68 protein-coding genes (2 of these 68 running past the window's edge) are annotated in these 115,343 nt (G+C 74.6%); 52 read left to right on the top strand and 16 right to left on the bottom strand.

The genetic code is table 11. From position 1 onward, the window contains the following. The 4 genes from AC0OO9_RS02755 to AC0OO9_RS02740 all read left to right on the top strand — a co-directional run. Positions 1 to 1,240 carry the 3' end of a discoidin domain-containing protein gene (locus AC0OO9_RS02755; protein WP_484515289.1) on the top strand. Its footprint begins 2,042 nt before the window's first position, so only the last 1,240 of its 3,282 coding nucleotides appear in the window; the start codon falls outside the window, past its left edge; it ends in the stop codon at positions 1,238 to 1,240. Positions 1,241 to 1,424: 184 nt separating this feature from the next. Beyond that, positions 1,425 to 2,849: a hypothetical protein gene (locus AC0OO9_RS02750; protein WP_484515288.1), complete on the top strand. Its 1,425-nt coding sequence runs from the start codon at positions 1,425 to 1,427 to the stop codon at positions 2,847 to 2,849. Positions 2,850 to 2,908: 59 nt separating this feature from the next. Next, positions 2,909 to 4,150, top strand: coding sequence for an AAA family ATPase (locus AC0OO9_RS02745; RefSeq protein WP_484515286.1), 1,242 nt, complete (start codon positions 2,909 to 2,911; stop codon positions 4,148 to 4,150). Beyond that, entirely contained in the window at positions 4,147 to 5,421 is a 1,275-nt protein-coding gene (locus AC0OO9_RS02740; RefSeq protein ID WP_484515284.1) for a vWA domain-containing protein, read from the top strand. The genes AC0OO9_RS02745 and AC0OO9_RS02740 overlap by 4 nt, the downstream gene beginning before the upstream one ends. Positions 5,422 to 5,458: 37 nt before the next feature. On the opposite strand, the gene AC0OO9_RS02735 is transcribed toward AC0OO9_RS02740, so the two are convergent. The 4 genes from AC0OO9_RS02735 to lanM form a co-directional block, all read right to left on the bottom strand. Next, complete coding sequence (locus AC0OO9_RS02735; RefSeq protein ID WP_484515282.1) at positions 5,459 to 6,898, bottom strand: hypothetical protein; 1,440 nt, start codon at positions 6,896 to 6,898, stop codon at positions 5,459 to 5,461. 92 nt (positions 6,899 to 6,990) lie between these two features. After that, positions 6,991 to 9,891 carry an ATP-binding protein gene (locus AC0OO9_RS02730; protein WP_484515280.1) on the bottom strand — a complete coding sequence of 967 codons (2,901 nt, stop codon included), beginning with the start codon at positions 9,889 to 9,891 and terminating at the stop codon, positions 6,991 to 6,993. 83 nt (positions 9,892 to 9,974) lie between these two features. Beyond that, entirely contained in the window at positions 9,975 to 10,211 is a 237-nt protein-coding gene (locus AC0OO9_RS02725) for a hypothetical protein (protein WP_132240737.1), read from the bottom strand. An 86-nt stretch (positions 10,212 to 10,297) separates the two neighbouring features. Then, the gene (gene lanM / locus AC0OO9_RS02720; RefSeq protein ID WP_484515278.1) at positions 10,298 to 13,606 is read right to left on the bottom strand and encodes a type 2 lanthipeptide synthetase LanM; all 3,309 of its coding nucleotides are present in this window, start codon (positions 13,604 to 13,606) and stop codon (positions 10,298 to 10,300) included. A 307-nt stretch (positions 13,607 to 13,913) separates the two neighbouring features. Here lanM and AC0OO9_RS02715 point away from each other — a divergent pair, with 307 nt between their 5' ends. The 4 genes from AC0OO9_RS02715 (at position 13,914) to AC0OO9_RS02700 (ending at position 17,502) form a co-directional block, all read left to right on the top strand. Next, the gene (locus AC0OO9_RS02715; protein WP_484515276.1) at positions 13,914 to 15,731 is read left to right on the top strand and encodes an AfsR/SARP family transcriptional regulator; all 1,818 of its coding nucleotides are present in this window, start codon (positions 13,914 to 13,916) and stop codon (positions 15,729 to 15,731) included. 144 nt (positions 15,732 to 15,875) lie between these two features. Beyond that, the gene (locus tag AC0OO9_RS02710) at positions 15,876 to 16,250 is read left to right on the top strand and encodes an ApeI family dehydratase (RefSeq protein WP_484515275.1); all 375 of its coding nucleotides are present in this window, start codon (positions 15,876 to 15,878) and stop codon (positions 16,248 to 16,250) included. Continuing rightward, on the top strand, positions 16,247 to 16,759 hold the full coding sequence (locus AC0OO9_RS02705) for a 3-hydroxyacyl-ACP dehydratase FabZ family protein (RefSeq protein WP_484515273.1): 513 nt from the start codon (positions 16,247 to 16,249) through the stop codon (positions 16,757 to 16,759). The genes AC0OO9_RS02710 and AC0OO9_RS02705 overlap by 4 nt, the downstream gene beginning before the upstream one ends. Beyond that, positions 16,756 to 17,502, top strand: a complete 747-nt coding sequence (locus AC0OO9_RS02700; RefSeq protein WP_484515271.1) for an SDR family oxidoreductase — start codon at positions 16,756 to 16,758, stop codon at positions 17,500 to 17,502. Before AC0OO9_RS02705 ends, AC0OO9_RS02700 begins: the two co-directional genes overlap by 4 nt. On the opposite strand, the gene AC0OO9_RS02695 is transcribed toward AC0OO9_RS02700, so the two are convergent. Further along, positions 17,474 to 18,310, bottom strand: coding sequence for an SDR family NAD(P)-dependent oxidoreductase (locus AC0OO9_RS02695; protein ID WP_484515269.1), 837 nt, complete (start codon positions 18,308 to 18,310; stop codon positions 17,474 to 17,476). The two genes, AC0OO9_RS02700 and AC0OO9_RS02695, sit on opposite strands and share 29 nt — an antisense overlap. Before the next feature lie 179 nt (positions 18,311 to 18,489). Between AC0OO9_RS02695 and AC0OO9_RS02690 the strand changes: the two genes are divergently transcribed. The 14 genes from AC0OO9_RS02690 (at position 18,490) to AC0OO9_RS02625 (ending at position 58,229) form a co-directional block, all read left to right on the top strand. Continuing rightward, the gene (locus AC0OO9_RS02690; protein WP_151456122.1) at positions 18,490 to 19,446 is read left to right on the top strand and encodes a beta-ketoacyl-ACP synthase III; all 957 of its coding nucleotides are present in this window, start codon (positions 18,490 to 18,492) and stop codon (positions 19,444 to 19,446) included. Between the two features lie 24 nt (positions 19,447 to 19,470). Then, positions 19,471 to 19,710, top strand: coding sequence for an acyl carrier protein (locus tag AC0OO9_RS02685; protein WP_132240744.1), 240 nt, complete (start codon positions 19,471 to 19,473; stop codon positions 19,708 to 19,710). Next, positions 19,707 to 21,068: a condensation domain-containing protein gene (locus AC0OO9_RS02680; protein WP_484515267.1), complete on the top strand. Its 1,362-nt coding sequence runs from the start codon at positions 19,707 to 19,709 to the stop codon at positions 21,066 to 21,068. Before AC0OO9_RS02685 ends, AC0OO9_RS02680 begins: the two co-directional genes overlap by 4 nt. A gap of 97 nt (positions 21,069 to 21,165) precedes the next feature. Beyond that, on the top strand, positions 21,166 to 22,146 hold the full coding sequence (gene sbnA, locus AC0OO9_RS02675) for a 2,3-diaminopropionate biosynthesis protein SbnA (protein WP_132240746.1): 981 nt from the start codon (positions 21,166 to 21,168) through the stop codon (positions 22,144 to 22,146). After that, entirely contained in the window at positions 22,140 to 23,171 is a 1,032-nt protein-coding gene (gene sbnB, locus AC0OO9_RS02670) for a 2,3-diaminopropionate biosynthesis protein SbnB (protein WP_484515265.1), read from the top strand. The genes sbnA and sbnB overlap by 7 nt, the downstream gene beginning before the upstream one ends. Further along, positions 23,168 to 23,374, top strand: coding sequence for an MbtH family protein (locus AC0OO9_RS02665; RefSeq protein WP_121401347.1), 207 nt, complete (start codon positions 23,168 to 23,170; stop codon positions 23,372 to 23,374). The genes sbnB and AC0OO9_RS02665 overlap by 4 nt, the downstream gene beginning before the upstream one ends. A 66-nt stretch (positions 23,375 to 23,440) precedes the next feature. Further along, positions 23,441 to 28,453 (top strand): amino acid adenylation domain-containing protein, encoded by a 5,013-nt coding sequence (locus tag AC0OO9_RS02660; RefSeq protein WP_484515262.1) that lies wholly within the window; start codon positions 23,441 to 23,443, stop codon positions 28,451 to 28,453. Beyond that, positions 28,450 to 51,855, top strand: a complete 23,406-nt coding sequence (locus tag AC0OO9_RS02655) for a non-ribosomal peptide synthase/polyketide synthase (RefSeq protein ID WP_484515261.1) — start codon at positions 28,450 to 28,452, stop codon at positions 51,853 to 51,855. The genes AC0OO9_RS02660 and AC0OO9_RS02655 overlap by 4 nt, the downstream gene beginning before the upstream one ends. Then, positions 51,855 to 52,838 carry an ornithine carbamoyltransferase gene (locus AC0OO9_RS02650; protein ID WP_484515260.1) on the top strand — a complete coding sequence of 328 codons (984 nt, stop codon included), beginning with the start codon at positions 51,855 to 51,857 and terminating at the stop codon, positions 52,836 to 52,838. Before AC0OO9_RS02655 ends, AC0OO9_RS02650 begins: the two co-directional genes overlap by 1 nt. Beyond that, positions 52,835 to 54,163: an MFS transporter gene (locus tag AC0OO9_RS02645; RefSeq protein WP_484515258.1), complete on the top strand. Its 1,329-nt coding sequence runs from the start codon at positions 52,835 to 52,837 to the stop codon at positions 54,161 to 54,163. Before AC0OO9_RS02650 ends, AC0OO9_RS02645 begins: the two co-directional genes overlap by 4 nt. A gap of 56 nt (positions 54,164 to 54,219) precedes the next feature. Next, positions 54,220 to 55,155 (top strand): TauD/TfdA family dioxygenase, encoded by a 936-nt coding sequence (locus tag AC0OO9_RS02640; protein ID WP_484515256.1) that lies wholly within the window; start codon positions 54,220 to 54,222, stop codon positions 55,153 to 55,155. A gap of 25 nt (positions 55,156 to 55,180) precedes the next feature. Continuing rightward, positions 55,181 to 55,987 carry a thioesterase II family protein gene (locus AC0OO9_RS02635; protein ID WP_484515255.1) on the top strand — a complete coding sequence of 269 codons (807 nt, stop codon included), beginning with the start codon at positions 55,181 to 55,183 and terminating at the stop codon, positions 55,985 to 55,987. 35 nt (positions 55,988 to 56,022) lie between these two features. Then, complete coding sequence (locus tag AC0OO9_RS02630) at positions 56,023 to 57,201, top strand: class I SAM-dependent methyltransferase (protein ID WP_484515253.1); 1,179 nt, start codon at positions 56,023 to 56,025, stop codon at positions 57,199 to 57,201. Between the two features lie 224 nt (positions 57,202 to 57,425). Next, positions 57,426 to 58,229, top strand: a complete 804-nt coding sequence (locus AC0OO9_RS02625; RefSeq protein WP_484515251.1) for an SGNH/GDSL hydrolase family protein — start codon at positions 57,426 to 57,428, stop codon at positions 58,227 to 58,229. Positions 58,230 to 58,416: 187 nt separating this feature from the next. Here the strand turns inward: AC0OO9_RS02625 and AC0OO9_RS02620 are convergent, their stop codons facing one another. Beyond that, on the bottom strand, positions 58,417 to 60,027 hold the full coding sequence (locus AC0OO9_RS02620) for an RICIN domain-containing protein (protein ID WP_484515249.1): 1,611 nt from the start codon (positions 60,025 to 60,027) through the stop codon (positions 58,417 to 58,419). 313 nt (positions 60,028 to 60,340) lie between these two features. On the opposite strand from AC0OO9_RS02620, the gene AC0OO9_RS02615 reads away from it, so the two are divergent. The 24 genes from AC0OO9_RS02615 (at position 60,341) to AC0OO9_RS02500 (ending at position 97,999) form a co-directional block, all read left to right on the top strand. Further along, positions 60,341 to 61,555, top strand: coding sequence for a dipeptidase (locus AC0OO9_RS02615; RefSeq protein ID WP_484515247.1), 1,215 nt, complete (start codon positions 60,341 to 60,343; stop codon positions 61,553 to 61,555). Beyond that, positions 61,552 to 63,189, top strand: a complete 1,638-nt coding sequence (locus tag AC0OO9_RS02610) for an ABC transporter substrate-binding protein (RefSeq protein ID WP_484515245.1) — start codon at positions 61,552 to 61,554, stop codon at positions 63,187 to 63,189. The genes AC0OO9_RS02615 and AC0OO9_RS02610 overlap by 4 nt, the downstream gene beginning before the upstream one ends. A 32-nt stretch (positions 63,190 to 63,221) precedes the next feature. Next, entirely contained in the window at positions 63,222 to 64,175 is a 954-nt protein-coding gene (locus AC0OO9_RS02605) for an ABC transporter permease (protein ID WP_484515243.1), read from the top strand. 106 nt (positions 64,176 to 64,281) lie between these two features. After that, positions 64,282 to 65,160, top strand: a complete 879-nt coding sequence (locus AC0OO9_RS02600) for an ABC transporter permease (RefSeq protein ID WP_484515242.1) — start codon at positions 64,282 to 64,284, stop codon at positions 65,158 to 65,160. Between the two features lie 4 nt (positions 65,161 to 65,164). After that, positions 65,165 to 66,340, top strand: coding sequence for a M24 family metallopeptidase (locus tag AC0OO9_RS02595; protein WP_484515240.1), 1,176 nt, complete (start codon positions 65,165 to 65,167; stop codon positions 66,338 to 66,340). Next, complete coding sequence (locus tag AC0OO9_RS02590; protein ID WP_484515238.1) at positions 66,337 to 67,170, top strand: alpha/beta fold hydrolase; 834 nt, start codon at positions 66,337 to 66,339, stop codon at positions 67,168 to 67,170. Before AC0OO9_RS02595 ends, AC0OO9_RS02590 begins: the two co-directional genes overlap by 4 nt. Further along, positions 67,170 to 68,156, top strand: coding sequence for an ABC transporter ATP-binding protein (locus AC0OO9_RS02585; RefSeq protein WP_484515236.1), 987 nt, complete (start codon positions 67,170 to 67,172; stop codon positions 68,154 to 68,156). The genes AC0OO9_RS02590 and AC0OO9_RS02585 overlap by 1 nt, the downstream gene beginning before the upstream one ends. Further along, complete coding sequence (locus AC0OO9_RS02580) at positions 68,104 to 69,129, top strand: ABC transporter ATP-binding protein (protein ID WP_484515235.1); 1,026 nt, start codon at positions 68,104 to 68,106, stop codon at positions 69,127 to 69,129. The genes AC0OO9_RS02585 and AC0OO9_RS02580 overlap by 53 nt, the downstream gene beginning before the upstream one ends. A 37-nt stretch (positions 69,130 to 69,166) precedes the next feature. Continuing rightward, positions 69,167 to 70,369 (top strand): dipeptidase, encoded by a 1,203-nt coding sequence (locus tag AC0OO9_RS02575; protein WP_366643909.1) that lies wholly within the window; start codon positions 69,167 to 69,169, stop codon positions 70,367 to 70,369. A 100-nt stretch (positions 70,370 to 70,469) separates the two neighbouring features. Then, positions 70,470 to 71,198 carry a GntR family transcriptional regulator gene (locus AC0OO9_RS02570; protein ID WP_366643907.1) on the top strand — a complete coding sequence of 243 codons (729 nt, stop codon included), beginning with the start codon at positions 70,470 to 70,472 and terminating at the stop codon, positions 71,196 to 71,198. A 946-nt stretch (positions 71,199 to 72,144) separates the two neighbouring features. Continuing rightward, entirely contained in the window at positions 72,145 to 75,375 is a 3,231-nt protein-coding gene (locus AC0OO9_RS02565) for an amino acid adenylation domain-containing protein (RefSeq protein WP_484515233.1), read from the top strand. Next, a complete protein-coding gene (locus AC0OO9_RS02560; protein WP_484515231.1) occupies positions 75,368 to 76,426 on the top strand; it encodes a TauD/TfdA family dioxygenase in 1,059 nt (352 codons plus the stop codon). Before AC0OO9_RS02565 ends, AC0OO9_RS02560 begins: the two co-directional genes overlap by 8 nt. Beyond that, positions 76,423 to 77,439, top strand: a complete 1,017-nt coding sequence (locus tag AC0OO9_RS02555) for a TauD/TfdA family dioxygenase (RefSeq protein WP_421450600.1) — start codon at positions 76,423 to 76,425, stop codon at positions 77,437 to 77,439. The genes AC0OO9_RS02560 and AC0OO9_RS02555 overlap by 4 nt, the downstream gene beginning before the upstream one ends. Continuing rightward, the gene (locus AC0OO9_RS02550) at positions 77,436 to 82,781 is read left to right on the top strand and encodes an amino acid adenylation domain-containing protein (protein WP_484515229.1); all 5,346 of its coding nucleotides are present in this window, start codon (positions 77,436 to 77,438) and stop codon (positions 82,779 to 82,781) included. Before AC0OO9_RS02555 ends, AC0OO9_RS02550 begins: the two co-directional genes overlap by 4 nt. Then, positions 82,774 to 83,526: a thioesterase II family protein gene (locus tag AC0OO9_RS02545; protein ID WP_484515227.1), complete on the top strand. Its 753-nt coding sequence runs from the start codon at positions 82,774 to 82,776 to the stop codon at positions 83,524 to 83,526. Before AC0OO9_RS02550 ends, AC0OO9_RS02545 begins: the two co-directional genes overlap by 8 nt. Beyond that, the gene (locus tag AC0OO9_RS02540; protein WP_484515225.1) at positions 83,523 to 84,227 is read left to right on the top strand and encodes a thioesterase II family protein; all 705 of its coding nucleotides are present in this window, start codon (positions 83,523 to 83,525) and stop codon (positions 84,225 to 84,227) included. Before AC0OO9_RS02545 ends, AC0OO9_RS02540 begins: the two co-directional genes overlap by 4 nt. Then, positions 84,220 to 85,062, top strand: a complete 843-nt coding sequence (locus AC0OO9_RS02535) for an SDR family oxidoreductase (RefSeq protein WP_132238351.1) — start codon at positions 84,220 to 84,222, stop codon at positions 85,060 to 85,062. Before AC0OO9_RS02540 ends, AC0OO9_RS02535 begins: the two co-directional genes overlap by 8 nt. Beyond that, complete coding sequence (locus AC0OO9_RS02530; RefSeq protein WP_484515223.1) at positions 85,059 to 87,890, top strand: amino acid adenylation domain-containing protein; 2,832 nt, start codon at positions 85,059 to 85,061, stop codon at positions 87,888 to 87,890. Before AC0OO9_RS02535 ends, AC0OO9_RS02530 begins: the two co-directional genes overlap by 4 nt. After that, positions 87,890 to 89,665 carry a condensation domain-containing protein gene (locus AC0OO9_RS02525; RefSeq protein WP_484515221.1) on the top strand — a complete coding sequence of 592 codons (1,776 nt, stop codon included), beginning with the start codon at positions 87,890 to 87,892 and terminating at the stop codon, positions 89,663 to 89,665. The genes AC0OO9_RS02530 and AC0OO9_RS02525 overlap by 1 nt, the downstream gene beginning before the upstream one ends. Positions 89,666 to 89,677: 12 nt before the next feature. Then, positions 89,678 to 94,654 carry an amino acid adenylation domain-containing protein gene (locus tag AC0OO9_RS02520; protein ID WP_484515219.1) on the top strand — a complete coding sequence of 1,659 codons (4,977 nt, stop codon included), beginning with the start codon at positions 89,678 to 89,680 and terminating at the stop codon, positions 94,652 to 94,654. Beyond that, the gene (locus AC0OO9_RS02515) at positions 94,647 to 95,525 is read left to right on the top strand and encodes an AzlC family ABC transporter permease (RefSeq protein WP_484515217.1); all 879 of its coding nucleotides are present in this window, start codon (positions 94,647 to 94,649) and stop codon (positions 95,523 to 95,525) included. Before AC0OO9_RS02520 ends, AC0OO9_RS02515 begins: the two co-directional genes overlap by 8 nt. Positions 95,526 to 95,530: 5 nt before the next feature. After that, the gene (locus AC0OO9_RS02510; RefSeq protein ID WP_484515215.1) at positions 95,531 to 95,860 is read left to right on the top strand and encodes an AzlD domain-containing protein; all 330 of its coding nucleotides are present in this window, start codon (positions 95,531 to 95,533) and stop codon (positions 95,858 to 95,860) included. Beyond that, positions 95,857 to 96,702 carry a carbon-nitrogen hydrolase family protein gene (locus AC0OO9_RS02505; protein WP_165947867.1) on the top strand — a complete coding sequence of 282 codons (846 nt, stop codon included), beginning with the start codon at positions 95,857 to 95,859 and terminating at the stop codon, positions 96,700 to 96,702. The genes AC0OO9_RS02510 and AC0OO9_RS02505 overlap by 4 nt, the downstream gene beginning before the upstream one ends. Positions 96,703 to 96,823: 121 nt before the next feature. Continuing rightward, positions 96,824 to 97,999: a trans-sulfuration enzyme family protein gene (locus AC0OO9_RS02500; RefSeq protein ID WP_484515212.1), complete on the top strand. Its 1,176-nt coding sequence runs from the start codon at positions 96,824 to 96,826 to the stop codon at positions 97,997 to 97,999. A gap of 20 nt (positions 98,000 to 98,019) precedes the next feature. Here AC0OO9_RS02500 and AC0OO9_RS02495 read toward each other — a convergent pair whose 3' ends face one another. Next, positions 98,020 to 98,949 (bottom strand): diacylglycerol/lipid kinase family protein, encoded by a 930-nt coding sequence (locus AC0OO9_RS02495; protein ID WP_484515211.1) that lies wholly within the window; start codon positions 98,947 to 98,949, stop codon positions 98,020 to 98,022. Between the two features lie 122 nt (positions 98,950 to 99,071). Between AC0OO9_RS02495 and AC0OO9_RS02490 the strand changes: the two genes are divergently transcribed. After that, positions 99,072 to 99,392: a hypothetical protein gene (locus AC0OO9_RS02490; RefSeq protein WP_132238337.1), complete on the top strand. Its 321-nt coding sequence runs from the start codon at positions 99,072 to 99,074 to the stop codon at positions 99,390 to 99,392. Beyond that, positions 99,386 to 99,679: a hypothetical protein gene (locus AC0OO9_RS02485; protein WP_484515210.1), complete on the top strand. Its 294-nt coding sequence runs from the start codon at positions 99,386 to 99,388 to the stop codon at positions 99,677 to 99,679. Before AC0OO9_RS02490 ends, AC0OO9_RS02485 begins: the two co-directional genes overlap by 7 nt. Positions 99,680 to 99,754: 75 nt before the next feature. Here the strand turns inward: AC0OO9_RS02485 and AC0OO9_RS02480 are convergent, their stop codons facing one another. The 4 genes from AC0OO9_RS02480 to AC0OO9_RS02465 all read right to left on the bottom strand — a co-directional run bounded on the left by AC0OO9_RS02480 (position 99,755) and on the right by AC0OO9_RS02465 (position 104,487). After that, positions 99,755 to 101,155, bottom strand: a complete 1,401-nt coding sequence (locus AC0OO9_RS02480) for a GH1 family beta-glucosidase (RefSeq protein ID WP_484517834.1) — start codon at positions 101,153 to 101,155, stop codon at positions 99,755 to 99,757. A gap of 25 nt (positions 101,156 to 101,180) precedes the next feature. Then, positions 101,181 to 102,020: a carbohydrate ABC transporter permease gene (locus AC0OO9_RS02475; RefSeq protein WP_484515208.1), complete on the bottom strand. Its 840-nt coding sequence runs from the start codon at positions 102,018 to 102,020 to the stop codon at positions 101,181 to 101,183. After that, entirely contained in the window at positions 102,013 to 102,999 is a 987-nt protein-coding gene (locus tag AC0OO9_RS02470; protein WP_484515206.1) for a carbohydrate ABC transporter permease, read from the bottom strand. The genes AC0OO9_RS02475 and AC0OO9_RS02470 overlap by 8 nt, the downstream gene beginning before the upstream one ends. 66 nt (positions 103,000 to 103,065) lie before the next feature. Next, positions 103,066 to 104,487, bottom strand: coding sequence for an ABC transporter substrate-binding protein (locus AC0OO9_RS02465; RefSeq protein WP_484515204.1), 1,422 nt, complete (start codon positions 104,485 to 104,487; stop codon positions 103,066 to 103,068). Between the two features lie 100 nt (positions 104,488 to 104,587). Here AC0OO9_RS02465 and AC0OO9_RS02460 point away from each other — a divergent pair, with 100 nt between their 5' ends. From AC0OO9_RS02460 to AC0OO9_RS02445, 4 genes are all read left to right on the top strand, one after another. Then, positions 104,588 to 105,826, top strand: coding sequence for an ROK family transcriptional regulator (locus AC0OO9_RS02460; protein ID WP_484515202.1), 1,239 nt, complete (start codon positions 104,588 to 104,590; stop codon positions 105,824 to 105,826). A gap of 174 nt (positions 105,827 to 106,000) precedes the next feature. After that, on the top strand, positions 106,001 to 108,628 hold the full coding sequence (locus AC0OO9_RS02455) for a discoidin domain-containing protein (RefSeq protein WP_484515200.1): 2,628 nt from the start codon (positions 106,001 to 106,003) through the stop codon (positions 108,626 to 108,628). 158 nt (positions 108,629 to 108,786) lie between these two features. Continuing rightward, positions 108,787 to 109,407 (top strand): acyl-CoA-like ligand-binding transcription factor, encoded by a 621-nt coding sequence (locus tag AC0OO9_RS02450; protein WP_484515198.1) that lies wholly within the window; start codon positions 108,787 to 108,789, stop codon positions 109,405 to 109,407. Between the two features lie 66 nt (positions 109,408 to 109,473). Further along, entirely contained in the window at positions 109,474 to 111,069 is a 1,596-nt protein-coding gene (locus AC0OO9_RS02445; protein ID WP_484515196.1) for an MDR family MFS transporter, read from the top strand. A gap of 85 nt (positions 111,070 to 111,154) precedes the next feature. On the opposite strand, the gene AC0OO9_RS02440 is transcribed toward AC0OO9_RS02445, so the two are convergent. The 5 genes in view from AC0OO9_RS02440 to AC0OO9_RS02420 are tightly spaced (at most 1 nt apart) and all read right to left on the bottom strand, a layout consistent with a single transcriptional unit that may run on beyond the window. Next, complete coding sequence (locus AC0OO9_RS02440; protein ID WP_484515194.1) at positions 111,155 to 112,066, bottom strand: STM4011 family radical SAM protein; 912 nt, start codon at positions 112,064 to 112,066, stop codon at positions 111,155 to 111,157. Then, entirely contained in the window at positions 112,063 to 113,385 is a 1,323-nt protein-coding gene (locus AC0OO9_RS02435) for an STM4012 family radical SAM protein (protein WP_484515192.1), read from the bottom strand. The genes AC0OO9_RS02440 and AC0OO9_RS02435 overlap by 4 nt, the downstream gene beginning before the upstream one ends. After that, on the bottom strand, positions 113,382 to 114,185 hold the full coding sequence (locus tag AC0OO9_RS02430; protein WP_484515190.1) for an STM4013/SEN3800 family hydrolase: 804 nt from the start codon (positions 114,183 to 114,185) through the stop codon (positions 113,382 to 113,384). The genes AC0OO9_RS02435 and AC0OO9_RS02430 overlap by 4 nt, the downstream gene beginning before the upstream one ends. Next, on the bottom strand, positions 114,173 to 115,324 hold the full coding sequence (locus tag AC0OO9_RS02425) for an STM4014 family protein (protein ID WP_484515188.1): 1,152 nt from the start codon (positions 115,322 to 115,324) through the stop codon (positions 114,173 to 114,175). Before AC0OO9_RS02425 ends, AC0OO9_RS02430 begins: the two co-directional genes overlap by 13 nt. Before the next feature lies 1 nt (position 115,325). Further along, a protein-coding gene (locus AC0OO9_RS02420; protein ID WP_484515187.1) for an STM4015 family protein crosses the window boundary here: on the bottom strand, positions 115,326 to 115,343 show its 3' end. Its footprint extends 930 nt past the window's final position; 18 of the gene's 948 nt are visible here — the last part of the coding sequence; its start codon lies off the right edge, out of view; it ends in the stop codon at positions 115,326 to 115,328.

Below are 115,343 nucleotides of genomic sequence, written 5' to 3'. Positions count from 1 at the left end.
GCGGCCGCGTACCGACACCACCGTCGAGCTGTCACCCATCGACATCGGCTGGTCGCACTTCGCGGTCAACAACCTGCGCTACCGCAACGCGAACCTCAGCATCGTCTGGGACGACCCCGCCGACGGCGTCACCCGCTATCCGGGCGTGCCGCAGGGCTACTCGCTCTATCTCGACGGCAACCGGGTCGCCACCGTGGACCGCCTGACCCGGCTGCTCTACGACCCGGCCACCGGCACGGTCACCCTGCCGGCGGGCGGCACCACCACCTTCAGCGCCGCGTTCCCCGGCCTGCGGCTGCCGCAGCAGGTCGCGCAGAGCAGCGCCCGGATGGTCGACATGTTCGCCAAGGCCGGCGTCGACCTCACGTCGACCACCCCGAACCTGGCCCAGGGCGCCGGCACCTCGGCGTCCTACACCGCCGCCGGCACGTCGACCGCGGCGGCGGTGGACGGCTTCCCCACCAACGCGCCGCTGTGGGGCAGTTCCGGCTCGCCGAACGCCACCGACACGTTCGACATCGACCTGGGTCAGGCACGGACGGTCGACGACGTCTGGCTGCACTTCCGCGACGACCGCGCCGGCAACCGCTACCGGGCGCCGGCCTCGTACACCGTCCAGTATTGGAACGGCAGCTCGTGGGTCGACGCGGCGGCGCAGGCCAAAACCCCCGCGACGCCGCGCGCGAACCACAACCGGGTCCGGTTCACCCCGGTCAGCACCGCGCGGCTGCGGGTGCGGCTCACCCACGCGGCCGGCTTCCGGACCGGGCTGACCGAGGTGAAGGCGTACGGCCGGGGCGGCGGCCCGCCACCGGCACAGAACCTGGCCGGTACGGCCACGGCGTCGGCGTCGTACACCTCGCCCTGGGAGACGGTCGCGGCGGTCAACGACGGCATCGACCCGCCGCTGTCGAACGACACGGTCAACCCGCGCTGGGGCACCTGGCCCGAGACCGGTGAGCAGTGGGCGGAGCTCACCTGGTCGGCACCGCAGTCGGTGCGGTCGGTGGACGTCTACTTCTTCGACGACGGCGGCGGCGTGCGGCTGCCGGCGTCCTGGCGGTTGCAGTACTGGACCGGCAGCGCGTACGCGGACGTGCCCGGCGCCGGCGGCTACCCGACGGCGGCCGACGCCTACAACCGGGTGACGTTCCCGGCCGTCAGCACGACCCGGCTGCGGGTGGTGCTGACCAGCGGCACCGCCTCGGTGGGCCTGCTGGAGGTCAGGGCGTTCGGCTGACCGGCCCCGATCCGGGTGTCCGGGCGGGTGCCACGTGCGGCACCCGCCCGGACACCGGCTTCGTGGCCCGCCGGGACGGCCGGGTAAGGGTGGGCAGATCGCTGCCCACCCCGGTATGCTCCCCGGCGATGATGACTCCGTCTCTCAGCAGATTGGGGGCCCGGTTCTCGCAAGGTGAGTGCTGATGCGCTCCCCGGCCGCGAATCCGGATCTCCGTTCGTCCTACTGGCTGCGCGTGCGCGAGTTCGCCGTGCCGCCGTCCATGATCGAGGTTGCCGCCGCCCGTCGGGCCGTCGGGGACTGGGCCGGGGCGTGCGCCGCCGCCCGCGTCGACGTCGACGTCGAGCCGCGCTCCGTGGCCCGTACCCATGGTCGGGAACTCGCCGACCGGCTCCGGGCCGATCTTCGCCACCTGGCGCCCGACCTGCTGCGCTGGCACCTGCCGAGGATCGCGCCCGACGGGCTGCTGCGTCCCGGCCTGACCATCGCCCTGGCCCGGTACGAACCGGCCGGAGGCGGCGGCGACGCGGTGCACCTCGTGGCCCGGACGCCGCCGGCCTGGGCGGACGCCGGCCAGCGGTTCAGCCTGGCGCTCTGGGACGGCTCCCGCTCCGGGGCCGGTTCCCGTCATCCGCACCCGCACCCCGACGACCGGTTCCGCCTCGACCTGCACCGCCACCTGTGGGACGCGCGGCGGACCGGTGAGCTGCGGACCCGCTCGGGGGCGGGCCATCCACCCGCCGGCGGCCGACCAGTCGACGAGCCGGGTCCACCGACGACGGCAGGGCGGCGGGGTTGGGTGGTGGACCGGTGGGCGGCCGAGGCAGCCATCCTGCTCCAGGCCGAGGGACGTCCCGGGGACACGGTCGCCGTGCGGATCGGGGCCCGGCGTCGACTCCTGCTGGAGTTGGCCCCGGGCGGGGACGGCCCAGGGCCACCCGAGGCGCGGCTCGTCTGGTCGCCCCCGCGAGGCCGCGTCGGCGCGCGCCGGCCCACGCCGGGTCCCGACCGGCCATTGCCGGTGCTGCCGGACGCGGCGACCTGGGTGTCACCCGACCTGGAACTGCTCCGCGCCGGGTTGATCGAGCCCGACCGCCTGCACCCGCTGGTCGCGTCGGCACTGGTTCCCGACCGGCCGGCGGCTACGGCACCTTCGACGCCGTGTCCGGTGAGGCAACCCTGGCGCGTGCGGTGCCGGGGGGTCTGGCACCGGATCGGCCTGGTCGACGGGGTGCTCGTCGCCCTGGACCACGACCCGGCCGAGATCCGCCGGGAGGAACTCCTCGCCGCGCTGACCGGCACTCCGCTGCCCTGCCTGCGGGCGATCGACGAGGCGCACCGCCACCCGGAATGCCTCCCCGAGGTCCGGGCCCGCCTGGACCACGGCGACACCACCGGCGCGCTCGCCGTCGTCGAGGCCCTGCTCGGGCCCGACGCGGTGCTGCGCGCCGGGGCGCTACGGGACGAACTGGAGACGGCCGCCCTGCGGCGCGTCGAGTACGGATTATTCCGGGCCGGACTTGCCGGCTCCGGCCGGGGTCCCACCGCCCCGGGACACCGCCGTACCCGTGACCGCCGCTCGTACCCGCGTCACACGATCGCCCGCTGACCGGGGAATCCCCGCTCCGCTCCCACCCCGAACCGCCACGAGAGACACAGGTGATCACCATGACCGTTGCTACTGTCCTGCCCGCCGACCAGGCCCACGCCCCGCAGCTCGACGTCGCCGCCGAACTGCTCGCGCTGCTGCGCGACACCAGTACCGAACCTCGCCCCGACACGCAGTTGGAGGCGCTGACCCTGGCCGTGGCCGCCGACCTTCCCGTGCTGCTGTGGGGCGAACCGGGGATCGGCAAGACCGCCGCCCTCACGCAGCTCGCGACGGAGCTGGGCCTGCCGCTGACGACCGTCGTCGCCAGCGTCCACGAGCCGTCCGACTTCTCGGGACTGCCGATCGTCGGTGACGACCCGGCGGCACAGGGCGTCCCGATGGCGCCGCCGGACTGGGCCGTACGCCTGGTCCGGGCCGGTCGTGGGTTGCTGTTCCTCGACGAGCTGTCCACCGCCCCGCCGGCCGTCCAGGCCGCCCTGCTCCGCCTCGTGCTCGAACGGCGGGTGGGCGCGCTGCGGCTGCCGCCCGGCATTCGGATCGTGGCCGCCGCGAACCCGCGATCCTCGGCGGCCGACGGCTGGGAACTGAGTCCGCCCCTGGCCAACCGCTTCGTCCACCTCCAGTGGGTGCACGACCACGAGGTCGTGGTGCGCGGCCTCGGCGGCACCTGGCCCCGCGCGGATCTGCCCCGGCTGCACCCGGAGCGGTTGCCGGAGGCCGTCACCTTCGCCCGCCGCGCGGTGTGCGGGCTGCTGTCCGCCCGCCCCGCGCTCGTACACCGGCTGCCCGGCAACGAGACCCGCCGGGGTGGCCCGTGGCCCTCGCCCCGCAGCTGGGAGATGACCCTGCGCCTGATCGCCTTCGCGACCGCGGCGGGCACCTCCCGGGAGGTGCTCTCGATGCTGGTGCGGGGCACGGTGGGCGACGGCCCGGGGCTGGAACTGCTTGCCAGCATGGACCGGATGGACCTTCCCGACCCCGAGACGCTGCTGGCCGATCCGGCGACCGCCGTCCTGCCCGAGCGCGGAGACCTGCGGCAGGCCGTGCTGGACGGGGTGGTGGAAGCGGTCCGCGGTCGCCCGGAGAGGTCCCGCTGGGACGCGGCCTGGGCGCTGCTGGTCCGGGCGCTGGAGACCGGCCCCCCGGACCTCGTGGTCGTCCCCGCGAGCACGCTCGCCGCACTGCGGCAGGAGGACTGGGACGTGCCGGCGGCGATCGAGCGGCTCGCGGGGGCGGTGTCGGTCTCCCGGCGCGCCGACCAGGCACGCGTGGCGGCCGCCGCGGGGGCCGGCCGGTGAGTCCGGGTACAAGCCCTCGACCGGGTGCAGGACATCCTGCTCGCCCCGCGCTGGACCGGGAGAAGCTCTTCGCCGCCCGGCTGCACGCCGCCCGGGTCCGGCCCTACCTGGCGTCGGCGCTGTTCGCCCTGCACGCGGTGGAGTCGCGCCTGGTGCCGACGATGGCGGTGGACCGGCACTGGCGGTGCTACGTCTCGCCGGTCTTCGTGGACCGCACGCCCGTGGAGGAGCTCGCCGGGGTATGGGTGCACGAGGTTTCGCACCTGCTCCGCGACCACCACGGGCGCAGTGACCGGGTCGCGCGGGAACGGGGACTGACCGGGCCGGGGGAGCGGCTACGGATGAACATCGCCGCCGACTGCGAGATCAACGACGACGTGTTCGGCGACGGGTTGGCCCGGCCCGACGGGGTCGTGGACCCGGCGACGCTGGGGCTGCCCGAGGGGGAGCTGATGGAGGACTACCTGCGACAGTTCCGGCTCGGACCGCGTACGCAGGGGCTGGTCTGGCTGGACTGCGGCAGCGGCGCCGACGGGGCGGAGCGGGAGTGGGACCTGGGGCCGGACGGCGCGCACGGCCTCAGCGCGCAGGAGCGCGACGCGGTGCGGTTCCGGGTGGCGGAGGGCATCACCGGGCGTCCCGGGGACGTCCCGCAGGGCTGGCGGAGGTGGGCGGAGGAGGCGTTCCACCCGCCCCAGCCGTGGCGGGACCTGCTGGGAGCGGCGATCCGCTCGGCGGCCTCCGGCGCGGGCGCGGGCGAGGACTACACGTACGGCCGGCCGGCGCGGCGCTCCGCCGGGGTCCCCGGCGTCGTCCTGCCCAGCCTGCGGCGCATGCCACCCCGGGTCTGCGTGGTCGTCGACACCTCCGGGTCGGTCAGCGACGCCGAACTGGGCAGCGCGCTGCTCGAGGTCGCGGCGATCTCCCGCGCCGTGGGCGGCCGGCGTGACCTGGTCACCGTGCTGTCCTGCGACGCGGCGGCCCGGACCGTGCACCCGCTGTGCCGCGCCGAGGAGATCCCGTTGGTGGGCGGGGGCGGGACGGACCTGCGTACCGGCTTCGCGCGGGCGTTGCGGACCCGGCCCCGCCCGGACGTCGTCGTGGTCCTGACCGACGGGCAGACGCCCTGGCCGGCCGCGCCGCCGCCCTGCCGCACGGTCGTCGGGCTGTTTCCCCGCCGGCACACGTACTCCGGATCGTGGAACGAGGACGATCCCGAGTACGTGCCGGACGCACCACCGGAGTGGGCGCGGGTGGTGGTCATCGGGTAGTCCGGCGGCGGCCGCGCGGCCCAGCTCCCCGGGGGTGTCACGCACCGCCGAGGCGGGGCGTGACCGGGCGGACCTCGACCGGGGCGCCCGGCCGCCCGCCCGCGCGCGAGCGGTACTCGGGGACGCCCACACAGGTGAAGAGCAGCGCCGCGAGGTCGTCCGGCTCGCCCAGCAGCCCCGGGACGGCCGAGTCGAGGAAGGTCATGCCGGAGGCGCCCGCGCCCAGGGCGTACGCCGCGAGGTGCAGCCGGCCCTCGACGAGCCCGGCGGCGAGCTGGGCGTCGCGGTAGCCGCGGTCGTCGAGGCCCGACAGCGGCGCGGCGGCGACGACGACGTAGGCGGCGTCGCCGGCGAGCGCCTGGTCCAGGCAGACCCGGAGCAACTCGTCGCGCAGGTCGCCGGCGCGCAGCGGCGTCGACAGGTCGGGCCACCGGTAGAGGCCGGGCGGCACCCCGTCGACCCCGTGCACGGCGACCCAGTGCGGCACCGGCACGCCGCGCAGGGCCGCGGCCAGGGGCCATTCCAGCAGGGCGCGCGGCAGTGTCCGGGACCTGTCCATCCGCCGCTGCGAGCCGCGCCGGCGGACGACCTCGTCGAGCGGGTCGGACGGCGGGTACGCGGGCAGCGGCTCCGCCGCCGGCCAGGGCGCGCCGAGCACGTCCCGCTCGCCCGCGCGCTGGGCGGCGGTGCACAGCGGCAGCTCGACCGGGGGCAGCTCACCGGGGAGCGCCGGCCCGGTGGGCCCGATCGCCGGATCGCCGTCGCCGAGCGACAGCAGGGCCAGCGGGTACTCGTGCACCCCGTCCGCGCCGACGAGCGCGCGCACGGTGGCGTCCGGGAAGAGCGACCGCAGCCGCGGCGACAGGCCGGCGCTGTCGGCCGCCGCCGACAGTTGGGACAGCAGCGTGCCGGCGTCCCAGTAGAGGTGCCGCCAGCCGCGCTCGGCGTAGCGCCAGCCCGTGCGCCACGGCACGCCCGTGACCACCAGCGTCGTGACCGCCCCGGTCGCGGCGGGGGCCACCTGGACGAGCGCGTGCCGCCGCGCGTCGTACCAGTGCACGCCGTCCGGCACCCCCGCGACGCCCCGGGTGCTCGCGTAGACCTCCAGCGGGAAGCGCGCCCCGGCCGAGCCGGCGGCGCGGTAGAGGAAGGGGCGGCCGTTGCGCTCGGCGGTGCGCACGACGCCAGCGCCCAGGAAGAGCACGCGGCCCAGCTGCGCCGCGTCGAGGGGCTGCGCGGGGGACGCGACGCCGGCCAGCACGGCGGTCGCGGGGACGCCGGGGTCGGGCAGGTCGCGCGGCAGGGCGAGGACGGCCGGGCCGTCCGGATAGCCCTTCATGGGCGGCGGCAGGGTCCCCGGGTCGTTCGGGACGAGGTCGTGGCGGACGCGCGGATCGTCCACGGGCACGTCCCACTCGCGGCTCGGCTCGTAGGACGTCAGCCGGTGCAGCAGCCCGGCGCCGGTGTCGAGGTCCATCCGGCCATCCTGCCAGCGCGGAGCGCCGGGCGGTGGCCCCACAGGCGGTCGCGCGTCGGCGCGGGGACCGCCGAGTGGCCGGGGCGGCCGGCTCAGCCGCTCTCCACCTCGGCGGCGTACTCGCTCAGCGCGATCCGGTTCGGCAGGCCCGTCTTGCCGAGCAGGCTGGACACGTGCCGTTCCACGGTGCGCGGGGACAGGTGCAGCCGACCGGCTATCTCCCGGTTGCTCAGCCGCCCGACCAGCAGCCGCAGCACCTCGAACTCCCGCACCGTCACGCCCACCGACCGCAGGCCGGAGGGGATGTCGCCCGCGCCGGAGCGGCGCTGCGTCATGCGTACGCCCGCCTGGCGCAGCAGGGCCCGGCAGGCGCTGGCCACGGCCGGCACGTCGCTGCGGTGGAAGTGCTCCTCGGCGGCGCGCAGCCACTGCACCGGCGTGCCCCACCCGTCGGCGAGGGCCGACTCGCACACCAGCCGCAACGCGAGGTGCCGGCCCATCGCGTACGGCGCCCCGGCCCGCATCGCCTCCGCCGCCGCCTCCGCCGCCTCCTCCGGCCGACCGGAGCGGCCGAGCAGCACCGCCTTCGCGAAGAGGGCGAACTGCAGGTCCCAGCGCAGCCTGCTCGCCGAGTCGCCCTGCACCGCCTCGTACGCCGGCCAGCCGGCCTCGCCGGACGTGACCTGGAGCAGCAGGTGCAGGCCGTGCCGGCCGGAGAGGTGGAAGACCGTCGGGCTCTGCGCCTCGGCGTGGAACGCGCGGGCCAGTTCGTCGAGGGCGCGGGGCCGGTCCTCCTCCAGCAGCGCGCAGAAGGCCCTGGCCAGCCCGTGTACGCGGGAGGCGTGCAGGGCCTGGTCGCCGCTCCAGCGGCGGAACTCGGCCAGCGCGTGCTCCATCTCCCGGCGCCGCCCCTGGTGCGCCGCGAGCACGGCGCTGACCAGCAGCACGTACTGGGTGGTCTCCAGCAGCTTCAGCCGGGTGGTCGCGGCCAGCACCTGCTGGACGAGGGCACCCGCGGTGTCGAAGTCGCCCCGCAGCACCGCGTGCAGGGCGAGGCTGGCCTCCGCCTGGTGGCGCGCGGTCACCGCGCCGGCCTGGGAGGCCCGCTCCCGGGCCTGTTCGAGCCGGTCCAGCCGCGCGTCGCGCAGCGCGTCGTCGTTGCCGAGCCGGATCAGTGCGTGGATCTCCCAGATCGGCAGCCGGTGCTGCGCGGCGATCGCCAGGGCCCGCTCCAGGCACCGCGTCGCCTCCGCCGGGTCGCGGTGCCGGATCAACGCGCCGAGCAGCTGCCAGGCCTGGCAGGCCACCACCGGCAGGGGAACGGTCTCGGCGACTGTGGCGGCCCGGCGGGCCAGCGCCTCGGCGGTGGCGAGCTGGTCCTGCCCGGCGGTGTCCAGCACCAGGTGGGCGGCGACCACGTCGACCGGCGCGGTGTCCTCCGCGGCGGCGTCCGGGCCGAGCAGGGCGCGCGCCTGCTCCACCTGGGCCAACCCCTCGGCCGAGCGGCCGGCGACCGTCGCGGCCCAGGCCAGCCGGGTGTGCAGCTGCGCCCGCCGGCGCGGATCGACGCCACCGATCTGGTCGAGGGTGCTGACCGAGGCGAGTGCCCGCTCGACCAGTCCCGCCTCCGCCAGGGCGTGCAGCAGGGCTTCGAGGGCGGCGGCCCGGGCCACCGGGTTCTCACCGAGCAGGCCGATCGCGCGGTCCAGCAGGGCGACCGCGGTGGTGGCGCCGCCCTGCGCGATCGCCCGCCGGCCCGCCTCGGTGAACAGCCGGCCGGCCGCCTCCGGGTTGTCGGCCTCCAGGTGCAGGGTGGCCGACACCTGGCACCATTCGCCCGGCAGGCCGGGGAAGACCGCCGCCACCGCGTCGGCCATCCGCTGGGCGAGCCGGGCGCGGTCGGCGGGGCCGAGGAGACTGAGCAGCGCCTCCCGGGTCAGCCGGTGCCGGAAGGCGTACCAGTCGGTGAGCTGGTCGTCCACCGTGACCAGCCGCCCGGCGACGTCGCCGCACAGGTGGTCGAGCACGTCGTGGTCGCTCAGCCCGGTGGCCGCCTGCACCACGGCCAGCGGGAACCGCTGGCCCAGCAGCGCGCCCATCGAGAGCAGCTCCCGGGCCTGGGGGCCGAGCTGCTCGACCCCCTGCGCCATGCCCCGCGCCAGGGTGCCCGGCAGGGCGGCGGGCAGCTCCTCGGACAGCCGCCAGCCCTCCGGGCCGCCGATCAGCAGCGCGCCGTCGACCATGCCGGCGACGAGCTCCTCGATCAGGAAGGGGTTGCCGGCGCTGCCCGTCGAGACGAGGGCGTGCGCCGCCGCCGGCACCCGCTCCGGGTCGGCGTCGAGGCAGGCGCCGACCATCTGCCGCAGCGCGTCGTCGTCGAGGCGGCCCAGCTCGATGAGGGTGCACTGACCGCGTTGGGCGGCCGACCGGGCGATCGTCGACGCCGCGCAGGGCTCCGCCCTGATCGCCCCCAGCAGCAGGGTCGGTTGCAGGGCGAGGTTGTCGATCAGGTACTCCAGCACGGTCAACGTCTCCGTGTCGGCGTCCTGGAGGTCGTCCAGCAGCATCAGGCAACCCCGCCCCGCGCCGGCCACGCCGGTCAGCCGGAGGACGGCCTCGGCGAGGATCACCAGGGACGCGTTCTCCTGGTCGGCCGGCGGCCGGCCCCAGTCGGGGACGAGCCGGCCGAGGATCGGGCCGTACGGCCCGAGCACGGTGGGGTCGACCGGCCCGGACCGCAGCAGCGACAGCAGCGCCTCGGTGAGGGGGCGCAGCGGCACCGCGGTGCCGATCGTGCTGCCCCGACCCCGCATCACCCGCATGCCCGCCGCGGTGGCCAGCTCCGCGACCCTCGACGCGAGGCGGGACTTGCCGACGCCACTTTCGCCCACCACGAAGACCGCGCCGCCCCGCCCCGCCCGCGCCGATTCGAGGCTGTCCAGCACCGCGCGCAGTTCGGCGTCCCTGCCGATGAACTTCGAGGAGCGGTACACACTGCGCACGCTATCCGAGGAGGCAGGCCTCGCCCAACGCGGTGCTGTCGACGCCGGTCCCCCGAACGGCTACCTTGCCGTCGTCACATCGGCTTCTCGGGGCAGCAGGTCGTCAGCGGCGCGGCGTCCGCCGCCGCGCCGGCGTCACCGACGAGACCGCCGATCACCATGCCCACGGGCACGACCAGGCTGGCGAGGGCCGCCGCGCGGATCCCGAAGGTCACGACGGGCTGCAGCCACATCGCCCCGGCCGGGTCGTCGACGGGCGCCGCGGAGTCGGTCTCGTCGACACGGCACGGGGGGAGCTGGTTCTCGGACAACTGTCATTCCTCCTGTTGGTGACTTCGTGGGTCGTTTCCGGAGCTGGCGGCTCCTCTGGAGATCGTCGTCGGTCGCCCGGCGGTCCTCAACCCGAGGTTCGCGGTTCAGGGGTCGGTTCCAGCAGCAGCACCGACGGCACCGGCCCGGCCCCGGAGAGCCGGAGCAGCCCGTACCCGATGCCGGCGAGGCCGGTGAGCAGACCGGGGGTGGGCACGTTGCCCGGGGTCCCGCAGGACGCCCCGTACCGGTCGACGGCGTCCAGGATCCGGCCGGCACGTCGCCGGGCCGCGCCACCGTCGAGGACAGCCGTCGCCTCCACGACGCCCAGCTCGCCGTGGCAGAGGCTGAGGTCGTCGAGCAGCGGACGGTCGTCGAGCAGGCGTACCGCCTCGTCGGGGGCGAGGGCGTGGTGGGCGAGCGTCAGGCCGGCGGCGCCGCGACACCAGCCGTACCCCGCCGCCCCGTCGCCGCCGGGGGCGCCGGCCCGGCGCAGCGCGCGCCGGCCCGCGCGCGCGTACCGGGCGCCACCGGTGCGGGCGTGGCGGCCCAGCGCCCAGCCGATGCCGGCAACCCCGTCGGCGAATCCCGCCCCCGTCGGCAGCTCGTCCCGCTCGATCGCGGCCACGAGCCGGTCGGCCCAGCCCCGGGCGAGTGACGCCGCCGGCGCGTGGCCCAGCTCGGCGTGCACCGCGTCCATGGCGGCGAGACAGCCGGCGCCGCCGTCGGCCCAGGCCACGGCCGCCGAGCCCGTGCTGGCGGCGGCGGCCAGGTCGACCGCCGCGCGGGCCTGCCCGGCGAGCCCGGGGTCGGCGAGCAGGGTGGACAGCCGGGCGAGCCCGTACGCGATGCCGCCGAGGCCGTACAGCCCGCCGGGGCCGATCGCGGCGACCAGGTCCGGGCGCGCGTCGAGCAGCTGGAACAACCCCGGCACCCCGGCGACGGCCCGGTGGGCCAGCTCGGCGTAGCGGGCGGTGCCGGTCACCGCGGCGAGCTGGCCGAGGAAGAGGGCGACCCCGAGGTGCCCGTTCGCCAGCCCGGCCCCCATCGGCAGGACGAGCCACTGCCGGTCGTCGACCAGCTCCAGGCCGAGCCAGTTCACCCGGTCCGCGCCGGTCACGCTCCGGGTCTGGATCTCGTCGGCCAGCGCGCACGCCGTGGCGAGCAGGCGCTCCGGCGACGCGGCGGCGTCCGCGACCGGCCGGGACGTCGGTGCGCCAACGTGCCGGCCGTCGACCGGGCGCCGGGTCGCCAGCGTCGCCGCGACGATCCACTCCTGGTGCCGCCGGTCGGCCTCGCCCAGCGCGGCGATCTTGCCCAGCGCCGCGTCGAGCCCGCAGCGGGCCAGCGGCACGGGCAGCGGCTCGCCGCCTCCGGCGACCCGGGCGGTCCGGCTGCCCGGAGTGCCCTCGAACAGCGGGACGTCGCCCGCCCACAACGCGGCGGTCTCGTGCCGGGGGAACTGGGCGAGGAAGGGGTGTCCGGCCACGCTGGACCAGAGGACGCCGAACGCGCGGTCCCGCTCCAGCGCGTCGCCGAGCACGTCCGGGTGGGTGGTCTCGGTGAGCAGGGTGTGGTACGCCGACGTGGGCCGGGCGACCAGCCGTACCGGGACGTCGGCGCACGACGCGACGAGTTCGGTGAACTCCCGGCGGTGCGCCCGGATCGTCTCGTACGCCTGCCGGAACCCCTCGCGCAGCGCCGGCTCGTGGGCACCGGGATCGACCAGGGCGTCGCCGACGCGGGGACGGTTGCGGCCGCCGGCGAAGTCGACGGCCCGCCGGGTCAGCCGCATCCGGTCGGTGCCCGGGTCGGCCCAGTCGAGCGCGCTGACGGGTGCGGTCCCGCCCCGGTCGCCACCGACGCCGGACAGGTCCATCGCGCCCTGGTCGCCCACGACGATCACCGGTATCAGGCCGGTCCGGTGCACCGAGGCGGTCAGCAGGTCCGCGGCCGGGTCGCCGGTGCCCACCGGCTCGCCCAGCGCGGGGTGGAAGAGCGTCTCGGTGTCCACCACGACCGGTGTGTCGCCGGCGGCGATCAGGTTCTCGTAGTGCATGTCCGTGGCGTGCAGGGCGTGCAGCAGCGCGACCAGGGCGCCCTGCCGGCGGTAGAAACCGTCCGCCTGCCCCGGGTGGCGCAGCGCCGTCGCGTCGACGTACTCCGACCAGCCGTAGCCCGGCCGCGTCAGGGCGGCGACCCCGCGCAGCCCCAGCCCCGGCGCCCGCTGCTCCAGCCAGTCGACGAACCCGGTGAAGCGGACCTGGGAGGCCAGGTCGCGCGGCTTGTAGACGACGCGTCGGCCGTCCGCGAAGCGCAGCACGCTTGTCGTGCGGCCACCGGTGTGGGCGTCGCCCAGGTTGCTGCCGACCGCGACCAGCGGGCCGGGGTCGTCGCCGCCGAGCAGGGTGCCCACCAGGTCGTCGCGGTCGGCGACGAACCGGGTCAGGAGTTCGAGCCCGGACCGGGCGGCCGCCGTGCCGGCCTGCGCCAGCAGGCGGGCCAGCACGGGATAGCGGTCGACCAGCTCGGCCAGCCCGGCGGGGTCGCAGAGCTGGGCCACGAAGTCGGCGAAGCGGGCCCGGCTGTCGGCGCCGGCGAGCCGGCCGGCCGCCCGGCGTCGATGCAGCTCCGAGACCAGCGTGCGGGCCGCGACGGCGAGCAGACGGCGACCCAGTGCGGCGGCGAACTGGTCGGTGAGGGCGGCCAGGTCGACCGTCTTCTCCGTCGCGATCCGACGGGTCCCGCCGAGGAACCGGTCGGTGGCGACCTCCACGAACGGTCGCAGGGGTGCCGTGAGGGCGGCGCGCCAGTCCGCCTCCTCGGCCGGCCACCGCGGCGCGGCTGCGGCGGCGAGGGCCGCCTCGACGGTCTCCGCCCACGCCGGGCGGGTCGTCCTGGCGGCGAGCGCGGCCCGGTCCTCGGCCAGCAGGTCGCGCAGCGCCGCCTCGTCGAGGCCGACCTCGGCGAGCCGCGCCCCGAGGCCCGGCCCGTGCCCGTCGCGCCACCGGGCCAGCCGCCGGCCGGCGGCGTCCGCGCCGTCGGCGGTGCCGGTGCCGTCAGTGTTTCCGACGCCGTCAGTGTTGCCTGTGCCGTCTGCGCCGCCCATGCTGTCCGTGCCGTCGGGGCCGCGGGTGGCGGTGCCGGCTGCGCCGCGCGTGGGGCCGGCGGCGCCCGTGCCGTCCGCGGTGTCCGTGCGGTCCGTGCCGGCCGCGGTGTCCGTGCGGTCCGTGCCGGCCGCGTCGTGCGGGGCGTCGGCGGGGCGTCGGCCGGGCGCGCCGACGGCCAGGCCCGGCGCGCGTTCGTGCAGCGCGAGCCCCGAGGCCCACCAGTGCGGGGCCAGCCGTACGCCGGAGCAGGCGTGATCGGTGGCGCCGGCCAGGGGAGTCGAGGTCACCGTTGCACGGTGCCAGAGCGGGGCGCGGAGTTCATGAGTGGAAACTACTCACATTCCTGCCCCGTTGCTGGCCACGCCGGTGCACGCGGACCCGGGCGGGTCCGCGGCCGGCGGGACCGGCCGGGCCGGCGGCGGCTCCTCGCTCCACGTGCGACCCGCCCCATCCTAGTCACGATCGGTGATCAATTGAACGTCCAGCGTGACGCCGGCGGGAAATTGAGTGCCGCCCACGCATGTGGACGCTGCCGGCGCCGATGAGTCTTCGGGCGACTGTTCTACCCGGGGCGGCGCGATGAACGGAGCCAGGATGGAGTTTCGGGTACTCGGGCCGGTGGGGGCCTGGAAGGGTGACTCGGAGGTGGCGCTGGACGGTGCGAAGCAGCGCACCGTGCTCGCGGCGTTGCTGCTCGCCGGAGGGCGTACCGTGCCGGACACCCGGCTGTGCGAGCTGCTCTGGGGGGAGCGCCCGCCGGCCACCTTCGCCGCCCAGCTCTACAACTACGTCTCGCGGCTGCGCAAGTACCTCGGCGCCGAGGTGGACATCGTCCGGCAGTGGTCGGGCTACCAGATCCGGACCGGCGCCGCCCGGCTCGACCTCGACGAGTTCGAGCGCCTGGCCGAGGCCGGTCGGGAGGCACTGCGCGACGGGCGGTACGCCGAGGCCGCTGAGCGGCTGCACGCCGCCATGTCGCTGTGGCGCGGCCCCGCGCTGTCCAACGTGACCGAGCACCTCGTGACGGCCGAGTCGCACCGGATGGCGGAGCTGCGGATGGCGGTCCTGGAGAGCCGGATCGAAGCCGACCTGCGGCTGGGACGCCACGTCCGGCTGGTCCCCGAGATCACCCAGCTCGTCGCCGAGCACCCGCTGCACGAGGGGCTGCGGGGCCACCTGATGACCGCCCTGCTGCACTGCGACCGGCAGGCCGACGCGCTGGCCGCCTACCACGAGGGCCGCCGGGTGCTCGCCGACGAACTGGGCGTCGACCCGGGGCCGCTGCTCACCGAGGCGTACCGGTCGATCCTCGCCGGCCCGCCGGCCCCGGCGGTCGTCGCGGAGCCGAGCTGGCACGGCGTGCGGCCCGCGATGCTCCCGCCCGGCGTCGGTGACTTCGCCGGCCGGGAGGAGGAACTCACCGGGCTGCTCCGGGTGCTGACCGCCGAGCCGAGGGTCTGCCCGCCGGTCGCCGTGGTCACCGGGATGGCCGGCGTCGGCAAGAGCACGCTCGCCCTGCACGCGGCCCACCTCACCCGGACCGCCTTCCCCGACGGCCAGCTCTACGCCGACCTCGGCCGCGCGAGCGGCAACTGCGTCGAGCCGTACGACGTGCTCGGCTGGTTCCTGCGCAGCCTCGGCCACGCCGAGTCGGCGATCCCGAAGGGGCTCGACGAGCGGGTCCGGCTCTACCGCAGCCAGCTCGCCGGCCGGCGGCTGCTGGTCATGCTCGACGGCACCGCGGGCTACGCGCAGGTGAGCCCGCTGCTGCCCGGCGACCCCGGCTGTCAGGTCATCGTCACCAGCCGGCTGCGCATGCCCGAGCTGGCCGGCGCCACGTCGATCGAGGTCGGCACCCTCGACCGGCAGCAGGCACTCGCGCTGCTCGGCCGGATCATCGGGGCGCAGCGGGTCGCCGAGGAGGCCGACGCGGCCGGCCGGATCGTCGAGCTGTGCGGTCGGCTCTCGCTCGGCGTCCGGGTCGCCGGATCCCGACTGCTGGCGCGCCCGCACTGGTCGCTCGGGTACCTGGCGGACCGGCTCGCCGACGAGCGGTACCGGCTGGACGAGCTCCGGCTGGGCTCGATGGACGTCCGGGAACGGCTGGACAGCAGCTACCACCAGTTGGCCGACCTGGGCCAGCTCGCCCTGCGCCGGCTGGCGCTGCTGCGCACGCCGGCCTTCCCCAGCTGGTGCACCGCCGAGGTGCTGGGCGTGTCCCGGCACGCCGGCGAGGAGGTGGGGGAGAACCTGGTCGACGCCCGGCTGCTGGAGATCGTCGAGTCCGACGGCGGCCGGCGGCAGCGGTTCCGCTTCCACGACCTCGTGCGCGTCTTCGCCCGGGAGAAGGCCGACCAGGCCGACCGGGTGCTGGTGGCGGGCGCCGGGGCGCTGAGCGCGGTGGGGAACTGACCCGACGCCGGTCCCGACCTTCTCCGCCGCGCCCGGAACCGGGCGCGGCGGGCGCGCGCCCCTGCCCGCCGTGACCAGCGCCGCCGGGCGCGCGGCGGGCCGGGACAGTAGAGAAGATATAGCCGCCGAGGCCATGGTGGCCTGGTGAACGCCCTGACATCGGCCGACTGCGCGACGGCCGTTCCCATCGACGTGGAGCACGTCGCACCCGACACGATCGTGGCCAGGATCCGCCCCGACCTCGGCGATCCGGTCTTCGCCGGCCACTACCCGGGATTTCCGTTGCTGCCCGGGGTCCACATCTTCGAGTTCGTGCACCGGGCGGTCCGCGCCGCGGCCCCCGAGCTGACGCTGGCCGAGATCGTCAGCTGCCGGTTCCTGCTGCCCTTCCGGGGCGACGACGAACTCGTCGTGACCATCCGCCGCAGCGGCGACCTGTGGCGGGGCGAGGTCGCCGCCGCCGCAGTGCCGGTCGCCGAGGTGCTGCTGCGCTACGCGAGCGAGGAGTACGCACCATGATGGGGATCGAGGAGATCAGGCGGATCATTCCGCACCGGCCGCCGATGCTGCTGGTCGACCGGGTCACCGAGCTGGTGCCCAGGCGGCGGCTGGTGGGCTCGCTGACCGTCACCGGTGACCGGCCGCTGCCGATGTCGCTGCTGCTGGAGTCCTGGGGGCAGGCGGCGCTCGTGCTCATCCGGCACGACCGGCCGATGCCGGACGTGCTGACCGACGGCGTGCCGGTGGCCGGGGTCTTCGAGCGCATCCGGTTCGGCCGGCCGGTGCTGCCGGGGGAGACGGTGGAGCACCACGTCACCATGACCCGGCTGGTCGCCGACACCGCCTTCGTCACCGGCGAGAGCGTCGTCGGGTCCACCGTCGTGCTGCGGGTGGGCCGCCTGGTCGGTGCGATGCGGTCGGTGGAGTCCCTGCGCGCGTCCCTCGACGCGGCGACCCGGGAGCCCCACCCGGCGGCCCCCGCGCAGCCGGCCGGGCCGGCCCCGGTGGCGTCCGGGGCGGCGCGGTGAGCGCCGGCGGGCGGCCCGTCGCCCTGGTCACCGGCGGCTCCCGGGGAATCGGCCGGGCGGTGGTGCTGCGGCTGGTCCGCGACGGCTACGACGTGGCCATGTGCTACCAGTCCAGCAAGGACGCCGCCGACGAGGTCGTCGCGGAGGCGGCCCGCGACGGCGGGCGCGTGCTGGCGCTGGCGGTCGACGTCGCCGACCCCGCCGCGGTGCGGACCTTCGTGTCGACCACGGAGCGGGAGCTGGGCGACCCCGAGGCGGTGGTCACCGTCGCGGGGATCATCCGGGACCGGCCGCTGGCCCTGATGGCCGACGCCGACTGGCGCTCCGTGATGGAGGTGAACCTCGACGGCACCTACCACGTCTGCCGCGCGGTGGTCCGGCGGATGATGCGCCGGCGCAGGGGGTCGATCGTCACGGTCTCCTCGGTGTCCGGGGTGGCCGGCAACGCGATGCAGACGAACTACTCCGCCTCCAAGGCCGGGATCATCGGCTTCACCAAGGCGCTGGCCAAGGAGGTCGGCCGGTACGACATCCGGGCGAACGTGGTGGCGCCCGGCTACGTCGACACGGACATGATCGCCGCCCTCTCCGACGAGCTGGGCGCGATCGCCCGGGACCGGGTGGCCCTGGGCCGGCTCGGGCGCAGCGAGGAGATCGCCGACGTGGTGGCGTTCCTGCTCTCCTCCCGGGCGTCCTACCTGACCGGTCAGGTCATCACCGTGGACGGCGGCCTGTCGATGTGACCGGCCGCCGGCCACGGCCGGCGGCCGGCCTCGGGTACCACGGTCCGAGCAGCCGGGTCAGGATCTCGGTGCGGTAGGCGTCCGCCCCGACCAGGATCCGGGCCCGGTTGCGGGCCACCCCGCGCAGGATCGCGCGGGCGGCGTGCTCCGCCGTGACGTCCACCGAACGCTCGAAGTGCTCCCGGACCGCCTGGTAGTCGCGCAACCCGTCGTTGCGGGCGTTGCGCATGATGTTCGTCCTGATCCGGCCGGGATGCACGCAGCTCACCCCGACCGGCACCCCGTCGGCCCGCAGCTCCTGCGCCACCGCCTCCGTGAAGCCCCGGACGGCGAACTTGGCGGCGTTGTACCCGCTCTGCATCGGCGCTCCGGCCAGCCCCAGCACGCTGGAGACGTTGACCAGGTGACCCCGCGACGCCGTCAGCAGCGGCAGGAACGCCCGGGTGCCGTGCACGACTCCCCAGAAGTCGACGTTCATGACCCATTCGAGGTCTTCCCAGGTGCCGTCGGAGACCGAGGCGAGCAGGGTCACCCCGGCGTTGTTGACGACCAGGTCGGCGCGGCCGAAGTCGCCCTCGACCCGCTCGGCGTGCGCCAGCACCGCGGCCCGGTCCGACACGTCCAACCGGTATCCGCGCACCTGGCCGTCGCGGCCCGCGCAGCGCCGTACGGTCTCCCGGAGCCCCTCGTCGTCCACGTCGGAGACGGCGAGCCGGGCGCCCCGGGCGGCCAGCTCGACGGCGAGCGCGCGGCCGATGCCCGAGCCGGCGCCGGTGACCACCGCCACCCTGTCAGTGAAGTCTCTCATCCTGGACCTTCTCGCTCGGCCTTCGGGCCTCGGCGGTCCGTGCCCGGCGCAGACTTCCGCCGCCGGCTATGGCATTCCTATGCCGCGTCGATATGTAGACAAGCTATGAGGCGGCTGCCCGAGCCTTTCTCCCGGCAGTCCTCGACACGGCTGCCGGCCGGGTTGACGAAGGGAGAACGATGTCGAGCATCTTCGGTTCGGCGATCACCGGGCTCGGCGCCTATCGGCCCACCCGCGTGGTCACCAACCCGGACATCGCACTGCGTACGGACGTGACGACGGAGTGGATCGAGGAGCGCACGGGCATCAAGACCCGGCACGCCGCCGGTCCCGGGGAGACCGTGCCGGTGATGTCGGCCGAGGCCGGCGCGAAGGCGCTGGCGATGGCGAACGTCGACCCCTCCGAGGTCGACCTGCTCATCCTGGCCACCGCCACCAAGCGGGACCGGATCCCGGGCGGCGCGCCGGAGGTCGCACACCGGATCGGCATCCCCGCCACCGGCGCCTTCGACCTGAACGCCGCCTGCGCGGGCTTCGCCTACTCGGTGTCGGTCGCGTCGAACGCGGTCCGGCTCGGCGAGGCGCGCAACGTGCTGGTCGTCGGCGCCGAGCACCTCACCGAGTTCATCGACCCCGAGGACCCGGCGACGTACGTCATCTTCGGCGACGGCGCGGGCGCGGCGGTGATCTCCCGCTCCGGGACCGAGGGCATCGGTCCCGTGGTGTGGGGCAGCGACGGCCGGCGGGCGCCGATCCTCGGCACGAAGTGGGCCAAGGACGGCAAGGAGTACGCCTCGATGAACGGGCCGCTGGTCTACCGGTGGTCCACCAAGAACATCCCCCCGGTCGCCCGGGAGGCCTGCGCCCGCGCCGGGATCGACCTGTCGGAGATCGACTGGTTCGTGCCGCACCAGGCGAACCTGCGGATCATCGAGCAGCTCGCCGAGATCCTGGAGATCCCCGAGGAGAAGGTCGCCCGCGACGTGATCGACACGGGGAACACCTCGGCGGCCTCGGTGCCGCTCGCGCTGAGCCGGCTGCACGAGAGCGGCCGTACCAAGCCCGGCGACAAGGCGCTGCTGCTCGGCTTCGGCGCCGGCCTCGCCTACGCCGGCCAGATCGTCCGGATGCCCTGAACACCCTCCCGAAAGGACACTGACATGACCGTTGACCAGGTGGCCGCCGACGTCGAGCAGCTGACCCGCAAGCTGATGACCGAGGAGCCGGACCGGCCGATCTCCGCCGACGACACCTTCGTGGACCTCGGCCTCGACTCGCTCAAGCTGGTCGACCTGCTCGGCGCCGCCGAGATGCACTTCGACATCGAGGTGCCGGACGAGGAGGTCGGCAACTTCGTCCGGGTCCGGGACCTCACCGACTTCGTGCTCGGCGCCAAGTGAACGCCGGCGACGGGGACGCCCGGGAGCTGTCCGTCGGTCAGGCCGCGCAGTGGGCGCTGTACCGACTCGCGCCCGAGAGCTCGACCAGCAACGTGGTGACGGCCGTGCTCGCCGAGCCGGTCCTCGACACCGACGTGCTGCGGGCCGCCCTCGTCGCCGTCCAGGCTCGGCACGACCTGCTCCGGTCCCGGTTCGCCGAGACCGGGGCAGGACCGGTGCGGTTCGTCGACCCGGTCGGCTCGGGCGCGATCGAGGTCCGCGAAGTCGGCGACGTGGACGACGAGACCCTGCGTACGCTCATCCACGCCGTCGGCGAGCAGCCGCTCCGGCTCGAACAGGACGGCCCCCTGCGGGCGGTGCTGCTGCGGCGGGGCACGGACTGCGCGCTGGTGCTGGTCATCCACCACATCGCCACCGACGGGCTCTCCCAGTACCTGATCTGGCGGGACCTCGGCGACGCGTACCGGGCGGGTCGGGGCGGGGACACGATGGACTGGCCGACGCGGCCCAGCTACGACGAGTTCGTGGCCCGCGAGCAGGCCATGCTGGCCGGGCCCCGGCGCGCCGAGCTGGCCGAGCACTGGGCCCGCACCTGCGCCGGCGCCACCGCCGCCACCCTGCCCACCGACCGGCCGCGCTCCGCCACCCGCTCGTACCGGGGCGCGTCCGTGGCCCGGATGCTGCCGGACGACATCTCCCGGCAGGTACGCGCCACGGCCGCCACCCTGGCGGTGACCCCGTTCGCGGTCCTGCTCGGCGTCTTCGAGGCGCTGCTGCACCGGTGCACGGGGCAGGGCGAGTTCACCATCGGCTGCCCGGTCTCGCTGCGGCGGGGGCGGGCGCTGCGGGAGGTCGTCGGGATGCTGGTGAACCCGGTCGTGCTGCGGTCGTCGTTCACCCCGGGCACCACCTTCGCGACGGCGATCGCCGCCGCGGGACGCCAGCTCTCGGAGGGCGTGGCGCGCGCCGCCTACCCGTTCCCCCTGGTCCAGGCCGCCCGCCGGGACCGGGACCCGCTGGTGCGGGTCACCATCACGCTGCTCACCCGGCAGCACGGCGACACCCTGTCCGACACCAGCAACGGATTCGTCGGGCACCGGGTCCGCCAGCTGGTGGTGCCGTACGACGAGGGGCAGTTCGACCTCGCCGTGACGGTGCACCAGCTGCCCGACCTGGCCCTGCGTACCGAGTTCAACTACGACCGGGACCTGCTCGACCGCGCCACCGTCGAGCGGCTCTTCGACCAGTACCTGGCCCTGCTCGGCGCGGCCTGCGCCGACCCGGCCGCGACGGTGGCCGACGCCCGCCTGGCCGGCGACGTCGACGAGCGGATGCTGCTCGAACTCGGCATGAGCTGAGCACCCCGGTCATCCGGCGCCCGTCGTCGACGGGTGCCGCACAGCGCCCGCACGGCGGTTGCGGGCGACCTTCCGTCAGCCCGGAGAGGGGGTTGAAATGGATCAGGGAATTCTCTCCACGGTCGGCAACACGCCCCTGGTGCGCCTGGACCGGTTGTTTCCCGAATTTCCCGCCCGGGCGTACGCGAAACTCGAACAGTTCAATCCGGGCGGGAGCATCAAGGACCGGGCCGCGCTGAACATGCTGCGCGGAAAGATCGAATCCGGCGAACTGGTGCCGGGACGGTCCGTGGTGGTGGAGTCCAGCTCCGGCAACCTCGCCATCGGCCTGGCCCAGATCTGCGCGTACTTCGGGATCCGGTTCATCTGCGTGGTGGACCCGAAGACCACCCGGCAGAACCTGGCGGTGCTGGCCGCGTACCAGGCCGAGATCGACATGATCGAGCACCCCGACCCGGTGACCGGCGAGTATCTCGCGGTCCGGCGCCGCCGGGTGCGCGAGCTGGTGGAGACCGTGCCCGGCGCCTACCGCCCGGACCAGTACACCAACCCGCTCAACGCCCGCGCCCAGCGGCAGACCATGGCCGAGATCATGACCGAGCTGGACGGCCGGGTCGACTACCTGTTCTGCTCCACCGGCACCTGCGGCACCCTGGTCGGCTGCGCCGACTACCTGCGCGAGAACGGCCACCGCACCCGGATCGTCGCGGTCGACGCCGTCGGCAGCGCGATCTTCGGCCACCCGCCCGCGCCCCGGCTGATCCCCGGGCACGGCGCCTCGGTGGTGCCGCCGCTGGCCGCCAACGCCCGGCCGGACGAGGTGCTGCACGTCTCCGACCTCGACTGCGTGGTCGGCTGCCGGTTGCTCGCGGTCCGGGAGGCCATCCTCGCCGGCGGTTCCTCCGGGGCGACGGTGGCCGCGCTGCGGCGCCGCATGGCGGACCTGCCCGCCGGGAGCACCAGCGTCCTGATCTTCCCGGACAACGGCGACCGCTACCTCGACACCATCTACTCCGATCGCTGGGTGACCGAACAGTTCGGCGAGGTCAGCCACCTGTGGAAGGGCGAAAAATGCTGATCATCGGCCATGCCGTGGTCCGGGACGTGCTCGACGGCGACGAGGCCAGGGTCATCGACCTCGTCCGGCAGGCGTACGTCCTGCACGAGCAGGGCCGCACCAGCGTGCCGCACTCGGTCTTCCTGCGCTTCCCCGACAACGCCCGCAACCGGATCATCGGCCTGCCCGCCTACCTGGGCGCCGATCCGCCGGCCGCCGGCATGAAGTGGATCTCCTCGTTCCCGGCGAACATCGAGCGCGGCCTGGACCGCGCCAGCGCCGCCATCGTGCTGAACTCGCTGGAGACCGGCCGGCCCGAGGCGGTGATCGAGGGATCGGTCGTCTCCGCCCGGCGCACCGCGGCCGGCGCGGCCCTCGCCGCGCAGCTGCTGACCGCCGAGCGCCGCCCGGACGGCCTGGCGCTGATCGGCTGCGGGCTGATCAACGAGCAGGTGCTGCGCTTCCTGACGGTGGCCCTGACCCCGCCGGCCTCGCTGGTGCTGCACGACACCGACCCGCGCCGGGCCGAGGCGTTCGCCGCCCGCGCGGCGGCCCTGCTGCCGGCCACGACGATCAGCGTGGCGGCGAGCGCCGAGCAGGCCCTGGCCGCCCACCGGCTGGTCTCGATCGCCACCACCGCCAGCGAACCGCACCTGGGGCTGACCGCCTGCCAGCCGGGGACCGTGCTGCTGCACCTGTCGCTGCGCGACCTGCACCCCGAGGCGATCCTGTCGGCCCGCAACGTCGTCGACGACCCCGACCACGTGTGCCGCGAGCGCACCTCGCTGCACCTCACCGAGCAGCTCACCGGCGGCCGGGACTTCATCCACACCACCATCGGCCGGCTGGCCGGCGGTGCGGCGCTGCCCCCGGGCGACGGACCGGTGGTGGTCTCGCCGTTCGGGCTGGGCGTGCTGGACATCGCGCTGGCCGAACACGTCCGCCGCACGGCGGCCGAGCGGGGCCTCGGCGTGCGGATCGACGACTTCACACCCGTACCGGCCGCCGCCGTGGCGACCGCGCGACCCACGAGGGAGAGAACATGAGCGACGACGACCGCAGCTACCTGGTGGTGCTCAACGACGAGGAGCAGTACTCGATCTGGTGGAGCGACCGGGCGCTGCCGGCCGGCTGGCGGGCCGAGGGCACCGAGGGCACCCGGGACGAGTGCCTCAGCCGGATCAACGAGCTCTGGACCGACATGCGGCCGAAGAGCCTGCGCCTGCGCATGGACGGCGCGTCCGTCTGACGGACCCCCGGCAGGCGTGACCCCCGGCCGTCCGCGATCGACCCCCCACCCCGGAGGAGCACCCCGATGAGCACCCCTCTGTCCACCCTGCCGGCCGCCGGAGCGGGCACGGTCGGTCCCGTCGTCCTGCCGGACCTGATCGCCCGCCAGGCCGCGGCGACGCCCGACGCGACCGCGGTGCTCGCCGGCGACGTACGGGTCGGCTACGCCGAACTCGACCGGCGCGCCAACCAGCTCGCCCGGCACCTGGTGGGGCTGGGCGTCGGTCCGGAGTCGACGGTCGGCGTGTACCTGCGCCGGGGGGTCGACCTGGTGGTCGCCCTGCTCGGGGTGTGGCGGGCCGGCGGCGCGTACCTGCCGCTGGACCCGGCGCACCCGGTGGACCGGCGCCGGTGGATCGTCGCCGACACCGGGGTGGACGTCGTGCTCACCCAGAGCGACCTGTGCGACGACGCCCTGGCCGGGCCGTCGCACGTGGTCTGCCTGGATGCCGACCGGGCGCGGATCGCGGCCGGACCGGACACCGCGCCGCCGGTCCGCATCGACCCCGACAACGCGGCGTACGTCATCTACACCTCCGGGTCGACCGGCCGGCCCAAGGGCGTGGTCGTCACCCACGGGGCCATCGGCAACCGGGTGGCCTGGACGGTCCGGCAGCACGGCCTGTCGCCGGCGGACCGGGTGTTGCAGAAGACCGCGGTGAGCTTCGACGCGGCCGGCTGGGAGTTCTTCGCCCCGCTGATCTGCGGGGCGACGGTGGCGCTCGCGCCGGACGGCGCCGAACGCGACCCGGCGGCCCTGGTGGCGGCGGTCGTCCGGTCCCAGGCGACCGTGCTCCAGGGTGTGCCGTCGGTGCTGCAACTGGTGACGGAGGAGCCGGACTGGCCGAGGTGCACCTCGCTGCGGCTGGTCTTCTCCGCCGGCGAGCCGCTGCACGCCGAGCTGTGCCAGCGGCTGGCGGTGGCACCCGGGACACGGGTCTGGAACACGTACGGCCCCACCGAGTGCGCCATCGACGTGACCGCCCAGCAGGTCGACCTCGCCCAGCGCACCGGGCCGGTGCCGATCGGCCGGCCGCTGGACAACCTCCGCCTCCAGGTGCTGGACGCCAACCGGCGGCCGGTGCCGATCGGCGTGGTCGGCGACCTCTACGTGGGCGGCGCCGGGCTCGGCCGCGGCTACCTCCACCGGCCCGACCTGACCGCGGAGCGGTTCGTGCCGGACGAGTACGGGCCGCCCGGCGCGCGGCTCTACCGCACCGGCGACCAGGTCCGGTGGCGCTCGGACCGGAGCCTGGAGTTCGTCGGCCGCGCCGACGACCAGCTCAAGATCAATGGGGTACGCATCGAGCCGGGCGAGGTGGAGGCCGCGCTGGCCGCCCACCCGGACGTCCGGCGGGCGGTCGTCGTCGGCTTCGCCGAGCCCGGCGGCAGTCCCCGGCTGGCCGCTTACGTCGCCAGCCGGCGCCCCCTGGGCAGCACGGAGCTGCGGGCCTTCCTGACCGACCGGCTGCCCGACGCCCTGGTGCCGGCCGTGTTCGTCCCCGTGGCGGAGTTCCCGCTGACCACCGGCGGGAAGGTCGACCGGGCCGCGCTGCCGCCCGTCGAGACCACCGACCGCACGGCCTACCTGGCCCCGCGAACCGACGCCGAGCGCCTGGTCGCCCGGCTCTGGCAGGAGCTGCTCGACGTCGACCGGGTGGGGGTGCACGACGACCTCTTCCAGCTCGGCGGGTCGTCGCTGGTGACCGTCCGCCTCGCCAGCCGCCTCGCCGCCGAGTCCGGCGTGCGCGTCGAGCTGAGGGAGCTGCTCGCCGCGAGCACCGTCGAGGCGCAGGCCGCCCTGCTGACCGACGGCGACCCCGCGACGCCGGCGGTGGTCCCGGTGCCCCGCACCGGCGCGCTGCCGCTCTCCCCGGCCCAGCGGCGGCTGTGGCTGCTGGACCAGCTGCACCCGGGCAGCCCCGAGTGGGTGGTGCCGCTCTACCTGCGCCTGCCCGGCTCGCTGACCCCCGACACCGTACGGGCGGCGCTGACCGCGCTCGAGGCCCGGCACGAGGCGCTGCGCACCCGCTACCTGACCCACGACGGCGAGCCGCACCAGCGCGTCGACCCGCCCGGCCCCGTCGACCTCACGATCCGCGACGCGACCGAGGCTCCGCTCGTCGACCTCGTCGACGCGCAGCTCGGCCGGGGCTTCGACCTGCGCACCGGGCCGCTGTGGCGGGCCACCCTGGTCACCTCGGCCGGGGCGGACCACCTGCTGCTGGTGGCGCTGCACCACATCGCTTCCGACGCGACCACCGCCGGGGTCCTGGAGCGGGACCTGCGGGAACTCTGCGCGGCCGGCGCCGCCGGCCGGGAGCCCGACCTGCCAGAGCTGACGGTGCACTACGCCGACTACGCGGCCTGGCAGCGCCGGTACCTGACCGACGACCGGGTCGAGCGGGAACTCGGCTTCTGGCGCGAGCACCTGGCGGGGGTGCCCGAGCTGACCCTCCCGCTGGACCGGCCCCGGCCGGCCGCGCGCGACCCGCGCGGGGCGCACGTCGAGTTCGAGGTGCCGGCGCAGCTCGCGGAGAAGCTGACCGCGCTGGGCCGGCGCTGCTCGGCGACCCCGTTCATGACCATGCTGGCGGGCTTCGCCACGCTGCTGGCCCGCTACAGCGGGCAGTGGGACGTCGCCGTCGGCGCGCCCACCTCCGGTCGACGCCCCGCCGAGGCGGAACAGATCGCCGGGGTCTTCCTCAACCCCGTGGTGGTGCGCTGCACCCTGGACCCGGCCGCCCCGTTCGAGGCGGCCCTGCGGGCCGTGCGCTCCCGGACCCTGGCCGCCCTCGCCCACCAGGACCTGCCCTTCGAGCGGGTGGTCGACGACCTCGTCGACACCCGCGACCTCTCCCGCACCCCGCTCTACCAGGTGATGCTCAACGCCCAGGAGGGCGGGATCACCGGCCAGTCGACCGACGACGAGGCACTGCTGGACGCCCTGCGCCGGGCGGCCCGGATCGCCAAGACCGACCTCACGATGCACGTCTGGCCCCGCCCCGACGGCACCCTGGCCGGCAGCCTGGAGTACGCCACCGCCCTGTTCGACGAGCCCACCGTGCGGCGGATGGCCGAGCACTTCGTCCGGCTGCTCGCCGCGGCGGTGGCCGAGCCGGGCACCCCGCTCGACGACCTCGACCTGCTCTCGCCGGGCGAGCGCCACCTGCTCCTGCACGAGGTGCACGGGCCCACCGTGCCCCGCTCCGCCGCGACCGTCTGCGACCTCTTCGAGGCCCAGCGGCACCGCACGCCGGACGCGGTGGCGCTGCGGCACGGCGACCTCACCACCACCTACGCGGCGTTGGACGACCGGGCCAACCAGTTCGCCCACCACCTGCGGCGCTCCGGGGTCGCCCGGGGCGCGGTGGTGGCCGTGCTGCTGGACCGGGGCGTCGACCTGGTCGCGGCGATCCTCGGCGCCTGGAAGGCGGGCGCGGCCGTGCTGCCGCTCGACCCGTCGTACCCCGCCGGGCGGATCGGGCACATGCTCGTCACCGCCGGCGTGAAGCTGGGCGTGACCCAGGCGGCGTACGCGCCCAGGTTCACCGTGCCGACCCTGCACGTGGACACCCACCGGCTGATGGTCTGCGCCGGCCCCACCCACCGGCCGGACCGGGACACCGACCCGGAGGAGACGGCCTACGTGCTGTTCACCTCCGGCTCGACCGGCCGCCCCAAGGGCGTGGCGCTGCCGCACCGGGCCGTGTCCAACTTCCTCGCCTGCGCCGTCGAGACCGAGGCCCGGGGCGACCGGGGGTCGCGCGGGGGACGGGGCGACGGCGCGCCGCTGTTCACCACCATCGCCTTCGACCTGTCCATCCCCAACCTGTTCAGCCCGCTGGTCTCGGGTCAGGCGGTGACCCTGCTCCCCGCCGCCCTCGACATCGCCGAGCTGGGCGGCCTGCTCGTCAAGGCCGGCCCGTTCGACCGGTTCATCATGACCCCGCCGCACCTGGAACTGCTCACCGAGCAGCTCGACGACGAGCAGGCGGGTCAGCTCTCCGGCCTGATCTGGACGGCCGGCGCGGCGCTGCGCAAGGAGACCGCCAACCGGTGGCTGGACCGGCTCGGGCCGGGTGGCCTCACCAACAGCTACGGGCCGACCGAGACCACCGTCATCATGACGGCCCACCCGGTGCGCACGCCGCAGACGACCGACATCGTGCCGATCGGCCGGGCGATGGCGAACACCACCGTCCGGGTGCTCGACGACGCGCTGCGGCTGCTGCCGCTCGGGGTCGTCGGCGAGCTGTACATCGGCGGGGAGTGCCTGGCCACCGGGTACGCCGGCCGGCCGGACCTGACCGCGGAGAAGTTCGTGCCCGACCCGTACGGGCCGCCGGGCAGCCGGCTGTACCGCAGCGGGGACCTGGTCCGGATGCGCCCGGACGGGGTGATGGACTTCGTCGGCCGGGCCGACGACCAGGTGAAGGTGCGCGGCTACCGCATCGAACTCGGCGAGATCCGCGCCGTCGTCGAGGAGCACCCCGGGGTGACCCGGTGCGCGGTCATCGTCCACGAGGAGCGGCTGGTCGCCTTCCACCGGGGCGAGGCGCCCGACCTGGCCGCGCACTGCGCCCGGCTGCTGCCCGACTACATGACGCCGAGCCTGCTCGTGCCGGTGGCCGAGATCCCGCTCAACGCCAACGGCAAGGTGGACCGCGCCGCCCTGCTCGGCCTGCTCTCCGACGCCGTGACGACCGGCGCCGCCGGCACCGAGGATGGCCTCGTCGCACCGCGCACGGTCGTCGAGGAACGCCTCTGCGCGATCTGGAGCGACCTGCTGGGCGTGCCCGTCGGCGTGCGGCACAACTTCTTCGCCATGGGCGGGCACTCCGTGCTGGCGGGCCGGCTGGTCGCCGGCCTCCAGGAGGAGTTCGACCTCGACGTGTCGCTCCGGCTCGTCTTCGAGCACCCGACCGTCGAGGCGATGGCGGGCGCGGTGGAGGACCTCATCCGGGCCGAGGTGGACGCGCTTTCCGACGCCGACCTGACCGAAGACCTGCGGCAGACCAAGGAGCACCAGGCATGACCTCGACCGCGAACCAGCCCAACCTGCGCGAGTCGCTCGTCCAACGCCGGCTGGCGGGCCGGGCCGCCGGTCGACGGGCCGGGATCCCGACCGTCGACCGCTCGGGCGACCTGCCGCTCTCCTTCGGTCAGCAGCAGATGTGGTTCCTCAACCGGCTGGACCCCACCAGCCCGGAGTACCTGGTCTCCTCGGCGCTGCGGCTGCGCGGCCCGCTGGACCGGGCCGCGCTGGCCCGGGCGTGGGACGCCCTGATCGCCCGCCACGAGATCCTGCGCACCCGGTACGCGATGGCCGACCTGACGCCGGTGCAGGTCGTCGACGAGCCCCGCCCGCAGGAGCTGCCGCTGGTCGACCTGACCACCGTGCCGACGGCGGAGCGGGAGGACCGGGCCACCACGCTGATGACCGAGCTGGCCGCCACCGGCTTCGACCTGGCCACCGAGTGGCCGGTACGGGCGACGCTGCTGCGCCTGGCCGAGGCCGAGCACCTGCTGGTGCTGGTGATCCACCACATCGCCTGCGACGCGCCCTCCACGGCGGTGCTCCTCGGCGACCTGGCCGAGCTGTACGGTGCGTACGTCCGGGGCGAGTCCTCGCCGCTGGCGCCGCCGGCCGTGCAGTTCGCCGACTTCGCGGCGTGGCAGCGCGACCGGCTGCGCGGCGAGCCGCTGGAGCGGCACCTGGAGCACTGGCGCGACCGCCTCGCCGGCATCGCCCCCCTGGAGCTGCCGGCCGACCGGCCCCGGCCCCGCGTGCGCGACTGGCGGGGCGCCTCGGTGCCGTTCGCGCTCTCCGCCGACCTCTCCGCCGCGCTGCGCGAGATCGCCCGCGGCGCGGAGACCACCCTCTTCGTCACCCTGCTCACCGCCTTCCAGGCGCTGCTGTCGCGCTACACCGGCCGCACCGACATCCCCGTGGGCAGCGTGACGTCCGTGCGCGACCGCGCCGAGCTGCGCAACCTGGTCGGGTACGGGATCGACAACCTCGTCCTGCGGGGCAGCTGGACGGGGGACCCCACCTTCGCCGACCTGCTGCGCGGCAGCCGCGCCACGGTGCGCGACGCCTTCGCCCACGCCGACGTGCCGTTCGCGCTGCTGGTCGACGAGTTCGAACCGGAGCGGGACCTGTCCCGCACGCCGCTCTACCAGGTCGCCTTCACCCTGGGCGACGACGCTCCCGGCGGCACCTGGCCGGCGGGCCTCGCCGCCGAGACGCTCTGGCTGCCCACCCGGGTCGCCAAGGTCGACCTGCAACTGCACGTCGTCGAGGGGGCCGACGGCCGGCTGCGCGGGCACCTGGAGTACGCGACCGCGCTGTTCGACGACGCCACCGTGCGGCGGATGGCCGACCACCTCGGCCGGCTGCTGGAGCACGTCGGGGCCGACCCGCACGCCCGGATCTCCGAGCTGCGGCTGCTCGACGACGCGGAGCTGGCGGCGGCCACGCCCGCCCCGGCCCGTCCCACCGCACCCGTGACCGGCACCGTGCACGGCGTCTTCGCCGCCACCGCCGCCGCCCACCCCGCCGCGACCGCCGTCGTGGACGGCGCGCGACGCTGGACGTACGCCGAACTGGACGCCGCCGCGAACCGGCTGGCGCACCACCTGCGGGCCCTCGGCGCCGGCCCGGAGCGGCTGGTGGCGGTCTGCCTGGACCGCCGCGCGGAGCTGGTCTCCACCCTGCTGGGCGTGCTGAAGTCCGGGTCGGCGTACCTGCCGGTGGAGCCCGGCGTCCCCGCCGACCGGCTCGACTTCATGCTCGCCGACGCGGGCGCGCGGATCGTGGTGACCACCGAGGCCCACCGGGCGCGGTTCGCCGACTTCGACGGCGCCGTGGTGGTGCTGGACGACCCCGGGCACGCCGGGGAGATCGCCGGGCGTCCCGGCACCGAACCGGGCGTCGCCGTCGACCCCGAGAACCTGATCTACGTCATCTACACCTCCGGGTCGACCGGCCGCCCCAAGGGCGTCTTCCTGACCCACGCCAACGTGCTGCGCCTGACGACCGTGGCGCAGGACGACCTGAACTTCGGCCCCGCCGACGTGTGGCCGCTGTTCCACTCGTACGCCTTCGACGTGTCGGTGTGGGAGCTGTGGGGCGCGCTGCTGCACGGCGGCCGGCTGGTGATCGTGCCCCGCGAGGTCACCCGTTCCCCCGGCGACCTGCTCGACCTGCTGGTCGAGGAGCAGGTCACCGTGCTCAACCAGACCCCGACGGCCTTCCGCGGCCTGGTGGGGCTGGCCCGCGACGGCGACCCCCGCATCGACCGGCTCGCGCTGCGCGCGGTCATCTTCGCAGGCGAGAAGCTGGAGTACGGCGACCTCGGCCCCTGGGTCGCCCGGCGCGGGCTGGCCGCGCCCCGGCTGCTCAACCTCTACGGGATCACCGAGATCACCGTGCACGCCACCTACTACGAGGTGCGCCCCGACGACCTGGCCGGCACCGCCAACCCGGTCGGCGTCCCGCTGGCCGACCTGAGCATCCACCTGCTCGACCCGTACGGCAACCCGGTCCCGGTCGGCGTCACCGGCGAGATCCACGTCGGCGGGCCCGGCGTGGCCCGGGGCTACCTGAACCGGCCCGAGCTGACCGCCCAGCGGTTCGTGCCCGACCCGTTCGGCCCGCCCGGCGCCCGGCTGTACCGCAGCGGCGATCTGGCCCGCCGGCGCGCCGACGGCAGCCTGGAGTTCGTCGGCCGCATCGACGACCAGGTGAAGATCCGGGGCTACCGGGTCGAGCTGGGCGAGATCGAGGCCGCCATCGCGGCCCTGCCGAGGGTGCGCGAGGCAGTGGTCGTCGTCCGCGAGGACACCCCCGGCGACCGGCGCCTGGTGGCGTACTCGGTCGTCGACGAGCAGGCGGAGCTGCCCCGGCCGGGGCAGGTGCGCGCGGCGCTGGCCCGCACCCTGCCCGAGTACATGATCCCGTCGGCGTTCGTCCCGCTGGCCCGGCTGCCGCTGACCGTCAACGGCAAGCTCGACAAGCGGGCGCTGCCCGCACCAGACCGGGCCGTCACCGCCACCGACCGGCCCTACCTGGCGCCGCGTACGGAGGTGGAGGAGCGGCTCGCCGCGATCTGGGCCGAGCTGCTCGGCCTGGAGCGGGTCGGCGTCGAGGACGGCTTCTTCGACGTCGGCGGCGACTCGATCCGCGCCGTGGCGCTCGCCGCCGCCATCCGGGCCGCCGGCTTCGACGTGCAGGTGCGCGACCTCTTCGAGCGCCGCAGCATCGCCGAGCTGGCGGAGTTCCTCACCGGCCGCCCCGCGCCGGCCGCGCCGGAGCCGGCCGTCGAGGCGTTCGCGCTGATCTCCGAGGCCGACCGGGCCGCGCTGCCCGACGGCGTCGTCGACGCGTACCCGTGCACGCAGGTGCAGCTCGGCATGCTCGCGGAGATGCTCGCCGACGAGCACAACCACTACCTCAACGCCACCACCTACCGCATCCCAGACGCCGGCGAGTTCTCGCTCGACGCGTTCCGGGAGGCCGCCGCGCTGCTGGTGCGGCGGCACGAGGTGCTGCGCACGTCGTTCGACCTGACCGGCTACTCGGTGCCGATGCAGCTCGTGCACGCCACCGCCGAGATGCGGGTCGGCATGGACCGGGCGCGCGCCACCGACCGGGCCGGCCTGGAGCGGGAGCTGCGCGACTTCATCGCCGCCGAGCGGGCCGACATGTTCGACCTCGGCGAGCCGGCGCTGTTCCGGCTGCACGCGCGCGTCTGCGCGGACGGGAGCTGGTGGCTCACCCTCACCGAGTGCCACCCGATCATGGACGGCTGGAGCTACCACTCGCTGATGATGGAGCTGGTCGGCGCGTACCACCGGATCCGCGACGGGCAGCCGGTCGAGCCGCGCCCGGCGCCGCCTGTGCGCTTCGCCGACGCGGTCGCCGCCGAGCTGCGCTCCACCGGCGAGGGGACGGACCGCGCCTTCTGGCACGACCGGGTCGCCGGCCGGGACCGGTTCGTGCTGCCCGAGGGCTGGGGCGACCCGACCGCCGCCGACGGCGCCCAGTACGACCACTGGGTGCCGCTGCACGATCTGGAGCCGGGCCTGCGGGCGCTGGCCCGCGAGACCGGCGTGCCGTTCAAGTCGGTGATGCTGGCCGCGCACCTGAAGGTGATGAGCCAGCTCACCGGGTCGGGGTCGTTCTTCACCGGGCTGGTGTCCAACATCCGCCCCGAGGTCGCCGGCGCCGACCGCGTCTACGGCATGCACCTGAACACGGTGCCGTTCGTGCACGACGCGGGCGCGCGTACCTGGCGGGAGCTGATCGGGCGGACGTTCGCCGGGGAGCTGGAGCTGTGGCCGCACCGCCGGTACCCGCTGCCGGTGCTCCAGCGGGAGGTCGGCGACGGCGGCCGGATGCTGGACGTCCGGTTCAGCTTCCACGACTTCCACCAGATCGACACCGACGAGATCGACTACGCCGACTCGATCGACGACAGCCCCAACGAGTTCCCGCTCGGCGTGATCAGCCGGCTCGGCTTCCTCACGCTGGAGGCCAACCTGCGCCACCTCGGCGTGCCGCAGGTCGCCCGCCTCGGTGGCATGTACCGGGCGGTGCTGGAGGCGATGGTGGCCGACGTGGACGGTGACGCGTCGGTGACGTGCCTGCCTCCGGGTGAGGCGTCGGTGGTGCTGGCCGACGGGGCGTCGGCGGTGGCGCCCGTGTCGCGTTCGGTGCTGGCCGAGTTCGAGGCGCGGGCCGCGGAGGCGCCGTCGGCGGAGGCGGTGTCGGTGCCGGGCGGCGCGGGGATCGACTTCGCGGAGCTGGACGTCCGGGCCGGGCAGGTCGCCCGCTGGCTGGCCGGCCGGGGTGTGGGTGCCGGTGCGGTGGTGGGTGTGCTGCTGGACCGTGGTGTGGAGCTGGTGGCGTCGATGCTGGGGGTGTGGAAGGCGGGTGCGGCGTTCGTGCCGGTGGATCCGTCGTACCCGCCGGGTCGCATCGCGGCGATGCTCGCCGACGCCGGTGCCCGGGTCGTGGTCACCTCGCAGCGGTACGCCGACCGGTTCGCCCCGGTCGACGTGGAGGTCGTGCGCGTCGAGGAGATCGGGGAGACGGACGCGCCCCTGCCGGTGCGCGCCACGGATCTCGACGAGTTGGCGTATGTGATTTTCACGTCGGGGTCGACGGGTCGGCCGAAGGGTGTGCAGGTGTCGCACCGGGGGTTGGCGAATCATGTGCGGTGGGCGGCGGGTGAGTTGGCGTCGCGTGGTGCGGGTGGTTGTGCGGTGTTCTCGTCGGTGGCGTTCGACTTGCAGGTGCCGAATTTGTGGGCGCCGTTGGTGGCGGGTCAGCGTGTGGTGATGGTGGGTCAGGATGTGGATCTGGCCGAGTTGGGTGCGGTGTTGGCGTCGTCGGGGCCGTTCAGTTTCTTGAAGTTGACGCCGGGTCACCTGGAGATTCTTGGTCGGCAGTTGTCGGATGAGGCGTTGGCGTCGTTGGCGCCGGTGGTGGTGGTCGCTGGTGAGGCGCTGCCGGCGGCCCTCGCCAACCGGTGGTTGGGTCTGCTTGGTGCCGGTGGGTTGGTTAACGAGTACGGGCCGACCGAGGCGAGTGTCGGCACGTGCATCTTCCCGATCGAGACCGAGCAGGCGGGTCCGGTGGTGCCGATCGGCCGTGCCCTGCCGGGCATGACGATGTACGTGCTCAACCGGGACCTGCACCTGGCCCCGGTGGGTGTGGTCGGTGAGCTGTACGTCGGTGGCGTGGGCGTGGCCCGTGGTTATGCCGGTCAGCCGGCGCTCACGGCCGAGCGGTTCCTGCCCGACCCGTTCGCCGCAGCCGGCAACGGGCCCGGAAACGCGGCCGGGGCGCGGATGTACCGCACCGGGGACCTGGTGCGGCGGTTGCCCGACGGGGCGGTGGAGTTCGTCGGGCGGGTCGACCACCAGGTGAAGATCCGCGGCTACCGGATCGAACTCGGCGAGATCGAAGCGGTCGTCGAGGGCACCGACGGCGTCGGCGACGCGGTCGCCCTGGTCGGCGAGTCGGACCGGCTCGTGGTGTTCTACCGGCCGGCCGCGCCGGCCACGGAGCTGGCGGACCGGATCCGGCAGCGGTGCGCGGAGCACCTGCCGGAGTACATGGTCCCGGCCGAGTTCGTCGCCGTGGAGGCGATCCCGCTCAACGCCAACGGCAAGGTCGACCGCGCCGCCCTGTGGGACACCGCGGTGCCCGCGCAGCGACAGCACGTCGCCCCGGCGACCGAGCTGGAGGAGCGGCTGGCGGAGATCTGGGGCCAGGTGCTCCAGCTCGAACAGGTCAGCACCCGGGACAGCTTCTTCGACCTCGGCGGGCACTCCATCAGCGCCATCGCGCTCGTGGGCGCGCTGCGCGGCGCCGGCCACCCGGTCTCGGTACGCGACGTCTTCGTGCACCGCACCGTCGCCGCCCTGGCCGCGCACCTCTCCGGCGGGGACGACACGGAGGTCGCGCCCGCCTTCCGGGCCGTCGCCCCGTTCAGCCTGCTCGACGACGCCGACCGGGCCAAGCTGCCCGCCGGGCTCGCCGACGCGTACCCGTGCGCGCAGGTGCAGCTCGCCATGCTGGTGGTGACGCTCTCCGACTCGGAGCGGCGCACCTACCACAACGTGTCGGCGTTCCCGATCCGCGACGAGCACGCCTTCGACGGCGACGCGCTGCGCCGGGCCGTACGGACCGTCGTGGAGCGGCACGAGATCCTGCGTACGTCGTTCGACCTGACCGGCTACTCGGTGCCGATGCAGCTCGTGCACGCCGAGGTGCCCGTCGACGTCACCCTGCTCGACCTGCGCGACGGCACCGACGAGGAGGCCGAGAGCCGGCTGCGGGCGTACCTGGCCGCCGAGCGGTCCCGGCCGTTCACCCCCGACCAGGTCCCGCAGATGCGCATCGCCGGGGCGGCCGGCCGCGACGACACGTGGTGGTTCGTGCTGACCATGTCGCACGGCATCCTCGAGGGCTGGAGCCACCACTCGCTGCTCATGGAGATCCTCGACAACTACCGCAGCCTGCGCGACACCGGCGCACCGGCGGCGTTCGAGGCGCCCCCGGTCCGCTACGCCGACTTCGTCGCCGGCGAGATCGAGGCGCTGGCGTCGGACGAGGACCGCGACTACTGGCAGGGCGTCGTCGCCCGCCCGGTCTTCGAACTGCCCGCCGGCTGGGGCGAGGACGAGTCGGTCCCGGAGTACGAGTGCGGCACCCGCGTCCCACTGCACGACCTGATGGACGACCTGCGCGAGCTGGCCAGCCGCACCGACACGTCGCTGAAGAGCGTGCTGCTGGCCGCGCACCTGAAGGTGATGAGCCAGCTCACCGCCGAGCCCGTGTTCACCAGCGGGCTGGTCAGCCACGGCCGGCCCGAGGTGACCGGCGCCGACCGGGTCTACGGGATGCACCTGAACACGCTGCCGTTCGTGCACGACGCGGGCGCGCGTACCTGGCGGGAGCTGATCCGCAACACCTTCGCCGGGGAACTGGAGCTGTGGCCGCACCGCCGCTACCCGCTGCCGGCCGTGCAGCGCCTGGGCGACGGACGCCGACCGATCGAGATCCTCTTCAACTACCTCGACTTCGAGCAGGTCGACACCGAGCGGGTCGACTTCGAGGACGCCATCTACGAGGCCAGCGGCGAGTTCGGCCTGCACGTCTCCACCCTCGGCGGCGTGCTCAACATCCTGGCCCGGCCGCACCAGGTCAGCTACCCCAACGTCCTGCGCCTCGGCGGCATGTACCGGGCGGCGCTGGAGGCCATGGTGGCCGACGTGGACGGTGACGCGTCGGTGACGTGCCTGCCTCCGGGTGAGGCGTCGGTCGTGCTGGCCGACGGGGCGTCGGCGGTGGTGCCGGTGTCGCGCTCGGTCCTCGCCGAGTGCGAGGCGCGGGCTACGGAGGCGCCGTCGGCGGAGGCGGTGTCCGAGCCGGGCGGCCGGTCGGTCGACTTTGCGGGCCTGGACGTCCGCGCCGCCGTGATCGGGCGGCGGCTGGCCGGCCGGGGTGTGGGTGCCGGTGCGGTGGTGGGTGTGCTGCTGGACCGTGGTGTGGAGCTGGTGGCGTCGATGCTGGGGGTGTGGAAGGCGGGTGCGGCGTTCGTGCCGGTGGATCCGTCGTACCCGCCGGGTCGCATCGCGGCGATGCTCGCCGACGCCGGTGCCCGGGTCGCGGTCACCTCGCAGCGGTACGCGGACCGGTTCGCCGGCGCCGGGGTCGACGTGCTCCGGGTGGACGAGATCGTGGACGACGGCGCCGAGGAGGCCACGGCCGACGGTGACCTGCGCGCGGCCCTGCCCGGGCCGATCGACCTCGACGAGTTGGCGTATGTGATTTTCACGTCGGGGTCGACGGGTCGGCCGAAGGGTGTGCAGGTGTCGCACCGGGGGTTGGCGAATCATGTGCGGTGGGCGGCGGGTGAGTTGGCGTCGCGTGGTGCGGGTGGTTGTGCGGTGTTCTCGTCGGTGGCGTTCGACTTGCAGGTGCCGAATTTGTGGGCGCCGTTGGTGGCGGGTCAGCGTGTGGTGATGGTGGGTCAGGATGTGGATCTGGCCGAGTTGGGTGCGGTGTTGGCGTCGTCGGGGCCGTTCAGTTTCTTGAAGTTGACGCCGGGTCACCTGGAGATTCTTGGTCGGCAGTTGTCGGATGAGGCGTTGGCGTCGTTGGCGCCGGTGGTGGTGGTCGCTGGTGAGGCGCTGCCGGCGGCCCTCGCCAACCGGTGGTTGGGTCTGCTTGGTGCCGGTGGGTTGGTTAACGAGTACGGGCCGACCGAGGCGAGTGTCGGCACGTGCATCTTCCCGATCGAGACCGAGCAGGCGGGTCCGGTGGTGCCGATCGGCCGTGCCCTGCCGGGCATGACGATGTACGTGCTCAACCGGGACCTGCACCTGGCCCCGGTGGGTGTGGTCGGTGAGCTGTACGTCGGTGGCGTGGGCGTGGCCCGTGGTTACGCGGGTCAGCCGGCGCTCACGGCCGAGCGGTTCCTGCCCGACCCGTTCGCCGCCGCATCCGGGACCGTAACCGCCGGAACCGCAGCCGCAGCCGGAACCGCGGCAGCCGCCGCCGGAACCACGGCCGGGGCGCGGATGTACCGCACCGGGGACCTGGTGCGGCGGCTGCCCGACGGGGCGGTGGAGTTCGTCGGGCGGGTCGACCACCAGGTGAAGATCCGCGGCTACCGCATCGAACTCGGCGAGATCGAGGCCGTCCTGGAGGGCACCGACGGCGTGGCCGACGCGGTCGCCCTGGTCTCCGGATCGGCCGCCGAGGGCGACGCCCGGCTGGTGGCGTTCTACCGCCCGGCCGCGTCGGCGACGCCGGGCCTGCTGGACCGGATCCGGCAGCGGTGCGCTGAGCACCTGCCGGAGTACATGATCCCGGCCGAGTTCGTCGCCGTGGAGGCGATCCCGCTCAACGCCAACGGCAAGGTCGACCGCGCCGCCCTCTGGGAGGCGGCGGTGCCCGTCGAGCGGGCACACGTCGCCCCGGAGACCGAGCTGGAGAGCCGGCTCGCCGGGATCTGGGGCCAGGTGCTCAACCTGGAACAGGTCAGCACCCGGGAGAGCTTCTTCGACCTCGGCGGCGACTCGCTGCGCGCGGTCGCCCTGGTCGGCGCGCTGCGGGCGGCCGGCTTCGGGGTGGCCGTCCGGGACGTCTTCGTGCACCGCACGGTCGCCGCCCTGGCCGGGCACCTCTCCGCCAAGGACGCCGCCCCGGCGGCCCCGGCCTTCCAGGCCGTCGCGCCCTTCTCCCTGTTGACCGCCGCCGACCGGGCCGCCCTGCCCGCCGGCCTGGTGGACGCCTACCCGGCCGTGCAGGCGCAGGTAGGCATGGCCGTGGAGATCCAGAAGGACCCCGGCAAGTCGCTCTACCACATCGTGCGCTGCTTCCGGGTGCACAGTGGACGGCCCTTCTCGGCCGACGCGCTGCGGGCCGCCGTGCGGGACGTGGTCGGCCGGCACGAGACGCTGCGTACCTCGTTCGACCTGACCGGCTACTCGGTGCCGATGCAGCTCGTGCACGCCGAGGCGCCCGTCGACGTACGGGTGACGGAGCTGACCGGCGACGACGTCGAGGCGCGGCTGCGGGCGTACGTCGACGCGGAGCGGGCCCGCCCCTTCGCGCTGGACCAGCCGGCGCCGCTGCTGCGGGTCGCCGCCCACCGCACCGACGAGCGGGGCTGGTGGCTCACCGTCGCCGTCAGCCACCTGGTCACCGGCGGCTGGGACCTGAACACCCTCCTGGTCGAGCTGATCGGCTGCTACGAGCGGCGCAGCGCCGGCATGGTGCCCGAGTCGCCCGAGCCGACCGCCGTCCGGTACGCCGACTTCGTCGCCGCCGAACTGGCCGCGCTGAAGGGCGGCGAGGACGAGGCGTACTGGCGGGGCGTCGTCGACACGTACGCCGGCTTCACCACGCCGGACGGCTGGGGCCGCACCGACGGCCCGCGCGAGAGCCTGCGGACCCGGGTCAGCTACCAGGACCTGGAGCCGAAGCTGCGGGCGCTCGCGTCGACCCTCGACGTGTCGCCCAAGTCGGTGCTGCACGCCGCGCACCTGAAGGTGATGAGCCAGCTCACCGACCAGGGGCGGTTCTACACGGGCCTGGTGTGCGACGCGCGGCCCGAGGTGCGGGGCGCCGAGCGGGTGCACGGCATGTACATCAACGTGCTGCCGTTCGCGCACGCCCGGGGTGCCGGCACGTGGCGGGAGCTGGTGCGGTCGGTCTTCGACCGCGAGGTGGAGCTGTGGCCGCACCGGCGGTACCCGCTGCCGGCGGTGCAGCGGATGGCCGGCGCCGGGTCCCGCCCGATCGACGTCGTCTTCGACTACACCGAGTTCCGCCGGGCCGGGGCGGTCGCCGACGAGTCCGTCGACTTCGAGGCCATCGCCGGGGAGGGCGGCACCGAGTTCGCCCTCCAGGTGACCGCCGCCGGCGGCTTCCTCGACCTGGTCGGCGACAGCCACGTCTTCGGTCCCGCCGCGCTGGCGCGGGTGGGGGCGATGTTCCGCGAGGTGCTGACGGCCATGGTGGCCGACCCCGAGGGCGACGCGGTCGCCGTCCGCCTCCCGGCGGCGGAACGCGACGAGGTCGAGGGCTGGTCGTCCGGCGGGACCGCCGAGGTCGGCGGGTACGCCCCGGCGGCGTTCGAGGCGCAGGCCGCGCGCCGGCCGGACGCGGTGGCGGTCACCTGCGACGGCACCCGCGTCAGCTACCGGGACCTGAACGCCCGGGCGAACCGGTTGGCGCACCACCTGCGGGGGCTGGGTGTGGGGCCGGAGGTCCTGGTCGGGGTGTGCGCGCACCGCTCGGTGGAGCAGGTCGTGGGGATGCTGGCGGTGCACAAGGCGGGTGGGGTGTACCTGCCGTTGGATCCGTCGTACCCGGCGGAGCGGTTGGCGTTCATGCTTGCCGACGCGGCGGCCCCGGTGCTGCTCACCACCGCCGAGCTGCGCGGCCAGCTCCCGGTGGCCGAGGCGACCACCGTGCTGCTGGACGCCCCGGACGCCTGGGCGGGCCGGCCGGCCACCGACCCCGAGCCGGTCACCCACGCCGACAGCGGCTGCTACGTCATCTACACCTCCGGCTCGACCGGCCAGCCCAAGGGCGTCCTCGTGCCGCACCGGGCGCTGGTCAACCGCTCCGCGTACGCCGGCCGGCGGATCAACCGCCTCGACGAAGAAGCCGTGCTGCTCCAGAAGACCGAGATCGGCTTCGACGTCTCCCCGGCCGAGGTCTACGCGGCCCTGTCGGCGGGCGCCCGGATCGTGGTGGCCCGCCCCGGCGGGCACCGCGACCCCGCGTACCTGCGGGAGCTGATCGTCCGCGAGGGCGTCACCGCCGTCGAGCTGGTGCCGAGCATGCTCTCCGCGCTGCTGGCCGAGGGGATCGGCGGCTGCCGGTCGCTGCGGTCGGTGGCCGTCGGCGGCGAGGAGATCGCCGTCGACGTGGCGCGGGCGTTCCTGGCCGCGCTGCCCGGCTGCGAGCTGCACAACACGTACGGCCCGGCCGAGACCACCGTCGACGTCACGAGCTGGCTCTGCACCGCCGACGCCCTGGCCGGGCTGACCCGGGTGCCGCTCGGCACCCCGTTCACCAACCTCACCGTCCGGGTGCTCGACGAGCACCTGCAACCGGTGCCGGTCGGGGTGCGCGGCGAGCTGTGCATCGGCGGGACCGGGCTGGCCCGGGGCTACCTCGGGGCGCCCGGAACGACCGCGCAGCGGTTCGTGCCGGACCCGTACGGCGCGCCCGGATCGCGGCTGTACCGCACCGGGGACGCGGCGGCGTGGCGGCCCGATGGCACCGTCGACTTCCTGGGGCGCATCGACTCGCAGGTCAAGCTGCACGGCGTACGCATCGAGCTGGGGGAGATCGAGACGGCCCTGCGGGCCTGCCCCGGGGTGACCGACGCGGTCGCCGCCATCCGCGAGCAGGACGGCCGGCGCACCCTGGTCGGCTACCTCGTCGCCGACGGCGGGCCCGCGCCCACCCCCGGTGAGCTGCGGGAGCGGCTGCTGGCCGAGCTGCCCGAGGCGACGGTGCCGGCCGCGTACGTCACGATCGACGCCGTTCCCGTGGACCCGCACGGCAAGGTCGACAGGCGGCAACTGCCGGCGCCGGACGCGCGGTCCTACGCCCGGGGCCGCTACGAGCGGCCCAACGGCCCGGTGGAGTCGGCGATGGCCGGCGTCTGGTCGTGGGTGCTCGACCTCGACCGGGTCAGCGTCACCGAGAGCTTCTTCGACCTGGGCGGCGACTCGATGACGGCGGTGACCCTGGTCGGGTCGCTGCGCGCCGCCGGCCACGACGTCACCGTGCGGGACATCTTCGCGCACCGCACGATCCGCCGCCTGGTCACCGCGCTCGCCGAGGCCGACACACCCAAGGAGGGGGCCTTTCGCCCCGTCGAGCCGTACGCGCTGATCGACGCCGCCGACCGGGCCAGGCTGCCCGGCGGGCTGGTCGACGCGTACCCGGCGACGCAGGCGCAGGTCGGCATGGCCGTGGAGATCCAGAAGGACCCGGAGAGGTCGCTGTACCACATCGTGCAGTCGATCCGGGTGGACGACGGGCGGCCGTTCGACGCCCGCGCGCTCCAGGCGACGGTCGACGCGCTGGTCGCCCGGCACGAGACGCTGCGCACCTCGGTCGACCTGACCGGCTACTCGGTGCCGATGCAGCTGGTGCGCGCGAGCGTCGCCGTGCCGGTCGCCGTGCACGCCGCCGCTGATCACTCCGAGCACCTGGCCGCCGAGCGGCGTACCCCCTTCGACCTGGACTCGGACGCCGCGCTGCTGCGGGTCGCCGCGCACGCCGACGGCGCCGGGGCCTGGTGGCTGACCCTCGCCGTGAGTCACCTGGTGACGGGCGGCTGGGACCTCAACGCCCTGCTCGCCGAGCTGCTCGGCGAGTACGCCCGGCGCAGCCGCGGCGAGGCGCCGAGGCAGGACGAGCCTCCCGCCGTCCGGTACGCCGACCACGTCGCCGGGGAACTGGCGGCGCTGCGCTCGCCGGAGACCGCCGAGCACTGGCGGGCGGTGGTGACCGGGCGGCCCAAGTTCACCCTCCCGGACGCCTTCGGCGACCGCTCCGGCGCGGCGACGGTCTGCCGGTACACGGTGGACGTCAACGACCTGGACGCGGCGCTCCGGCGGTTCGCCAGCGACACCAGCACCTCGGTCAAGGCGGTGCTGCACGCCGCGCACCTGAAGGTGATGAGCCAGCTCACCAGCGGGTCCGCCTTCTACACGGGCCTGGTGTGCGACGCGCGGCCGGAGGTGCGGGGCGCGGAGCGGGTGCACGGGATGTACATCAACGTGCTGCCGTTCCCGCACGCCCGCGCGGCGGGGACGTGGCGGGAGCTGGTGCGGTCGGTCTTCGACCGCGAGGTGGAGCTGTGGCCGCACCGGCGCTACCCGCTGCCGGCCGTGGCGCGGCTGGCCGACGCCGGGTCGCGGCCGATCGACATCGTCTTCGGCTACGTGGAGACCCGGCAGGACGGCGGCCCGGCGGCCGAGGCACCCGGCACGGACCTGGTCGAGGTCGGCGGGCCCGGGGCCACCGAGTTCGGCCTGTCGGTCGGGGCGGGCGGCGGCACCGTCCGCCTGGTCAGCGACAGCCGGACCGCCGACCCGGCCGCCCTGGTGCGGATCGGGGCGATGTTCCGCGAGGTGCTGACGGCGATGGTGACCGACCCGGACGGGGACGCGGCGGCGCCGCGCCTGCCGGCCGGGGAGCGCGAGGAGATCGCCCGGTTCGCCCCGGGCCGGACCGTCGAGGTCGGCGGGTACGTGCCGGCGGCGTTCGAGGCGCAGGCCGCGCGGCGGCCGGACGCCGTGGCCATCACGGCCGAGGGCGTGTCGTTCTCGTACGGGCAGCTCAACGGCCGGGCGAACCGGCTGGCGCACCACCTGCGGGGGCTGGGGGTGGGGCCGGAGGTCTTGGTCGGGGTGTGTGCCCACCGCTCGGTGGAGCAGGTCGTGGGGATGCTGGCGGTGCACAAGGCGGGTGGGGTGTACCTGCCGTTGGATCCGTCGTACCCGGCGGAGCGGTTGGCGTTCATGCTTGCCGACGCGGCGGCCCCGGTGCTGCTGACCACCGCCGAGCTGCGGGCGCAGCTGCCGCCGGTCGACGCCACGGTGGTGCTGCTCGACGAGCCGGACGCCTGGGCCGGCCGGCCGCCGACCGACCCGGAGCCGCTGACGGGCCCCGACAACGGCAGCGTCGTCATCTACACCTCGGGCTCCACCGGCCGCCCCAAGGGCTCGCTGCTGTCGCACCGCGCCCTGGTCAACCGCACCGGGCACGTCGGCGCGCGGGTCTACCGGCTGGACTCCGACGCCGTCGTGCTCCAGAAGACCGAGATCGGCTTCGACGTCTCGCCGGGAGAGGTCTACGCGGCACTGTCGGCGGGCGCCCGGATCGTGGTGGCCCGCCCCGGCGGGCACCGCGACCCCGCGTACCTGTGCGAGCTGATGGCCCGCGAGGGCGTCACCACCGTCCACTTCGTGCCGTCGATGCTGCCGGCGCTGCTCGCCGAAGGGCTGGCCGGGTGCCGGTCGCTGCGGTCGGTGGCCGTCGGCGGCGAGGAGATCGGCGTCGACGTGGCGCGGGCGTTCCTGGCCGCGCTGCCCGGCTGCGAGCTGCACAACACGTACGGCCCGGCCGAGGCCACCGTCGACGTGAGCAGCTGGCAGTGCACCGCCGACGCCCTGACCGGGCTGTCCCGGGTGCCGCTCGGTACGCCCCACCCGAACCTGCGGCTGTACGTCCTCGACGAGCGGCTCGACCTCGTGCCGGTCGGCGTGCCCGGCGAGCTGTGCATCGGCGGGACGGGGCTGGCCCGGGGCTACCTGGGCCAGCCGGGGCTGACCGGCTCGCGGTTCGTGCCGGACCCGTACGGCCCGCCCGGGTCCCGGCTGTACCGCACCGGGGACGCGGCGGCGTGGCGGCCGGACGGCACCGTGGACTTCCTGGGCCGGCTCGACTCCCAGGTGAAGCTGCACGGCGTACGGATCGAACTGGGCGAGATCGAGACGGCCCTGCGCGGCTGCCCCGGCGTGGCCGACGCCGTCGCCGCCGTCCGTGAGCACGACGGCCGCCGCATCCTCGTCGGGTACGTGCTGCCGACCCCCGGCGACGCACCGGCCCCGTCCGGGCTGCGGGAGCGGCTGCTCGCCGCGCTGCCCGAGGCGATGGTGCCGGCCGCCTACGTCACCCTCGACGCCATCCCCAAGGACCCGAACGGCAAGGTCGACCGGCGCCAGCTCCCGGCCCCAGACACCGGCGCGTACGCCACCGGGGACTACCAGGCCCCGACCGGCGACGTGGAGGAGGAGATCGCCGCGATCTGGGCCCGGGTGCTCGGCGTGGCCCGGGTCGGCGTCACCGACAGCTTCTTCGACCTCGGCGGCGACTCGATGCTCGCGGTCACCCTCGTCGGCACGCTGCGCGCCGCCGGGCACCCCACCAGCGTGCGGGACGTCTTCGCCCACCGCACCGTACGCCGGCTGGCCGCCGCGCTGACCGACGCCGACACCGACGAGTTCCGCCCGGTCGCCCCGTACGCGCTGATCGGTGCCGCCGACCGCGCCCGGCTGCCCGGCGGCCTGGTCGACGCCTACCCGGCGTCGCGCACCCAGCTCGGCATGCTTGTGGAGTCGGCCGTCAGCGGCGACCGCGCCGTCTACCACAGCGTCCTCGCCCACCAGGTCCGCGACGGGCGGCCGTTCGACGCCGGGGCGCTACGCGGCGCGGTCCGCGCCGTGGTGGCCCGGCACGAGATCCTGCGCACGTCGTTCGACCTGGTCGGCTACTCGGTGCCGATGCAGCTCGTGCACGCCCACGCCGAACCCGACGTGCGCGTCGAGGACGGCCGGGGTGTCCCGGCCGAGCGGCACGCCGCGCTCTTCGCCGAGTTCATCGCCGCCGAGCGGGCCCGCCCGTTCGACGTCGCCACCGCGCCGCTGCTGCGGGTCACCGCGCACGTGGACAGCGACGAGAGCTGGTGGTTCACCTTCACCATCTCCCACACCGTCACCGAGGGTTGGAGCAGCGCGCGGCTGGTCACCGAGGTGCTCGACCGCTACGCCGAGCTGGCCGACGGCCGCACCCCGGCGCCGGCCGCCGTGCCGCCCGTGCGCTACGCCGACTTCATCGCCGCCGAGATCGCCGCGCTGGAGTCGACCGCCGACCGGGAGCACTGGCGGTCGGTGTGGGACGGGCGTGCCCCGTTCACCCCGCCCGCCGGCTGGGGCGAGCCGGACGCGCCGGACGCCACGGTGGACGCCACTGTCGACTTCGCCGACCTGGACGAGGCGCTGCGCGCCCTGGCCCGCGACACCGACGTGTCGGTGAAGGCGGTGCTGCACGCCGCGCACCTGAAGGTGCTCAGCCAGCTCACCGGCGAGCCGGGCTTCCACGCCGGCCTCGTCTGCGACGCCCGGCCCGAGGTGCTCGGCGCCGACGAGGTGCACGGCATGTACCTCAACACGGTGCCGTTCCCGTACGACCGGTCGGCCCGCACCTGGCGGGACCTCGTCGCCGCGGTGTTCGACCGGGAGGTCGCGCTGTGGCCGCACCGGCGGTTCCCGCTGGCGGAGATGCAGCGCGAGGCCGGCCACCGGCTGCTGCACGTCCTGTTCAACTACCAGGACTTCACCCGCGCGACGCAGGGCGGCGACGGATCGGGCCCGGTGGTCACCGGCGCCGCCGGCGAGGGCGCCACCGAGTTCGACCTCTCCTGCTTCGCCCAGCGGGGCCGCTACGCGCTCTCCGCCCGGGCGGGGCAGGTCAGCCAGGCCAACCTGGACCGGATCGCCGGCATGTACCGCGCGGTGCTGGAGGCGATGGTCGCGGACCCCGACGGCGACTGCCAGGCGGTCTGCGTGCCCGGGGGAGAGCGGGACCGGCTGCTCGGCGTCACCGACCAGGGCGCGGACGAGCCGGTCACGGGCACCATGGTCGAGCTGTTCCGGGCCCAGCTGGCCCGCGATCCGCAGGCCGTGGCCGTGGTGGCCGGCGCGGTGGAGCTGACGTACGCCCAGGTCGACGCCGCCGCCAACCGGCTCGCGCACCACCTGCGCGCGGCCGGCGCCGGCCGGGAGACCGTCGTCGGGGTCTGCCTCGACCGGGACGCGGACCTGGTGCCCGCGCTGCTCGGCGTGCTCAAGGCGGGGGCGGCGTACCTGCCGCTGGACCCGGCCCAGCCCGCCGAGCGGCTCGGCTACATGCTGGCCGACGCCGGGGCGCGGACCGTGGTGACGACCTCCGCGCAGGCGGCGGTGCTCGCCGGCTTCGACGGGCGGCGGGTGCTGCTGGACGCAGGCGACCTGGCCGGGCACCCGGAGACCGATCCGGGGATCGCCCGCGACCCCGACGACCTCGTCTACGTCATCTACACCTCCGGCTCGACCGGCCGGCCCAAGGGCGTCTGCGTGAGCGACGCCAACGTGCTGCGCCTGCTCGACGCCGCGCAGGAGCACTACGCGGTGGACGAGACCGACGTGTGGGCGCTGTTCCACTCGTACGCCTTCGACGTCTCCGTCTGGGAGCTGTGGGGGGCGCTGCTGCACGGCAGCCGGCTGGTGGTGGTGCCCCGCGAGGTGGCCCGCGTGCCGCAGGACCTGCTGGAGCTGCTGGTGACGCAGCGGGTCACCATGCTGGCGCAGACCCCGACGGCGCTGCGCGGGCTGGTCCGGCTCGCCGCCGAGGACGCCCCCGGGATCCGGGAGCTGTCGCTGCGCGCCGTGGTGATCGCGGGGGAGAAGCTCGACTTCGCCGACCTCGCCCCGTGGGCGTCCCGCCTCGGGCTGGCCCGTACGGCGCTGGTCAACATGTACGGGATCACCGAGACCACCGTCTACTCCACCTACCACCGGATCACCCGGGCCGACCTGGCGCCCGAAGTGGGCAGCCGCATCGGCCGACCGCTGTCCGGCGTGCGGATGTACGTGCTCGACCAGTACGGCCACCCGGCGCCCATCGGGGTGCCCGGCGAGGTGTACCTGGCCGGGCACGGGGTGGCCCGCGGCTACCTCAACCAGCCCGAGCTGACCGCCCGGCGGTTCCTGCCCGACCCGTACGGCCCGGCCGGCAGCCGGATGTACCGCACCGGCGACCTGGCCACCCGCCTGCCCGACGGCAGCGTGGAGTTCCTCGGCCGCCTCGACGACCAGGTGAAGCTGCGGGGCTACCGGATCGAGCCGGGCGAGATCGAGGCGGCGCTGACCGCGCTGCCCGGTGTCGCGGAGGCGGTCGTCGTGCTGCGCGCGGACGACCCGGCCGACCCCCGGCTGACCGCCTACCTGGTGGCCGGCGGCGGGGAGCCGCCGCAGGTCGCCGCGCTGCGCGAGCGGCTGGGTCGCAGCCTGCCGGAGTACATGGTCCCGTCGGCGTTCGTGCTGCTGGAACAGTTGCCGCGCAACAACAGCGGCAAGCTGGACCGGCGGGCGCTGCCCGCGCCCACCGGCGCGACGCTGGCGGGCCGGGACTTCGTCGCCCCGGCGGGCCCGCTGGAGGAGCGCGTCGCCGCCGTCTGGGCCGACGTGCTGGGCCTGCCGGCGGTCGGCGTCACCGACGGCTTCTTCGACCTCGGCGGGCACTCCATCACGGCGCTGGTGCTGGCCGGCACGATGCGCGCGGCCGGGCTGGACGTGACGGTCGCGGACATCTTCCGGCACCCGAGCGTCCGGGCGCTGGGCGAGGTGCTGGCGAGCCGGGACGCGCCGGCGCCGACCGACCGTCCCGTCGAGCCCTTCGAGCTGGTCGCCCCCGCCGACCTGCCGCTGCTGCCGGCCGGGCTTGACGACGCGTACCCGCTGTCGCGGGTGCAGCTGGGGATGCTGCTGGAGATGCTGGCCGACAACGGCCAGAACCACTACCACAACGTCGTCTCGTTCCTGATCCCCGACGACGAGCCGTTCGACCTGGCGACGCTGCGGACCGCCGTCGACGAGGTGGTGGCCCGGCACGACGTGCTGCGTACGTCGGTGGACACGAGCGGCTACTCGGTGCCCATGCAGTTGGTGCACCGCGCGGTGGACGTCCCGGTCGGAACCCGCGACCTGCGCGGGCTGGCCGAGGCGGACCGGACGGCCCTGGTGCGCCGGCTCGTCGGCGAGGAGTACGCCGAGCTGTTCGACGTCGAGCGGGCGCCGCTGCTGCGGTTCACCGTCTGCCTGGAGACCGACCGGAGCTGGCGGCTGGTGCTCACCATCTGCCACGTGATCATCGAGGGCTGGAGCCTGCACGCCCTGGTGATGGAGATCCTGGACCGGTACCACGCGCGGCGGGCGGGCGCGGAACCCGACGTCGCCGCCCCGCCCGGGGTGCGCTTCGCCGACTTCGTCGCCGGTGAGCTGCGCGCCCTGGACTCGGCGGCCGACCAGCGCTACTGGCAGGACGTGGTCGAGCGGCACCCGAGGTTCCGGCTCCCCGCCGCGTGGGCGCCGCCCGCGCCGGCCACCCGGGAGCCGTACACCGAGGTGGTGTCCTACGCGGACCTGGAGCCGCGGCTGCGGGCCCTGGCCTCGGCGGCCCGGGTCTCGCTCAAGGCCGTGCTGCACGCCGCGCACCTGAAGGTGCTCAGCCAGCTCACCGACGAGCCCGCCTTCTACAGCGGGCTGGTCTGCAACACCCGCCCCGACGTGGTGGGCAGCGAGCGGGTCTACGCCATGTCGCTGAACACCCTGCCGTTCCCGCACGACCGGACGGCGGGCAGCTGGCGCGAACTAATCCAGCGGGTGCACGCCCGCGAGGCCGACCTGTGGCCGCACCGGCGCTACCCGGCGCCGGCCATCCGTACCCCCGGCCGGGGCGCCGGCCTCACCGACGTCTACTTCAGCTACCTCGACTTCACCGAGGTCGACGGCGGGCGCACGGCGCCCGTGGAGCGGATCGGCGCGAGCACCTCCGAGTTCGCGCTCGCCGTCGCCGCGGGCGCCGGCCGGCTCGAACTGAGCACCGACAGCCACGCCATGGGTCGGGCCGACGCCGCGCGGCTGGGCGGCATGTACCGGCTGGTGCTGGAGGCCATGGTGGCCGACCCCGACGGCGACCCCCGGGCGGCGTACCTGCCCGCCGGGGAACGCGACGACGTGCTGGTGGGCTGGAACGCCTCGACCGCGCCCGGATGCGTCGACCTCGTCCCGGACCGGGTCGCGGCCCGGGCCGCCGCCACCCCCGACGCGGAGGCCGTCGACGGTACGACCTACGCCGAGTTGGACGCGGCGGCCAACCGGATCGGCCACCACCTGCGCGGGGCGGGGATCGGCCCGGAGCGGGTCGTCGGGGTGCTGCTGGACCGGGGCGTCGACCTCGTCGCCGCCCTGCTCGGGGTGTGGCGGGCCGGCGGCGCGTACCTGCCGATCGACCCGGGGCACCCGGCCGAGCGGGTCGCCGCGATGCTCGCCGACGCCGGGGCGACGGTGGTGGTGACCTCGACCGGCCACGCCGACCGGCTCACCGGCGTCGAGCTGGTGCTGCTCGACCGCGACGCCGAGCGGATCGCCGCGCTGCCCGCCGACCCGCCGCCCGGCCGCCCCGACCCGGGCCACCTCGCGTACGTCATCTTCACCTCCGGCTCGACCGGCCGGCCGAACGGCGTGCAGATCACCCACGGCAGCCTCGCCAACTATCTCGGCTGGGCGGCCGAGGAGCTGATCGCCGACCGCACCGGCGGCGCCGCGCTCTTCTCGTCGGTCGCGTACGACATGGTGGTGACCAGCATCTGGGCGCCGCTGGTCACCGGGCAGCGGCTGTGGCTGCTGCCGCCCGACGCCGGCCTGGACGAGCTGGGCCCGAGGCTGGCCGACGCCGGCCCGTTCAGCTTCGTCAAGCTGACCCCCGGCCACCTCGACCTGCTGACCCGCCAGCTCGACGCGGAGCAGGCGGCGGCCCTGACCCCGCTGCTGGTCCTGGGCGGCGAGGCGTTGACCCGGCAGGTCTGCGACCGCTGGCACGCGCTCGCGCCGGGCAGCGTGCTGCTCAACGAGTACGGGCCGACGGAGGCGACCGTGGCCGTCAGCCGGTACCCGGTCACCGGGCCGCTGCCGGGCGACGTGGCCCCGATCGGCCGGCCGCTGGCCGGGATGCGCACGTACGTCCTCGATGCCGACCTGCAACCGGTGCCGGTGGGCGTGGTCGGCCACGTCCACCTCGGCGGCCCCGGCCTGGCCCGGGGCTACGCCGGCCGGCCGGACCTGACCGCCGACCGGTTCGTGCCCGATCCGTTCGACGCGGACGGCGGGCGGCTGTACCGGACCGGCGACCTGGGCCGCTGGCTGCCGGACGGGCAGCTCGACCTGCTCGGCCGGGTCGACGACCAGGTGAAGATCCGAGGCCACCGGGTGGAGCCCGGCGAGGTCAGGGCGGTGCTGGTGGCGCATCCGGGCGTGCGGGACGCGGTGGTGACCGTCGAGTCGACGGGCGCCGGCGGACCCCGCCTGGTGGCCTACCACGTCGGCGACGCGCCGGACCTGGCCGCGCACTGTGCCCGGTGGCTGCCCAGCCACCTGGTCCCGAGCGTCTTCGTCCCGGTGCCGGCCATCCCGCTCAACGCCAACGGCAAGGTCGACCGTCGGGCGCTGCCCCCGGTGGACCTGGCCGCGGCGGCCGACCACACCCCGCCCCGCCCCGGTCTGGAGCAGCAGATCGCCGACATCTGGGCCGGGGTCCTTGAGATCGACCGGGTGGGCCGGCACGACCGCTTCTTCGCCCTGGGCGGGCACTCGCTGCTGGTCGTACCGGTGGTCACGGCGGCCCGGCAGGCCGGAGTTCCGCTGACGCTGCGGGCGGCGATGCTCGACCGGACCCTGGCCGAGCTGGCCGCCTCGCTCGCCCCGACCGGGGCGGCGGCGTCCGTCGACGCGGCGGATCCGGCGGTACGCGCCGGCGTGGCGCGGGCCGTGCCGGTGCTGCCGGCCGTCGAGCCGCTGCTCGCCGCCCACCGGGTGCCCGGCGCCTCGCTGGCCCTGCTCGCCGACGGCGAGGTGGTGGAGGTCCGCGCCGGCGGGCACCGCGCGGCCGGCGGCGACGCCCCGGTGACCCCGGCGACCATCTTCCAGGTCGGCTCGGTCAGCAAGCTGGTCACCGCGGTGGGCGCGCTGGTCCTCATCGGGCGGGGGCAGCTCCAGCTCGACACGGACGTCAACGCGTACCTGAAGGGCTGGCAGCTGCCGGCCGAGCGGCCGGTGACCCTGCGGCAGCTGCTCTCCCACGTCGCCGGGCTGACCCCGACGGGCAGCACCGGACACCCGCGTGGTGGCCCGGTGCCGAGCCTGTCGGACGTGCTGCACGGCCGGGGCGTGCCCACCGGTCCGGTCCGGGCGCTCGACGCGCCCGACGCGGTGGCGGTGGAGCGCAACAGCCACTTCGTGGTGGTGCAGCAGCTCATGGAGGACGTCACCGCGACGCCCTTCGCCGACCTGATGGCCGAGCTGGTCTTCGGACCGGCGGGGATGACCGGCAGCAGCTTCGACCAGAGCTTCCCGGAGACGTCCGGCCGGCCGGTGGCCGTCGGGCACGACGAGCGGGGTGAGCCGCTCCCGGGCGGCTGGCAGGTGCGTACGGACCTGGCGGCGGCCGGCCTCTGGACCACCGCCACCGACCTGGCCCAGCTCGTCAGGGAGATCCACCTCGCGTACCGGGGCGACCCGGCCCTGCTGAGCCGGGAGCTGGCGGTGGCGCAACTGACCACCGGAACGGGCGGCGTCTTCGGACTCGGCTGCATGGTGGACCGCATCGACGGGCCCGCCGGGACACGGGTGGAGTTCACCCACCGGGGCCGCATCCCCGGCTACCAGGCGCTCACCGCCGGCCGGGTGCCCGACGGCTCCGGGCTGGTGCTGCTGACCAACGGCGACCAGGGCCACGAGGTCGTGTCGCGGCTGGCGTCCGACACCGCACTGACGGAGGAAATGTGATGACGACCGTACCGAGCATCCTTGCCACGGTCACCGACCCACCGACCCGGCAGGTGCGGCACCTGGTGTCGATCCGCGACCTGACCGACGACGACCTCTACTCGATCGTGGCGCGGGGGGCGCGGTTCGCCGCCGGCGAGTCCGCCAGCCCGCTGGCCGACCGGGTGGTCGGCACCTACTTCGTGAAGACGTCGACCCGGACCCGGACCGCGTTCACCGTGGCCGCACTGCGGCTCGGCGCGAAGACCATCCAGTACGGGCCGGGCGACCTCCAGGTCAACACCGGGGAGACCAGCGAGGACACCGGCCGGGTGCTGTCGGGCATGCTCGACGTGCTGGTGGCGCGCACCGCCGCCGACCCGGGGGAGATGCGCGACTGGTCGCGCCAGCACCGGATGGCCGTGATCAACGCGATGAGCGCCGAGGAGCACCCGACGCAGGCGCTGGCCGACCTGACCACCCTGCTGCGGCGCTTCGGCCGCATCGAACACCTGCGGCTGCTCTACCTGGGCGAGGCGAACAACACCGCCACCGCCCTGGCCCTGGCGTTGACCCGCTTCCCCGGCGTCGAGTTGGAGCTGCGCACCCCGGCGGGGTACGGGCTGCCGGCGGAGATCGCGGCGGTCGCGCGGGAGCAGGCGCAGCGCTGCGGCGCCCACCTCGTCGAACGGCACCACATGGACGACCTGCCGGGTGACCTGGACGCCATCTACACCACCCGGTGGCAGACCACCGGCACCAGCAAGCCCGACCCCGACTGGCGGACGCACTTCGCCCCGTTCCAGGTGGACCGGGAGCTGTGGCGGCGCAGCCCGCACGCCGTCTTCATGCACGACCTCCCGGCGCACCGGGGGGAGGAGGTCACCTCCGAGGTGCTCGACGGGCCGGCCAGCATCGCCTTCCAGCAGGCGGAGAACAAGCTCTACAGCGCGATGGCCGTGCTCGACTGGTGCCGGGCCACCCCCGCCGGGTCCGCGTCGTGAGCGCGGTCGGGCACCCGGCGGCCACGTCCCGGCAGCCGGGGCGCCTGACCGGCAACCGCGACTTCCTGCTGCTCTGGGTCGGCTCCGGGGTCTCCGCGCTGGGTTCCCGGGCCACCTCGATCAGCTACACCCTGCTGGTCTTCTGGTCGACCGGTTCGGCCGCGGCGGCCAGCCTGGTGACCTTCGCCGCGCTGCTGCCCAACCTGGTGACCCAGTTGCCGGCGGGGGCGCTGGTCGACCGCTGGGACCGGCGCCGCACGATGGTGCTCTGCAACGTCGGGCGGATCGTCGCGATCGGCAGCGTCGCGGTCGCGGTGGCCCGGGACTCGGTGTCGCTGCCGCACCTGATGGCGGTCGCGTTCGTGGAGGCCAGCCTGGGCATCTGCTACGCCCTGGCCGAACGCGCCGCGGTGTTCAACGTGGTCCCGGCCGACCGGTACGGCGCCGCGACGGCGGCGAACGAGTCGCGGGCCAACGCGGCCAGCATCCTCGGCCAGCCGGCCGGCGCCGGGCTGTACGCGCTGACCCGCTGGGCGCCGTTCGGCTTCGCCGTGCTGATGCACGTGATCTCGCTGGTCACCCTGCTGTTCGTGCGGCGGGACCTGCAGGCGCCGAAGGCGCGCGCGGACGAGCCCGGTGGCCTGCTGACCCGGGTGCGGGAGGGCTTCGTCTTCGTCTGGGGCCAGCTCTACCTGCGCCGCGCCCTCGGCCTCTTCGCGGCGAGCAACATCCTGTTCCAGGTGCTGGGCCTGGGCCTCGTGGTGATCGTCAAGAACCTGGGCGGCTCGTCAGCCACGGTCGGGATGCTGCTGATGGTGAACAGCGTCTTCGGCATGGCCGGCGCGATGACCAGCAACTTCTACCTGAGTCGCTGGGGGATCCGCCGGATCATCATGGGGGTCAACATCGCCTGGGCGGTGCTGATGCCGCTGCTCGCGCTGGTACCGGGACTCGCGCTGGCGCCGGGACTCGTCGTCCTCGGCGCGATCTTCGCGTTGATCCACTACGGCGCCGGCATCAGCAACGTGGCCGGGATGCTGTACGTGCTCCAGAGCGCACCTGACCACCTGCGCGGGCGGGCCGGCTCGATCGTCATGCTGCTCAGCTCGGGAGCCAACTCGCTGGGGGCGCTGTTCGCGGGCTTCCTGCTCGACTCGACGAGCTTCACCAGGGCCATGCTGATCGTGGGCGGGGCGATGGGGGTGATCGCGGTGCTCGCGGTGCTCGGCTTCGGCGGTCGGGCCCGGGCCGAGGCGGAGCGGGCGGAGGCCGCCGAGCGGGCGGGCCGCGCGACCCGGGACGGCGGCGATATGGACGGAATATAGCGGAGCGGCAGAGCCTGGGAGGGATCGCACAGCTTGGGACGGTGAGGAGCCCCGGAATGAACGAGCACGCGAGCTGGAAGCCGTTGGAGATCACCCCGGAGAGCGCCGGCTGCGCGCCGAGCGCCGAGGGCCTGGTCGGCCACCTGCGCGAGCTGGACCTGGCGGAGGTGCTCACGGCCGAGAAGGCGCTCGTCTTCCGTGGCTTCGGGGTGCGGCCGGAGACCCTGGACCCGGTGATGGACCTGCTGCTGCCGAGGCGACTGGCGTACGTGCACGGCAACTCGCCCCGCACCAAGGTGGGCCGCAACGTCTACACCTCCACCGAGTACCCGTCCCGGTACACCATCTCCATGCACAACGAGCTGTCGTACGCGGCGCAGTGGCCGGCCCGGCTGCTCTTCTTCTGCCAGGTCGCCGCCGAGACCGGCGGCGCCACCCCCGTCGTCGACGCCGAGCTGTGGCTCGACTCCCTGGACCCGCAGTTGCGCGCCGACTTCGCCGGTGGCCTGCGCTACCAGCAGAACCTGCACGACGGCATGGGGCTGGGCAAGAGCTGGCGGGAGACCTTCGAGACCGACAGCCGCGACGAGGTCGAGGAGTTCCTCGCCGGCGCCGGCGCCACCTGGGAGTGGACCGCCGACGGACTGCGCGTGGTCCAGCTGCGGGAGTCCACCCTGCGGCACCCGGTCACCGGGGCCGAGGTGTGGTTCAACCAGGCCGACCAGTGGCACCCGGCCGGCCTGGACGACGACATCGCCAGGGTGATGACCCAGGTGATGGGCCCGGACGAGCTGCCCCAGTCGGTGACCTTCGCCGACGGCTCCCCGATCCCCGACGAGTACGTCACCCAGATCCGCGACCGGGGCCTTGAGGCGGCGGTCGACGTCGACTGGCGGGTCGGCGACCTGCTGCTGATCGACAACGTGCTCACCGCGCACGGCCGGCGCCCGTACACGGGCGACCGCCGGGTGCTGGTGGCGATGTCGGACTGAGCGGCGCGACCGGAGAGTGCCCCAGATGTCCCTGCCCCGCCCGACCGGCGGCGATCCCTGGCTGCGGGTGTTCCGGGGCGGCGCGCACGCGGACCTGCGGTTGGTCTGCCTGCCGCACGCCGGCGGCTCGGCCGGGTTCTTCCAGACCTGGGCGGCGCGGCTGCCGGACTCCGTCGACGTGCTCGCCGTCCGCTACCCGGGCCGGCAGGACCGGCTCTCCGAGCCGTGCGTCGACCGGATGGACGTGCTCGTCGACCGGGTCACCGAGGCGCTCACCGGGTACCTGGACCGACCCCTCGCCCTGTTCGGTCACAGCATGGGCGCCTCGGTCGCCTACGAGGTGGCCGTCCGGCTGGAGGACCGGTTCGGCGTCGTGCCGGAGTTCCTGTTCGTCTCGGGGCACGGGGCACCGCACGTCACCCGGATCGACCAGCACCCCGACCACCTCGACGACGAGGAGTTCCTCGTCCGGATCGCCGCGCTCGGCGAGGTGGATCCGGTGGTCTTCCGCTCGTCGAAGCTGCGGGAGCTGGTCGTACCGGCACTTCGGGCCGACCTGCGGCTGATCCACGGCTACCTGCCGCGCGCGCCGCAGACCGTGTCCGCGCCGATCACGGCGTACCTCGGCACGGGGGATCCGGCCTGCGACCGGGAGTCGGTCTCCGCCTGGGCGGAGCTGACCACCGGCGGCTTCCGGCTGCGGGCGTTCCCCGGCGACCACTTCTATCTCGTGCCGGCGCGGGCGGAGCTGCTCGCGGACCTGACCGCGCAGCTCGCCGGCCGGCCGACCGTACCCCGTGCCGCGGCATCCGTGGCCGCGCACCTGACCTGACCGGCACCGCCGGACTCGCACCTGGAGGGCGCATCGTGACCGCACCGGACGTCGAGGCGACGCCGCAGCCGCTCGTGGACGTGGACGAGGAACGCCACGCGCGGTTCCGTACCTCCTTCGAGGCGGTGACGGACTTCGGGCGGCGGCTGCTGGCGGCCCGGCTGGCCGCCGCGGGCGTCCTGCCCGCCCCCGGGGCCGTCGCCGGCCGGGAGGAGATCCTGGCCCGGCTCGCGGTGGCCCCCGGCTACCAGCGGCTCGGCGACGCCCTGCTCGACCTGCTGGCGGACGCCGGCCTGCTGCGTCGGCAGGGCGACGGGCTCGCCGTGACCGGACGGGTCGCGGAGGCGGCCGGGCTCGCCGAGGACGACGCGGTCGACGCGGCGGCGGCGACGCTGCGCCGGGAGCACCCGGAGGTCGCGGGGTACGTGCCGCTGCTGGTCGCCTGCCAGACGCAGCTCGTCGAGGTGGTGCGGGGCGACCGGCCGGCGAACGAGGTGCTCTTCCCGGGCGGCTCCGCCGACCTGGTCTCCGCCATCTACCGGGACAACGTCCAGCTGGACTTCTACAACCGGCTCTGCGCGGCGCGGGTGCGGGAGCACGTCCGGCAGTTCCTGCGGCGCTACCCGCGGTCCTACGCCCACGTCATGGAGGTGGGCGCGGGAACCGGTGGCACCAGCGGCCCGGTGCTCGACGCCCTGGCGGACCGGACGGAGCGGCTGCGGTACTTCTACACCGACGTGGGGCCCGCGTTCCTGCGACTGGGACGTCAGCGCTTCGGCGTCGACCGCCCCCACGTCGACTTCGCCCGCTACAACGTGGAGGGCGCGCCCGAGGACCAGGGCTTCGAACCCGGTTCGATGGACGTCGTCCTGGCCAGCAACGTCCTGCACGCCACCCTGCGGATCTCCGCCGCGCTGCGGCACTGCCACGCGCTGCTCAAGCCGGGCGGCATCCTGGTGGTCAACGAGATGACCAGCCGCCTCGACTACAACACGCTGACCTTCGGCCTGGCCGAGGGCTGGTGGCGGCACGCGGAGGACGAGCCGCGGGTGCCGGCGTCCCCGCTGCTGGACGTGGCGGGCTGGCGGGCCGCCCTGGGCCGGGCCGGCTTCGTCGACGTGCGGGCGCACGCCGTGCCCGGGCTCGACGCCGCCGATCAGGTGCAGACCATGTTCGTGGCGACGGCCACCGGTGGGGGCGGCGCGTCCCGCTGAGGTTCCGCCCCGTCCGCGTACGCCCCGACCGGGGTCGCGACTCGCGGCACCCCGCGGCCGGGACCCCGGTCGGGGCGTACGCGACCCCTGTGCAGCAACGGTTTCGGCGCCTGAACCCGGTAGGTCTTTGCCGGCACCCCTATATGTTCCGGCAAGATCTTTCGTTCACGAATATTCGGTGATATCAATCTCGCACTCGATTCCTCTACCCCCGGAGTTGCGACGTGCGGAGAACCCGTCTCGTTTCCCTCGCCCTGAGCCTGGCCACGGCTTTCGGCGTCAGCCTCACCATGGCAGCCCCCGCCCAGGCCGCCGCCACCGACCGCTACGTGGCGCTCGGTGACTCGTACGCCTCGGGCGTGGGCGCCGGCAGCTACACGAGCGAGAGCGGTTCCTGCCAGCGCAGCACCAACGCCTACCCGGCGCTGTACGCGGCCAACATCAAGCCCGCGTCGTACCGCTCGGTCGCTTGCTCCGGTGCCACCACCACCAGCGTGATCAACACCCAGCTGTCGGCGCTCAGCTCGACCACCACGCTGGTCAGCGTGACGGTCGGCGGCAACGACGTCGGGTTCGCCAACATCATGTCCACCTGCGTGCTCCAGGGCACCACGCAGTGCGTGGCCGCCGTGCAGGCCGCCGAGGACAAGGCCCGTGCCCAGCTGCCCGGCCTGCTGCGCAACGTCTACAACGGCATCAAGACCCGGGCGCCGAACGCCCGCGTGGTGGTCGTCGGCTACCCGGTCTTCTACCAGCTCGGCACGGTTTGCGCCGGCCTGAGCGCCACCTCGCGGACGAAGATCAACGAGGGCATCAACCTGGTGGACGACATCACCCGCAGCGCCGCCGTCGCCGCCGGCTTCAAGTTCGCCGACGTGCGCGCGCAGTTCGTCGGGCACCAGCTGTGCAGCTACGGCACGAAGTGGCTGCACGCCCTCAACTTCGCTTCCCTGGGCGTCTCGTACCACCCGACCGCGGCCGGCCAGTCCGGCGGTTACTACCCGGTCTTCCGCTCCGTCGCGGGCTGACCGACGCGCTCTGGCGTCCGGGCGCTCCCGGTCCCGCCCCCCTCGGGGCCGGGAGCGCCCAGGGCGGGAGGACGGGGCACGGTCGCCCACGCGGCGTCCGTGCCCCGTCCGACCCGTCCGGCGCCCCGGTCGACCGCCGACGCCGGACGGCCGGAGCGACCCCGGCGAGCGCGCCGGGGCCGCCCCGTCAGCAGCGGACGATCGTGGAGTTGCTCAGCCCGACGTTGCTGATGGTCAGGTTGTCCGCGCAGGGGCTCTCCACGATCCGGCTGTTCACCAGCGTGAAGTTGCGCAGCGTGATGTCCCGGTTGCCGGGGAACTCGGTGCGCTCGGCAAGCCGCACCTCGCCGCCGCCGCTGATCGTGCCGCCGCCGGCGGCGATGTCCACGTTCTGGCAGTTCTCGATCAGGATCGCGTTGTTGCCGGTGTTGGCGATGTCCACCCGGTCGACCGTGGCGCCGCCGGACTCGGAGACGCAGAAGATCCCCCGGCCGCCGCCGCGTGCCCGGACGGTGCCCACCCGGATGTTGGTCGGGTAGCCGGAGCCCACGCGTCCGTTGCGGTTGGCCATCCGGAAGGCGGCGTATCCCGTGCCGGCACCGGCGTTCTCGGCGTCGACGGTGGTGACCGTGGCGTTGATCGTCTGGTTGAGCAGCAGGCCCGACTCGCCCACGTCGCGCGCCGTGACGGTGCCGACGGTCAGCCCGTCCACGCCGTACGTCTCGACGGCGTGGGAGCTGGCGCCGGAGACGTACGCGCTGTCGATGCGGACGTTGCGGGTCCACTGGCTGGTGTCCCCGCGGTTGTCGATGCGGATCCCGAGCCCGCCGTTGAGCCGCATCTCGATGCGGCCGAGGACGACGTTCGTCACGTTGCGCAGGAAGATCCCGTAGAGCGGGGAGCCGGTGACGGTGAGGTGTCCGACCTCGACGTTGGTGGTGCCGCGGGAGTAGATGGGCGCCTGGTCGCCGCTGCCCGAGCCGGTGACGTTGATGGTGCCGCAGACGTCGATCGCGGTGTGGCTGGGCAGGGAGATCCGTGAGCCGGCGCTGATCGAGCCGGAGCCGCGTACGACGACGCGCTGCTTGCTGGTCCGCCCGGCGCTGAGGCTGTTCACGGCGGCCTGGACGGCGGCGCGCATGTCGCTTCCGGTGTAGACCGTGCTGGCGCCGTTGCGGGCGGTCCAGGTGCCGCCGCTGAGCACCGCCTCGGCGTGGAACGTTCCGCTGCCGCAGCCGGTGCCGCCGGAGCCGAGGTTGACCAACTGCCACTGCTGGTTGGCGCCGCCGAGGTCCTGGTACTGGGAGATCATCGCGCCGTCGGCGGTCGACCACTGCCACACGTCCAGCGCCTTGTCGGAGTGCCGGTTGACGAGGCGGACGTGGCCGCCGTCGGAGTCGGCGAGCCGGAAGTGCTGCCGGGTGTTGCCGCTGGCGGCGGTGTTCTGGACGAGCTGGACCCCGTCCTCGGCGCTCGGCAGTTCCAGCACCTTGCCGCTGTGCGCCGAGCGGATCTGGTGGTATCCGCCGCCCACGTCGACGAACCGCCACTGCTGCACGGCCAGGTCGTTGCGGGTGAACTGGTTGACCGGCGCGCCGTCGGCGGTGGACCAGCCCCACAGGTCCATGGCCTTGCCGCTGTGCCGGTTGACGAGGACGTAGGTGGCGCCGGGGTCGACCGTGGCCGCCTCGGCGGGGCGTGGACCGACGAACACGGCGGCGCCGAGCAGCGCCAGGGCGGCCGTGGCCACCAGCGGGAGCCGACGGTGGTGGATGGGTCTGGTGGTGGTGGGTGTCATGGGGCTCCTTCGGAGAGTTGTCCGGCGGGGGATGGCGTCGTCGCGGCCCGGCATCAGATCCGCCCGCATCTATGGCTTTGGCAATGGTAAGCGCTTTCCCTCGGCTCGGCGGAAGTTCGCCCGTGCGGATCGGTCCACCGGTCCGCCGCGTTCCCGAGGGGCGGGCGCGATCGGCTCCTACCTGGCCGGCGTCGGCCGAACGGGGGAGTGCGGGTAACGGTCGGGTCACGAGGGATTCCCACGAGTTTCATCTCGGCCTACTGTGCGAGGCAGGAGGTCAGACCTCCTTCCTCATACCTCTTAACTGGGCGAGGTGAGCTGGCACGTGCAGGAAGTTGCCCCCCGCTACGACGGATACCGGTCTTTCGACTACCTGGAGCCCCGGGTCGACTACAAGGTCTTCGAGCTGGCACCGCAGCTCGGCCGGGTACCCGAACACGACCTCGGCCTGACCGACGAGCAGCGCGACCGGGTCTCCCGGCTGCTGCGTGACCATGTGGCGATCTCGCTGCATGAGCACCCGAAGATCCTCCCGGCGGACGTCTCGCAGCTGCGCGACTACAACCGCACCGGCCGCAACTCCTTCGGTTTCGAAGGGCTCGCCCGCTCCGGGATGACCGCCGTGTTCGACAACTTCATGAACGGCACGGGCTGCGTCACGAGCGAACACGCCTGGAAGTGGGACGACGTCATCTACGACATCGGCCTGCGCTTCGCCGACGTCGCCAAGCAGGACTACGTGGTGGTGGCGACCACCCTGGAACAGATCCTCACGGCCAAGCGGGAGGGGCGGCTCGCGCTGGTCGCCGGCCTGGAAGCGGCCACGATGATCGAGAACGAGCTGGACCGCATCGACATCCTCTACGGCTTCGGCGTGCGGCAGATGGGCATCGCCTACAGCCAGGCGAACATGCTCGGCAGCGGGCTCTCCGAGCGGGTCGACGGTGGATTGACCCACTTCGGCCGGCGGGCGGTGGACCGGATGAACAAGCTCGGCATCGCCATCGACGTGTCGCACTCGGGTGACCGGACGTCGCTGGAGGTCGTCGAGGCGAGCCGGGTGCCGGTGTTCATCACCCACGCCGGGGCGCGGGCGGTCTGGAACACGCCGCGGATGAAGTCGGACGAGGTGATCCGGGCCTGCGCCGAGCGGGGTGGGGTGATCGGCATCGAGGCGGCGCCGCACACGACCCTCTCCGCCGCGCACCCGCACCACTCGATCGAGTCGGTGATGGACCACTTCACCTACTGCGTCGACCTGGTCGGCATCGACCACGTCGCCTTCGGCCCGGACACCAACTTCGGTGATCACGTCGGGCTGCACGACAGTTTCACCCAACACCTTGCGATCGGGCAGGCACACGGCGCGGTGGACCATCCCCGGGTGCCCTACGTCTCCGGCATGGAGAACCCAGCGGAGTGCTTCAGCAACATCGTCGGCTGGTTGGTCAGTCACGACTACTCCGACGACGAAATCGCCAAGGTCATCGGCGGCAACATCATTCGGGTTCTTCGGGAGGTCTGGTGAGCACGTCCAACAACCACCGCCCCGGCCGCTGGCGCATCGCCGCCGCGATCGGCGCGGTGGCCGCGATCGGCCTGGCCGGCTGCGGCCTCAACGAGGGCAACTCGTCCTCCGGCGACACGTCCGGTGGCGCCTCGGTGCTGCGCATCGGCACCACCACCGATGTTTCCAACTTCAACCCGCTCCAGTCGCTCAGCAAGACCGACTCCTGGATCCTCAACGCGATGTACCCGCACCTGCTGCGGATCGACGAGAACGCCAAGAAGGCGCCGGAGCTGGCCAAGGAGTACACCTACGAGGACGGCGGGAAGACCGCCGTGTTCAAGCTGCGTGACGACTTCACCTGGACCGACGGCAAGCCGGTCGTCGCCGAGGACGTCAAGTTCAGCGCTGAAATGATCATGAAGTACAAGCTGGGCAACGTCGCCGCCAAGCTGACCTGGGTCGAGTCGATCGAGGCGCCGGACGCGACCACGGTGAAGTTCAAGCTGTCCCAGCCGTACGCGCCGTTCGCCGAGGGCGTCGGCTTCTGGATGTCGATCGTGCCCAAGCACATCTTCGAGGGCGCCGGCGACCTGTCCAAGTTCGCCAACGACTCGAACTGGGTCGGGGCCGGGCCGTTCGTGCTGGAGAGCGCCACCAAGGGCCAGCGCTACGTGATGAAGCGCAACGACAAGTACCCGCTGGCGCCCGGCGGCAAGGCGGCCGTCAGCCAGGTCGAGTACCGCATCTACCCGGACGTCAACACGATGATGCTGGCGCTGCGCAACGGCGACATCGACATGATGGGCACCCCGGTGCCCGCGTCGGCGGCGAAGACGTTCGAGAACGACGAGAAGATCAAGCTCAACAAGGTCGGCGCGCTCGGGTTCGCGCACCTGACGTACAACATGAACAACAAGGACCTGGCCAAGCAGGAGGTCCGCCAGGCGCTCTCCATGTCGGTCGACACCAAGGCGATCATCTCCGCCGTGCTCCAAGGCGACGGGCAGCAGATGGCCGGGCCGATCTCGCCGATCTTCTCCGACTACGACAACACCGACCTCCAGCCGTACGCGTTCGATCCGGCCGGGGCGAAGGCGAAGCTTGCCTCGGCGGGCTACCGGGACGGCAACGGCGACGGCTTCTTCGACAACCTCTCCCTCGGCGTGGCGTGCGACCAGTCGAACGCCAACCTGACGCGGGTGGTGCAGCTGTTCCGGGAGAGCGCGGCGAAGGCCGGGATCAAGCTGGAGAACGAGTGCGTGGAGCGCAACACGTTCCTGTCCCGCACCAAGAGCGGTGAGTACGACATCGACGCTTCCCAGTGGGGTGTCTTCGACAACCCGATGGACCAGCTGCGGAGCACCTACCTCTCCAGCAACCCGGGCGGCATCAACTACAACCTGCTCAAGTCGGACGAGATGGACCGGCTGATCAACGACGCGGCGGCCACCACCGACACGGCGGCCTTCACGCAGAAGATCAAGAACATCGACCGGGTGGTGCACGAGCAGGCCTACCTCACCCCGCTGTACGTGGAGAACTTCCAGTTCGCCTATAACGCCAGCAAGTTCACCGGCTTCGTCGCGTCGCCGTCGGACCTGCTCGGCATGGTCACCGCGTACTCGCTGGCCCAGGTCAAGCCGGCCAGCTGACGGCGGGCTGACGAAAGAAGGGAGGGGTCCCCGTGGCACGCTTCGTGCTCAGCCGGGCGCTGAAGGCCGTCTTGACCATCTGGATCGCGATCACCGCGACGTTCTTCCTGCTCCGGCTGCTCCCCGGGGACCCCACGACCCTGATGGTCGAGGGGGACATGACCCCGGAGATGCAGGCCGCGCTGCTCAAGACGTACGGCCTGGACCGGCCGCTGTCCGAGCAGTACGTGTCGTATCTGCGCGAGCTGATGCAGGGCAACCTGGGCATCTCGTTCCGGCAGATCCAACCGGTCACCGACATCCTCGTCGAGCGGCTGCCGTGGACCCTGCTGCTGGCCGGTGTGGCGTTCCTGCTGACCATCGCGGTCGGCATCCCGATCGGGGTCTACGCGGCGGTGCACCGGGGCCGCTGGCCGGACAAGGTGCTCCAGGTGCTCGGCATCGGCGGGCACGCGCTCTTCGTGCCCAGCGTCGCGATGCTGCTGATGGTCTACCTCGGTGCCCGTCTCGGCTGGTTCCCGATCGGCGGGGCGATCGACCCGGACACCCGGGGCGTCGGCGCCTACCTGAGCCTGGCGCACCACCTGGTGCTCCCGGTGCTCTCACTGGTGCTGGTGCAGCTCGGCCCGTACGCGCTGACCCTGCGCACCAACATGCTCGAGGTGCTCGGCGAGGACTACATCCGAGCCGCCCGGGCCCGTGGCCTGTCCACCCGGCGTCGGGTGTGGAAGCACGGGCTGCGCAACGCGATCCTGCCGGCGCTGACCCTGATGGGTCTGCAACTGGGCACGCTGGTCGGCGGCGCCGTGCTCACCGAGACCGTGTTCGCCTATCCCGGCGTCGGTCGACTGATCTTCGAGGCGGTCGGGCAGCGGGACTACCCGGTGCTACAGGGGGCGTTCATCATGCTCGCCGTCACCGTCGTGATCGCCAACGCCCTCACGGACCTGCTCTACGCCGTCCTCAACCCCAGGATCCGGCTGTGAGCGCGGGAGGCGGGCGGCGTGGGGCGGCCCCGGTGGGACGCGGCCGCGCCGAGATACCAGAAGCGGCGGAGCGGAGCCCCGCGGTCGTGACGGAAAGGGTGGTCCGATGAGCGCGCCGGTGTTGACCGAGCAGACCGTACCGGTCCGGGAGGCCGCCGTCGTGCCGGCCTGGCGCAGTTACCTGCGGCAGCCGTCGGCGCTGATCGCGGTGCTGGTGCTTGCGGTGATGGTGGTGCTCGCGCTCGCCGCGCCGCTGATCGCCGACGAGCCGGGCGGCACCAGCGCCGACGTTCTCCAGTCCCCCTCCGGCGGGCACTGGTTCGGCACCGACGACCTCGGGCAGGACATCTTCGCCCAGGTGGTCTGGGGCACCCGTACCAGCCTGGTGATCGGCGTCGCGGCCTCGCTCATCGCGCTCGTGCTCGGCGCCGCGATCGGGCTGGCCTCGGCGTACTTCCGGCCGGTGGACGCGGTGGCCACGGTGATCACCGACGTCATGCTGGCCCTGCCCACCCTGCCGCTGATGATCATGTTGGCGGCCGTGGTGAACCCGAGCGTCTGGACGCTGACCGTCATCATCGGCGTCTTCGCCTGGCCCGAGGTGGCCCGGCTGATCCGCTCGCAGGGCCTGGTGGTGTCGGCGATGCCGTACATCGACGGCGCCCGGGTGCTGGGGGCCCGGGGCTGGCGGATCGTCACCCGGGAGATCCTGCCGGCGGTCATCCCGCTGATGGTGGTCAGCGTGCTGCTGACCGCGTCCCGGGCCGTCATCTCCGAGGCCGGCCTGAGCTTCCTCGGCCTCGGCGACCCGGACGCCTGGTCCTGGGGCCGGATCCTGCTCAACGCCCAGCGCAGCGGCGTGGTGGCCATCGCCTGGTGGCAGACGCTCTTCCCGTCGCTGGCGATCCTCTTCCTGGTGCTCGCCGCGACGGTCGCCGGAATGCGGTTCAACGACGTTCGTGACCCCCGCCGGAACGGAGGCTGACCCGATGCGGTTGCCCGACACCTTCTACGCCACCGTCCGGGCCCGGCTCGGCGACGCGCTCGCCGAGCGCGACCTGGACGGCTTCCTGGCCACGGCGCCGGCCGACGTGGCCTTCCTGGCCGGCTTCTTCTACATCGCCACCGAGCGGCCGGTCTACCTCTGGATGCCGCGCGAGGGCGACCCGCTGCTGGTCATCCCCCGCCTCGACGAGGAGTACGCGGCCCAGCAGGAGATCACCGTCGAGACGGTCAGCTACGCCGAGTTCCCGGGCGTGGTCACCCCCGAGGAGACCCTCGCCGCCGCACTCTCGGGCCGCCGGGCCCGGCGGATCGGGGTCGGCGCGGGCCTGACGATCGGCGCCCACGACAAGCTGACCCGGGCCATCGGCGGCGTCAGCCTGGTGACCACCGACGCGGTGGCCCGGCTGCGGCTGTGCAAGTTCCCCGAGGAGGTCCCGCTGCACGAGGCGGCGGCGCGGATCTGTGACGAGATGCTCGCCGCCGGCCGGGAGCTGATCGCCGACGCGCTGGCCCGGGGCACGGAGCTGCCCCGGGAGGACGAGATCGCCCGGCATGTCATCGGCTACGGCACCGATCGGATGTACGCCGACTACGACCGGGTCGTCTACACCACCAAGCTGGCCGGCGGGCTGGTCTATGCCGGGCCCAACTCGGCGCTGCCGCACGGGTTGCCGACGCGGCGGCGCGTCCGGCCGGGCGACACGTTGATCCTTTCGCTGGGCGCGGCGGTGGCGAGCCGGTTCGTGGAGAGCGAACGGACCTTCGTCATCGGTGAGCCCACCGCCGAGCAGCGCCGCTACTACGAGGCGGACCGGGAGGCCCAGCACGTCGGCACCGAGGCGATGCGCGTCGGCCGCACCTGCGCCGAGGTCAACCGGGAGTGCCTGGACGTGCTGCGCGGGCACGGCCTGGGTGAGTACATCCGGCACCGGCAGGGCCACGGCATCGGGTTGCAGAACCACGAGGCGCCGTGGGTGGAGGACGGCGACGACACCGTCCTCGCGCCCGGGATGCTGCTCTCCAGCGAGCCCGGCGTCTACGTGCCCGGCCACGCCGGCTACCGCATCTCCGACACCGTCCTGGTCACCGACGCCGGGCCGCGCCGGCTGACCCGTTACCCGCGCGATCTCGCGTCCAACGTCATTGAGGGGGTCCGATGAAGATCAACGGTGCCGAGCTGGTGGTCGAGGCGTTCGGCCCGCAGGACGGGCCGGCGATGATCGTTCACCACGGCGCGCCCGGCCTCGGCTCCCGGTCGGAGCCGAAGCGGTCGTTCGGGCCGTTCGCCGACCGGATGCGGGTCATCGTCTTCGACGCCCGGGGCTCGGGGGAGTCCAGCGACGACGAGCCCTTCACCCACGAGCAGTGGGTGGCCGACGTGGACGCCATCCGGGAGCACTTCGGCCACGAGAAGATCGTGATGGCCGGCGGATCGTACGGCGGCTTCATCGCGCTGGAGTACGCGATCGCCCACCCGGACCGCGTCTCCGCGCTGATCCTGCGGGACACCGCCGCCGACACCGCCCACGACCACCTGGCCGTCGAGCGGGCCCGCAACACCGACCGGACGGTGATCCCGCAGTGGGCCATCGACCGGATCGGCACCGGTCGGTTCGAGAGCGACGACCAGCTCCGGGACTACTGGCGGGCGATCCTGCCGCTCTACGACCACCAGCACGACCCGGCCAAGGACGCGGCCCGGCTCGCCCAGACCCGGTTCCACTACCGGACCCACAACGCCGCGTTCGGGCAGAACATGCCGCGCTACGACCTGAAGCCAAAGCTGGGCGGCATCACCTGCCCGACGCTGGTCGTCGTCGGGCGGCACGACTGGCGTACCCCGGTGGCGGCGTCGCAGGCGATCGCCGACGGGATCCCGGACGCGCGGCTGGTGGTCTTCGAGAACTCCGGGCACTCCCCGCAGCTGGAGGAGCCGGAGCTGTTCCAGCGGGTGGTCCGGGACTTCCTCGACGAGGCGGGGATCCGCTGATGGACCCGCTGCTCCAGGTCACCGACCTGCACGTGTCGTTCCCCGGGGGCACCGGGCCGGTGCACGCGGTCAACGGCGTCTCGCTGACCCTGACGGCCGGGCGCACGCTGGCCATCCTCGGCGAGTCCGGGTCGGGCAAGAGCGTCACCGCGCAGGCGGTGATGGGCATCCTGGACATCCCGCCCGCCCGGGTCACCGGCTCGGTCACGCTGCGCGGCCGCGAGCTGCTCACGCTCGAGCCGAAGCAGCGCGACCGGGTCAGCGGCGAGGAGATCGGCATGGTCTTCCAGGACGCGATGGCCGCGCTCAACCCGGTCTTCACCGTCGGCGACCAGCTCACCGAGGTGCTGCGGGTCCGTCGTGGACTGTCCCGGGCCGACGCCCGCCGCCGCGCGGTCGAACTGGTCGACCGGGTCCGCATCCCGGCGGCGAAGGACCGGGTACGCGACTACCCGCACCAGTTCTCCGGCGGCATGCGGCAACGCATCATGATCGCCCTGGCCATCGCGCTGGAACCGGCCGTGCTGATCGCCGACGAGCCCACCACCGCCCTGGACGTGACCGTCCAGGCGCAGGTGATGGAGCTGATCGCGGAGATCCAGCGGGACAGCGGGATGGCCCTGCTGCTGATCACCCACGACCTGGGCGTGGTGGCCGAGGTGGCCGACGACGTGGCCGTGATGTACGCGGGGCGGATCGTCGAGCGGGGCACCGTCGAGCAGATCTTCGACGGTCCGGCCCACCCCTACACCGAGGGCCTGCTCGCCTCGATGCCCCGCGTCGACCGCCGTGACGAGCAGCTCTACGCCATCCCGGGCGCCCCGCCCAATCCCGCCCGGCTGCCCACCGGCTGCCCCTTCCACCTGCGCTGCCACCGGGTCACCGACGAGTGCCGCAGCGTGCTGCCCGCGCTGGAGCCGCTGCCCGCGGGCCGTGCCAGCGCCTGCCACCACCACGCGGAGGTGCTGCATGCCACCCAGCGATGACGTCGTGCTCCGGGTCGACAACCTGGTCAAGCACTTCCCGGTCAAGGGCCGGGTGCCGCTGCGCAGCGGCGGTGTGGTCAAGGCCGTCGACGGGGTCTCGTTCGACCTGCGCCGGGGGGAGACCCTCGGTGTGGTCGGCGAGTCCGGCTGCGGCAAGAGCACCCTGGCCCGGATGCTGGTCGGGCTGGAACGGCCCACCGCCGGCGAGGTGCGCTTCGGCGACGCGGTGGTGCACCGGGCCCGGGGTCGGGAGCTGCGCGCGCTGCGTCGCCGGATCCAGATCGTGCTCCAGGATCCGTACACCTCGCTCAACCCGCGCCGCACCGTCCGGGAGATCCTGCTCCAGCCGTACGAGATCCACCCCGACGTGCTGCCGAAGGCCCGCCGGCTGGACCGGATCCGGGAACTGCTCGACCTGGTCGGCCTGGACGGCAGCCTGCATCTGGACCGCTACCCGCACCAGTTCTCGGGCGGTCAGCGCCAGCGGATCGGCATCGCCCGGGCGCTCGCCCTGCAACCCGACGTGATCGTCTGCGACGAACCGGTCTCCGCGCTCGACGTCTCGGTCCAGGCCCAGGTCGTCAACCTGCTGGAGCGGCTCCAGGAGGAGCTGGGGGTGGCGTACGTCTTCATCGCCCACGACCTGTCGGTGGTGCGGCACATCTCCGACCGGGTCGCGGTCATGTACCTCGGCAAGCTGGTCGAGACCGGCCCCGGCGCGCCGCTGTACGACCAGCCCCGCCACCCGTACACCAAGGCGCTGCTGTCGGCGGTGCCGGTGCCGGAGCCGGCCCGGCGCGTGCAGCGGCAGCGGATCCTGCTCGCCGGCGACCCGCCGAGCCCGGTCAACCCGCCGTCCGGCTGCCGCTTCCGGACCCGCTGCTGGCAGGCCACGGATGCCTGCGCCACCACCGAACCGCCGCTGGCCGGCGCCGAACACCCGGTCGCCTGCCACTACCCGTTGGCCGCCTGACGCGCCCGACGCCGTTCCACTGAGGAGTGAGTGAGCCTTGCTGCAGAACCCTGCCCCGCGGTACCAGGGACACAAGTCGTACTCGTACCTGGAGCCGCACTCGGACTACCGGGAGTTCGCTCTGGCCCCGGAGATCGGCCGGGTGCCGGAGTACGACCTCGGCCTGACCGACGCGCAGCGGCAGCGGGTCACCCGGCTGCTGACCGAACAGATCGCGATCTCGCTGCACGAGCACCCGGTCATCCTGCCGCAGGACGTCCGTGAACTCCGGGCCTACAACCGCACCGCCCGGCAGCGCACGGGTTACGAGGGGCTGGCCCGCTCCGGGCTGACCGCCGTGTTCGACAACTTCATGGCCGGGGCGTCCTGCGTCACCAGTGAGAACGGCTGGAAGTGGAACGACCTGGTCTACGCCCTCGGCATGCGGCTGAGTGACCTCTACAAGCAAGACTTCGTGGTGCTGGCGACCTCGCTGGCCGACATCCACGCGGCCAAGCGGGACGGCCGGCTGGCCCTGGTCGCCGGCCTGGAGTGCAGCAGCCCGATCGAGAACGAACTGGACCGGATCGACATCCTCTACGGCTTCGGCGTCCGGCAGCTCGGCATCGCCTACAGCCAGGCCAACATGCTCGGCGGCGGGCTGTCCGAGCGGGTCGACGGCGGGCTGACCCACTTCGGTCGGCGGGCGGTGGACCGGATGAACAAGCTCGGCATCGCCATCGACGTGTCGCACTCCGGCGACCGGACCTCGCTGGAGACGATCGAGGCGAGCCGGGTGCCGGTCTTCATCACCCACGCTGGGGCGCGGGGGGTCTGGGACATCGCCCGGATGAAGTCGGACGAGGTCATCCGGGCCTGCGCCGAGCGGGGTGGGGTGATCGGCATCGAGGCCGCCCCGCACACCACCCTGTCGGCCGCACACCCGCACCACTCGCTCGAGTCGGTGATGGACCACTTCACGTACTGCGTCGACCTCGTCGGCATCGACCACGTCACGTTCGGGCCGGACACCATGTTCGGCGACCACGTCGGCGTGCACAACGTCTACGCCGGCAACTACGCGCACGACGCCGGCAAGCGACCCGAGCACCCCCGGGTGGAGTACGTGGCCGGTGTGGAGAACCCGGGCGAGGCGTTCGGCAACATCGTCGGCTGGCTGGTCAAGCACGACTACTCCGACGACGAGATCGCCAAGGTCGTCGGGGGCAACACCATCCGGGTGCTCGAACAGGTCTGGTGACCGGCGGGTCCCGGGTCGCCGGGCCCGTGGGCGCACGACGACTACTACTACACTCCGTACGGCCGCAGCGGCGCGGCGCGGAGCGAAGAGGTGAAGGTGGATGGCTCGGCGTGAGACCGCGCTCCAGACCGCACAGAGCCGGCTGATGGAGCTGATCGGCAGCGAGTTCCGGCCCGGGGACAAGCTGCCCAACGAGCGTGAGCTGGCCGATCTGCTGGAGGTCAGCCGGGCCACCGTCCGGGAGGTCCTCGGCCAGCTCGCCGCCGAGGGCGTGGTGAAGCGCACCTGGGGCATCGGCACGTTCGTGCACGAGCCGGCTGGCCGGGTGCCGGTGTCGCTCGGCGACGTCACGGCCCTACGGGACCGGATCACCGCCTCCGGCCACCGCCCCGCCCTCACCGACGCCAAGGTCAGTCGGGCCACCTGCCCGGCCGACTGCGCGGAGGTGCTCGGCCTGGCCCCGGGCGATCCGGTGTGGCGGGTCGACCGGCTCTTCGCCGTCGACGAGGTTCCGGCGGTGTGGATCTGCGACCACCTGCCGATGCGCGTCGCCGGGCACGACCTGGATCCATCCGGGCTGGTCAGCATCGACCTGGACATGTTCGAGTTCCTGGCCAGCGCGACCGGCATGCCTGTGCGCCGGGCCGAGATCGAGTTCGCCGCCGTCCTCGCCGACGAGGTGGCGACGGCCCGGCTCGGGGTGTCGGCCGGGCACCCGCTGATCAGCGCCACCCAGATCGGTTACAGCGCCCAGGGCGTGGCGTTCTTCCACGGCCACATAACGGTCCGTACGGACGTGTTGACCCTGCGGATCAGCCGGGGCGGCTGACCGGCCCACGGCAGCACCGGGAAAGCCGGCGCGGGCCGACCGCTCACCGGGGTCGGCGCCGGCACCGTGCGGTGCCGGCCATCGAAGCCGGTCGCGGTGACTCGCCGGTTCGCGGTGCCGTCGGGACGCCGGCCGGCCCGTGCGTCGGGAATGGCTCGGCGCGCCCGCCGACCGGATCGGCCGGGATTAGCTGGTAACGGCGTCCGTCAATGCCCCGCCGCGTGGGGCGACGCGCTGCGCGACACCGGCCCCGTCATTCCTCTCGCCGGTCATTGCGGTGTCGCGCCGGGCCGCGCGCGGTGTCTGGGCAGCGGTCCGGGGAATTCGCCCACCCTCGGTGGCGCCGGTCGTGGTCGGCGTCGCCGCACCTGTCGGCCTCCTTTGCGGGGGCGGCGGCGGTCGGGGCGACGCGGGCCGGAAATGCCGGTCGGCGGCGCAGTGAATCCGAATCCCGCGCAACGCGACAATCGCAGTTGGCATTCCCATGCGCGAATCGTTGCGCGTGAGGCGTGCGTTGTGGGGCGGCGCGGGCGGGTGTCGGCGTGTCCCCGGCCGGCGGGTGTCGGCGGGGTCGGGGCCGGGTCGGCCGTCCCCGACCTGCGGACGGTGGCCGATACCTGACAGTGGCCGGGCGGTCGGGCCGACCCCGCCGACCGCGCTGGCGGCCGTCTGCCGTGCTGGCGCCCTCTCGGGCGATCCGGCCGCGCCGGCCGGGGGTGAGGCGGGCATTCCATGGAAGCGCCACCGACGTCCCGAATGGTGAGAGACGTCTTGGCAGCGGAATCGAGGGTCGTGGACTCTCTCTGCGGAGAGCGATGGCCCGGTGGCTCATGGTCACGATGGGTGACGTCTCCGGTCGTCGACCTGGCATAGGGCCCGCGATCGATCACTGTTAGTAGTGGGGGGAGTGCTCGGTGGGACGCGCCATGCCAGATCGCGGTTCGACGTGAGCGCACCCGCCCGCTCCGCCGGCCCCGTCCGTCGCTCCACCCCGTCCCGTCCGACCGCCCGACCCGCCGCCGTCGACACCCTGCACCGGATGGTCGAGGCCCAGGTCGACCGGACCCCCGACGCCGCCGCGGTGTGGTGCGAGGGGCGGGTGCTCACCTACCGCCAGCTCGACGAGGCGGCCAACCGGTTGGCCGGGATCCTCCTCGACCGCGGGGTGGGACGCGGGGACCGGGTCGGCGTCTGCCTGCCCCGCGACTCCCGACTCGTGGTGGCCCTGCTGGCCGTGCTCAAGGCCGGCGCCGGCTACGTACCGCTGGATCCGGCCTACCCGACCGCCCGGGTCGCCTACATGACCGAGGACTCCGGTACCCGGCTGGTGCTGACGGTGGCCGGCCTCGCCGGCCGGTTCGCCGACGCCGCCCTCCGCCTCGACGACCTCGACCTCACCGCCCTCCCGGCGGCCCGGCCCGACCTGCCGTCCGAACCGTCCGATCTGGCGTACGTCATCTACACCTCCGGCTCCACCGGCCGGCCCAAGGGCGTCGCCGTCGAGCACCGCTCGGCCTCCGTGCTCATGCACTGGACCCGGGAGACCTTCACCGCCGTCGAGCTGGGCGGCGTGCTCGCCGCCACGTCCGTCTGCTTCGACCTGTCCGTCTTCGAGCTCTTCGGCCCGCTCTGCTGGGGCGGTCGGGTGGTGCTCGTCCGCGACGCGCTGGCCCTGGCCGCGCCGGGCGCCGACCGGCTGCCCGTCGCCCTGGTCAACACCGTGCCGTCGGCGATGAGCGAGCTGCTCGCGGCCGGCGCGCTGCCGGGCAGCGTCCGCACCGTCTGCCTCGCCGGCGAGCCGTTGACCGCGGCGCTCGCCGCCCGGGTGCTCGCCCGGCCGCACGTACGCCGGCTCTGCAACCTCTACGGGCCGTCCGAGGACACCACCTACTCGACCTGGGCGGAGGTGCCGGCCGACGGGGGAGACCCGCCGATCGGCCGTCCGTTGCCGGGCACCCGCGTCTACCTGCTCGACGCGGACGGCCGGCCGGTGCCGCCCGGAGAGCCGGGAGAGCTGTACCTGGCCGGCGCCGGGCTGGCCCGGGGCTACCTCAACCGGCCGGAGGAGACCCGGGCGCGTTTCCTGGCCGATCCGTTCCGCCCGGGGGAGCGGATGTACCGCACCGGCGACCGGGTCCGGCTGCGCCCGGACGGGCAGTTGCAGTTCCTCGGCCGGATGGACGACCAGGTGAAGCTGCGCGGATACCGCATCGAGCTGGGCGAGGTGGCCGCCCGGCTGGCCGCCCTGCCCGGCGTACGCGAGGCGACCGCCGCGGTGCGGACCGGGCCGAGCGGCGACCCGCTGCTCGTCGGCTACCTCGTCGGCGAGCGCCGCGACGACGTGCGGGACCTGCTGCGGGAGACGGTCCCCGCCCCGCTCGTGCCGTCCGCCGTCGTCTGGCTGGACCGCCTGCCGACCACCCCCAACGGCAAGGTCGACCGGGCGGCGCTGCCCGCCCCGGAGGTCGCCGCCGCCGCGAGCGACGGCAACGGCGCGCCGCTGGCCGGCTCGGCCGCCGCGGTCGCCGCCGTCTGGCGCGACGTGCTCGGCCGGCCGGTGGACCGGGCGGAGGCCGACTTCCTCGCCCTCGGGGGCGACTCCCTCCTGGCCGTACGCTGCGCCACCCGGCTCGCCGCCGCGACGGGCCTGCCGGTCGCCCCGGCGGCGCTGTTCGCACACGCCACGGTGGAAGCACTCGCCGGCCACCTCGACGACCTGCGCCGGGCCGCCGGAGCCACCACCACGGGCATCGCCGGGACCGCGTCCGCCGGAGCCGCACCCGGGCCGGGGCACCCGTCGGCGGGCGGTACGCCGCCCGCGGCGCCCGTGGACACGGCCCCGCTCTCGGCCGCGCAGACCCGGCTGTGGTTCCTGCACCAGCTGGACCCGGCCGACACCTCCTACCTGGTGTCGTTCGCGGTCCGGCTGCCGCCGGGGACCGACCCGGGGACGGTGGGCCGGGCACTGCGCCGCGTGGTGGCCCGGCATCCGGCGCTGCGTACCGTCTTCCCGTCGACCCCGGGCGGCCCGGTGCAGCGGGTCCGCGACGACCTCGACGTCCCGCTGGTCGCCGCCCCGCCCCGGGCCGGGGTGCCGCTGGACGAGCAGCTCGACCAGCTCGCCGCCGCCGAGGCGCGTACCCCCATGGACCTCGCCACCGGCCCGCTGCTGCGCGCCCGACTGGTCGCCGCCGACGACGGGCGGGCGGCGCTGCTCCTGGTCGCCCACCACATCGTCTGCGACGACTGGTCGTTCAGCGTCATCGTGCGGGACCTGGGCCGCGCCTGCGAGGCCGAGTCGGCGGGCGCCGGGGCGGGCCCGCCGTGGCCGGCCGGTCCGGCGACCGGCCCGGCGGAACTCGCCGTGGCCCAGCGGAACTGGCTGGCCGCCCCGGCCGGCCGGGAGGCCGTGGCCACCGTGGTCGCCGCGCTGCGCGGCGCGCCGACGGTCCTGGACCTGCCCGCCGCCGCCACGCCGCCCCGCGCGGACGGCTCCCCGGCCGGGGCCGCCCTGCGGACCCGCATCGACGACGACACCGCCGCCGTCGTCCGCGACCTCGCCCGCGCCAGCCGCGCCAGCCTGCACATGGTCGGGCTGGCCGCCTTCGCCGCGCTGGTCGCCGCGGAGACCGGCCGCACCGACGTGCTGATCGGTGTCGCCTTCGCCGGCCGGACCAGCGTCGCCGCCGAACAGAGCGTCGGCTGCTTCGTCAACACCATGCCCCTGCGCCTGCGGCCCGGCCCGCAGCGGTCCTTCGCCGACCTGGTGGACGAGGCGCGCCAGGTGACCCTCTTCGCCGCCGCCCACCAGGACGTGCCGTTCGACGTCGTCGTCGAGCGGCTCCGCCCGGCCCGGCAACCGGGCCGCAACCCGCTGGTCCAGGTCGCGTTCGGCGTGCAGAACGCCCCGGCGGCCCGGCACGTCGACGCCTCCGGCGGCGAGTTCGTCGGGGTGGAGCTGACCCCCGACACCGCCCGGCTCGACCTGACCCTCTGGCTCGACGAGCGCCGCGACGGGCTGGAGGCGCTCTGGACCTACCGCACCGACCGCTTCGACGGCGAACTGGTCGACACGTGGCACCGCCGCTTCACCGCATTCCTACGCGGCGCGGCCGCCGATCCCCGGCGCAGCCTCGCCCGATGTGCCCACACCCTGGGGGGAACGAGAGATGAGTGAGCAGACCCCGGTCGCGCCGGTGATTCCGCGCCGCGGCCGCGAACGGTCCCTGGTCGACGTACGCCCCGACTGGCCCGGCGGGCCCCTGCCGGCCCTCGTCCAGGCCAACGTGCCCGACGTGGACCTGGCCGCCTGGCTTGCGGGCAACCGGTCCACCGTGGACGAGCTGGCGCGCCGCGCCGGCGCCGTGCTGTTCCGTGGCTTCGCCGTGGACGGCGCGGCCGACTTCCGCATCGTCATGGCCGCCCTCTCCGACGACGTGCTCAGCTACGGCGAGCGCTCGTCGCCGCGCAGCGAGGTGACCGAGGGCGTCTACACCTCCACCGAGCACCCGGCCGACCAGCCGATCGTGCTGCACAACGAGCAGTCGTACACGGTGAACTGGCCGCTGCGCATCGTCTTCCACTGCGAGACCGAGCCCGCCGCCGGTGGGCGCACCCCGCTGGCCGACAGCCGCCGGGTGCTCGCCCGGCTGCGCCCGGAGACGGTCGCCGGATTCGAACGCCGGGGCGTGCTCTACCGGCGCAACTACCTGCCGGGGATCAGCCTGCCGTGGCAGACGGCGTTCCAGACCGACGACCGGGCCGAGGTCGAGGCGTACTGCGCCCGCGCGCTGATCGACGTCGAGTGGGTCGGCGAGCAGCAGCTGCGTACCCGCCAGGTCCGCCCCGCCGTACGGGAGCACCCGGTGACGGGGGAGCGGACCTGGTTCAACCACGCCCTGTTCTTCCACGTCACCTCGCTGCCGGCGGAGGTCAGCGCGGGGCTGCGGGCGTCGCTGGCCGAGGAGGACCTGCCCTACCAGACCGCGTACGGCGACGGCACGCCCATCGGCGACGACGTGCTGGCCGAGCTGCGCGCCGCGTACGCGGCCGAGACCCGCTCCTTCGCGTGGCGGCGCGGCGACGTGCTGCTGGTGGAGAACATGCTGGCCGCGCACGCCCGGGAGCCGTTCACGCCGCCCCGGCGCATCCTGACCGCGATGTCCGACCCGGTCGCCGCGCCCGAGCTGGCCGCCGCCACCGTGACCTCCACGGGGGTGCGGTCGTGACGGGGCCGGCGCCGCGCCGACGGGGCAGCGGCGCGGTCACCTCGCCGGTGTCCCGCCGGGTGCTGGTCGACGACACGTTCGTGCTGATGGTGGAGGCCGCCGTGCCGGACCTCGACCTGGCCGGCTGGCTGGCGGGGCGCCGCGACGAGCTGCTGCGCGACCTCGACGCCCACGGGGCGGTCTTCTTCCGGGGCTTCGAGGTGGCCACGGCCGACGACTTCAGCCGGGCCGCCCGCGCGGTCAGCCCGGACCTGCTCGGCTACCTGGAACGCGCCGCGCCCCGGCACGAGGTCGCGGAGAAGGTCTTCACCTCCACCGAGTTCAACGCCGAGCAGTGGATCCCGCTGCACCACGAGATGTCGTACTCGCACAACTGGCCCACCCACCTCTACTTCTGGTGCGCCCAGCCGGCCACCGGCAGCGGCGGCGCGACCCCGCTGGCCAGCGAGCGGGTGGTGAGCCCGCGCATCCCCGCCGAGGTGCGCCAGCGGTTCCTGCGGCACGGGGTCAGCTACGTGCGCAACTACGGCCCACACCTGGACCTGCCCTGGCAGGAGGCGTTCCAGACGACCGACCGCGCCGAGGTCGAGAAGTACTGCGCCGACTCGGCCACCGAGTACACCTGGCTCGACGGCGACGGGCTGCGGACCCGCGCCCGCCGGCAGGCGGTGGCGACCCACCCGCGCACCGGCGAGACGGTCTGGTTCAACCACGCGCACCTGTTCCACGTCTCCAACATGCCCGCCGAGGTCTCGGCCGCCCTGCTGCGCGAGTACGGGCCCGAAGGGCTGCCCCGCAACGCCTACTACGGCGACGGCGAGCCGATCCCCGACGAGGTGGTGGCCGGCATCCGGGACCTGTATCGGGAACACGCGGTGTCGGTTCCCTGGCAGCGCGGCGACGTGCTGGTGGTGGACAACTTCCTCGCGACCCACGGTCGCGAACCCTTCAGCGGCGACCGGCAGATCCTGGTCGCCATGTCCGACCTCTACCTCAACCGGAGCGTGGTGTGAACGGCTACCGTCTGTCCCCGATCCAGCGGCTGGCCTGGTCCGGGGCGCAGGACCTGGTCCGCGCCCGGGTGCTGCTCGACCGCCCGCTGGACCGGGCCCGGTTGCAGACCGCCCTGGACGCGGTGGTCGCCCGACACGAGGCGCTGCGCCTGACCCTGGTGCACCACCCCGGGCTGCGGGTGCCGTTGCAGGACGTCGACGACGCCCGCAGCGTCGTCGTCGGCGCCCAGGGCGAGCTGTCGGTGACCGTCACCGACGACGCCCTGGAGCTGGCCGCCACGCCGTTGATCGCCGACCCGGCGAGCCTGCGGCTCGTCCTCGCCGACCTGGCCCGCGCGTACGCCGACGGCCGGCTGGCCGACGACCCTGACGCCCTGCAGTTCCTCGACGTCACCGAGTGGCAGCTGTCGCAGCGGCAGGAGGCCGACCCGTTCGGGGCACCCGCCGCGCCGGCCGCGCGGCTGGTCACCCCGCACGGCGACGACCCGGCCGAGGTCGGCACCGCGACCCTGCCCGCCGCGGCGCTGAGCGCCGCCGCGCGGGAGGCCGGCGTCGGCGTCGCGAACCTGCTCTTCGCCGCCTGGGCGCTCGCGCTGTCCCGCCGGGCCGAACCGCCCGCCGGGGTCGACGACGCGGACCTGGTGCTGGCCCGGTGGAGCGACGGGCGGCAGGCCACCGGGACGGCCGGTGTCGTCGGCCCGCTGGGCGGCCACGCGCCGGTCCGGCTGGGCCTGCCCCTGCCGGCCGCGCCCAAGGCGCTGCTCGACGAGGTACGCGCCGCCGAGTCCGCCGCCGAGGAGGCGTTCCACCTGGTCGAGCCGGTCGGCGAACACTCCGACGCGGTCGCCGGTTTCGCCGTCGTACCGGCCGGGCACCCGGCGGCCCTGGGTGGCCTGGGCGCCACCGCCGTCGAGGTCTCCGCGCCGCCCGCGACGGCCGGCCCGCAGCTGACCGCCGTGGTCGGCGACGACGAGGTGACCCTGCGGGTCGTCGGGGGCCGCTGGTTGCTGGAGGGCCTGCTGGCGATCCTGGGGTCGCTGCCCCGGGCGCTGGCCGACGGCACGCCGCTGGTGCTGACCGGCGAGGGGGAGGCCCGCTGGCTCGCCGACGCGGCCGGCCAGCCGTCCCGCGCCGCGGTGCGCACCCTCGTCGAGCTGCTCGACGACGGGCTGGCCGGCGCCGACCAGGACAGCCCGGCGGTGGTCGCCGCCGACGGCACGTACACCGTCGGGGAGCTGCGCGACGTCGCGGCCCGGGTCGCCGCGGGCCTGGTCGAGCGGGGGCTGCACCGCTCGCCTGTGGGCGTGCTCGCCACCCGGTCCCGGGACACCGTCGCCGCGTTCCTCGGCGTGCTGCGGGCCGGCGCGGTGTACGTACCGCTGGATCCGGCGGCGCCGGCCGAGCGGCTCGCCGCGCAGGTCCGCGCGGTCGACGCCGGGCTCGTCGTCGGCGCGGGCGGCCCGGCGGGGCTCGCCGGCGCCACCGTCGCCGAGCTGGCCGCCGGCACCGCGACGGCGGCCGTGCCCCCGGTGGCGCCCACCGATGCGGCCTACGTCATCTTCACCTCCGGCTCCACGGGCACGCCGCGACCGGTCCAGGTCCCGCACGGCGCCGCGGCCCACCTGGCGTACGCGCTCGAGGAGACCGTGTACGCGGGCAGCCGGACCGGGCTGCGGGTGGCGGTGAACGCCCCGCTCACCTTCGACGCCTCGGTCAAGCAGCTCGTGCAGCTGGCCCACGGCCGCAGCCTGTACCTGGTGCCCGAGGACGCCCGGCGCGACGGCGCCGCGCTGGCCGCGGCCCTCGCCGACAACCGGGTCGACGTGCTCGACCTGACCCCCTCCCAGCTGCGCATCCTGCTCGCCGGGGCCGGCGACGCCCGGCTGCCGGAGCTGCTGCTGGTGGGCGGCGAGGCGATCCCGCCGGACCTCTGGGACACCCTCGCCGCGCTGCCCGGCGTCCGGACGGTCAACCTGTACGGGCCCACCGAGTGCACCGTGGACAGCACCGCCGCCGAGATCCGCCCCGCGACGGCACCGACCATCGGCCGTCCGCTGCCGGGCGTCGGCGTGTGGGTCCTCGACGAGCGGCTGCGGCCGGTGCCGCCCGGCGTGGCCGGCGAACTCTGCGTCAGCGGGCCGCAGCTGGCCGACGGCTACCTCGGCGACCCGGAGACGACGGGCCGCCGGTTCGTCCGGGCCGCCCTGCCCGGCGGCCGGACGGAGCGGGTCTACCGCACCGGCGACCGGGTGCGCTTCGACGCCGAGGGGCGCCTGAGCTACCTGGGCCGGCTGGACGACCAGGTGAAGATCCACGGCTTCCGGGTGGAGCCGGGCGAGGTGGCCGCGACGCTGCGCGCGCACCCGGAGGTCGCCGACGCGGCGGTCGTGGCCCGCGACGACGACGGGCATGGCGACCGCCTCGTCGGCTACGTCCGCCCGGCCGCGCCGGCCGTCGACGTCGACCTGGACCGGGTCGCCGGGATCAACCCGCACGAGACCCGCTACCTGTACGACGAGATCTTCACGCAGCGGGTCTACCTGCGTGACGGCATCGTGCTGCGCCGGGGCGCGACGGTCTTCGACGTCGGCGCCAACATCGGCATGTTCTCGCTGTTCGTCCACGCGGCCTGCCCGGACGCGACCATCCACGCCTTCGAGCCGGTGCCGTCGGTGGTGGCGGCCCTGCGGCGCAACGTCGAGGAGTTCGGCGTGCCGGCCACCGTGCACCCGGTGGGCCTGTCCACCGCGCCGGGGCAGGTCTCCTTCACCTACTACCCGGGCTACTCGATGATGTCCGGCCAGGCCGCGTACGCCGACCCGGCGGCCGAGGTCGCCGTGATCAAGCGGTTCCTCGCCAACGAGCGGGACCGGGGCGAGTCCGACCGGGAGACCCTGCTGGAGCGGGTCGACGAGCTGCTGGCGGAGCGCTTCGACGGCGCCGAGGTGACAGTCGACGTGCGCCCGCTGTCGGAGGTCATCGACGAGGTCGCGCCGGAGCGCATCGACCTGCTGAAGATCGACGTGCAGCGGGCCGAGGCCGACGTGCTCGCCGGCATCGAGGAGCGGCACTGGCCGCTGATCGCGCAGGTCGCCATGGAGGTGCACGACGCCGTCGGCACCGACACCGAGGGGCGCCTGGACGAGCTGATCGCCCTCTTCGAGGACCGCGGGTTCGACGTGGTCACCCGCCAGGACGACCTGCTCACCGGCACCGACCGGCACACCCTGCACGCCGTGCGCCCCGAGTACGCCGCCGACCCGCGGCCCGCGGTGGCGGTCCCGGACGGCCCGGCCGCCGGCCCGCTGGAGGCCCGGTTGACCGACTGGCTCGCCCAGCGGCTGCCCGCCCACCTGGTCCCCGCGGCCGTGGTGCTCCTCGACGACCTGCCGCTGACCCGCAACGGCAAGCTCGACCGGGCCGCGCTGCCCGCGCCGGAGCTCGACCGGGCCCGGCGGGAGCCGGCCGTGGCGCCGGCCAACCGGGCCGAGGAGATCCTCGTCGAGGCGTGGCGGGAGGTCCTGGGCACGCAGTCGGTCGGGGTGACCGACAGCTTCTTCGCCCTCGGCGGCGACTCGATCCGCAGCATCCAGATGCAGGTCGCGGCGAACCGGCGCGGCCTGTCGTTCCGGCTCGGCGACATCTTCGTGCACCAGTCGATCCGGGAACTGGTCGCGCACGGCGAGATCACCCTCACCGGGCCCGACGCCGACGCCACCGCCGCCACCGACGTGGCCGGGGCGGCGGAGCCGTTCGCCCTGGTCGCCGCCGCCGACCGGGACCGCCTGCCCGCCGGGCTGGCCGACGCCTACCCGATGACCGCGCTGCAACAGGGCATGGTCTACCACTGCGAGCTGACCGGCGACCCGGCGATGTACCACAACGTCACCGCGCACCGCGTCGACGCGCCGCTGGAGGCGGAGGCGCTGCGCGCCGCGCTGGCCGACTTGGTCGCACGCCATCCGGTGCTGCGGACCGGCTTCTCCCTCGGCGCCTTCAGCGAGCCGCTGCAACTGGTGCACGCCGAGGTGCCGGTCGAGGTGCCGGTGACGGAGCTGACCGATGCCGACGAGGCCACCCGCCGGGCCCGCGTCGACGAGTTGGTGGCGGCCGAGCGGGTGCGGCCCTTCGACTGGGACCGGCCGCCGCTGCTGCGGCTGCACGCCGTCCGCGACGACACCGACACCTTCACCCTCATCGTGGCGGAGTGCCACGCGATCCTCGACGGCTGGAGCCTGCACCTCCTCCTCGGCGAACTGCTGGCCGCGTACGACCGGCGTCGCGCCGGGCTGCCCGTGCCGCACCGCCCGACGTTGCCCTTCCGCGCGTACGTGGCGGCGGAACGCGAGGCCGTGGCGGACGCCGGGTCGCGCCGGTTCTGGCTCGAGGGCGCCGGCGGCGTGCCGCCGCTGCTGCTCGGCGGGACGGAGCCACGGATCACCACCACCCGGCGGGTGCCGCTGGCGGCGTCCACCACCGACACCGTCACCGCAGCCGCCCGGGCCGCCGGCGTACCGGCCAAGTCCTGGCTGCTCGCGGTCCACCTGCGGGTGATCGGGGAGGCCGCCGGCCGGGACGAGGTGGTCACCGGGCTGGTCGTCGGCGCCCGGCCCGAGGCCGAGGGGAGCGACGCCACGCTCGGGCTGTTCCTCAACACCCTGCCGGTGAGCGCCGTGCTGGGCACCCGGTCGCTGGCCGAGCTGGCCGCCGACGCCTGGCAGGCGGAGCGGTCGCTGATGGGCCACCACCGGTTCCCGCTCGCCGAGATCGTCCGGGCGGGCGGGGCCGGGCCCCGGTTCGACCACTTCTTCAACTGGACCCACTTCCACGGCGGCGCCGACGAGGGCGAGGACGGCGGGAGCCGTGGCAGCCGCATCGTCGACAGCCGGGGCATCACTGTCGACGTGGCGTTCAGCCTCGCCGTCGACGTGGAGGTGGACCCGGCGACCGGCCAGCTCGCCCTGACCCTCCAGTACGACGCCCGGCACGTCGACGAGGCGCGGGCCGACCGGCTGGCCGAGGCGTACCGCCGGCTGCTGGCGACCGACCCGACGGCGCCGCTGCCCGCCGTCGGACCGCCGGGTCCCGTCGTCCCCGCCCCGCGCGACGGGGACGTCCGGGACCGCTGGGCGGCCCGGGTGGCGTCGGTCTGGCAGGAGGTCGTCGGCGTGGCGCCGCGCGGCGAGCGGGCGGAGTTCCTCGCCGCGGGCGGCGACTCGCTGCGCGCGCTGCGCCTGGTCACCGCGCTGCGGCAGCGCCACGGCAGCACCATCACCCTGCCGGAGTTCGTCGCGCTGGGCAGCTACGGCGCCGTCGTCGAGCGGGTGAGCCGCGATGGCTGAGAACCCGTGGCTGGTGGTCCGGGCGCCCGTCGCCAGGCCCGCCCTGCGCCTGTTCTGCCTGCCCTACGCGGGCGGCAACGCCGGGGCCTTCGAGACCTGGCGGGCGGGGCTGCCGCGCGCCGTCGAGGTGAACGCGGTGCAGTACCCGGGCCGCCGCGAGCGGGTCGCCGAACCCGCGCCACGGCGGATGACGCCGCTGGTGCAGGCCCTCGAGGCGGCCCTGGCGCCGCACCTGGACCGGCCCTACGCGGTCTACGGCGACTGCCTCGGCGCGTACGTGGCGTTCGAGCTGGTCCGCCGGCTGGAGCGACGCGGGCACCGCCCGGCCGATCTCCTGGTGGTCTCCTCGGCCGTCGCCCCGCACCGCGCCGAGGTCGAACCGGACCACTCCGGCGCCGACGACGCCACGTTCCTCGCCGAACTGGTCGCGCTGGGCACGATGCCGGCGGCCGTCGCCGCGCACCCGGAGCTGGCCGCCGCCGCGCTGCCGGCGGCCCGCGCCGACTTCGAACTCGGCCGCAGCTACCGCTACCGCGACGCCGGCCCGATCGGCGTGCCGGTCACCGCGATCCGCGGCGACGCCGACCCGCACGTCGACGACGTCGGGACGGCGGCGTGGGCCGACCTCACCACCGCCGGCTGCACCACCGTCACCGTCCCGGGCGGGCACGACCTGCTCGCCCGGGCCGACCCCGGACTGCTCGGCGCCGTCCGGTCCGCCCTCCTCGGCAAGGAGCCGTCTTGACCGTCACGTCACTGCTCTGCTTCCCGTACGCCGGCGCGGGCGCCTCGGTGTACCAACCGTGGCAGCGGGTCGCACCGCCCGACCTGGAGATCCTCCCGGTGCAGTTGCCGGGCCGGGAGAAGCGCTTCGTCGAGGAGCCGTACCGCCGGATGGACCAGGCCGTCGACGGGCTCCTCGACGAGGTGCTCGAACTGGTCGCCGGCCGCGACCGGGTGGCGCTGTTCGGCCACAGCATGGGCGCGGTGCTCGCGTACGAGATGGCCGGCCGGCTGACCCAGGCGGCCGGGGTGCGGCTGGCGCACCTGTTCGTCAGCGGCTCGCCCGACCCGTGGTCGGGCCGCGACCACACGGCCGCCGACCTGCCCGACGACGAGTTCGTGGCGCGGGTGGAGGAGTTCGCCGGCTACACGCACCCGGCGCTGGCCGACCCCGACATGCGGGAGCTGCTGCTGCCGACCCTGCGCGCCGACGTGGAGCTGCACGAGGGCTACCGGCCGGGCGGCGACAAGCGGCTCGACGTGCCGGTGACCGCGCTGCGCGGCGCCGACGACACCCTGGTGGCCGCCTCCGCCCTGGCCGGCTGGGACCGGGTCACCTCCGCCGGGTTCGCCTCCCTCACCGTCGCCGGTGGACACATGTACCTCGCCGACGACCCGGCCGAGCTGCTGGCGCTGGTGCGACGGAGGCTGGCCGGTGCCTGAGCCGACGCCGGGCCGGCTGGCCGGCCGGACCGCGATCATCACGGGCGCCGCGCGGGGACTCGGCCGGGCCTGCGCTACCGCCTTCGCGGCGCAGGGCGCCGACCTGGTCCTGGTGGACGTGGCCCACGACCTGCCCGACGTGCCGTACCCGCTCGGCTCGGCCAGCCAGCTCACGCACACCGCCAAGCTCTGCGCGGAGCTGGGGGTGGCCGCGTACCCGGTCGAGGCCGACGTGCGGGACCTCGACGCGGTCCGGGCCGCCGTCGCGCTCTGCCTGGACCGGTTCGGCCGGATCGACGTCCTGGTGAACAACGCCGGCATCGCGGCGCCCTCCGGCAAGCCGGTGCACGAGATCAGCGAGGCCGAGTGGCAGCTCATGCTCGACGTCGACCTCTCCGGTCCGTGGCGGATGGTCAGCGCGGTCGGCGCGGTGATGTGCCGGCAGCGCGCCGGGAGCATCGTCAACGTGGCGTCGACCGCCGGCCTGGTCGGCTACCGGCACTTCGCCGGGTACGTCGCCGCCAAGCACGGCCTGGTCGGCCTGACCCGGGCCGCGGCGCTGGACTACGCGCCGCTGAAGGTGCGGGTCAACGCCCTGTGCCCCGGCTCGGTGCGCGACGACCCGTACGTCGAGGGTCGGATGCTGGCCGAGATCGCCCGCTCGCTGGAGGTGCCGGTCGCCGAGCACGAGGAGACGTTCGTCCAGGCCCAGCCGATGAACGCGCTGATCGAGCCCGACTCGGTGGCCCAGGCCGCACTCTGGCTGGCCTCCGACGAGTCGTCGCAGGTCACCGGCTCGGTCATCACCGTCGACGGAGGATTCACCACCCGATGAGCAGCCGTCCACAGCCCACCCGACAGCAGTCCGACCCGGGCCGCTCCTGCCACGCGGCGGCGGTGGCCGTCGCCGGCGACCCCGACGAGGTCGCCGCCCGGTTCGCCGCCGCGCTGGCGCGGCGGGGCCTCGACGCCGCCCGGCTCTGGGTGGACCGGGTGCCCACGTCGGCGACCTCCGCGCGCCGCGCCGCCGAACTGGCGCGACCGCTGCCCGCCGACGGTCCGCCGGTGCGGGCGGTGCTGCTGCGCCACGACGCCGGCGCCGACCTGGTGCTCGTCGCCCGGCGCGGCCCGCTCACCGGCCGCGCGCTGGGCGAGCTGGCCGTCGAGGCGGCCGGGACCGCGCCGCAGGCCGGGGCGGAGCCGGCCGCCGGCCCGGGGCCCGTGGACCGCCCTGAGGGTGTCGCGCCGGACCCGGCCGGGCAGCCGAGGCCGGCCGGGCCGTCTCAGCCGGCCGGGCAGGCGGAGCCGCCGGGGACCGCCGCCGGGGAGACGGCCGGGACCGAGGACGACGGGGAACACGAGGGCGACACCGCCTGGCGGGGCGGGAACCCGCGCGCCGACCGGACCGCGTCGTACGCCTTCGCGGTGCCCGCCGGGACCGACCTGCTGGCACTGACCGGCGCGGTCGGCGCGGTGCTGGCCCGCTTCGGCGGCGTGCGCCGGGTGCGGGTCGGCACGCTGCGCGACGAGGGGCCGGCGGTCGTGCCCGTGTCGGTGGACGGCACCTTGCGCGCCCTCGCGGCCCGACCCGCCGAGCCGGCCCCGTGGCCCGTTCCCGGGCGGACGCCCGACGCCGGTCCGCCGGAGGCCGCGGTCGGCGTGCTGACCGCCGACAGCCCGGCCGACACCTACCTGCCCAGCCTGACGCCGCCGTGGCCGCTCACCCTGACGCTGCGCGGCAGCACCGTCACCTGCGACTTCCACACCGGCGTGTGGTCCGCCGACGTGGTCATCACGGTGGCGGGCTACGTCGCCCGCGTCCTCGGCCAGCTCCTCGCCGACGGCGACCGCGCGCTGGCCGACTGCGACCTGTTCGACGACGCCGAGCGGGACCGGGTCGCGGCCCTCGGCGGGGCGGCCGTCGGCCTGCCCGAGCCGACCGGCGGCATCCACGAGCGGGTGGCCGGGTGGGCGCGGGACACCCCGGACGCCCCGGCGGTGTCCTACGGCGCCGACCGGCTCACGTACGCCCAGCTCGACGCCCGCGCCGGGCGGATCGCGGCGGCGCTGCGGGCGCGGGGCTGCGGCCCGGGCACCCGCGTCGGCGTCTGCCTGGAACGCTCCGTGGACCTGGTGGCGGCGCTGCTCGGCGTGCTCAGAGCCGGCGCCGCCTACGTGCCGATCGACCCCACCTACCCGGCCGAGCGCATCCGCTACACCGTCGAGGACTCCCGCGTGAGCCTGCTCGTCGGCGCCGACGGCGTGGAGGTCGACGAGCTGCTCGCCGACGACACCGACGACGCGGCGGGCGCCGGGGCGGCGACGGCCGGCCCGGACGACCCCGCGTACGTCATCTACACCTCCGGCTCCACCGGCCGGCCGAAGGGGGTCCAGGTCCCGCACCGCAACGTGCTGGCCCTGGTCGCCGCGACCCGGGACGAGTTCGGGCTCGGCCCGGCGGACACCTGGACGATGTTCCACTCCAGCGCGTTCGACTTCTCGGTCTGGGAGGTCTGGGGCTGCCTGCTCACCGGCGGGCACCTGGTCGTCGTCCCGCACCTGGTGGTCCGCGACCCGGCCGAGTTCCACGCCCTGCTGCGCGCGGAGCGGGTCACCGTGCTCAACCAGACCCCGTCGGCGTTCGCGCAGCTGGTCGACGCCGACCGGCGCGCCGCGCACCGGCTGGGGCTGCGCCTGGTGGTGTTCGGCGGCGAGCCGCTGGACGCCGGCATGCTGACCGGCTGGTTCGACCGGTACCCGGAGCGCGACTGCCGGATGGTCAACATGTTCGGCATCACCGAGACCACCGTGCACGTCACCGCGCAGACCATCGACCGGGGCCTGGCCCTGGCCGGCACCCGCTCCGTGGGCCGCCCGCTGCCCGGCTGGTACGTCCACGTGCTCGACCCGGCGGGGCGGCTGCTGCCGCCCGGCGCCGCCGGGGAGATCCACGTCGGCGGCGCCGGGGTGACCGACGGCTACCTGCACCGCGACGAGCTGACCGCCCAGCGCTTCCTGCCCGACCCCTGGCGGGGCGGGCGGATGTACCGCAGCGGCGACCGGGGCCGGCTGCTCCCGGACGGGCGGCTGGAGCACCTGGGCCGGCTCGACGACCAGGTCAAGATCCGGGGCTACCGGATCGAGCTGGACGAGATCCGCCAGGTGCTGCTCGACGACCCGGACGTGCTGGCCGTGGCGGTCACCGTGGACACCGCCGACGCCCGGCTGCACGCGTACGTGGTGCTCGCCGAGGGGGCCGACCCGCCCGCCGAGCTGCGCCGCCGGGTGGCCCGGATCCTGCCCGAGTACATGGTGCCGGCCACGGTGACGCCGCTGCCCGCGCTGCCGCTCACCGCCAACGGCAAGCTCGACGCCGCCCGGCTGCCCGCGCCGGCCGCCCGGCCCCTGCCCGCCCCCCGGGAACCCGCCGACCCCGGAGCGGGACCCGGCCGCGCCGAGCGGATCCGGGCGGTCTGGGAGCGGGTGCTCGGCGCCGAGGTGGGGCCGGAGGACAACTTCTTCGACCTCGGCGGCAACTCCCTGCTCGCGCTGCGGCTGCTGCGTGAATTGCGCGCGCAGGGCCTCGGCGAGTTCACCCCCCGCCACCTGTACGTGCACCCCACGGTGCGCGCCCTGGTCGGCGCGACCGGTACGGAGCGGTGATGGCCGACGTCGACACGCTGACCCGACTCTGGCCCCAGGTGCGCGAGGTGGCCGTCAAGGGCGGCTGCGCGTACGTGGTGGCCGAGGACTACCTCGACCCGCTGCACCTGCGCGGCCTGCTCGCCCGGGAACTGCCCGACGCCGAGCTGCCCCGGCACATCGTGCAGGTCGACTCCCTCGACCCCGCCGACCTGGTGGAGCCGGACGACCGGTTCGGGGCGTACCTGCCGCCGCGCGACGACACCGAACGCGTCCTGGTGCGCATCGCGGAACGCCTGCTCGGCGTGCCGAAGCTGGGCGTGCTCGACGACTTCTACGCCGCCGGCGGCGACTCGCTCGCCGCGACCGGACTGGCCGTCGAGGCACAGCGGGCCCTCGGGGTGGGCGTCTCCCTCGCCGCGGTGCTGCGCCACCCGACGGTGGCCGGGCTCGCCGAGGAGATCGGCCGTGCCCGGGCGGCCGTGCCGCTGCCCCGCGCCGAGGCGGCGGACGCCTACCCGCTCTCCCCGCAGCAGCGCCGCGTCTTCCTCGCCCAGTCCCGCGACCCCGCGTCGGTGACCTACAACCTGCCGCTGCTGGTGCCGCTGCCGGCGGACGTCGACCGCGCCCGCCTGGCGGACGCGTTCCGCGCCGTCATCGCCCGGCACGACATCCTCCGCACCGCCTTCGGCACCGAGGCGGGCCGGCCGGTGCAGCGGGTGCTGCCGACCGTCCCGTTCGACCTGCCGGAGGTCGAGGGCACCGGGACGCTGCCGGTCGAGCCGTTCGACCTGGCCGCCCCGCCGCTGCTGCGGGCCGCCCTGCGGCGTACCGGCGACGGCCCGGTGCTGGCGCTGGACCTGCACCACATCGTCACCGACGGCCTCTCCCTGGCGTTGCTGCTGCGCGAGGTCGACACCGTCTACGCCGGCGGCGAGCCACCGCCGGTCCCCGTCCAGTACGCCGACTACGCGGTGTGGGCCACCGCCGGGGAGCCGCCCGGGGGCGACTACTGGCGGCGGCGCTTCGCCGAGCCGCCGGCGCCCCTGCGGCTGCCCACCGACGCGGCGCGGCTGACCGACCGCCCGGCGACGGCGCGGGCCGGCACGGTCGAGTTCGACGTGGGGGCGGAGCGGACCGCCGCGCTGCGGGCGCTGGCCCGACGCGAGGGCGTGACCCTGTTCCAGGTGCTGCTCGCCTGCTACGCGACCTTCCTCGCCGCGGCGACCGGCGGGACCGACGTCACGGTGGGCACCCCGGTGGCCGGTCGCGGCGCCCCGGGCCTGGACGCGACCATGGGGATGCTTGTCAACACGGTCTGCCTGCGGCACCGGGTGCGGCCGGAGGCCACCTTCCGGGAGCTGCTGACCGAGGTGGCGCACGACGTGGTCGACGCGTTCGCGCACCAGGACTACCCGTTCGACACGCTGGTCGCCGAGGTGCTGCCGGTCCGCGACCAGGACCGGCATCCGCTCTTCGACACGCTGTTCGCGATGCAGCACGCCGAGGTGGCCGCCGCCGACTTCCTGGGGCGGCGGGTCGGGTTGGCCGTCGCGCCCACCGGCCAGGCCATGTTCGACCTGGACATGCAGGTCTACGAGCGCGCCGACTCGCTGCGCGTGCACTGGGCGTACGACGCCGGGCTGTTCCTGCCCGGGACGGTACGGGCCTTCGCCGACCTCTGGCTGGAGATCGCCGACACCGTCCTGGCCGACCCCGGGGTGCCGGTCGGCGAGCTGACCGGGGCCCGCCGGGTCGCCGCCGGGGCACCCTCCACCATCGACATCGAGTTGTGAGCCGGAGAGATCATGCAGTCGCTGATGACGCGGGGCCAGCTCAAGATCGCCGCGGCGCGCCGCCCGGAGCAGGCCCGCCACTGGCGTGCCGTGCTCGGCTCCGGCGCCGACCCGGTCGGCTTTCCCGCCGACCGCACCCCGGCGCCCGGCGCCCCGCCCGAGCCGGCGGCCGTCACCGTGCCGCTCGACGAGGCGGTGGTCGAGCGGCTCGACCGGGCCGGCCGGGGCGGCGAGGACGCCCGCCAGGTCCTGCTGACGGCCGCGGTGGCCGCTCTGTTGCGCCGCTACACCGGCGCCGACGACATGCTGGTCGGCCGTCCGGGCGCGCCGGGGCAGCTGGCCGGGATGCTGCCGTTGCGGGTGCGCTGCGCGGCGGAGAGCAGCTACCGCGACCTGGTCGGGCAGTTGCGCACGGCGGTGCCCGAGGCGGCGCGCCACGCCGACTACCCGGTCGAGTTGCTCGCCGAGGAACTGGCGGCGGACGCCGGTCCCGGCCCGCACCCGCTCATCGACGTGGCGGTGGGGGGCGGCGCCCCGGACGGTGCCGGGGTCGGGGTGTTCTTCGCCCTCGGCGCCGCCGAGGTGACGGTCCACCACGACGCCCGCCGCTACGACGGCGCCACGGCCGGGCGGATCGGCGCCCACCTGGCGCTGTTGCTGGGTCGGGCGCTGGCGGAGCCGGACGCGCCGGTGGCGGACCTGAGCCTGCTGACCGACGGCGACCGGGACGTGCTCCGGGAGGTCAACGACACCGGCGTCGGCCAGGACCCGGCCGGCCGGCCGGACGAGTGGGTCGCCCGGTGGGCCGCCGCCCGCCCGGACGCCGTCGCCGTCCGCACCGCGGCCGGCAGTTGGACGTACGCGGAACTGGAGGCCCGGGTGGCCGCGTACGCCGAGCGGCTGCGCGGCGCCGGGGTGGGCGCGGAGTCGATCGTCGGCGTGCTCGCCGAGCGCTCCCGCGAGCAGTTGGTGGCGATCCTGGCCACCCTGCGGGCCGGCGGCGCCTACCTGCCGGTCGACCCCGGTTACCCGGCCGCGCGCGTCGCCTACCTGCTCGACGACAGCGGGGCCGCCGTGGTGCTCGCCGCCGACCCTGCGCGGGTCCCGGACGGCGTGCCGGTGCTCCCGCTGCCGACCGCCGGCCCGGTGCCCGCCGCCGTCCCGTCGCCCGGCCCCGACGCGCCGCGCCACGGGGAGGACCTCGCGTACGTCATCTACACCTCCGGCTCGACCGGCGCCCCGAAGGGCGCGATGATCGAGCACCGCTCGCTGGCCAACCGGCTGGCCTGGATGCAGCGGCTGTACCCGATCGGCCCCGCCGACGTGATCCTGCACAAGACCCCCACCACCTTCGACGTGTCGGTGTGGGAGCTGTTCTGGTGGGCCCGCGAGGGCGCCTCCGTCTGCCTGCTTCCCGCCGGCGCGGAGCGCGACCCGGAGGCCATTATCGGGGCGGTCGAGGCGCACGGCGTCACCACCGTGCACTTCGTACCGTCGATGCTGGGCGCGTTCCTCGACTACCTCGGCACCGCCGACCCCGGCCGGCTGGCGAGCCTGCGGCAGGTCTTCGCCAGCGGCGAGGCCCTCGGTCCCCGGCAGGTGGACCGGCTCGCGGAGCTGCTGCCCGGCGCGACGCTTGTCAACCTCTACGGCCCCACCGAGGCCACCGTCGACGTCACCCACCACCGCTGCCGGCCCGGCGGGGAGCGGGTCCCGATCGGCCGGCCGGTGGACAACACCCGCCTGTACGTGCTCGACGAGCGGCTGCGCCCCCAGCCGGTGGGGGTGCCGGGGGAGCTGTGCATCGCCGGGGTGCAGCTCGCCCGGGGCTACCTGAACCGGCCGGAGCTGACCCGGGACCGCTTCGTCGCCGCGCCGGAGGTGGGCGAGGAGCGGGTGTACCGCACGGGCGACCTGGCCCGGCTGCTGCCCGACGGCACGCTCGACTACCTCGGCCGCCTCGACCACCAGGTGAAGGTGCGCGGCTACCGCGTCGAGCTGGGCGAGGTGGAGGAGGCGCTGCGCGGGCACCCGGCCGTCAAGGACGCGGTGGTGGTGGCCCGCGACGGCAACCTGATCGGCTACGTGGTCGCCGACGAGCCGGTGGGCGAGGCGACGCTCACCGCCCACCTGGGCACCCTGCTGCCGGGCTACCTGGTCCCCGCCCGGGTGGTCGAGCTGGCGGAGTTCCCGCTGTCGGGCAGCGGCAAGCTGGACCGGCGGGCGCTGCCCGAGCCGGCCGCGCCCGAGCGGCCGTACGTGGCGCCGCGCACCGGGCCCGAGCGGATCCTCGCCGACATCTGGGCCGAGGTGCTGGGCCTCGACCGGGTCGGCGTGGAGGACAACTTCTTCGCCATCGGCGGCAACTCGATCCACTTCGTCACCGTGCTGGCCCGGGCGCACGCCGCCGGCGTGGACCTCACGTTCCAGCAGCTGTTCCGCCACCCGACGATCGCGGCGCTGCTCGCGGCCGGCCCGCCGGACGCGGAACGGGCGGTGACGCACCCGCCGTTCGCCCTGCTCGACGAGGCGGACCGGGCCCTGCTGCCGGACGGGGTGGTCGACGCGTACCCGCTCGGGCAGCTCCAGGCGGGGCTGATCTACGAGAACGAGCTGTCCCGGGGCGCCGCCCAGTACCACGACATCATCAGCTTCCTGATCAACGCGCCGTTCGACGAGGCGACGTTCACCGAGGCGGTGCGGATCCTCGTCGCGCGCCACCCGATCTTCCGGACCAGCTACCACCTGACCGGCTTCGGCCAGTACCTGCAACTCGTGCACGCCGACGCGCCGAGCCCGCTGTGGGTGGAGGACCTGCGCGACCGCGACCCGGCCGAGCAGGAACGCTGGCACGCCGACTGGCACGCGCGCGAGCAGTCGTACCGGTTCCGCTGGCAGGAGCCGGGCCTGGTCCGCATCCACGTGCACGTCCTCGGCGACGAGCTGTACCGCTACAGCGTCAGCCAGCACAACTCGGCGCTGGACGGCTGGAGCATCACCCTGCTGCACACGCAGCTCTTCGACACCTACTACCGGCTGCTGGCCGGGGACCGCCCGGACGAGGGGCCGGCCGAGAACCACTTCCGCGACTACATCGGGCTGGAACGCCGGGCGCTGGAGTCGGCGGCGGACCGCGACTTCTGGCGCGGTGTCCTCGCCGCGGGCGGGGTCACCGAGCTGCCCCGGTGGCAGCCGCCGCAGGCGCCGGCCGAGCGGCCCGTCGTCTTCCACGAGGTGGAGATCGACGACGCGCTCTCCGAGCGGCTGCTGCGCGCGGCCGACCGGTTGGCGGTGCCGCTGAAGACCGTGCTGCTGGCCGCGCACGTCAAGGTGGTCGGCGCGCTCGCCGGGGACACCGAGGTCGTCACCGGGTACGAGCAGAGCGGCCGGCCGGAGGCGGAGGGCGCCACCGGGGCGCTGGGGCTGTTCCTCAACACCGTGCCGATGCGGGTGGACCTGGGCGGCGGCTCCTGGGCCGACCTGGTCCGGGCGGTGTACCGCGCGGAGGCGGACCTGCTGCCCCACCGGCGCTACCCGATGGCGCAGATGAAGGCGGACGCCGGCACCACCGACCTGCTCTTCGAGACCGTCTTCAACTACACCCACTTCTACCTGCTCAAGCAGCTGCGCGAGCTGCCCGGCTTCGACCTGCTCGACGTGCAGGTGAGCACGGAGACGGAGTTCGCGCTGCGCGCCGAGTTCATGCGGGACTTCTTCACCGACCGGGTCCGGCTGAGCCTGCACTACCACTCGGCGGCCTTCACGCCGGAGCAGGCGGCGGGCATCGGCGAGGTGTACCGGCGGGTGCTGGCGGAGCTGGCGACCGACCCGGAGCGCGCCCACGACGGGCTGCGGCCGGGCCTGCCCGAGCCCCGGGTCACCCCGGCCCGGCGCCGCTTCGACCGGGCCGCCCCGGCGACGCGCCGGCCGGCGGCGCCGACGGGGCGGACCGCGCCGGGCACGCCCGTCGCCCGGCGGATCGCCGAGGCGTGGGCGGCGGCGCTCGACGTGCCGGTGGCCGGGATCGCCGAGGAGGACAACTTCTTCGACCTGGGCGGCAACTCGCTCGCCGCGATGCGGGTGATCGCCGCGCTGCGCCCCCTGGTCACCCTGCGGCAGCTGATGACCACCTCCACGCTCGGCCCGCTGGCCCGGGCCGTCGAGGCGGACGCCGCGCCGGAGGACCGGCTGCTGCAACCGCTGTCCCCGCCGGACGCCGCCCACGACCGGGTCCTGGTCTGCTTCCCGTACGCGGCGGGCAGCCCGCTCGCCTTCCGGCCGCTGGCCGAGGCGCTGGCCCCGCACCGGATCGCGGTGCACGCCGTGGCGCTGCCGGGCCACGACGTCAGCCGGCCCGAGCCGCTGCTGGACCTGCCGGAGCTGACCCGCCGGGTGGCCGCCGAGATCGGGGAGCTGGGCGGCCGGCCGGTGCTGGTCTGGGGGCACTGCGTCGGCGCGGCGGCGGCGATCGAGGTCACCCGGCTGCTCGCCGCCGCCGGCCGGCCACCCGAGCGGCTGTTCCTCGGCGGCAAGCTGCTGCGCGGGCCGGAGGAGATCGACGCCAGCATCGCGGAGGTCACCGGGATGGCGCCGGCGGACGTGGTGGGCTGGCTGGTGGACCAGACCGGCTTCACCGAGCTGGACGGCCTGGACGCGGAGCACGTCGACGCCCTGGTCGCCGCCTTCCGGCACGACGCAGTCGGCTCGCACCGCTACCTGCGGGACCGGGTGGGGGAGCCGCTGCCGGTGCCGGTCACCGTGGTCGTGGCCGCCGACGACCCGTTGACGGCCGGGCCGGGCGCGGCGCACGAGGCGTGGCGGCGGGTCGCCGCCGACGTGGAGCTGAGGGAGATCGACGGGGGCGGGCACTACTTCTGCCGCACCCGTGCGGCCGACGTTGCCGCTATCGTCGGCGCGACGGGACCGGGCGCGCCGCCGACGGCCGCCGCCGTACCGTCCGCCCGCCGTCCTGGGGAGAACCATGTCTGACCGTACGCCGACCGCGCGGGACGAGTTCGTCGCCGGCGCCCGCTCGATGGTGCCGTTCCTGCTCTCCGCCTTTCCGCTGGGCGTGATCGGCGGCACCCTCGGCCTGGCCGCCGGCCTGTCCTACCTGGAGACGTTCGGCCTGGCCATGGTGGTCAACTCCGGGACCGCCCAGTTCATCGGCTTCAAGCTGATCTCGGAGGGGGCGGCCTGGCCGGTCATCGTCCTGACCACGCTGATCCTCAGCCTGCGGATGTTGATCTACTCCACGCTGCTCGCGCCGCACGTGCGCGAGTTGCCGCAGCGGTGGCGGCTGCTGCTGGGCTTCGGCCTGATCGACGCGGTGTTCTTCGTGGCCTTCGACCGGATCAAGGGCGACGAGCCGGCCCGGCGCAAGAGCATGTTCTACTTCGGCGCCTCCGCGGTCATGTACGTCAACTGGGCGGTCGCCACGGTGGTCGGCATGATCGCGGGGCACCTGCTGCCGGAGCGGCTGCGCTCCGGCCTGGACTTCCCGATGACCGCGGTCTTCCTGGTCGTGCTCGCCTCGGCGCTTGTCGGCTGGAAGGTCTGGACGACGGCGGTCTCCGCCGGGGCGCTGGCCCTGCTCCTGCTCGGGCTGCCCTACAACCTCGGCCTGATCGTGGCGGCGTTCGGCGGCGCGTTCGTCGGCATGGCCTGCGAGCTGGTGGAACGGCGGTGGTTCCCGCCGAAGCCGGCGGAGCCGGGCCAGCCGGGGGAGGAACCGACGGAGCCGGGGGAGACGGCGGAGCCGGGCGGGCCGGAGCCGCGAACGCCGCAACCCCGGACCGCCGGGGCGGCGGCCGGGGAACGCCGGGCCGTCGAGACGGCCCGTGACACGGACGGAAGGTGACCGGAATGTCCATGCTGCTGCTCATCCTCGGGATGGGACTCGCCACCTTCGCACCCCGGTACCTGCCGCTGCTGGTCTTCCGCGACCGGGCGCTTCCCGACGACGTCAAGGTCTTCCTCGGCTACCTCCCGCCGGCGCTGCTGGCGGCCATCGCCGTCCCGTCGGTGATCGCCCCGGTGGACAACCGGATCGAGATCACCGTCGTCACCGTGCCGTACCTGGTGGCGGGCCTGGTCACGCTGGTGACCGGCCTCTTCGTCGAGCGTTTCATGATCGTCTGGACGGTGGGCCTGGTCGTCTTCTTCGGCCTGCGCTGGTGGCTGGGGGCCGCGTGAGCGCCGCCCACCCCGCCGGCCGCGCCCCGCTGCGGGTCGCGGCCGCCCAGGTCGCCGCCGTCCCCGGCGACCTCGCCGGCAACGCGCGGACCGCGGCGCGGAGCATCGCCGAGGCGGCGGCCCGCGGCGTGCACCTCGTCGTCTTCCCCGAGCTGTCGCTCTGCGGCTACGACGTCGGCCTGCTGCACGACGACATCGCGCGGTGCGCCGTCGAGACGGACGGTGACCCGCTCGACGTCGTCGCCGAGGCCTGCCGCACCCACCGGGTGGTGGCGGTGGTCGGCGGCTGCCGGCGACGCGCCGACGGCTGGGCGATCGGCGCCCTGGTGGTCGGCGCGGACGGCCGGCCCGCCGCCGCGTACGACAAGCGCCACCTGGACCGCGACGAGCGCGAGCTGTTCGTGCCCGGCCGGGACGACTGCCTGGTCGAGGTGCGCGGCTGGCGGCTCGGCCTGGGGGTCTGCTACGACGCGAGCTTCCCCGAACACGCCCGCGCGCTGGCCCTCGCCGGCGCCGACGCCTACCTGTGCCCGGGCGCGTTCACGACGGGCGAATCCGACCACCGGCGCGGCGTGTACTTCCCGGCCCGCGCCCTGGAGAACACCTGCTACGTGCTGTTCGCCAACTTCGCGGGATCGCACGGCGGCTGGGAGTTCGCCGGTCGCAGCGCCGTGTACGCTCCCGACGGTCGGGTCCTCGCCGACGCCGGCACGGGGCCCGGGCTCGCCGTCGCCGACCTGGACGACGCCGTGCTGCGGCGGCACCGCGACGCGCTGCGGATGCTCACCGACCGGGCCGCACCCGCGCCGCCCCCGGCGGTCGTGCCCGTCCCGGCCGGGTGACCGCCCGTCCGTCGGGAGCGTCCACGCGGACGAGCCGTCGTCGGGCGCCCGCCGCCCGGACGACGCCCGCACCTGTCCGACCCGCCGTCCCGGCGGGCAGCCCACCACGTGAGGAGAACCTGTGACCGGCACCGGCACGATCGCTGTCCACGGCGACGACGGGTTGAGCCCGGGCGGGGCGGTGTCGCCGCCGATCGTGCAGAGCGCCACCTTCAGCGCCGAGACCGACGAGCAGTTCGCCGCCGTCGCCACCGAGACCCGGGGCAACGCCTTCTACACGCGCTACGGCAACCCGAACCACGCGCAGGTCGCCGCCGTGGTCGCCCAGCTGGAGGGCGCCGAGGCGGGCCTGGTCACCGCCTCCGGGATGGGCGCGATCAGCACGATCGCCCTGGCCCTGCTCTCCGCCGGGGACCACGTCATCGTGCAGCGCAGCACGTACGGCGGCACGACGTCCCTGGTCACCGGCCTGCTGGCCCGGTTCGGGGTGGCCTTCACGCAGGTGGACCAGACCGACACCGGGGCCTTCGTCCGGGCGCTGCGCCCGCAGACCCGGCTGGTCCTGGTGGAGACCCCGAGCAACCCCCTGCTCGAACTGACCGACCTGGCCGCCGTCGTCGAGCTGGCGCACGCCAACGACGCGCTGGTCGCGGTCGACAACACCTTCGCCACCCCGGTCAACCAGCGGCCGGCGGAGTTCGGCGCCGACCTGGTGTGGCACAGCGGGACGAAGTACCTCGGCGGGCACTCCGACGTCTCGGCCGGGGTGGTCGTCGGCTCCGCCGACCTCGTCGACCGGGTCTGGCAGACCGCCATCGTCACCGGCAGCACCCTCGGCCCCATCGACGCCTGGCTGCTGCTGCGCGGCATCCGCACCCTGTCGCTGCGGGTGGACCGGCACAACGCCAACGCGCTGGCCCTGGCCCGGGCGGTCGAGGGCCACCCGGCCGTGCGGCGGGTCCGCTACCCGGGGCTGCCCACGCATCCCCAGCACGAGCTGGCCGGCCGGCAGATGACCGGCTTCGGCGGGGTGCTCAGCGTCGAGCTGCGCGACGGGCGGGCGGCGGCCGGGCTGCTCGACGGCCTCCGCCTGGCCAAGCGGGCGGCCAGCCTGGGCAGCGTCAGCACCCTCGTGGTGCACCCGCGCTCGATGTGGGCCGGGATCGTCGACGCCGAGCAGTTGGCCGCCACCGGCATCGGCGAGGGCCTCGTCCGGGTCTCCACCGGCATCGAGGACACCGAGGACCTCGTCGCCGACTTCCTGGCGGCCCTCGACGCGGCGGACCGGGCGGAGTAGCGCCCGGGCCGGCCGCGCGGTCAGCGGTCCGGGCTCCCGGCCGGCGCCATCACGCGCAGCGCGTTGGCGTCCAGGCCGATCCGGATCGGCGTACGGCCGCACAGCTCGCCGTCGACCTCGACGCGCGCCGGCCGGTCGGTCTCCAGCCACAGCTCCCCGACGGCGAGGAACGGCTCGTCGCCGACGGAGCGCCGGTGCCCGGTCGCCGCGTTGCGGGCCGTGTCGCGCAGCAGTCCACGGCGGTTCGCGCCGCCGACCGGGTACGCGACCAGCAGCCGGTCGTCGGCGTCGGCGTCGGCGGCGATCGGGCGCCCGGCGTGGAAGCCGCCGTTGGCCACGTACACCTGGTGGGTGCGGAACTCGTGCCGGGCGTCCCCGGCGCGGACGGTGACGCGCAGCGGCCGGTGCCGGGCCAGCAGGGCCAGGGCGGTGAGCGGGTACGCCAGCCGGCCGACGACCCGCTTCAGGCGCGGCGGCGTGCGCAGCATGATGTCGGCGGAGAGGCCGACGCCGACGTGGTTGGTGAACCGCATGTCGCCGGCGAGGCCGAGGTCGACGTCGATCACCGTGCCGCCGGTCAGCACGTCGACGGCCCGGTCGAGGTCGAGCGGGACGCCGACGGTGCGGGCGAAGTTGTTGGTGGTGCCCAGCGGCAGCATCCCGAGCGCCATGTCGCGGTGGGCGAGCAGCCGCGCGGCGGTGCTGAGGGTGCCGTCCCCGCCGCCGGCCACGAGCAGGTCCGGCCCGAGGTCGACGGCCGCGGCGAGGACGCGTTCGAGCTGGCCGGGCTGCTCGACGGGGTGGTCGTCCAGCAGGCGGAAGCCGGCCGCCGTCAGCCGGGCCCGGGCCCGCTCGTGCAGTTGGCGGCCCCGGCGGGAGTGGGCGTTGACGACGAGGACGGCCCGCCGGTGCCGCCGGATGGCCGCGCCCAGTTCCTGCTTCGTCCGCATGGGCCCCGACCCTATCGGCATCGCGGACGCCGGCACGAGGACGCGGGGGATCGCAGGCATAGAAGGTTTTCGACGTATTCGTTAGGGTGGCGGGAAGGAAGGTTTCCACCCCGGAGGTGTCGATGCGAACACAGGTGATCCGCGCGGTCGGCGTCCTGGCGGCGGGCGGGGTCCTGGCGACGCTGGGCGCCACCGGCGCGCAGGCCGACCCGGTCGTGCCCCGGCATGCCGTGATCGTCTGCCAGAGCGCCAGCTTCTACGCCAACTACGACTCGGCGAGCGGCCCGCACGGGCTCAAGCGCACGCTGGCGTACGGCAACAAGATCGGCCACACGCCCGGCGCGCACCCCGTCTACAACGGCTGGGCCGCCACCTTCGACTTCGGGCCCAACGACTGGGGCTACGTGCGCAGCGAGTGCATCGGGGGCTACGACTCATGGTGAGCGGGAAAGTGCCGCGACGGCTCGGCGCGTTGCTGGCGACCGTCTGCGCCGTGCTGGCGCTCACGCCGTCGACCGGGCACGCCGCGAACGGGACGATCGGGCAGCGGGAGACGGTGTGCGCCGAGGACCTCTTCGTCCGCACCGCCCCGGTCGGGGCGTGGATGGGCACCCTCTACCGGGGCCAGACGTTCCTCGTCGAGGGGCCGCGCAGCGGCGGCTACGTCTACGGCTTCGCCTACGGGCACGTCAACCGGCGCGGCTGGGTGCAGGACGGCTGGTTCTGCTGACCCCGCCCGGCGGGTGACGCACGGTGCCCCGGGTGGCGCCCGGGGCACCGTGCGGCCCGGCGGACCGTCCCCGGCTCACCGCGACGGCGTCAGCCGCCCGGTACGCCGCCGGTGGGCGCGGATCAGCTCGGCGTAGCGCAGGCCGCTCGCCTTGAGCGTCCGGCGCTGGGTGGGGTAGTCCACGTGCACCAGCCCGAAGCGCTTGTCGTACCCGTACGACCACTCGAAGTTGTCGAGCAGCGACCAGACGAAGTAGCCGGCCAGCGGCACGCCCCGGTCGACCGCCGCCGCGCACGCCGCCAGGTGCCGCTCCAGGTGGTCGGTGCGCTCCCGGTCCTCGACGGTGCCGTCGGCGGTGACCTCGTCCCGCCACGCCGACCCGCTCTCGGTGACGAGCACCCGCGCCGGGGCGTACTCCTCGGTCACCGCGACCAGCAGCTGCTCCAGCCCGGCCGGGTACGCCTCCCAGTCCATCGCCGTGTGCACCGCGCCCGGCACCGGCACCTGCCGGGCGTACGGCGGCGGCCCCGCCGGGTCGTCGGCCACCACCTGACGGAAGTAGTAGTTCAGGCCGAGGTAGTCGGTGGGGGTGGCGATCACCGTCAGGTCGTCGCCCCGCACCGGCGGCTCGACGCCGTACGTGGCGACCATGTCGGCCGGGTAGCCGCGTCCGTGCAGCGGGTCGAGCCACCACCGGTTGACGTGGCCGTCCATCCGCCGGGCGGCGGCCATGTCCTCGGGCCGGTCGCTCGCCGGCTCGCAGGGGCTGGGATTGAGCACGATCCCGACGGCGGCGGGCCGGGCGGCGGCGGCCCGGATCGCCCGGGTGGCCAGCCCGTGCCCGAGCAGGACGTGGTGCGAGGCGCGCACCGCCCTGGCCAGGTCCCGCTCGCCCGGCGCCATCCGGCCCTCCAGGTGCCCGATCCAGGACACGCAGAGCGGCTCGTTGACGGTGGTCCAGTCGGCGACCCGGTCGCCGAGGCGGGCGGCCACGACGGCGGCGTAGTCGGCGAACGCCGCGGCGGTGGCCCGCTCCGGCCAGCCGCCCCGGTCCTGCAACGCCTGCGGCAGGTCCCAGTGGTAGAGCGTCACGAACGGGCGGATCCCCGCCGCCAGCAGGGCGTCGACCAGCCGGTCGTAGAAGTCCAGGCCCTTCGGGTTGACCCGGCCGACGCCGTCGGGCCGCACCCGGGGCCAGGCCACCGAGAACCGGTACGCGTCCACCCCGAGCTGCCGCATCAGCGCCACGTCCTGCGGCCACCGGTGGTAGTGGTCGCAGGCCACCTCGCCGGTGTCGCCGTTGTCGACGGCGCCCGGCACGTCGCAGAAGGTGTCCCAGATGGACGGCGCGCGGCCGTCGGCGCGGACGGCCCCCTCGATCTGGTACGCGGCGGTGGCGACCCCCCAGAGGAAGTCGGGCGGCAGCGTGGACAGGTCCGGCACGGGTGGGCTCTCCTTCGGATGTGCGGCCGACATGGCCTCGTGTGCGGCCGTCACGGCCTCACCTGACCGCGCCGGCGGTGAGGCCGGCGACGAAGTAGCGCTGCAACGCCAGGAAGCCGGCCACCACCGGGACGCTGACCACCAGCGACGCGGCCATCACCTGGTTCCAGTAGACGTTGAACTGGGTGGAGTAGCCCTGGAGGCCGACGGCGAGGGTGCGGCTGCCCTCGTCGGTCATCACCGAGGCGAAGAGCACCTCGCCCCAGGCGGTCATGAAGGCGTAGACGGCGACGGCGACGACGCCCGGCACCGCCGTCGGCAGGATGACCCGGAACAGCGTGCGGAGCGGGCCGGCGCCGTCGACCTGGGCCGCCTCGTCGAGGCCGCGGGGGATCGAGTCGAAGTAGCCGACCAGCATCCAGATCGAGAACGGCAGGGAGAACGTCAGGTAGGTGATGATCAGGCCGGTGCGGCTGGCGTACAGCTGGACGCCGGTGGCGGTGCCGAGGTTGACGTAGATGAGGAAGAGCGGCAGCAGGAAGAGGATCCCGGGAAACATCTGGGTGGAGAGCACGGTCACCGAGAACAGCCCCCGGCCCCGGAAGCGGTACCTGCTGACGGCGTACGCCGCGAAGACCGCCACGGTGACCGAGAAGACCGCCGCCACGGTCGAGACGACCAGGCTGTTGACCAGGTAGCGGCCCAGCGGCACGGTCGACCACATGTCGACGAACGCCTGCGCGGTGGGGCGCCGGGGCCACCAGGTGAAGGCGCCCTGCACGTCCCGCAACGGCTTGAGCGCCGAGCTGAGCATGACGTAGAGCGGGACGAGCACGAAGAGCGCGAGCAGGGTCAGCACGATCCGGCGGGCCCAGCGCTCGGCGGTGGTCTCACGCATCGTTCCTCCGGCGGTTGGTCAGCAGCAGGTACCCGGCGGTGACCAGCAGCAGGAACAGCAGCAGCGCCACCGACATCGCCGATCCGGCCCCGAAGTCCCAGGTCTTGAAGGAGCTGCGGTAGATGTGCAGGGAGAGCAGGTTCGCCTGCTCCGGCGCGGAGCCGCCGAAGAGCACGTACGGGGTGTTGAAGTCGTTGAAGGTCCAGAGGAACAGCACCAGCACCAGCACCAGGTTGACCGGGCGCAGCATGGGCAGCGTCACCGAGCGCAGCCGCCGCCAGAATCCGGCCCCGTCCATGGCGGCGGCCTCGTACAGCTCGCCGGGGATGTTCTGCAGGCCGGCCATGACGCAGAGGAAGGCGAACGGCCAGGACCGCCAGACCGAGACGGTCAGCAGCGCGACGAAGCTGTTCTCCCCGATCAGCCAGAACGGCCGGTCGTCGAGCAGGTGGAGCTGGTCGACCAGCACGTGGTTGACCAGGCCGGTGTCCCGCTGGAACAGGAAGCTCCAGGTGATCACGGCCGTGTAGACGGGCAGCGCGTACGGGGTGAGGAAGAGCGCGCGCAGCACGGCCCGGCCGCGGAAGGGGCGTTGCAGCAGTACGGCGGCGGTGGTGCCGAGCACCCAGGAGAGCCCGACCGAGGCCAGCGTGTAGCCGACGGTCACCCCGAACGAGTGCAGCAGCTGCGCCCCGACCGCCGAGTCGACGTCGAGCACCACGCGGTAGTTCTCCCAGCCCACGAACGGCGCGGTGGACCAGTCGCGGATGTGGAACTGGGTCAGCTCCCGCAGGCTCATCCACGCCCCGACGAGCATCGGTACGACGTGGATCGCCAGCTCCAGCACGACGGCCGGGGCGAGCAGCAGGTACGGCAGCAGCGACCGGCGGCGCCCGGGTGACCGGCGCCGCGCCGGGGCCGTGCGGCGGGCGGGCCGCTCCGGTGCGGCGACGTCCCGGGCGGGCGTGGTGGTGGCCATCGGGATCCTCTCGCTGGGTGGCCGTGGGAGGGTCGGCGTCCCTCCCACGGCCACCGGTCCGGCCGGTCAGCGCATCTGCTGCTGGGCCCGGGTCAGCTTCTGCCGGACGCTCTCCCCGGTGACCGGTCTGCCGCTGGCGGCGTCGGCGAAGAGTTCCTTGACGGCGGTGCCGACGAGGGTCTCGAAGGTGCTCTCGTCGGGCACCTGCGGTAGCGGCGCCGCCGTGGTGGCGAGGGTCTGCTGGAGCACCTTCTGCTCCGGCGCGGCGAACGCCGGGTCGCCGGCGACGGTGGCGACGGCGGGCAGCGAGCCGTACGTCCTGTTGAGCGCCACCTGCTCGGCGTCGCTGGTCATGAACTTGACGAACTCCAGCGCGGCGTCGCGGTTCTTCGTGTGCTTGAACACCGCCATGTTGATCCCCGCGACCATGCTGTTGACCTTCTTGCCGCCGGCCGGCGGGGCGGCCGGGAAGGGCACCGGGGCGATCCCGTACGCGTCGGGGGCCATGTTCTGCGACTTCAGGTTGGACCCGGCGGCCTGCCAGAGCAGCATGGCGGCCTTGCCGTTGGCGAAGTCGGAGACCGACTGGTTCTGCGCGTACTCGGCGTTGCTCGGGTTGACGATCCTGTCGACGGCCATCAGGTCGACGTACCGCTTGACGGCGGTGACGTTCTGCGGGGTGTCGAAGGTCGGCTTGCCGGCGGAGTCGAACCACTCGCCGCCGTACTGCTGGCTGAAGGTGAAGGCGTGGTGGGCGTTCTCCGACGGGTTGGCGCCCTCGACGGCGAGGCCCCAGCGGTCGCCGCCGGTCAGCTTGCGGCCGACCTCGGCCACCTGCTCCCAGGTGGTGGGCGGGCTGGTGACGCCGGCGTCGGCGAACGCCTTCTTGTTGTAGTAGAGGGCGTAGGCGAGGCTGTAGAGCGGCACCGCGGCCGGCGGCTTGCCGGGCGCGCCCGCGGCGGCCAGCGCGGCGGGCACGAACCGGTCCTTCCCGCCGACCTTGGCGAGGGTGGCGTCGTCGAACTCGACGAGCGCGCCGGTGGCCTGCAACGACGCCGACCAGGTGTTGCCGATGTTGACCACGTCCGGGCCCTGGCCGGAGGTGGCGGCGGTGAGCAGCCGGTTGAGCAGGTCCGACCAGGGCACCACCTCGACGTTGACCTTGATGCCGGTCTGCTGTTCGAACTTGTCCAGTTCCGGCTGGAGGGTCTGCTTGTCGGCCTCCAGGCTGGCGCCCTGGTTGCTGGCCCAGTAGGTGAGGGTCTTCCCGGCCGCGCCGGAGGAGTCCCCGGAGTCGCCGCAGGCGGTGAGCGTGGTGGCGGCCAGCACGGCCGCCGTCAGTATCGCGAGGTGTCGTCTCGACACGTTCGGGCCCTTCCGTTGCACGTGGTGGGGGTCGCCGGCGTCGGGTCGGGGATCGGGGGTGAGGGCGCCGGCGGACGGTGGGCGGGGCGCGCCGGCGGGGGCCGACGGGCTCGACAGTTCCATCACGACTTAATGAATGTGGTCATTAAAGTGGTTGGCCGAGGGGCCGTCAAGCACGGGGTCGTACAGTCGCTCCCGGGGGCCGAGGGGATCGAGGTGGCAGGTGGAGTTGGCGCGCGCGACCAACCGGGGCGTCCGGCTGCGGAACCGGTCCGCCCTGCTGTCGAAGGTCTTCCTGGACGGCCCGCTCACCCGGCAGGCTCTGGTCCGCAGCACGGGGTTGAGCCAGCCGGCGGTCAGCAACGTGGTCGCCGACCTGATCGACGAGGGGCTCATCGCCGAGGCGGGCGCCGCCGAGTCCGACGGCGGCCGGCCCAGCATGATGCTGCGGGTCGCGCCGCGCTTCGCGTTCGTCGTCGGGGTGGACGTCGGGGAGACCCGGGTCCGGGTGGAGCTGTTCGACTTCGCGATGGCCCAGCTGGCCAGCGTCGCGTACCCGCTCGATCCCCGGCGCACGGAGCCGGCGGAGGTGGCCGGGCACGTGCTGGCCGGCATCGACGCGGTCACCGCCCGGGCCGGGGTGGCCGTCGACGAGGTGCTCGGCGTCGGCATCGGCGTCTCCGGGGTGGTCGAGCAGGGCCGGGAGGCCGTGGTGCACGCCCAGTCGCTCGGCTGGGACCGGGTGCCGTTGGAGCGGCTGATCGCGGCGGGCACCGACCTCCCGCTGCACGTCGACAACGGCGCGAAGACGCTCGGCCAGGCGGAGATGTGGTTCGGCGCGGGCCGGGGGGCCCGGCACGCCGTCTTCGCGCTTGTCGGTTCGGGGGTCGGTACCGCGGTGGTGACCAACGGGGTGACCTACCGGGGCGCCTCCAGCAGCGCGGGGGAGTGGGGGCACACCACCCTGGTCTACGGCGGGCGGCCCTGCCGCTGCGGGGCCCGTGGCTGCCTGGAGGCGTACGTCGGCGCGGAGGCCGTCATCGACCGCTACCGCGAGGCCCGGGGCGGCCACCCGGTCCCGGGCGACGACGAGGAGTCCCAGCTGGCGGCCCTGATCGACGCGGCCGGCACCTCGGCCGCCGCCCGGCGGGTGCTGGACGAGACGGCCGAGTACCTGGGCGCCGGGGTGGCCAACCTGATCAACCTGTTCAACCCGGAGCGGGTCGTGCTCGGGGGCTGGGCCGGCATGGCGCTGGGCGGCCTGCTGCCGGCCGTGCGGGAGGCCGCCGGCCGCCAGGCGCTGCGCCAGCCGTACGAGCAGGCCTCGATCGAGCTGGGTCTGCTGGGCGTCGACGCGGTGGCGCTCGGTGCGGCGACGCTGCCGATCGCCCGGCTGCTCACGGCCGGCGGGGTGCGGTCGGCGAATCGGCGGGTTACCGAGCAAATCGAACTTCACGGATAAATAACAGCGTTATTTATCGATGTCTTGACGGCTGCGCGACGACGCCGCAACACTCGGACGAGAGCGCTCTCTCCCGTCCCGGCACGGTCCGGCGTCGCCGCCCCGCAGTGCCGCGGCCCCCTTCGTCATCCCGTCACGCCCGAGGTCCCCCACCCTCTATCGACAGGCGAAGTCATGACATCTCGCGCTACATCCGTACGCCCGACGCCGCCGCCAGGGCGACCCGCCCGGCGGTTGCTCATCGGCCTCGCGCTGCTCCTCGTCGCGGCGCTCACCCCCGCCGCCGCGACGTCCCCGGCGCAGGCCGCCCCGAGCCTGCTGTCCCAGGGCCGCCCCGCGACCGCCTCGTCGACGGAGAACGCCGGCACCCCGGCGTCCGCCGCGGTCGACGGCGACGCCGGCACCCGCTGGGCCAGCGCCTTCAGCGACCCCCAGTGGATCCAGGTCGATCTCGGCACCCGGGCCACCCTCAGCCAGGTGGTCCTGTCCTGGGAGGGCGCCTACGGCCGGGCCTTCACGATCCAGACCTCCGACGACGGCGCGGCCTGGACCACCGTGCACAGCACCACCGCCGGCACCGGCGGCACCCAGACGGTGAACGTGACGGGCGCCGGCCGGTACGTCCGGATGCACGGCACCGCGCGCGGCACCGGCTACGGCTACTCCCTCTGGGAGTTCCAGGTCTACGGGGAGGCCGGCGGCACCGCGCCCACCTGCGGCAGCGCCAACGTCGCCCAGGGCCAGCCGGCCACCGCGTCGTCGGTGGAGAACGCCGGGCTCCCCGCCTCGGCGGCGGTCGACGGCAACCCCGGCACCCGCTGGGCCAGCGCCGCCGCCGACCCCCAGTGGCTGCGGGTGGACCTCGGCACCGTCCGGTCGATCTGCCGCGTGGTGCTGACCTGGGAGGCCGCGTACGCGCGGGCGTTCCAGCTCCAGACCTCGGCCGACGGCAGCTCCTGGACCACCGTGTACGGCACCACCACCGGCGCCGGGGGCAGCCAGTCGCTCACCGTGGCCGGCAGCGGTCGCTACCTGCGGGTGTACGGCACGGCGCGCGCCACCGCCTACGGCTACTCCCTCTGGGAGCTGGCGGTGAACGTGACAGGCGGCGACACTCCGCCCGTGGAGCCGACCGACCCTCGCAACCCGAACCTCGGGCCGAACACGTTCGTCTTCGACCCGTCCACCCCGACCGCCACCATCCAGAACCGGCTGAACACGCTCTTCGCCCAGCAGGAGCGCAACCAGTTCGGCCCCGAGCGCTACGCGGTGCTGTTCAAGCCCGGCAGCTACACCGCCGACGTCAACCTCGGCTTCTTCACCCAGGTCGCCGGCCTCGGCATGAGCCCCGACGACGTGAACCTCAACGGGCACGTCCGGGTCGAGGCGTTCTGGATGGGCGGCAACGCCACGCAGAACTTCTGGCGGGCCGCCGAGAACCTCTCGGTGACCCTGCCGGCCGGGGTGAGCGTGGAGCGCTGGGCGGTCTCGCAGGCCGCGCCGTACCGGCGGATGCACCTGCGCGGCGCGCAGAACCAGATCCAGCTCTGGAACGGCGGCGACGGCTGGTCCAGCGGCGGCCTGATGGCCGACACCAGGATCGACGGCCTGGTCGTCTCCGGCTCGCAGCAGCAGTGGTACTCGCGCAACAGCGAGTTCGGCAACGGCTGGACCGGCTCGGTGTGGAACATGGTCTTCCAGGGCGTCACCGGCGCCCCGCCGCCGCACTTCCCGAACCCCTCGCACACCGTCATCCCGCAGACCCCGCAGGTACGTGAGAAGCCGTTCCTCTACGTCGACGGCACCGGCGAGTACCGGGTCTTCGTGCCGGCGCTGCGCACCAACTCGTCCGGCACCAGCTGGTACGGCAGGACCCCGGCCGGCTCCTCCATCTCGCTGAGCCAGTTCTTCGTCGTGCGGCCGGGCACCGGCGCGGCGACCATCAACGCGGCGCTCGCCCAGGGCCGGCACCTGCTGTTCACCCCCGGCGTGCACCACGTCACCGAGCCGATCCGGGTGGACCGCCCCGACACGGTGGTCCTCGGCCTCGGCCTGGCGACCATCCAGGCCGACAACGGCACCGTCGCGATGCGGGTCGCCGACGTGGACGGCGTGAAGGTGGCGGGCATCATGTTCGAGGCCGGCGAGGTCAACTCGCCGGTGCTGATGGAGGTCGGTCCGCCCGGCTCGGCGGCCAGCCACGCGGCCAACCCGACCTCGCTGCACGACGTCTTCTTCCGCATCGGCGGGCCGGGCGTCGGCCGGGCCACCAACACGTTGACCGTCAACAGCGACCACGTGATCGGCGACCACATGTGGCTCTGGCGGGCCGACCACGGCGACGGGGTCGGCTGGGCGGTGAACACCGCCGACACCGGCCTGACCGTCAACGGCGACGACGTGACCATGTACGGCCTCTTCGTCGAGCACTACCAGCGGTACCAGACCGTGTGGAACGGCAACGGCGGGCGGACGTACTTCTACCAGAACGAGATGCCGTACGACCCGCCGAACCAGGCCGCCTGGATGAACGGGGCCACCCGTGGCTACGCGGCGTACAAGGTGGCCGACGGGGTGACCAGCCACCAGGCGTGGGGGATGGGCAGCTACTGCTACTTCAACGTCAACCCCGCGGTCGTCGCGGACCGCGCCATCGAGGCGCCGACCAACCCGAACGTCCGGTTCACCAACATGGTCACCGTCTCCCTCGGTGGCGTGGGCACGATCAACCGGGTGGTCAACGGCGTCGGCGGCACCGCCAACACCGCCAACCAGGTGGTGTACCTGACGAACTATCCGTGACCCGTACGGCGGCGGGCCCGGCCGGAGCGTCCCGGCCGGGCCCGTCGCCGCTTCCGGTGCCGCCCGGCGACCCCGGGACCGGTACCGCGAGATGGCCGGCGTCACTTCACACAATAAAACATTGCAGTACCTGCAAGATCGCTAGTAGTGTCCGGCGCGTGAATCCCGCCGGCACCGAATCCGCTCCCGGGCGGCGCGACCGCAAGAAGCGCCAGACCCGGGCCGCGCTGACCGAGGCGGCCCTGCGCCTGGTCGCCGAGCGCGGCCTGGCCCAGGTGACGGTGGAGGAGATCAGCGAGGCGGCCGACGTCTCCCCGCGCACCTTCTTCAACTACTTCGCCTGCAAGGACGACGCCCTGGTCGGCGATCAGGCGGGCGACGCGGCGCGCCTGGTGGCCCGGCTGGCCGCCGTGCCGCCCGAGGTGCCGGTGCTGACCGCGCTGCGGACGGCCCTCGACGAGGTGATCGACGAGGTACGCGCCGAGCGCGAGCTGTGGTGCCTGCGGATGGACGTCGTGGCGCACAATCCCGCGCTGCTGCCCCGCCTGCTGGCCGGCAACGCCGAGACGGAACGCGCCATCGTCGAGGTCGTCGCGGCTCGGGTGGGCGTCGAACCCGAGCACGGCTACCCGGCGCTGGTCACCGCCGTGACGGGCGCAGCGCTGCGCCACGCCATGACCCGGTGGGCCGCCCACCCCGACCGGCCGGACCTGGCCGACCTCGTCGACGAGGCGTTCGCCGCCCTCGCCGCGGGGCTGCCGCAACCCGACCGGCCCTGACCCGCAAGCCCCTTCCGGGAAAGGTGCCCGGGAGGCCGTGAAACCCGTACCCGGTAAGGAAGGTCAATGACCGCCACCGTGCCCGCCGAGCCCCTGAAGGTCGGCGCCGGCCGCATGTCCCGCCGCGAGGTGCTCCAGGCACTCTCCGGCCTGATGGTCGGCATGTTCGTGTCGATCCTCGCCTCCACGGTCGTGGCGAACGCGCTGCCGCGCATCATCGCCGACCTGAACGGCACCCAGACCGTCTACACGTGGATCGTCACCACCGAGCTGCTGGCCATGACGGCGACCGTGCCGCTGTGGGGCAAGATGGCCGACCTCTACAACAAGAAACTGCTGATCCAGCTCTCCCTCGGCCTCTTCGTGATCGGTTCGCTGATCGCCGGGCTCACCCCGAACGTCGAGGTGCTCCTGGTCAGCCGGGTCGTGCAGGGCATCGGCGCCGGCGGCATGACCGCCCTGGCCACCATCGTGATGGCGGCCATGATCCCGCCCCGCGAGCTGGGCCGCTACGCCGGCATCTTCGGCGCGGTGTTCGGCGTCGGCACCATCGCCGGGCCGCTGATCGGCGGCGTGCTGGTGGACACCTCCTGGCTCGGCTGGCGCTGGTGCTTCCTGATCGGCGTCCCGTTCACCCTGCTCTCGATCTTCCTGCTCCAGCGCACCCTGCACCTGCCGGTGACCCCCCGCCGCAAGGTGAAGATCGACTGGCTGGGCGCGCTGCTCATCACCTCCGGCGTCTCCACCGTGCTGGTCTGGTCGTCGCTGGCCGGCAACAAGTTCGCCTGGGCCTCGGGCTGGACGGCGCTGATGGTCGGCGGCGGTCTCGCCCTGCTGGCGCTGGCGCTCTGGGTGGAGTCCCGCGCGGACGAGCCGATCGTGCCGCTGGACATCTTCCGCAACCGGACGGTCTCGCTGACCACCATCGCCAGCATCCTGGTCGGCGTGGCGATGTTCGGCGGCACCGTGTTCCTGTCCCAGTACTTCCAGCTCTCGCTCGGCAAGTCGCCGACGGTGGCGGGCCTGATGAGCCTGCCGATGATCCTGGGCCTGCTGGTCTCGTCGACGGTCGCCGGCCAGCTGATCACCAAGTACGGCCGCTGGAAGCGCTACCTGGTGGCCGGGGCCGCCGTGATGGTCGCCGGCATGCTGCTGCTGGCCACCATCGACGCCGAGACCAGCATCCTGCTGCTCAGCGTCTACATGGCGGTGCTCGGCATCGGCGTCGGCATGCTCATGCAGAACCTCGTGCTCGCGGCGCAGAACGACGTCCCGGCGCACGAGCTGGGCGCGGCCACCTCCGTGCTGACCTTCTTCCGCAGCATGGGCGGCACGATCGGCGTCAGCGCGCTCGGCGCGGTGCTGGCCAACCGGGTCGCCTCGCTGAGCGCGGAGAAGCTCGGCCCGCTGGCCGGCGGCGCCCCGGGCGGGGAGGGCTCCACCGAGGTGCCCGACCTGTCCGCCCTGCCCGAGCCGGTGCTGAGGATCATCCAGGACGTGTACGGCACCGCGACCGGCGAGCTGTTCCTGGTGGCCACCCCGTTCGCGGTGCTCGCCCTGGTGGTGGTGCTGTTCATCCGGGAGAAGCCGCTGCACACCCTCAGCGGTGAGGAGCGGCGGGCCAAGGAGGAGGCGGCTGCCGTTCTGCCCGGCGCGCACTGAGCCAACCCGTGCGGGGGCGGTCCGGCCTGCGCCGGGCCGCCCCCGCGCCACGTCCGGCGGCGTGCGTGCGCCGGCCCGCTCCGCGCTACGCCGGCGGAGGCGGCGCGGGAACGGCCACCGGCGCGGCCAGCGGCACCGGCCGGCGTACGGGCGGCCAGGCGGCCGGGATGCGTTCCAGGACCCCGCCGGCGAAGACGTCCCGCAGGCCGAGCGGCTTGAGGTGGACGTACCCGATGTGGCAGTCGCAGACCGCGTTGCCGCACGGCCGCGGGCGCAGCGCCGAGCGCCACGACCCGTCGTAGAGGTTGCCGATCGGCTCGTCGATGAAGTGGCAGCGGCGCACGGTGCCGTCGCCGCGCACCGAGATCGCCGTCTCGCCCGCGTGGCACGGACGGTCGAGCGACACGTGCGGGCGGACGCTCCAGCCGAACAGCGGATCCAGCTCCGTCCAGCTCGCCTCCTCGGCCGCGTCGTAGCGCCGGCCCTCGGCGGCGTTCACCCACAGGTAGACCTCGGCGGGCAGGGCGGCGCGCAGCGCCCGCGCCTCGGCGAGGTGCTCCGGCAGGCCGACCACCCCGACGGAGTAGCGGACGCCCAGCTCGGTCAGCCGGGCGCAGCGGCCCAGGAAGCGGTCCCGGTCCACCTGGCCGGGGTGGTAGGTGGTCCACAGTGCGGCGGCGCGCGGATCGGCGTCGGCCAGCCAGTCCACCCGGGCGGCCAGGTTGGTCTGGATGACGACCCGCTCGACGTGCGGCAGGTGCGACAGCGACACCATCGCGTCGCGGTACCAGCGGCGGGTCAGCCCCTCGCCCCACGGGGTGAACAGCACCGACAGCCGCACGTCGGAGGTGGCCGCCACCCAGCCGCCGAACCGGTCCAGCGCCGCCCGGTCGGCGCGCAGCAGCTCCGGCGGGTCCCGCCGCTTGGCGAACGGGCAGTACGGGCAGTCGTAGTTGCAGCTCGCCAGGGGACCCCGGTAGAGGATCGCGAGGTTCACCTCGGCACGTACCCGGTCATCGCGTCGCGTACCCGGGCCGAGGTCAGCCACGGGCCGATCGCGTCGGAGCGGGCCAGCCCGGCCGGCGTCAGCCGCAGCCCGCCGTCGCCGGCCCACCCGCGCTCGGCCAGCGTGCCCAGCTCGGGAAAGTCCTCCCCGGGAAGCGCGCCGAAGCGGGCCCGGTAGGCCGCCGCGTCGACCCCCTCGGCGCGCAGCAGCGACTTGAGCAGCCACCGGCGGCGCTGCTCGGCGCCGTCGAGGGCGAACCCGAACTCGGCGAAGCGGAAGTCGTCGGCCGGGCGGGCCAGGTAGTCGTCGAGCACCGCCCGCACCTGCGACACGCCGACCGCGTAGTCGAACGAGTAGTGCAGGGACGTGGTGTAAGAGCGGGCGCCGCAGCCCAGGCCCACCATGCCGTCGTCCTGGCAGCAGTAGTCCGGCCCGTCCGGGGTGGGCGCGTCGGCCCGGCGGAACTGCCGCATCGACTCCTGCCGGTAGCCGGCCGCGCCCAGCGTCGCCACCGCCTGCTCGTAGAGGGCGAGCCGCTGGACGTCCCAGTCCGCGCGGCCGTGCGCCCGCCGCCCGAGGCCGGTCAGCGGCCGCACGTACAGCGGGTAGAGGTACAGCTCCTCGGGCCGCCACGCCAGGGCCGCGTCGAGGCTCTCCCGCCAGGTGTCGGCGGTCTGCCCGTCGATGCCGTAGATCAGGTCGATGTTGAGCACGGGGATCCGGGCGTCGCGGATCGCGGCCAGGGCCGCCTCCACCTCCGTGCGGCGCTGCGGCCGGCCGGCGGCGCGGGCCTCGGCGTCGAGGAAGCTCTGCACGCCGATGCTCACCCGCGTGGTGCCGTGCGCGGCCAGCACCGCGAGCCGCTCCGGCGTCGCGGTCGCCGGCGAGGTCTCCACCGACAGCGGTACGCCCGGCAGCCGGGCCCCCATCGTGGTGGCGATGTCGAACAGCTCGGTCAGCTCGTCGGCGGTCAGGTAGGTGGGGGTGCCGCCGCCGAACGCCACGCGGGCGTAGCCGGCGTCCCCGCCCAGCGCGTCGGCGACCCGTCCCGCCTGCCGGCGCAACTGCCGAAGGTAGTCGGTCACCTGCTCGGCGGGCGCGTTGGCGCGGGTGAACAGGTTGCAGAAGCCGCAGCGCATCTCGCAGAACGGCAGGTGCACGTAGAGGAAGAGCGCCTCGCGCGCCTCGGCCCGCCACACGTCCGCCAGCAGCGGGCGCGGTCGCAGCGGCCGGTAGGACGTCTTGTGCGGGTACGCGTAGAGGTACTGCTGGTACGGCGAGCCGTCGAGGCCCGTGTCGGTGCTGGTCACCATTCCCCCGGTCGCAGGACGAAGTGGGCGTACGGGACCGTCCACACCACGTCGTGGCCGATCCGGTGGCCGGTGTGGCCGTCCTCCCCGTAGGCGGTGCCGTGGTCGGAGCAGACGATCGCGAACACCGGCCGACCCCGGCCGGTGAGCAGGGCGAACAGCCGGTCGATCCGGCCGTCGACGTACTCCAGGGCCGCGGCGTGGCTGGCCACGTCGTCGACCTGCGCCCCGGGCAGGTGGTGCCGGTTGGGCTGGTGCAGGGCGGCGACGTTGAGGAACGTGAACAGGGGCTGCCGCGCCGGCACCCGCGGCAGCACCTCGGCCAGCCGGTCGAGCTGCGCGTCGAGGCAGGTGGGGGAGGTGACCCCGAACTCGGGCTCCCAGTGCGCCTCGGCGAACAGGCCCGGCAGCACCGCCCCGAGCGGGCTGCGCCGGTTGAAGAAGCCGACCCCGCCCAGGCAGAGCGTGTGGTAGCCGACGTCGGCGAGCGCCGTGGGCAGGTCGGGCGCGTCGAACACCCACGTGTCGGCGCCGGACGTCTCGCTGCCGGGGAACGCCGCCGCGTAGAGCCGCTCGTGCCGGCCCGGGGTGACCGGGGTGGGCAGGAAGCCGGCGAAGAACGCGTGGTGTGCGGCGTAGGTGAAGCTGGCGGGGGAGTGCCGTCGCTCCCACCGCCCGTCGGGCAGCACCCGCGCCAGGTGCGGCGTGCGCCCCCGCGCGGCCAGGTCGGCGGCGACGTCGTGGCGCAGCGTGTCGAGGGTGAGCAGGAGCAGGTCGTGGCTGCCGATCAGACTGCGCACGCGAGCACCTCCCGCCCCGCCGCGTCGCCGCGCGTCGGCCCCCGTCCCGTCGCGTCCCCGCGCGGCGGTGCCTGCCCGGCCGCCGCGCGCCAGCGGTCCCACCGGCCGTCGGTCAGGGCGCGCACCTGCTCGGCGTAGGTGTCCCGGCCGTCGGTGAGCACCCCCGGCAGCAGGTCGCCGAAGGCGTTGACCTCGGCCACCGCGTGGCGTCGCCAGCCGACGAGGAACATCAGGTCGATCCCGACCTGGAGCGTGCGGGGGAAGCACCGGGCCACCCGCTCGCAGGTCTCCATCGCCGCCGCCCACGCCGCCGGCCCGGCCGCCGCGCGCAGCTCCGCGAGGTCCCCGCGCGCGTTGCCCAGGTGCAGGTTGGTCAGCGGCCCCCGGGCGGCACGCACCACGGCGTGGGTGGGCCGCCCCGCGACCGTCACCACCCGCAGGTCGACCACCCGGTCGCCGAGCCCCGCCTTGGGCAGCCACCGCTCCACGTGCAGGCCCTCTCCGGCGATCCGGTCGACGATCGCGGCGACCTCGGCCTCGTCGCTGTAGCGGCGCGGCCGCAGGGAATTGAACAGCCCGTCGGGTGTCGCCTCGACCGTGGTGACCGCCTGCACCCGCCGCCCGGCCACCGCCAGCGCGACGACCCCGGCGGCGGACGAGCCGTGCGCGGGCTTGACGAACACGCGGCTCCAGCGGGCCGCCGCCATCGCCGCCCGCAGCTCCTGCCACCCGTACACGGCGGGCAGCGCGGCCGGCACCGGCACCCCGGCGGCCGACAGCCGGGCGTGGCAGCGCCGCTTGTCGCACAGCACCGCGACGTCCGCCGGGTCGTTGAGCAGCTCCGCGCCGCCAGCGGCGACCCGGTCCAGGCCCCGCAGCAGCCCGGCGTACATGTCGGCCAGGCCGACCAGCTCACCGTGCCGGGCCGGGACGGCGGACCGGCGCAGCAGCCGGTCCACCTCCGGGTCCTCCCCGGGCGAGTCGACCCGCACCACCGCGCCGGCCTCGGGCGGCGCCGCCCCGGTCAGCACGTCGGCCCACGGCAGCACCGCCGGCCGGGGCAGGCCGGCGCCGACGACCGCCCGGGTGAACAGGCCGACCCGACGGTTGCCGGGGTTGCCGACGACGGTCAGGCGCATGTCACTCCGACACCGCCGT

This window comes from Micromonospora sp. USAFONa4 (genome assembly GCF_057197825.1).
The sequence above is the reverse complement of the archived record's forward strand: the minus strand, read 5'-3'. Positions and strand labels throughout refer to the sequence as shown.

Bases quoted from the DNA above. Each gene is read 5' to 3' on its own strand.
- AC0OO9_RS02750 (WP_484515288.1), top strand. From the start codon at position 1,425: ATGCGCTCCCCGGCCGCGAATCCGGATCTCCGTTCGTCCTACTGGCTG.
- AC0OO9_RS02745 (WP_484515286.1), top strand. From the start codon at position 2,909: ATGACCGTTGCTACTGTCCTGCCCGCCGACCAGGCCCACGCCCCGCAG.
- AC0OO9_RS02735 (WP_484515282.1), bottom strand. From the start codon at position 6,898: ATGGACCTCGACACCGGCGCCGGGCTGCTGCACCGGCTGACGTCCTAC.
- AC0OO9_RS02715 (WP_484515276.1), top strand. From the start codon at position 13,914: ATGGAGTTTCGGGTACTCGGGCCGGTGGGGGCCTGGAAGGGTGACTCG.
- AC0OO9_RS02705 (WP_484515273.1), top strand. From the start codon at position 16,247: ATGATGGGGATCGAGGAGATCAGGCGGATCATTCCGCACCGGCCGCCG.
- AC0OO9_RS02695 (WP_484515269.1), bottom strand. From the start codon at position 18,310: ATGAGAGACTTCACTGACAGGGTGGCGGTGGTCACCGGCGCCGGCTCG.
- AC0OO9_RS02690 (WP_151456122.1), top strand. From the start codon at position 18,490: ATGTCGAGCATCTTCGGTTCGGCGATCACCGGGCTCGGCGCCTATCGG.
- AC0OO9_RS02685 (WP_132240744.1), top strand. From the start codon at position 19,471: ATGACCGTTGACCAGGTGGCCGCCGACGTCGAGCAGCTGACCCGCAAG.
- sbnA (WP_132240746.1), top strand. From the start codon at position 21,166: ATGGATCAGGGAATTCTCTCCACGGTCGGCAACACGCCCCTGGTGCGC.
- sbnB (WP_484515265.1), top strand. From the start codon at position 22,140: ATGCTGATCATCGGCCATGCCGTGGTCCGGGACGTGCTCGACGGCGAC.
- AC0OO9_RS02665 (WP_121401347.1), top strand. From the start codon at position 23,168: ATGAGCGACGACGACCGCAGCTACCTGGTGGTGCTCAACGACGAGGAG.
- AC0OO9_RS02660 (WP_484515262.1), top strand. From the start codon at position 23,441: ATGAGCACCCCTCTGTCCACCCTGCCGGCCGCCGGAGCGGGCACGGTC.
- AC0OO9_RS02655 (WP_484515261.1), top strand. From the start codon at position 28,450: ATGACCTCGACCGCGAACCAGCCCAACCTGCGCGAGTCGCTCGTCCAA.
- AC0OO9_RS02650 (WP_484515260.1), top strand. From the start codon at position 51,855: ATGACGACCGTACCGAGCATCCTTGCCACGGTCACCGACCCACCGACC.
- AC0OO9_RS02640 (WP_484515256.1), top strand. From the start codon at position 54,220: ATGAACGAGCACGCGAGCTGGAAGCCGTTGGAGATCACCCCGGAGAGC.
- AC0OO9_RS02635 (WP_484515255.1), top strand. From the start codon at position 55,181: ATGTCCCTGCCCCGCCCGACCGGCGGCGATCCCTGGCTGCGGGTGTTC.
- AC0OO9_RS02620 (WP_484515249.1), bottom strand. From the start codon at position 60,027: ATGACACCCACCACCACCAGACCCATCCACCACCGTCGGCTCCCGCTG.
- AC0OO9_RS02600 (WP_484515242.1), top strand. From the start codon at position 64,282: ATGAGCGCGCCGGTGTTGACCGAGCAGACCGTACCGGTCCGGGAGGCC.
- AC0OO9_RS02595 (WP_484515240.1), top strand. From the start codon at position 65,165: ATGCGGTTGCCCGACACCTTCTACGCCACCGTCCGGGCCCGGCTCGGC.
- AC0OO9_RS02590 (WP_484515238.1), top strand. From the start codon at position 66,337: ATGAAGATCAACGGTGCCGAGCTGGTGGTCGAGGCGTTCGGCCCGCAG.
- AC0OO9_RS02585 (WP_484515236.1), top strand. From the start codon at position 67,170: ATGGACCCGCTGCTCCAGGTCACCGACCTGCACGTGTCGTTCCCCGGG.
- AC0OO9_RS02570 (WP_366643907.1), top strand. From the start codon at position 70,470: ATGGCTCGGCGTGAGACCGCGCTCCAGACCGCACAGAGCCGGCTGATG.
- AC0OO9_RS02560 (WP_484515231.1), top strand. From the start codon at position 75,368: ATGAGTGAGCAGACCCCGGTCGCGCCGGTGATTCCGCGCCGCGGCCGC.
- AC0OO9_RS02545 (WP_484515227.1), top strand. From the start codon at position 82,774: ATGGCTGAGAACCCGTGGCTGGTGGTCCGGGCGCCCGTCGCCAGGCCC.
- AC0OO9_RS02530 (WP_484515223.1), top strand. From the start codon at position 85,059: ATGAGCAGCCGTCCACAGCCCACCCGACAGCAGTCCGACCCGGGCCGC.
- AC0OO9_RS02525 (WP_484515221.1), top strand. From the start codon at position 87,890: ATGGCCGACGTCGACACGCTGACCCGACTCTGGCCCCAGGTGCGCGAG.
- AC0OO9_RS02520 (WP_484515219.1), top strand. From the start codon at position 89,678: ATGCAGTCGCTGATGACGCGGGGCCAGCTCAAGATCGCCGCGGCGCGC.
- AC0OO9_RS02515 (WP_484515217.1), top strand. From the start codon at position 94,647: ATGTCTGACCGTACGCCGACCGCGCGGGACGAGTTCGTCGCCGGCGCC.
- AC0OO9_RS02510 (WP_484515215.1), top strand. From the start codon at position 95,531: ATGTCCATGCTGCTGCTCATCCTCGGGATGGGACTCGCCACCTTCGCA.
- AC0OO9_RS02495 (WP_484515211.1), bottom strand. From the start codon at position 98,949: ATGCGGACGAAGCAGGAACTGGGCGCGGCCATCCGGCGGCACCGGCGG.
- AC0OO9_RS02490 (WP_132238337.1), top strand. From the start codon at position 99,072: ATGCGAACACAGGTGATCCGCGCGGTCGGCGTCCTGGCGGCGGGCGGG.
- AC0OO9_RS02485 (WP_484515210.1), top strand. From the start codon at position 99,386: ATGGTGAGCGGGAAAGTGCCGCGACGGCTCGGCGCGTTGCTGGCGACC.
- AC0OO9_RS02480 (WP_484517834.1), bottom strand. From the start codon at position 101,155: ATGTCGGCCGCACATCCGAAGGAGAGCCCACCCGTGCCGGACCTGTCC.
- AC0OO9_RS02475 (WP_484515208.1), bottom strand. From the start codon at position 102,020: ATGCGTGAGACCACCGCCGAGCGCTGGGCCCGCCGGATCGTGCTGACC.
- AC0OO9_RS02470 (WP_484515206.1), bottom strand. From the start codon at position 102,999: ATGGCCACCACCACGCCCGCCCGGGACGTCGCCGCACCGGAGCGGCCC.
- AC0OO9_RS02465 (WP_484515204.1), bottom strand. From the start codon at position 104,487: ATGGAACTGTCGAGCCCGTCGGCCCCCGCCGGCGCGCCCCGCCCACCG.
- AC0OO9_RS02455 (WP_484515200.1), top strand. From the start codon at position 106,001: ATGACATCTCGCGCTACATCCGTACGCCCGACGCCGCCGCCAGGGCGA.
- AC0OO9_RS02445 (WP_484515196.1), top strand. From the start codon at position 109,474: ATGACCGCCACCGTGCCCGCCGAGCCCCTGAAGGTCGGCGCCGGCCGC.
- AC0OO9_RS02425 (WP_484515188.1), bottom strand. From the start codon at position 115,324: ATGCGCCTGACCGTCGTCGGCAACCCCGGCAACCGTCGGGTCGGCCTG.